Annotated in this window: 114 protein-coding genes, 1 tRNA gene, 1 pseudogene and 3 riboswitches; of the genes and pseudogenes, 14 read left to right on the top strand and 102 right to left on the bottom strand. The window is 48.5% G+C overall.

Going from position 1 to position 115,343, the window contains the following annotated elements:
• Nucleotides 1–146: 146 nt before the first annotated feature.
• From ABJ225_RS14230 to ABJ225_RS14210, 5 genes are all read right to left on the bottom strand, one after another.
• Nucleotides 147–803 carry a hypothetical protein gene (locus ABJ225_RS14230; RefSeq protein WP_347320850.1) on the bottom strand — a complete coding sequence of 219 codons (657 nt, stop codon included), beginning with the start codon at nt 801–803 and terminating at the stop codon, nt 147–149.
• 171 nt (nt 804–974) lie between these two features.
• Complete coding sequence (locus tag ABJ225_RS14225) at nt 975–1,523, bottom strand: hypothetical protein (protein WP_347320849.1); 549 nt, start codon at nt 1,521–1,523, stop codon at nt 975–977.
• Nucleotides 1,524–1,533: 10 nt separating this feature from the next.
• Nucleotides 1,534–4,191: a lipase/acyltransferase domain-containing protein gene (locus ABJ225_RS14220; protein WP_347320848.1), complete on the bottom strand. Its 2,658-nt coding sequence runs from the start codon at nt 4,189–4,191 to the stop codon at nt 1,534–1,536.
• A 264-nt stretch (nt 4,192–4,455) separates the two neighbouring features.
• Nucleotides 4,456–5,115: a DUF4145 domain-containing protein gene (locus ABJ225_RS14215; protein WP_347320847.1), complete on the bottom strand. Its 660-nt coding sequence runs from the start codon at nt 5,113–5,115 to the stop codon at nt 4,456–4,458.
• Between the two features lie 41 nt (nt 5,116–5,156).
• Complete coding sequence (locus ABJ225_RS14210; RefSeq protein WP_347320846.1) at nt 5,157–5,606, bottom strand: ArpU family phage packaging/lysis transcriptional regulator; 450 nt, start codon at nt 5,604–5,606, stop codon at nt 5,157–5,159.
• Nucleotides 5,607–5,843: 237 nt separating this feature from the next.
• Here ABJ225_RS14210 and ABJ225_RS14205 point away from each other — a divergent pair, with 237 nt between their 5' ends.
• Nucleotides 5,844–6,308 (top strand): DinB family protein, encoded by a 465-nt coding sequence (locus ABJ225_RS14205; RefSeq protein ID WP_238282407.1) that lies wholly within the window; start codon nt 5,844–5,846, stop codon nt 6,306–6,308.
• Nucleotides 6,309–6,536: 228 nt separating this feature from the next.
• Here ABJ225_RS14205 and ABJ225_RS14200 read toward each other — a convergent pair.
• A pseudogene (locus ABJ225_RS14200) lies at nt 6,537–6,704 on the bottom strand (ArpU family phage packaging/lysis transcriptional regulator); the annotation flags it as partial.
• Between the two features lie 106 nt (nt 6,705–6,810).
• On the opposite strand from ABJ225_RS14200, the gene ABJ225_RS14195 reads away from it, so the two are divergent.
• Nucleotides 6,811–7,035 (top strand): hypothetical protein, encoded by a 225-nt coding sequence (locus tag ABJ225_RS14195; RefSeq protein WP_347320845.1) that lies wholly within the window; start codon nt 6,811–6,813, stop codon nt 7,033–7,035.
• A 384-nt stretch (nt 7,036–7,419) separates the two neighbouring features.
• Here the strand turns inward: ABJ225_RS14195 and ABJ225_RS14190 are convergent, their stop codons facing one another.
• The 12 genes from ABJ225_RS14190 to ABJ225_RS14135 form a co-directional block, all read right to left on the bottom strand.
• Entirely contained in the window at nt 7,420–7,899 is a 480-nt protein-coding gene (locus tag ABJ225_RS14190; protein WP_347320844.1) for a hypothetical protein, read from the bottom strand.
• Between the two features lie 20 nt (nt 7,900–7,919).
• The gene (locus ABJ225_RS14185; RefSeq protein WP_347320843.1) at nt 7,920–8,063 is read right to left on the bottom strand and encodes a hypothetical protein; all 144 of its coding nucleotides are present in this window, start codon (nt 8,061–8,063) and stop codon (nt 7,920–7,922) included.
• A 17-nt stretch (nt 8,064–8,080) separates the two neighbouring features.
• Complete coding sequence (locus ABJ225_RS14180; RefSeq protein WP_347320842.1) at nt 8,081–8,650, bottom strand: RuvC family protein; 570 nt, start codon at nt 8,648–8,650, stop codon at nt 8,081–8,083.
• The gene (locus tag ABJ225_RS14175; RefSeq protein WP_347320841.1) at nt 8,647–8,841 is read right to left on the bottom strand and encodes a Fur-regulated basic protein FbpA; all 195 of its coding nucleotides are present in this window, start codon (nt 8,839–8,841) and stop codon (nt 8,647–8,649) included. Before ABJ225_RS14175 ends, ABJ225_RS14180 begins: the two co-directional genes overlap by 4 nt.
• Nucleotides 8,842–8,847: 6 nt before the next feature.
• Nucleotides 8,848–10,179: a replicative DNA helicase gene (gene dnaB, locus ABJ225_RS14170; RefSeq protein ID WP_347320840.1), complete on the bottom strand. Its 1,332-nt coding sequence runs from the start codon at nt 10,177–10,179 to the stop codon at nt 8,848–8,850.
• Complete coding sequence (locus ABJ225_RS14165) at nt 10,163–10,543, bottom strand: replicative helicase loader/inhibitor (protein ID WP_347320839.1); 381 nt, start codon at nt 10,541–10,543, stop codon at nt 10,163–10,165. Before ABJ225_RS14165 ends, dnaB begins: the two co-directional genes overlap by 17 nt.
• Nucleotides 10,536–11,282 carry a DnaD domain-containing protein gene (locus ABJ225_RS14160; RefSeq protein ID WP_347320838.1) on the bottom strand — a complete coding sequence of 249 codons (747 nt, stop codon included), beginning with the start codon at nt 11,280–11,282 and terminating at the stop codon, nt 10,536–10,538. Before ABJ225_RS14160 ends, ABJ225_RS14165 begins: the two co-directional genes overlap by 8 nt.
• Before the next feature lie 61 nt (nt 11,283–11,343).
• Nucleotides 11,344–12,243: a RecT family recombinase gene (locus ABJ225_RS14155; RefSeq protein ID WP_347320837.1), complete on the bottom strand. Its 900-nt coding sequence runs from the start codon at nt 12,241–12,243 to the stop codon at nt 11,344–11,346.
• A complete protein-coding gene (locus ABJ225_RS14150; RefSeq protein WP_347320836.1) occupies nt 12,240–13,766 on the bottom strand; it encodes an AAA family ATPase in 1,527 nt (508 codons plus the stop codon). Before ABJ225_RS14150 ends, ABJ225_RS14155 begins: the two co-directional genes overlap by 4 nt.
• Before the next feature lie 104 nt (nt 13,767–13,870).
• Complete coding sequence (locus ABJ225_RS14145; RefSeq protein ID WP_290032072.1) at nt 13,871–14,005, bottom strand: hypothetical protein; 135 nt, start codon at nt 14,003–14,005, stop codon at nt 13,871–13,873.
• Between the two features lie 275 nt (nt 14,006–14,280).
• Nucleotides 14,281–14,601: a DUF771 domain-containing protein gene (locus tag ABJ225_RS14140; RefSeq protein WP_142129286.1), complete on the bottom strand. Its 321-nt coding sequence runs from the start codon at nt 14,599–14,601 to the stop codon at nt 14,281–14,283.
• Nucleotides 14,602–14,616: 15 nt separating this feature from the next.
• Nucleotides 14,617–14,748 (bottom strand): transcriptional regulator, encoded by a 132-nt coding sequence (locus ABJ225_RS14135; protein WP_436718243.1) that lies wholly within the window; start codon nt 14,746–14,748, stop codon nt 14,617–14,619.
• Between the two features lie 387 nt (nt 14,749–15,135).
• Here ABJ225_RS14135 and ABJ225_RS14130 point away from each other — a divergent pair, with 387 nt between their 5' ends.
• The 3 genes from ABJ225_RS14130 to ABJ225_RS14120 are packed head-to-tail and all read left to right on the top strand — an operon-like array spanning nt 15,136 to nt 17,058.
• Entirely contained in the window at nt 15,136–15,462 is a 327-nt protein-coding gene (locus ABJ225_RS14130) for a helix-turn-helix domain-containing protein (RefSeq protein ID WP_142129287.1), read from the top strand.
• 17 nt (nt 15,463–15,479) lie between these two features.
• Nucleotides 15,480–15,935 (top strand): ImmA/IrrE family metallo-endopeptidase, encoded by a 456-nt coding sequence (locus ABJ225_RS14125; protein ID WP_347320835.1) that lies wholly within the window; start codon nt 15,480–15,482, stop codon nt 15,933–15,935.
• Between the two features lie 16 nt (nt 15,936–15,951).
• Nucleotides 15,952–17,058: a tyrosine-type recombinase/integrase gene (locus ABJ225_RS14120; RefSeq protein WP_347320834.1), complete on the top strand. Its 1,107-nt coding sequence runs from the start codon at nt 15,952–15,954 to the stop codon at nt 17,056–17,058.
• 147 nt (nt 17,059–17,205) lie between these two features.
• On the opposite strand, the gene ABJ225_RS14115 is transcribed toward ABJ225_RS14120, so the two are convergent.
• Nucleotides 17,206–17,277, bottom strand: a tRNA-Arg gene (locus ABJ225_RS14115).
• 133 nt (nt 17,278–17,410) lie between these two features.
• Nucleotides 17,411–18,169: an MBL fold metallo-hydrolase gene (locus ABJ225_RS14110; RefSeq protein ID WP_347320833.1), complete on the bottom strand. Its 759-nt coding sequence runs from the start codon at nt 18,167–18,169 to the stop codon at nt 17,411–17,413.
• 273 nt (nt 18,170–18,442) lie between these two features.
• On the opposite strand from ABJ225_RS14110, the gene clpP reads away from it, so the two are divergent.
• The gene (clpP, locus tag ABJ225_RS14105; RefSeq protein ID WP_053429150.1) at nt 18,443–19,039 is read left to right on the top strand and encodes an ATP-dependent Clp endopeptidase proteolytic subunit ClpP; all 597 of its coding nucleotides are present in this window, start codon (nt 18,443–18,445) and stop codon (nt 19,037–19,039) included.
• Nucleotides 19,040–19,117: 78 nt separating this feature from the next.
• Here the strand turns inward: clpP and ABJ225_RS14100 are convergent, their stop codons facing one another.
• From ABJ225_RS14100 to abc-f, 3 genes are read right to left on the bottom strand one after another with little or no spacing between them, the layout of a single operon-like run.
• On the bottom strand, nt 19,118–19,474 hold the full coding sequence (locus ABJ225_RS14100; protein WP_290032069.1) for a hypothetical protein: 357 nt from the start codon (nt 19,472–19,474) through the stop codon (nt 19,118–19,120).
• Nucleotides 19,471–20,052, bottom strand: coding sequence for a histidine phosphatase family protein (locus ABJ225_RS14095; RefSeq protein WP_347320832.1), 582 nt, complete (start codon nt 20,050–20,052; stop codon nt 19,471–19,473). Before ABJ225_RS14095 ends, ABJ225_RS14100 begins: the two co-directional genes overlap by 4 nt.
• A 45-nt stretch (nt 20,053–20,097) precedes the next feature.
• On the bottom strand, nt 20,098–21,729 hold the full coding sequence (abc-f, locus tag ABJ225_RS14090; RefSeq protein ID WP_347320831.1) for a ribosomal protection-like ABC-F family protein: 1,632 nt from the start codon (nt 21,727–21,729) through the stop codon (nt 20,098–20,100).
• A gap of 756 nt (nt 21,730–22,485) precedes the next feature.
• On the opposite strand from abc-f, the gene ABJ225_RS14085 reads away from it, so the two are divergent.
• Nucleotides 22,486–23,037: a GNAT family N-acetyltransferase gene (locus ABJ225_RS14085; RefSeq protein ID WP_290032066.1), complete on the top strand. Its 552-nt coding sequence runs from the start codon at nt 22,486–22,488 to the stop codon at nt 23,035–23,037.
• Nucleotides 23,038–23,154: 117 nt separating this feature from the next.
• Here the strand turns inward: ABJ225_RS14085 and ABJ225_RS14080 are convergent, their stop codons facing one another.
• The 12 genes from ABJ225_RS14080 to ABJ225_RS14025 all read right to left on the bottom strand — a co-directional run bounded on the left by ABJ225_RS14080 (nt 23,155) and on the right by ABJ225_RS14025 (nt 38,648).
• On the bottom strand, nt 23,155–26,016 hold the full coding sequence (locus ABJ225_RS14080; protein ID WP_347320830.1) for an ATP-binding protein: 2,862 nt from the start codon (nt 26,014–26,016) through the stop codon (nt 23,155–23,157).
• Nucleotides 26,009–26,374, bottom strand: coding sequence for a response regulator transcription factor (locus tag ABJ225_RS14075; RefSeq protein ID WP_048016206.1), 366 nt, complete (start codon nt 26,372–26,374; stop codon nt 26,009–26,011). The genes ABJ225_RS14080 and ABJ225_RS14075 overlap by 8 nt, the downstream gene beginning before the upstream one ends.
• A gap of 2 nt (nt 26,375–26,376) precedes the next feature.
• Complete coding sequence (locus ABJ225_RS14070) at nt 26,377–29,592, bottom strand: hypothetical protein (RefSeq protein WP_048016205.1); 3,216 nt, start codon at nt 29,590–29,592, stop codon at nt 26,377–26,379.
• Nucleotides 29,589–31,001 carry a glycosyltransferase family 2 protein gene (locus tag ABJ225_RS14065; protein ID WP_048013410.1) on the bottom strand — a complete coding sequence of 471 codons (1,413 nt, stop codon included), beginning with the start codon at nt 30,999–31,001 and terminating at the stop codon, nt 29,589–29,591. The genes ABJ225_RS14070 and ABJ225_RS14065 overlap by 4 nt, the downstream gene beginning before the upstream one ends.
• Complete coding sequence (locus ABJ225_RS14060; protein ID WP_048013411.1) at nt 30,998–32,038, bottom strand: HEAT repeat domain-containing protein; 1,041 nt, start codon at nt 32,036–32,038, stop codon at nt 30,998–31,000. Before ABJ225_RS14060 ends, ABJ225_RS14065 begins: the two co-directional genes overlap by 4 nt.
• Before the next feature lie 5 nt (nt 32,039–32,043).
• Nucleotides 32,044–33,627, bottom strand: coding sequence for a diguanylate cyclase (locus ABJ225_RS14055; RefSeq protein WP_347320829.1), 1,584 nt, complete (start codon nt 33,625–33,627; stop codon nt 32,044–32,046).
• A 303-nt stretch (nt 33,628–33,930) separates the two neighbouring features.
• Nucleotides 33,931–34,188 carry an HPr family phosphocarrier protein gene (locus ABJ225_RS14050; protein WP_048006712.1) on the bottom strand — a complete coding sequence of 86 codons (258 nt, stop codon included), beginning with the start codon at nt 34,186–34,188 and terminating at the stop codon, nt 33,931–33,933.
• Nucleotides 34,189–34,215: 27 nt separating this feature from the next.
• Nucleotides 34,216–35,163 (bottom strand): DNA-binding protein WhiA, encoded by a 948-nt coding sequence (whiA, locus tag ABJ225_RS14045; protein WP_048006711.1) that lies wholly within the window; start codon nt 35,161–35,163, stop codon nt 34,216–34,218.
• A gap of 25 nt (nt 35,164–35,188) precedes the next feature.
• Complete coding sequence (locus ABJ225_RS14040; protein WP_048016202.1) at nt 35,189–36,154, bottom strand: gluconeogenesis factor YvcK family protein; 966 nt, start codon at nt 36,152–36,154, stop codon at nt 35,189–35,191.
• Nucleotides 36,151–37,044 (bottom strand): RNase adapter RapZ, encoded by an 894-nt coding sequence (gene rapZ / locus ABJ225_RS14035; protein WP_056540441.1) that lies wholly within the window; start codon nt 37,042–37,044, stop codon nt 36,151–36,153. Before rapZ ends, ABJ225_RS14040 begins: the two co-directional genes overlap by 4 nt.
• A gap of 51 nt (nt 37,045–37,095) precedes the next feature.
• Complete coding sequence (locus ABJ225_RS14030) at nt 37,096–37,554, bottom strand: 8-oxo-dGTP diphosphatase (RefSeq protein WP_048006708.1); 459 nt, start codon at nt 37,552–37,554, stop codon at nt 37,096–37,098.
• Nucleotides 37,555–37,931: 377 nt separating this feature from the next.
• Nucleotides 37,932–38,648, bottom strand: a complete 717-nt coding sequence (locus ABJ225_RS14025; protein ID WP_347320828.1) for a GDSL-type esterase/lipase family protein — start codon at nt 38,646–38,648, stop codon at nt 37,932–37,934.
• 535 nt (nt 38,649–39,183) lie between these two features.
• Here ABJ225_RS14025 and ABJ225_RS14020 point away from each other — a divergent pair.
• Nucleotides 39,184–39,555 carry a VOC family protein gene (locus ABJ225_RS14020; RefSeq protein WP_347320827.1) on the top strand — a complete coding sequence of 124 codons (372 nt, stop codon included), beginning with the start codon at nt 39,184–39,186 and terminating at the stop codon, nt 39,553–39,555.
• A gap of 559 nt (nt 39,556–40,114) precedes the next feature.
• Here the strand turns inward: ABJ225_RS14020 and ABJ225_RS14015 are convergent.
• A complete protein-coding gene (locus ABJ225_RS14015) occupies nt 40,115–40,429 on the bottom strand; it encodes a MerR family transcriptional regulator (RefSeq protein ID WP_048006705.1) in 315 nt (104 codons plus the stop codon).
• 183 nt (nt 40,430–40,612) lie between these two features.
• On the opposite strand from ABJ225_RS14015, the gene ABJ225_RS14010 reads away from it, so the two are divergent.
• A complete protein-coding gene (locus tag ABJ225_RS14010) occupies nt 40,613–40,765 on the top strand; it encodes a hypothetical protein (protein WP_159644293.1) in 153 nt (50 codons plus the stop codon).
• Between the two features lie 43 nt (nt 40,766–40,808).
• On the opposite strand, the gene trxB is transcribed toward ABJ225_RS14010, so the two are convergent.
• From trxB to ABJ225_RS13880, 26 genes are all read right to left on the bottom strand, one after another.
• Nucleotides 40,809–41,756 carry a thioredoxin-disulfide reductase gene (trxB, locus tag ABJ225_RS14005; protein ID WP_056540432.1) on the bottom strand — a complete coding sequence of 316 codons (948 nt, stop codon included), beginning with the start codon at nt 41,754–41,756 and terminating at the stop codon, nt 40,809–40,811.
• A gap of 128 nt (nt 41,757–41,884) precedes the next feature.
• Nucleotides 41,885–43,396: a tetratricopeptide repeat protein gene (locus ABJ225_RS14000; RefSeq protein WP_347320826.1), complete on the bottom strand. Its 1,512-nt coding sequence runs from the start codon at nt 43,394–43,396 to the stop codon at nt 41,885–41,887.
• Nucleotides 43,397–43,518: 122 nt separating this feature from the next.
• On the bottom strand, nt 43,519–44,142 hold the full coding sequence (gene hisIE / locus ABJ225_RS13995; protein ID WP_347320825.1) for a bifunctional phosphoribosyl-AMP cyclohydrolase/phosphoribosyl-ATP diphosphatase HisIE: 624 nt from the start codon (nt 44,140–44,142) through the stop codon (nt 43,519–43,521).
• The gene (gene hisF, locus ABJ225_RS13990) at nt 44,139–44,897 is read right to left on the bottom strand and encodes an imidazole glycerol phosphate synthase subunit HisF (protein ID WP_347320824.1); all 759 of its coding nucleotides are present in this window, start codon (nt 44,895–44,897) and stop codon (nt 44,139–44,141) included. Before hisF ends, hisIE begins: the two co-directional genes overlap by 4 nt.
• Nucleotides 44,891–45,619, bottom strand: a complete 729-nt coding sequence (hisA, locus tag ABJ225_RS13985; RefSeq protein ID WP_347320823.1) for a 1-(5-phosphoribosyl)-5-[(5-phosphoribosylamino)methylideneamino]imidazole-4-carboxamide isomerase — start codon at nt 45,617–45,619, stop codon at nt 44,891–44,893. The genes hisF and hisA overlap by 7 nt, the downstream gene beginning before the upstream one ends.
• On the bottom strand, nt 45,616–46,248 hold the full coding sequence (gene hisH / locus ABJ225_RS13980) for an imidazole glycerol phosphate synthase subunit HisH (protein ID WP_048016195.1): 633 nt from the start codon (nt 46,246–46,248) through the stop codon (nt 45,616–45,618). The genes hisA and hisH overlap by 4 nt, the downstream gene beginning before the upstream one ends.
• Before the next feature lie 2 nt (nt 46,249–46,250).
• A complete protein-coding gene (hisB, locus tag ABJ225_RS13975; RefSeq protein ID WP_048016194.1) occupies nt 46,251–46,838 on the bottom strand; it encodes an imidazoleglycerol-phosphate dehydratase HisB in 588 nt (195 codons plus the stop codon).
• A 14-nt stretch (nt 46,839–46,852) separates the two neighbouring features.
• Entirely contained in the window at nt 46,853–48,127 is a 1,275-nt protein-coding gene (gene hisD / locus ABJ225_RS13970) for a histidinol dehydrogenase (RefSeq protein ID WP_347320822.1), read from the bottom strand.
• A 21-nt stretch (nt 48,128–48,148) separates the two neighbouring features.
• Entirely contained in the window at nt 48,149–48,772 is a 624-nt protein-coding gene (gene hisG / locus ABJ225_RS13965) for an ATP phosphoribosyltransferase (RefSeq protein WP_048016192.1), read from the bottom strand.
• Nucleotides 48,769–49,956 carry an ATP phosphoribosyltransferase regulatory subunit gene (locus tag ABJ225_RS13960; protein ID WP_318341689.1) on the bottom strand — a complete coding sequence of 396 codons (1,188 nt, stop codon included), beginning with the start codon at nt 49,954–49,956 and terminating at the stop codon, nt 48,769–48,771. The genes hisG and ABJ225_RS13960 overlap by 4 nt, the downstream gene beginning before the upstream one ends.
• A gap of 331 nt (nt 49,957–50,287) precedes the next feature.
• The gene (locus tag ABJ225_RS13955) at nt 50,288–50,833 is read right to left on the bottom strand and encodes an acyltransferase (protein ID WP_318341690.1); all 546 of its coding nucleotides are present in this window, start codon (nt 50,831–50,833) and stop codon (nt 50,288–50,290) included.
• Nucleotides 50,830–51,477 carry a pyrophosphatase PpaX gene (gene ppaX / locus ABJ225_RS13950; RefSeq protein ID WP_347320821.1) on the bottom strand — a complete coding sequence of 216 codons (648 nt, stop codon included), beginning with the start codon at nt 51,475–51,477 and terminating at the stop codon, nt 50,830–50,832. Before ppaX ends, ABJ225_RS13955 begins: the two co-directional genes overlap by 4 nt.
• The gene (locus tag ABJ225_RS13945; RefSeq protein WP_318341692.1) at nt 51,449–52,411 is read right to left on the bottom strand and encodes a nucleoside recognition domain-containing protein; all 963 of its coding nucleotides are present in this window, start codon (nt 52,409–52,411) and stop codon (nt 51,449–51,451) included. Before ABJ225_RS13945 ends, ppaX begins: the two co-directional genes overlap by 29 nt.
• Before the next feature lie 13 nt (nt 52,412–52,424).
• Nucleotides 52,425–53,258, bottom strand: a complete 834-nt coding sequence (gene lgt, locus ABJ225_RS13940; RefSeq protein WP_318341693.1) for a prolipoprotein diacylglyceryl transferase — start codon at nt 53,256–53,258, stop codon at nt 52,425–52,427.
• 39 nt (nt 53,259–53,297) lie between these two features.
• Nucleotides 53,298–54,236 carry an HPr(Ser) kinase/phosphatase gene (gene hprK, locus ABJ225_RS13935; RefSeq protein ID WP_159644278.1) on the bottom strand — a complete coding sequence of 313 codons (939 nt, stop codon included), beginning with the start codon at nt 54,234–54,236 and terminating at the stop codon, nt 53,298–53,300.
• 123 nt (nt 54,237–54,359) lie between these two features.
• Nucleotides 54,360–54,716, bottom strand: coding sequence for a phage holin family protein (locus tag ABJ225_RS13930; RefSeq protein WP_347320820.1), 357 nt, complete (start codon nt 54,714–54,716; stop codon nt 54,360–54,362).
• Nucleotides 54,716–54,919 (bottom strand): PspC domain-containing protein, encoded by a 204-nt coding sequence (locus tag ABJ225_RS13925; RefSeq protein ID WP_347320819.1) that lies wholly within the window; start codon nt 54,917–54,919, stop codon nt 54,716–54,718. Before ABJ225_RS13925 ends, ABJ225_RS13930 begins: the two co-directional genes overlap by 1 nt.
• 15 nt (nt 54,920–54,934) lie before the next feature.
• On the bottom strand, nt 54,935–56,074 hold the full coding sequence (locus tag ABJ225_RS13920) for a DUF4097 family beta strand repeat-containing protein (protein ID WP_347320818.1): 1,140 nt from the start codon (nt 56,072–56,074) through the stop codon (nt 54,935–54,937).
• A 209-nt stretch (nt 56,075–56,283) separates the two neighbouring features.
• Entirely contained in the window at nt 56,284–59,157 is a 2,874-nt protein-coding gene (gene uvrA / locus ABJ225_RS13915; protein WP_347320817.1) for an excinuclease ABC subunit UvrA, read from the bottom strand.
• A 7-nt stretch (nt 59,158–59,164) separates the two neighbouring features.
• Nucleotides 59,165–61,147, bottom strand: coding sequence for an excinuclease ABC subunit UvrB (gene uvrB / locus ABJ225_RS13910; protein WP_053429112.1), 1,983 nt, complete (start codon nt 61,145–61,147; stop codon nt 59,165–59,167).
• A 391-nt stretch (nt 61,148–61,538) separates the two neighbouring features.
• Entirely contained in the window at nt 61,539–61,769 is a 231-nt protein-coding gene (locus ABJ225_RS13905) for a CsbA family protein (RefSeq protein ID WP_053429111.1), read from the bottom strand.
• A 67-nt stretch (nt 61,770–61,836) separates the two neighbouring features.
• Nucleotides 61,837–62,475 carry an HD domain-containing protein gene (locus tag ABJ225_RS13900; protein WP_053429110.1) on the bottom strand — a complete coding sequence of 213 codons (639 nt, stop codon included), beginning with the start codon at nt 62,473–62,475 and terminating at the stop codon, nt 61,837–61,839.
• 143 nt (nt 62,476–62,618) lie between these two features.
• On the bottom strand, nt 62,619–63,794 hold the full coding sequence (locus ABJ225_RS13895) for a phosphoglycerate dehydrogenase (RefSeq protein WP_218246447.1): 1,176 nt from the start codon (nt 63,792–63,794) through the stop codon (nt 62,619–62,621).
• A complete protein-coding gene (gene serC / locus ABJ225_RS13890; protein ID WP_218246446.1) occupies nt 63,781–64,869 on the bottom strand; it encodes a 3-phosphoserine/phosphohydroxythreonine transaminase in 1,089 nt (362 codons plus the stop codon). The genes ABJ225_RS13895 and serC overlap by 14 nt, the downstream gene beginning before the upstream one ends.
• Before the next feature lie 194 nt (nt 64,870–65,063).
• A complete protein-coding gene (locus ABJ225_RS13885) occupies nt 65,064–66,386 on the bottom strand; it encodes a TrkH family potassium uptake protein (protein ID WP_218246445.1) in 1,323 nt (440 codons plus the stop codon).
• Nucleotides 66,387–66,388: 2 nt separating this feature from the next.
• A complete protein-coding gene (locus ABJ225_RS13880) occupies nt 66,389–67,045 on the bottom strand; it encodes a potassium channel family protein (RefSeq protein ID WP_347320816.1) in 657 nt (218 codons plus the stop codon).
• A 164-nt stretch (nt 67,046–67,209) separates the two neighbouring features.
• Nucleotides 67,210–67,340: riboswitch (cyclic di-AMP (ydaO/yuaA leader) on the bottom strand.
• Nucleotides 67,341–67,532: 192 nt separating this feature from the next.
• Between ABJ225_RS13880 and ABJ225_RS13875 the strand changes: the two genes are divergently transcribed.
• Entirely contained in the window at nt 67,533–68,369 is an 837-nt protein-coding gene (locus ABJ225_RS13875; protein ID WP_318341696.1) for a DUF1206 domain-containing protein, read from the top strand.
• A 41-nt stretch (nt 68,370–68,410) separates the two neighbouring features.
• Complete coding sequence (locus ABJ225_RS13870) at nt 68,411–69,628, top strand: dicarboxylate/amino acid:cation symporter (RefSeq protein ID WP_318341697.1); 1,218 nt, start codon at nt 68,411–68,413, stop codon at nt 69,626–69,628.
• Between the two features lie 783 nt (nt 69,629–70,411).
• On the opposite strand, the gene ABJ225_RS13865 is transcribed toward ABJ225_RS13870, so the two are convergent.
• The 11 genes from ABJ225_RS13865 to ABJ225_RS13815 all read right to left on the bottom strand — a co-directional run bounded on the left by ABJ225_RS13865 (nt 70,412) and on the right by ABJ225_RS13815 (nt 80,334).
• A complete protein-coding gene (locus tag ABJ225_RS13865; protein WP_218246441.1) occupies nt 70,412–70,708 on the bottom strand; it encodes a hypothetical protein in 297 nt (98 codons plus the stop codon).
• Nucleotides 70,709–70,797: 89 nt separating this feature from the next.
• Nucleotides 70,798–71,331 carry a chromate transporter gene (locus ABJ225_RS13860; RefSeq protein WP_048006676.1) on the bottom strand — a complete coding sequence of 178 codons (534 nt, stop codon included), beginning with the start codon at nt 71,329–71,331 and terminating at the stop codon, nt 70,798–70,800.
• Nucleotides 71,328–71,888, bottom strand: a complete 561-nt coding sequence (locus ABJ225_RS13855) for a chromate transporter (RefSeq protein WP_053429105.1) — start codon at nt 71,886–71,888, stop codon at nt 71,328–71,330. Before ABJ225_RS13855 ends, ABJ225_RS13860 begins: the two co-directional genes overlap by 4 nt.
• Nucleotides 71,889–71,923: 35 nt before the next feature.
• Nucleotides 71,924–73,534 (bottom strand): gamma-glutamyltransferase family protein, encoded by a 1,611-nt coding sequence (locus tag ABJ225_RS13850; protein WP_347320815.1) that lies wholly within the window; start codon nt 73,532–73,534, stop codon nt 71,924–71,926.
• Nucleotides 73,531–74,532 carry an ABC transporter ATP-binding protein gene (locus ABJ225_RS13845; RefSeq protein WP_218246438.1) on the bottom strand — a complete coding sequence of 334 codons (1,002 nt, stop codon included), beginning with the start codon at nt 74,530–74,532 and terminating at the stop codon, nt 73,531–73,533. Before ABJ225_RS13845 ends, ABJ225_RS13850 begins: the two co-directional genes overlap by 4 nt.
• Nucleotides 74,498–75,505, bottom strand: coding sequence for an ABC transporter ATP-binding protein (locus ABJ225_RS13840; RefSeq protein WP_218246437.1), 1,008 nt, complete (start codon nt 75,503–75,505; stop codon nt 74,498–74,500). The genes ABJ225_RS13845 and ABJ225_RS13840 overlap by 35 nt, the downstream gene beginning before the upstream one ends.
• A gap of 8 nt (nt 75,506–75,513) precedes the next feature.
• On the bottom strand, nt 75,514–77,037 hold the full coding sequence (locus ABJ225_RS13835) for a glutathione ABC transporter substrate-binding protein (protein ID WP_218246436.1): 1,524 nt from the start codon (nt 77,035–77,037) through the stop codon (nt 75,514–75,516).
• Nucleotides 77,038–77,056: 19 nt separating this feature from the next.
• A complete protein-coding gene (locus ABJ225_RS13830; protein WP_056541252.1) occupies nt 77,057–77,941 on the bottom strand; it encodes an ABC transporter permease in 885 nt (294 codons plus the stop codon).
• Nucleotides 77,942–77,973: 32 nt separating this feature from the next.
• Complete coding sequence (gene nikB / locus ABJ225_RS13825; RefSeq protein WP_218246435.1) at nt 77,974–78,915, bottom strand: nickel ABC transporter permease; 942 nt, start codon at nt 78,913–78,915, stop codon at nt 77,974–77,976.
• Between the two features lie 324 nt (nt 78,916–79,239).
• Complete coding sequence (locus ABJ225_RS13820; RefSeq protein WP_048006668.1) at nt 79,240–79,689, bottom strand: Lrp/AsnC family transcriptional regulator; 450 nt, start codon at nt 79,687–79,689, stop codon at nt 79,240–79,242.
• A 405-nt stretch (nt 79,690–80,094) separates the two neighbouring features.
• A complete protein-coding gene (locus ABJ225_RS13815; RefSeq protein WP_347320814.1) occupies nt 80,095–80,334 on the bottom strand; it encodes an alpha/beta hydrolase in 240 nt (79 codons plus the stop codon).
• 166 nt (nt 80,335–80,500) lie between these two features.
• Here ABJ225_RS13815 and ABJ225_RS13810 point away from each other — a divergent pair, with 166 nt between their 5' ends.
• Entirely contained in the window at nt 80,501–81,397 is an 897-nt protein-coding gene (locus ABJ225_RS13810) for a LysR family transcriptional regulator (protein WP_347320813.1), read from the top strand.
• 5 nt (nt 81,398–81,402) lie between these two features.
• The gene (locus ABJ225_RS13805; RefSeq protein ID WP_347320812.1) at nt 81,403–82,599 is read left to right on the top strand and encodes an MFS transporter; all 1,197 of its coding nucleotides are present in this window, start codon (nt 81,403–81,405) and stop codon (nt 82,597–82,599) included.
• A gap of 43 nt (nt 82,600–82,642) precedes the next feature.
• On the opposite strand, the gene qoxD is transcribed toward ABJ225_RS13805, so the two are convergent.
• From qoxD to qoxA, 4 genes are read right to left on the bottom strand one after another with little or no spacing between them, the layout of a single operon-like run.
• Entirely contained in the window at nt 82,643–82,942 is a 300-nt protein-coding gene (gene qoxD / locus ABJ225_RS13800; RefSeq protein WP_048006664.1) for a cytochrome aa3 quinol oxidase subunit IV, read from the bottom strand.
• On the bottom strand, nt 82,943–83,560 hold the full coding sequence (gene qoxC, locus ABJ225_RS13795) for a cytochrome aa3 quinol oxidase subunit III (RefSeq protein ID WP_218246432.1): 618 nt from the start codon (nt 83,558–83,560) through the stop codon (nt 82,943–82,945).
• 3 nt (nt 83,561–83,563) lie between these two features.
• The gene (gene qoxB / locus ABJ225_RS13790; protein WP_218246431.1) at nt 83,564–85,534 is read right to left on the bottom strand and encodes a cytochrome aa3 quinol oxidase subunit I; all 1,971 of its coding nucleotides are present in this window, start codon (nt 85,532–85,534) and stop codon (nt 83,564–83,566) included.
• Between the two features lie 16 nt (nt 85,535–85,550).
• Nucleotides 85,551–86,561: a cytochrome aa3 quinol oxidase subunit II gene (gene qoxA / locus ABJ225_RS13785; RefSeq protein WP_347320811.1), complete on the bottom strand. Its 1,011-nt coding sequence runs from the start codon at nt 86,559–86,561 to the stop codon at nt 85,551–85,553.
• A 509-nt stretch (nt 86,562–87,070) separates the two neighbouring features.
• On the opposite strand from qoxA, the gene ABJ225_RS13780 reads away from it, so the two are divergent.
• Nucleotides 87,071–87,940, top strand: a complete 870-nt coding sequence (locus tag ABJ225_RS13780; protein ID WP_347320810.1) for a cation diffusion facilitator family transporter — start codon at nt 87,071–87,073, stop codon at nt 87,938–87,940.
• Nucleotides 87,941–88,235: 295 nt separating this feature from the next.
• On the opposite strand, the gene ABJ225_RS13775 is transcribed toward ABJ225_RS13780, so the two are convergent.
• The 25 genes from ABJ225_RS13775 to hpf all read right to left on the bottom strand — a co-directional run bounded on the left by ABJ225_RS13775 (nt 88,236) and on the right by hpf (nt 115,013).
• Entirely contained in the window at nt 88,236–89,444 is a 1,209-nt protein-coding gene (locus tag ABJ225_RS13775; RefSeq protein WP_347320809.1) for a PDZ domain-containing protein, read from the bottom strand.
• 1,581 nt (nt 89,445–91,025) lie between these two features.
• Nucleotides 91,026–92,042, bottom strand: a complete 1,017-nt coding sequence (locus ABJ225_RS13770; RefSeq protein ID WP_347320808.1) for an alpha/beta fold hydrolase — start codon at nt 92,040–92,042, stop codon at nt 91,026–91,028.
• Nucleotides 92,042–92,248, bottom strand: coding sequence for a hypothetical protein (locus ABJ225_RS13765; RefSeq protein WP_079515491.1), 207 nt, complete (start codon nt 92,246–92,248; stop codon nt 92,042–92,044). The genes ABJ225_RS13770 and ABJ225_RS13765 overlap by 1 nt, the downstream gene beginning before the upstream one ends.
• Before the next feature lie 16 nt (nt 92,249–92,264).
• The gene (locus ABJ225_RS13760) at nt 92,265–93,026 is read right to left on the bottom strand and encodes a glucose 1-dehydrogenase (protein WP_347320807.1); all 762 of its coding nucleotides are present in this window, start codon (nt 93,024–93,026) and stop codon (nt 92,265–92,267) included.
• 174 nt (nt 93,027–93,200) lie between these two features.
• Nucleotides 93,201–94,631, bottom strand: a complete 1,431-nt coding sequence (locus tag ABJ225_RS13755; RefSeq protein ID WP_347320806.1) for a S41 family peptidase — start codon at nt 94,629–94,631, stop codon at nt 93,201–93,203.
• 109 nt (nt 94,632–94,740) lie between these two features.
• Nucleotides 94,741–95,805 (bottom strand): homoserine O-acetyltransferase MetX, encoded by a 1,065-nt coding sequence (gene metX, locus ABJ225_RS13750; RefSeq protein WP_347320805.1) that lies wholly within the window; start codon nt 95,803–95,805, stop codon nt 94,741–94,743.
• A 13-nt stretch (nt 95,806–95,818) separates the two neighbouring features.
• The gene (locus tag ABJ225_RS13745) at nt 95,819–97,114 is read right to left on the bottom strand and encodes an O-acetylhomoserine aminocarboxypropyltransferase/cysteine synthase family protein (protein ID WP_347320804.1); all 1,296 of its coding nucleotides are present in this window, start codon (nt 97,112–97,114) and stop codon (nt 95,819–95,821) included.
• Nucleotides 97,115–97,242: 128 nt separating this feature from the next.
• Nucleotides 97,243–97,356: riboswitch (SAM riboswitch) on the bottom strand.
• 131 nt (nt 97,357–97,487) lie between these two features.
• The gene (locus tag ABJ225_RS13740; RefSeq protein ID WP_347320803.1) at nt 97,488–98,627 is read right to left on the bottom strand and encodes a trans-sulfuration enzyme family protein; all 1,140 of its coding nucleotides are present in this window, start codon (nt 98,625–98,627) and stop codon (nt 97,488–97,490) included.
• 80 nt (nt 98,628–98,707) lie between these two features.
• Nucleotides 98,708–99,280, bottom strand: a complete 573-nt coding sequence (locus ABJ225_RS13735) for a redoxin domain-containing protein (RefSeq protein WP_347320802.1) — start codon at nt 99,278–99,280, stop codon at nt 98,708–98,710.
• Between the two features lie 13 nt (nt 99,281–99,293).
• Complete coding sequence (locus ABJ225_RS13730; RefSeq protein WP_347320801.1) at nt 99,294–99,818, bottom strand: class I SAM-dependent methyltransferase; 525 nt, start codon at nt 99,816–99,818, stop codon at nt 99,294–99,296.
• Between the two features lie 194 nt (nt 99,819–100,012).
• Nucleotides 100,013–100,366, bottom strand: coding sequence for a hypothetical protein (locus tag ABJ225_RS13725; protein ID WP_056540308.1), 354 nt, complete (start codon nt 100,364–100,366; stop codon nt 100,013–100,015).
• 21 nt (nt 100,367–100,387) lie between these two features.
• Entirely contained in the window at nt 100,388–100,633 is a 246-nt protein-coding gene (locus ABJ225_RS13720; protein ID WP_048016172.1) for a type B 50S ribosomal protein L31, read from the bottom strand.
• Between the two features lie 11 nt (nt 100,634–100,644).
• Nucleotides 100,645–100,914: a 30S ribosomal protein S14 gene (gene rpsN, locus ABJ225_RS13715; protein WP_079515483.1), complete on the bottom strand. Its 270-nt coding sequence runs from the start codon at nt 100,912–100,914 to the stop codon at nt 100,645–100,647.
• A 170-nt stretch (nt 100,915–101,084) separates the two neighbouring features.
• Nucleotides 101,085–101,357 carry a hypothetical protein gene (locus ABJ225_RS13710; RefSeq protein WP_048006648.1) on the bottom strand — a complete coding sequence of 91 codons (273 nt, stop codon included), beginning with the start codon at nt 101,355–101,357 and terminating at the stop codon, nt 101,085–101,087.
• A gap of 97 nt (nt 101,358–101,454) precedes the next feature.
• Nucleotides 101,455–101,541: riboswitch (cyclic di-GMP riboswitch) on the bottom strand.
• Nucleotides 101,542–101,682: 141 nt separating this feature from the next.
• Nucleotides 101,683–103,008, bottom strand: a complete 1,326-nt coding sequence (locus ABJ225_RS13705; protein WP_056540301.1) for a peptide MFS transporter — start codon at nt 103,006–103,008, stop codon at nt 101,683–101,685.
• Nucleotides 103,009–103,384: 376 nt separating this feature from the next.
• Nucleotides 103,385–104,755: a murein hydrolase activator EnvC family protein gene (locus tag ABJ225_RS13700; RefSeq protein WP_056540298.1), complete on the bottom strand. Its 1,371-nt coding sequence runs from the start codon at nt 104,753–104,755 to the stop codon at nt 103,385–103,387.
• 39 nt (nt 104,756–104,794) lie between these two features.
• Nucleotides 104,795–105,679, bottom strand: coding sequence for a permease-like cell division protein FtsX (gene ftsX, locus ABJ225_RS13695; RefSeq protein WP_048006645.1), 885 nt, complete (start codon nt 105,677–105,679; stop codon nt 104,795–104,797).
• A complete protein-coding gene (gene ftsE, locus ABJ225_RS13690) occupies nt 105,669–106,355 on the bottom strand; it encodes a cell division ATP-binding protein FtsE (protein WP_053429081.1) in 687 nt (228 codons plus the stop codon). Before ftsE ends, ftsX begins: the two co-directional genes overlap by 11 nt.
• 472 nt (nt 106,356–106,827) lie before the next feature.
• Nucleotides 106,828–107,136 (bottom strand): cytochrome c551, encoded by a 309-nt coding sequence (cccB, locus tag ABJ225_RS13685; protein WP_056540295.1) that lies wholly within the window; start codon nt 107,134–107,136, stop codon nt 106,828–106,830.
• Between the two features lie 65 nt (nt 107,137–107,201).
• Nucleotides 107,202–108,068, bottom strand: coding sequence for a YitT family protein (locus ABJ225_RS13680; RefSeq protein WP_053429080.1), 867 nt, complete (start codon nt 108,066–108,068; stop codon nt 107,202–107,204).
• Nucleotides 108,069–108,272: 204 nt separating this feature from the next.
• Nucleotides 108,273–109,374 (bottom strand): peptide chain release factor 2 gene (gene prfB, locus ABJ225_RS13675; RefSeq protein WP_159644242.1). Its coding sequence is split into 2 segments (ribosomal slippage): nt 108,273–109,301 and nt 109,303–109,374, totalling 1,101 coding nucleotides; the frame shifts between segments, so codons are not numbered across the junction.
• Nucleotides 109,375–109,450: 76 nt separating this feature from the next.
• Nucleotides 109,451–111,961, bottom strand: a complete 2,511-nt coding sequence (gene secA / locus ABJ225_RS13670; protein ID WP_347320800.1) for a preprotein translocase subunit SecA — start codon at nt 111,959–111,961, stop codon at nt 109,451–109,453.
• Between the two features lie 237 nt (nt 111,962–112,198).
• On the bottom strand, nt 112,199–113,311 hold the full coding sequence (locus ABJ225_RS13665; RefSeq protein WP_218246416.1) for a YecA family protein: 1,113 nt from the start codon (nt 113,309–113,311) through the stop codon (nt 112,199–112,201).
• Nucleotides 113,312–113,440: 129 nt separating this feature from the next.
• Entirely contained in the window at nt 113,441–114,277 is an 837-nt protein-coding gene (locus ABJ225_RS13660) for a DUF1028 domain-containing protein (RefSeq protein WP_347320799.1), read from the bottom strand.
• Between the two features lie 154 nt (nt 114,278–114,431).
• Nucleotides 114,432–115,013, bottom strand: a complete 582-nt coding sequence (gene hpf / locus ABJ225_RS13655) for a ribosome hibernation-promoting factor, HPF/YfiA family (RefSeq protein WP_048006637.1) — start codon at nt 115,011–115,013, stop codon at nt 114,432–114,434.
• Nucleotides 115,014–115,343: the final 330 nt, after the last annotated feature.

Raw genomic sequence — 115,343 nt, 5'->3', positions numbered from 1 at the left:
AATAAATAACGAGGAACTTCATGATCTTGCTCCGTCTTGCTTTATCGTTTGAACACTGTGGACATTTGACTGATTTATATCCTTCCAATTTCTCACTCCCTAAGTAGACTCTTTTTGCATTAACGAACAACTGCTATGTAAAACCCTTAAACCCAACCCTTTACTTCATATTCAGCTATTTTTTTTCTCAAAGCTCTTCCGCATTCTTCTAAATCCACATCGTTTTTAGCAACCTTATTGTAATGTTCTTTAGTTAAAGTAGAAATAATTACACGGGCTTCATAACTATTTTCAGCCGCATGTTCAATGTATCCCATTATTTGCTCAGCTACCCAAATTGTACTCTTAATTATAGAGAGTATTTCAGGATTCACAGTTGATGCTTGGCTAACCAATTGTTTTGATACACCTGAAAGTACTTCTGCACTTTTGTATACGTCTTGGATAACATTGTTAAAGTCCATCTCATTTAGTGATTTTATACTTGTCTGGAGTCTTATATTTTTATGTAATAACTCCGAGAAAATCAAATTGTATATATTGTACTTTTCCTCTAACCTTTCTGCTTGTTGTTGACGCAAAGTCAAATTAACACCGCTTAGTGTTAGCAATCCAGATATTAGTCCTCCAATAATTGCTCCTATGAAAGCTATTATTGCTGTGAGCATTAATTCATTCAATTCAAAAATATAGTATACAAAACTAATCGCTAATGTAGAATAAACAATTATTAAAACTGTTAGTCCAATGTAACTTCTAATTTCACGTTTAATTTTCACAGTTATCACCATTTTAATTTTCATAATTAATAATATGTTTGCCCTATTATATATACTTTGTGTACCGCCTGTGATTGTACTGGATAAATTAAATAAATCATTTAAAGGAAGAAAGGCCCCTTCAGTTAATAGGAGCCTTTCTTTCTTGTTTCACTTTTCCTAAATTACTGTGCAAACTTTCTTTGAAACGAAAAGTTAAAAACTAAAGTTTTTTTTTAGAAAGTAGAGCGAAGTGTGCTCTGGCAGTTCTTTTTCTTTCTTTTTTACAATTTCCATTTCCTTAGAACCTAACTCATAAAGGTACATCTTGGCAATAGGTTTATTATTCGATATATATAATTGTATAGAAAGATTATCTTCTTTTATAAATGGAAATTGCTTAGTCCATTTCATCATATCTTCTTTCGTTTTATTAACAGCGGATTCGTTACTGGCTTCACTTCTAAAAAATAAATACCTGCTCACAAAAATATTAAGCGAGTATGCAATTAAGACCAGGAGTGGGAGTATTATAGCTAATAATACATTCCAAAGATTACTATCTAATAAAACACTTGTTATCGTTCCTAAAATTACAGAACAAGCCAGCCAACTAATAGGGAATAGATATAAAAAGACTGCTTTAAATGCCGTTGATTTATTAAATGGAAAGCCTATTCTCCATAGCTTGAAATAATACATTAAAGCCCAAAAAATAAACCAAAATACCATCAAACTCCCATGAATTAATATCCACGTTGGCATCTACTCACCTCTAATCTTTATCTTCCTCCCCTAAGATAAGTACAGTATCTCTAAGAGGTGGAGAGACGTTTTTCTGATCAGTTACAATTAACCTATGCTTATACTTAATAAAGTTTCCATCAACCGTAAAGCTACCAAAGAAAGTTCCATCCTTTTCTGTCAAATCAAGAATCTTATCCTTAATATTCTTTGCTTTGACTGCTTTTAGCCTAGCCGTTGGATTAGTTGTTATAATTTTTTCATTACCCCGTTCTGTTCTAAGTTCAAACGAAAATTTATACTTCTGTCCTTGTTTGAGAAGTTCTGTGGGTGGTCCACTGAAATAAAGTGAATATTTTTCAGAGAAGAATACTTCTACATTAAAAAATTCTGAGCTAAATCGAACACTTTTTACGTTGTCACCAACCACTTGATTTTGATCTATCTTGGTATACTTATTTTGAACGTTTTGTTCAATATTATACTCATTTATTTCTAGCTGGTTCAACTGAAATAGTGAATCCCAAATTAGCTTTGGAGTAACTGCAGAAGTAGTTTCTTCCCACATTAGCATCGGGATCTCACCTAAACTAAATTCTAAGGTTTGAATTTCTTCTTTCAGTTCAAAATCTGTAATTTCAGAGTAGAATTCTATTGTAACTTTTGAATTCTTGTTTCCTCGAAGCGTTTTAGTGGGTACTTTAATCTTATTTGTTTGCTCTGTAACTTCCTCCCATTTCACATTTTCCTCACTAAGACTATTTAAATCTTTTTCCTCTAATATTCTAAAGTGTGTCTTTGGTTTAACCCGTACACTCTGCCCAGTAAATTGAAGAAGAATTCCCTCTGGATCAACAAATAGCTCAGCTTTTGTTTTAGGTGGATTTTTCTCTATGCTAATAACTTTTGAAGAAGATTTAATTACGCGATCAAATATATCTCTCCCAAAAGCTTCAATGGTGTACTGACCTGATTCTAAATCAATCAACTCATTATTTTTGTATTTTCTTACATCTTTCCCGTCTATAGAAAAAAATAATTCATCTATAAATTCACCCTCATCTGATTCTATATATATAGTAACTGGCCCGGAATAGGCTTTGAGGTATGGAGTCTTTTTAGTATTTCCATGCGGTAAAATGTTCACATCTATCTTAGGAATTGGATGTTTCTTAACTGATTCTTTATCTTTTGGCGACATAATTTTTGGTTCAATATATTCACCCTGATACTCAAGAACTGAAGCATCAACCTTTTCTTTCCCAGGTATTCGTAATTTAGCGGATTTGTCCTTACTCACTGGGATAGTATCAAATCTCAATGATTTAGTACCTACTTCACTCTTGTCAAATACTTCTATAGATACTTGAGCAATACCTTCTTTATAAGCATTAATTTCAAATGCCAACTCTTCAGGTATATCTTGGGGGAAATATGCATATTTTGATTCACCAATATTAAAAAACTTCACTTTTTCACTAGAGGATAACTCACTAATTTCTGAGATACTAGTATCAAATACACCAGCGACATATTTACCTTCCTCATCAACTATCGTAGATTCTACCGGACACATTATCCTAGTCATAAAACCCGCCACTAAATTGTTGTTTTTAGGGGCAACATCACTATCATTAGTTATAATTCCCTTAGGTAAATCCTCTACTTGCCCATAACCTGTAGACCACTTGATAAACTCAGCAACATTAGGATAAGAGCATAAAGAAGAGTGCTCTCCTTTCACATAGTATAAATTTGCAGTATGAATTGGAACTGCGCTATGTAACGGAACTACACCATCTCCATTTTTAAATTCGGAGGGATTTTTATATTTTTTTAGTAATTCTCCAGCTTTACTAATTTTCTCAGGAACTCTATATAAAGTTGCTTGGTCATATCCAATTAGGCAATCATGCTGAATCTCCTCTGGCAGTTCAGCACTTAAAACCTTTTGTAGTGGATCTATATAGGTTTTCCAAACGTCTACAAATTCACTTTCTTCCTTGTCAGAATCATGCAAATTTTGAATCATTGTTTTAAAGCTACTAAATGCCATATCCATGCCATCTTTAGTAGCAATAAAATTCCCATCTGGATTGCGAAAGTAGGTTTCATTCGGCAATAACTGATATACAGAAGGATACATCCTAGCAATTTTACGGGTGGCTTTTGTGTTAGCGAACTGAAAGATATTAGTAAAATCTTCAAAGATACCTGGTTCACCGTATAATAAAGCTTTAAATGAATCAGGTGCACCATTCCAGGGAGTCCCTATAGTAACAAGTTTATTAACCTTGTCTGATAACCCTTCATCATTGATTTTAAGGAGAGCTGCTTTAGCTAACAATCCCCCCATACTATGAGCAACAACGGTAACTGATTCCCCTGTCGCTTCATACTCTCGCATAATAGTAGACACTAGCGAGTCTACATGGTCTAAAATTGATTTTCTCCAATCATATGGGAAAAGAGAAAATGAGCTCTCTCCAAATTCATCTAGGATTCCTTTGTATATATATTTGGTGAATTTTGTTGCCCCATATGGAGTTACATGCCTAATAATGGAATTTGCTTGCAATTCATTCTTAATATCTAATAAATCCATATCTTTTTCAGTAGAAGGAAACCATCTTTTATTGTCCCCTTCAAACAACTCACTTCCCTTAATTCCTGGAACAAATACAATCATAACTAATTTCCCCCTATAAGCATTTACACCCATATTACTACATTATTTTACAAAAAAGGTGTTTCAACCCGAAATTGTTATGAAAAAAATCCTTAGAATTTTGACATTAGTGTACTTAATAACCTAAAAAAAAGAACGAGACGTACAAAAAGCTCCCTCAATAAAAAGGAGCCCTCTTTGATATATTTCGTTAATACCATAATAGCACGGTCAGGATGAAATGCTTTGCCAACTAATTGCCATTTATTTGCCATTAGTCTGCCATTACTTTTTAACCTGCTCTAACTTCTTTTCTATGTTTTCTCTTTTTTCTGCAGGTAATTTGTCAATTAATGCTTGTAGCCTCTTTGGCTTTGTATATTGGTGTTCAGCAATCAGATTTAATACCATGAACAACTCTTCAGCAGCTTCTTTATCCTCATTTAAATCTATAAAACCAACATGCGCAGACGAATTCCCATAAAGCCTAATTATTTCAGCAGCCATAACTAATTCCTCAGATGTTCCTTCAGAATCTACTAAAGAATCTATTTTATCAACTAGCCTTCCACTATTATAACCTTGTTGATTGAGTATAGATTCCAAAGCCAGTCTTAATAGGGCTGCAGAGGAACGTGAAGAAAATTGAAAAATATTCCTTGCTTCATTGTATATTTCTTTTATATCTTCTGGAAGATCCTCATTGGGCTCAGTAATTTGCAGGTTAGTTACTGGATAAACTAACTCTCCCTCTTTCCACAAACAAAAGTCATCACAGTAATGGCACACTGATAAGGCATAATCCTCTTCATCAATGTTTTTGATGATATTATGATGTGCAGTATAACTCATATACATTTCACCACTTCCAGCTCCCACAAAATACCAACTGTGACTTGTGCCAGTTCCACATTGTGGACAAACAAACCTTTCTTTTCCGTACATAAAAAACATCTCCCCTATAACCTCATAATAAAAAGCATCCATTAAGAATGCTTCTCGCCTTTATAAACTTCAATTCTCAGTATAAAAGCTAACTTATAAAATATTCTCGCTTTTATCCTATAATACCTTCTTTCACTCATCCCTAATTCATTATAAAGCTCATAATCAAATATCTCTTCATCCTCCAGGTATCGCTTATAGATGATTTCACGCTCCATCTTATTCAACCGATTTACTCCCCTAAGAACCCATTCGATGTGTTTCTTCTTAGCCAGCTCCTGATCTACACGATTAACAACAGCCTGCTCGGTGGAAGAGTGGAACTGATTCGAGAATGCCGGTGGAATTAATGAATACGTTGCCGTCACTTTTGGAAGGTGATCTTCGGGTATTGTTAGTAAATAAAACCTATACATGTCTAAAGCGGACTCAACAGCTGCCTTGGTCTTTTCTCTGTCGATTTCAGGTAGCATGAACAATTGTTTTCCCAACATTGAACCTCCCCTTTATGGTAAAATATTCTTTGACGAGAAATTCATCAAGGTCGGCAGGGTCAATGCCGGTCTTTTTTACATTCGGTCTGATTTTTTTTGTAAGCTTGAATGCTGTTCTCCCCACTATTACGAAGAGTTACATCGGTGATTCGTAAAAAAAAGGTTTTAGGTTTTTAATTACGATATTGCTGTATAATTTTTGGTGTACATAAAAACCAATAAAGGGTGATATTTTTGAGCTGTAAGAGCATTTTGGATCAGATTGAATTAGCAATAAGTACAACTATTGATATGGTAGGGACTCTAAGTGAAGCCGACTTACAAAAGAGACCTACTCTTGATAAACATTCAATAGGGGAACTACTAGAGCACATTGCAATAATTTGTGAAGCTGATTGGCGGATTTCTAAGGAAGCTTCAGAAAAAGAAATGCAGAGTTTTTATGCTGGAGTTTCTTACAAAACATTAGATGACATAAAAGAGGGCTTAATCAAAAATTTCAATGCATTAAAAACCAACTATATGCAACTAACAGTTGAACAATTGAATAAACAAACTACTTCTTACTGGGGTGCTACCTATACCCGTTATGAATGGTTAATTGAAATTCTTGCCCATGTCTATCACCATCGAGGTCAATTACATGCAATGCTAGTTCACTGCTCCAAGAAAGATCCAAAAATCATACTTTTCAACTAAGGTATTTCAGACGGTCTTCAAATCCCAATGGTTCGCTTTTTTATCCGATCTAGTGCCCCAGTATCTTGTTCTTTGACGTATGCATTAAAGCTTTTCATAGTTTCCTTATTATCCACCTTGATTACCCTCTAGTTTTATTTTCACCAAGGAGTGGCGGCAGCTCCGCCTCTCCCTGGTCAATGTTCATCAGTGCAGCTCTTTCTCTTCAAACGGATCCGCAACATCCTGCTCGGTAGAAGAATGAAACTGATTCGAGAATGCCGGAGGAATTAAAGAGTACGTTGCAGTCACCCTAGGGAGCTGATCTTAATGCACTGTTAGTAAGTAAAATCGATACATGTCTAAAGCGGACTCAACAGCTGCCTTGGTCTTTTCTCTGTCGATTTCAGGTAGCATGAACAATTGTTTTCCCACTATTACCCCTCCCGTTATGGTAAAATATTCTTAGTCTTAATTACTCATAAATCAGGAATGTTTCTGATTCACATTAGGTGGTGAGGATATGTTTGAAGCACTGGATACTTCAGTGTTTAATGGACTTGCTTTGGCTTTAGCTACTCTATGCATTATGGTATTAGCTACTTCCGTTATTCCTGTATTAATTCTTGAGAATGTCGGAATTCCTAAAAAGATTACTCGGAACTTAGTTGGACTATTCTGCTTGGTAGGGTTTGCTATTTGGGTATACGGGATGTTTTACCTTGACTTAATAAGCAAATTCTTTTAGCAATATGCTAGAAAAGCTCTAGATCTTCTGTTTATATATCTTAACGGTATGAAAACTTTTTGTTAGTTCAAATGCCTGTTCATCAAGTAAATGTATAAATTAATGTTCTAAGGTGAAAATACCTCTATCCAATTAAAGAGGGTGTATAGATATGAACGGTAAAAGTGATTCTTTGTTTAGTATTGCGATTTTGGGAGTCCTCCTAACAACAATTTATACAGCTATACTTGCATCACAGCTTATGGCCACTAAACACAAGGTTGATTACCTTTACTTCAAAAACAAATTTAGTGAAAATCAGAAATAAGTTTTAGACGGTGTTATCAGAAATATTTTTATCAAGGAGCAGCTATCCCTACAAACTGCTCCTTGATATTTACTTAATCAGTGCAACTCTTTTTCTTCAAACAGATCCGCAACATCCTGCTCTTCCTGATCCTCTACATCATCAATGCTCAGTTGATCCTTTGGAACCTCGACATTTCCGTTTTCGTCTACCTGGTACTCAATGCCTGGATTGTCTTCGTAGAACTCTTCAATGCTCATTTGAGATTGTTGAATGGAGAGGTTCACATTGCGGCCGGCGTACTTATAAAGCTCCTGTGCCTTTTTCTCCGAATCCCCTTTAATCGCAAATTTCATGGCCGTTTTCTTGGAGTCTCGCTGAATGTTCATGAATTCGGCCGAAGTCTCACCAGCTGCACACCCTTCAATTTCAAATAGGATGATGCTCCCTGCCAAGCCATAAAGGGCGGTGGTTGACTCGTCTCCCTCTTCCTGCCCTTTAATTTCAAACTTCAGAACCTCTTTCTTATCGTCCTTCTGCTGCATCTTGAAAAACACGTTAAGTTGAGTTTTGCTCATGTCTCTGTCTCCCTTACCATCTATTTTTTCTGCCAGATCATTTGGCATCCTAACCCGTATCCATGTTTCTTGATTGGTGTTGATTGTCTCCACCCACGATCCTCATGGTCGGCAATGACCTTCCCAATGGTCTTCTCTGTCATACCGAACACGACTTTCTTCAATGGTCTATGCCTTATGCTCATGCCTTCTTTTTCACATCAGGGGTTTCCTGGAGGATCGCCTGAACGACTTGAGACTGATTTACTGTCAGATTTATCTCTCCACTCTCTTGGATCGCAAAAGTGGCAAAGGCGATCTTAGCCAGAATATAGGCATCTACTACGTTGTCGCTCCGGTGTTCATATCCAAACGCGTTGAAGACAGCCTTCATCACTTCTCGCTTCTTTTGTGGACCTGTTAGCCTCTTCTTGCTGCCCTTTTCTCCCGTCCAGCCGGTCACTCCCACAAACTTTTTGACGGCATTGGGGGCAACCTCGTGATAAGGAAGGCGCCTTTTAAACATTTCATTCCGAATTCCGTGATGCAAGCCCCCGGCGAACATGGCCTTCTGTGTGCTATAGGGGAATCCCTCAATACAGATGTGGTCGCCTGGCTGCAGGTGTGTAGTGATTTCGTGAATCAGGGTCACCATCCGTTTGGGATCCTTGTCCCCGATTCCGGATAGTTCCTTTTCTCTGACCACTTCACCACGATCGTCTAAGGCCACAAACCCAGTTTTCGATGCCGGATCGATTCCGATAAATCTCATGCTCGCTTCCTCCTTCTAGCTTTCTCGTTTTCATAGACCTGCTCGAGTTCTGATAAGGTGAGTTCGTACAGTTGCTTTCCACATGGCGTTTTAAAGTAGTCCATTTGCAAAAGTTCACTTTTATAAAAATCTTTTTGGATTTGGATTCCTTTTCTTAATTGCCCATAGGGTACAGTGGCTCTCACGGTCATCCCTCCTTACATAAAATTCATTTCCTCTTGCTTGACCAGGTTGATAAACTTCCCGTACTCCTTTACAAACCCGAGTTTGACGGTCCCAGTTGGCCCATTACGGTGCTTGGAGACGATTAGCTCTGTGATTCCCTTTAGATCAGAATCTTTGTAATAGTAGTCATCCCTGTAAAGGAACCCAATGATATCTGCATCCTGCTCAATCTGCCCAGATTCCCTCAGATCGGACATCATCGGCCGTTTGTCCTGTCGTTGCTCTACACCCCTTGAAAGCTGTGAGAGGGCCACTACGTTGACATCAAGCTCCCTTGCCATCGCTTTGAGGCTCCTGCTGATATCACTGATCTCCTGGAGCCGGTTCCCGCGGTAGCTTGCATTCCCCATGATCAGCTGAAGGTAGTCAATCATCACCAGCAGCTTCTTGCCGGGATTCTCTCGCTTAACCTTTCTCACCTTGGTCCAGATGTAGTTCACCGTTACACTCGGGCGATCGAAAATATGTAAATCCAGGTTATTGAGGATGCCGAGCGCGTGGGAGAACTTTTGCCAATCATGATCCGTGAAGTCTTCACTTGCATTTCTCATCTTCTGCGCATCGATATTGCCCGAGATCGATATGAGCCTCTTGAGTAACTGTTTCTTAGGCATTTCCAGTGAGAATATGCACGGGATTTCGCCCTCTTCAGCTGCGTTAAAGGCTACATTTAGAGCAAAGGCTGTTTTGCCCATGGATGGCCTAGCCCCGATAATGATCAGGTCACTCTCCTGGAGGCCGCCAGTGAGCTTGTTTAATTCATCGAAACCGGTGGGGATGCCCGTCATTTGATCCGTTTGAGTGCTTAACTGCTCATAGACGTTTAGCAGCTCTTCTTTTATGCTGCCATCGTCATCCGCGGTCTCCTCTTCTTGCACCTTCATCAATTCACCGATGACCGTTTGGATCGCCTCTGCCGGATCCTCCTGGACCAATTGCTTCTTAAAATCGTTGGCCAACTGCAGTGATCTTCGTTTCCGCCAGTTTTCCAGGACCAGAGATTCATAAAATTTGAAGTTCTTTGTCGTCGGAACAGACTCGGCCACCTTGAGCAAATGCTTGATTCCTCCGATCTTATCAACATCCTCTTCAAGAAGATCAGCGATGGTCGTGATGTCAATCGGGATCCCTTTCTTGTCTAAACGGCCCATGGCCCAAAAGATTCGCTTGTTCTCCATGATGTGAAAGTGATCGTGCTGCAAGACACAATCCTTAATCAAGTCACCTTCCAGGAGAATAGATCCGATAACAGAGTGCTCGGCCTCTGCATTCATGAGTTGAGGTTCTTCAACCAACTGATTCATTCTTTTCCACCTCATCTGGGATGTTTAGGATTCTTCTGATCTCGGCCAGCGCCTTTTCCCTTACCTCCGGACTTGCGGCATTCCTTCTGCTCCTGGCTCTTTCCTGGAGCATTTGTTGTGTCTCCTCAGCAGTGGGTACAGCCGGACCGGATGGTGGTTCCTCCTCTGAGTAATGAACCAGTTCTGATAAGGAGGGCACGAATTTCGAGCACAGTGAAAGCTTTTCGGCATTCTGCAGGATGACCGCGGAATCCTTATCCTTTAACAACCGGTACCACGTATTTAGCTTTGTTTGGTCAAAATGAAAGTTGTTGTAGACTTCTTTAAATAAGCTCATCACTTCAAAAACCTGTTCTTTAGTCATTGAGATCAAAATCCTCCTTACTAGGTCTCTTGGCACTACCCTTTCTCCCTCGCTGTTTGAAAGACTGTTCAAACTTCCGTGCGTCATCAATTGATCTAACCCCTGCCTCGACCCATTTCTTTAGGATGCCTTCGGTGTAGTCGAAACCTCTTTTTTCTTTCTTGGCAGAGAGTTTCATTGCTGCCAATACAATTTCTGAATCGAAGTCATTCATCCAGTGTTGAATTTGTTGATAAACATATGGGGAAGATGAGACCCCGACTTGAAGGTTTTCATGATAGAATTCAATTACCTCATCTTGACCACCACTACTACTACTAGAGTTCTTTAAATTCTTTAAGTTCTTGTTTGTGTTATTTTGTTGTTTTTTTGTTGTCATTTTGTTGTCATTTTGTTGTTCACCATCTGACTCCTGAGACTGATAATCCTCCCATTTATCAACGGTTATGATGGAAAATTTGTTGTTACTGTTTATAGATATTGATCCGAGTTTTTCTAACAGCTTAATGTACATCCAAACTGTCGATTCTTTCATGTTCATTTCGGATGCTGCTTTACTTCTACCGAACACAAATTGTCCCGGTTTTAATTCAACCACTTTCATCCCGACTAACTGTTTATATTCAGAATGAGATGCCTTTAGTAGGCAGTACATGAACACTTTCAGTAGCTTTTCGTTCTGAAAGATATCACTCTGAAGTAATTTCCGATGCACCTTAACCCATCCACCTACTGTCACAGCACCTCACCCCTTTCTCTCTATCCGATCTAGACAAATTCCAGAACCTTATCTTTATAGGTTAGTCCAGCTGTTCCTCATCAAAGTTAAACTCCATTTCAATGGCATCTGCTTTTTTCGCTTCTTGGATTTTCAAATCCACTAATCTCGACAGGCCAGTCACCTGGCTAAGGTTCAGATCAGCCGGCTTTTTGTTGAAGTTTGATTTAACCAGGTCAGTTACGTCTTTCTTGGTAAGTGACGAAGCCTTCACCTTATCGTCAATGTCGTCCCAAGCTTTCTTGATGGTTTCTGCGTCGTCCTCCTGGCCACCCTCATGGTCAAGATTTTCCGGAGTGATGTCCTTCCGTTCCCTGGGTTGATACGCATCGATGTTATCTTCTTGGGCACCTGTGGCATCATCCACATCAATCCCGAACTGAAGCTTCAATGCCCGCTTGAGTGCATGCTTTTTGAACATATCATTGTAGTACGTCTTCCACTGAGATCCCGACTTGGTTCGGAGATGCTCCACCTCATCCGCCTCAATGACGACCACCTTATCCGGATACCCTTCACGCTTGGCAATAGCATAAGCTGCGGCCACTTTCCCACGAGGGATTTTAATGGAGTGCTTCTCGATCTTGAGTTCTTGGGTTTCCGGATCTACACCGATTTCGAAGTCATCGTTTTCATGGATCAGTTGGACTGTAACTCCTTTGTAGTCCTCACGCTGTTGGGCCAGATACTGAATGCCCTCCACTGATACCTGGATGCTCATTTGATTCCCGTACTTTATGAAGTAAATATGATTTTTAAATGGATTCAAGTTGTTTTGCTTACAGATCTGGATGAACAGGGCTAGTTCTTCTTTCGTGGCTCCCTTGGCAATGGAATTCACCACTACCTCAAGCTCTTTTTCCGAGAAGTAATTCTCAAATTCCTTTGTATTAATCGGTGCAAGATGATTATTTCGAGTCATTGTTTTTCATCCCCCTTGATTTCTATTGCTTTAATGCTTAAGTCTTCATCCACGACCCTGACTACGATGAGCTGACCTGCAGGAGCGGAGAAATTCAAAATGGATTCAGCATTATCCACGAATGTTGGCGTAACCAACTCAGACTGCATACTGAGAACTTCGATGAGTTCTAATCCGGCCTTGATCTTCTCTGCCGTGGAAAGCTTACTGTACGGCTTACCGTCCATCTCAATTTCGAAGGTGGCTCTCTCCTCTCCGTTTTTGAGAGTTTCGTAGAGCTTGACCGATATGGAGGTGAATAGATCATCCACTTTGCTGACCATCAGCTCAGAGCGTTTCGTTTTGAACTCTTTGATGGCATCCACAATCCCCTTTGAAGTCACAAGTTCTCTCCGGATTGCCTCTTTCTTTTCTTTCGCTGCCTCAATGTCTTCAGCTAGGCTACTTGCCTGCTCTGCCTGCTTTGAAGCCATTTGAAGTTCCATGAGCTGTGATTCAATCTCATTGAGCTCATCAGTATCGGCCGCCTCCGCCACTGGCATATCTGAAAGTGACTTTTTCAGCTCATTCACTTTCTGTACCAGTGCCTTCCCGGTGGCTACTTCCTTATTGAATCTTGCCTGACGGTTTTCCTTCACTTTAAGAATTGCCTCTTCAGTCAGTGGTTGGTGACAGGTGCTACATAGCTCCTGCACTTCCTCATCCTTGATAGACTGAACAACATGTGTCTGTTGCGTAATTTGGTCAGTGAGGTTATCAATCTGCCCTTCCACTCGACTCCTGGCTGTCTTGGCTCTCTGTCGAATGTCGTTTTCTTCCTGTATGGCTGTCTTTTGCTTATGCAAGGATTTGATTTCCTTATGAGCAACCTCAATGTCGAATGTTTGCCCGTCATTTTTACTCGCTTGTTCTTCCAACGCTTGAACGCGTTCAGCTGCTCGTTCATATGCCTTATCATTTGTGCGTACCTTTTCCCGATGGAGCTTATCAAGATCATCTAGGCAGTGTTTTTTCAATGGCCCTTCTAAGCGATCCCGATCTACCTGAGACATTTCGGCCAGGATTTCTTTATTTAGAGGCTCGCTCACGTATTGAAGCAACTGGCTTCGCTGATCCTGCCAATGCTGCGTGAAAAAGTGGCTTGGGTTAAACAGTGATAGGAAGAGGTTCTTATCAAACTGATTTTCTATGAACTCATTAAACTCGGTGGCTTTCTTTGGAATCTCATTTATGAAGTATTTGGCTGTTTTCTTCTGAACCCGACCGAACATGACATCTTTGCCAGCAATGGACATCAGCACCTCCACTGTCGCTTCTGTCCCCTCTTCCGAATCAATGGGGCGTGGATCGAGCTTACTTCCTGCACTATCTGTTCCAAAGAGAACCCATGTGATCGCATCCCCGATCGAGGACTTGCCCGTTCCATTGCGACCCTTGATATTGGTCACGTCACCGAAATTGACAGTTATTGATTTGTGGTTCTTGAAGTTTTTAAGTGCCAGTGTTTTAAAAGCGATTTGCATTTCTTCACCTTCCATTTGATTTTGGTTGGTGATTCCAGTACAATGTACTCAACTGTTTTAGGAATCACTTTTTTTGAAAGATCCGTGTGCCAGCACGGGTCTTTTTACGTTTCATGAGGAGCATCCGGTGCCTGAATAATGACGACACCCTCTGGGAACCCCGCCCATAGGAAGTATTGATATTGGTCCCAAGTAATCTCCACTACCTCTCCCCGATCATCAAGAAAGCCTTTTTTCATTTACTTGACCCCCTTCTGATTTTCTGAAGCCCTTTTCAAAATGAGCATATATCGTTCAACTGGTGGCATTGAGAGCCACTCACCAATCTGTACCTTCACTTGATCCACCTCCTCCCAAAGCCTTCTTTTCAATCCATCGGGTTGTCCAACATGTACTCGACTGTGACGATCTCTCTAATGTCCGTTGAGTATTCCACACCTTCAATCTTGGTGTGAAAATCTCCATCGGCTAAATACTCGGTTAATAATGTGCTAATCATTTATCACAACTCCCTTCACCTTGAATAAATGCTTGCGAAGTTCTTTTCAAGAAACTCTGACATTCTAGTTGCTTGAAAGGACCAACACTGTCCTCTACCTTGCGGGTAATACACAAATCCTCCTTGATTAACATCCAGTACTTCTTTAAAACGCTTAACATAAAGAACGTTTTCCTTTAGCCACTCAATTTTTTTATTAGTTCTTTCCTCCAGATCCTTCATTGACCACCACTGACCTTTTAGGTCTTGATTAAGGAACTTCTCGTACTCTACTCTCTCAATTACTACTAGATTCTCTGGTAGAGATATTGATAGCTGAAGATCAAAGCTTTGCAATGTAGAAGCCCTCCCTTAAATACTTAAGATTTTTTGAATGTGCCTGATATGCTCTTGAGCTTTAGGGCCGTTCTTACGACCGTAGATAATATCTGACAAATATGCGTTAGAGATACCCAACATAATCGCTAACTGTTTTTGACTCATCTTGCGCTTAAATAGTTCTGAACGAACTTTCATACCTATCTCCTCTGACATTTCCTTCACCTCTGTTCAATGAGTTTCTTCTCCACTGTTTACTTTTGTACACAATGATAATTTTTAAGCTAATTTATTAGCTAATTACATTGACCCTAAATGACTTTAATGCTATTATCAAAACATAGCTAAATAAGCCTTAAAAGCCTTTATTAATACATTTATCTCGTTCCCCAACGTCAAAAATGCTATTAAATTAGGTCTTGTTTTTTAATGACTTTTTAGCTAACAAATTAGCTTATGTGAACAGTATAATAACTTAAAAGTCATAAGTCAACAAATAATGACTTAAAAGTTAATAATTCTATTCAGTAAGCTCCAGAAAGGCTGGTACACATGAGTTTAGTGAAAAGAATAAAAGAACTATGTGATGAAAAGAAGATTACTTTTGCGGAAGTAGAAAGAAAAATAGGAATATCCAATGGCCAAATAAGGAGATGGGACAAAGTATCTCCAAAAAGTGAAAACGTCCAGAAAGTAGCTGATTACTTTGATGTCTCAACAGATTATTTATTAGGTAGAACTAATGTAAAAAGGTTTAATGACTCAAATGAAACAATTGCAGCACATCATGACGGAGAGGAGTGGACTAAAGAAGAGTTAGAAGAAATTGAGCGGTTTAAACAATTTGTGAAACTAAAGCGAAAAGAAAAAGGTGAATGATGGTGCTTTATGAGAAGTTGTTAAACGAAGTGGTCAATGCAGGGGTATCAGTATTCGAAGTTAAGATGCAAGGAAGAATTAAGGGTCTATATAGTGATGATGTGATCTGGATCAATGAAGCAATAGATACTGATTCTGAAAAGTATTCAATCTTAGCAGAAGAGTTTGGACACTATAATACGTCCGTTGGAAACATTATCGACCAATCTAAACTTGTTAATAGGAAGCAAGAACAAAGAGCACGAACCTGGGCATACGAATATACAATTCCCATTAGCAAGATCGTCTCTGCGCATAAAGCCCATGTGAAAAACAAATTTGAATTAGCCGAATATTTAGGGGTAACCGAAGACTTTGTGGAGAGGACTATTGAACGTTATATCGAGAAGTACGGAGATTATGTCTCTTATAAAAATTTCACCGTATGTTTGAACCCGCTAGGTGTATTAGAATGGTTTGATTTTAGCCACTAACTAAGGAGGATTTGATATGGCGAGCTTCTCAAAAAGGGGTAAAACATGGCAGTACACTGTAAGCAGAATGGTTAACGGAAAAGCACAACCAATTCGTAAAAGTGGCTTCAGGACCAAGAAGGAGGCCCAAGTAGCAGCGTCAGAAATAGAAGAAGACCTGCGTAAAGGGATTGTCCCTACTTTAAAAAAGGAGCCCTTTGATCAGTACTTTAAAGACTGGATAGGTGTTTATAAAACGAATATCAGTGAGATCACATTAAAAAGGTATCAAGACACGCTGCAAACTATCCAAGAATGCTTTGGTGGAAAAGCAATTCAGGATATCAGCAAGCGTGAATATCAAGCTTTCCTTAATGAATACGGAAAAACTCATGCTAAAGAAACCTCTAGAAAGTTGAATGTCCACATTCGCGCTTGTGTGAGGGAAGCAATTGATGAAGGTATCATTAGAGTTGATTTTACCCGAGATGTTGTTGTAACAGGGAGTGTAGAAGCAAAGCGTCCTGAAGAAAAACACTTAAATTATTTTGAAAGCAAAAGAGTGATGAATGAGATTTACAACCGTTTAGACAGAAGCCTAGTCTATTACTTGCTTTTGCTTGGCCTTACATCCGGAATGCGCTTTGCAGAAATGATTGGCCTTACACGAAAAGACTTCAATTTCACCTCTGGAGAAATCACCATTAATAAGACCTGGGATTATAAGACCGGTAAAGGTTTCACAAAAACAAAGAATGACCCGTCCAATCGAATAATAAAAATGGATGGCAAAACAATGGGTAAGTTCCAAGCCCTATTCGAAGCAACACCACCGAATATTGAAGGTCTAGTCTTTTTCAGCCCACATAATGCTCGCAAAGTTTTGACCAATGAAAATGCCAATAAGATTTTGAGAGGTCTACTTAAAGAACTTAATATTGATCCAATTACAATTCATGGTCTACGCCATACTCATGCCAGTGTTCTTTTGTATCGAAAAGTATCGATCTATTATGTATCTGAACGGTTAGGTCATTCCACCATCGATACTACTTTAAGACATTACGCACATGTCATAAAAGAGTTACGTGAAGAAGACACAAAGGCTGCTGTAGATACGTTCGAGCAAATGGCCAATGTGTAAAAAATGTGTAAAACCGATTCAATTCCAACCTTTTTCTATCGCCTCCCTCTCCTCAAGAGAAAAATAAAAAACACCTACAAACGTTGATATATCAACATTTATAAGTGTCCTCTACTTTTTATACCTTTTTCCAAATGTACTGCGGTACGCCCTCGGAGGGAATCGAACCCCCATTTTAAGAACCGGAATCTTACGTGCTATCCGTTGCACCACGAGGGCATGTTTTAGTTACTGTCACGAGAACTAATTATAATAGAGAAAAGTCTCCAATGCAAGATGTTTTTGGGTTCTCCTCTTAATACCTTATGTAAAAGCCAAGAATCCTTAGGAAGGATCTTGGCTTTTTATAAGGTTAGAACGTATAGGATTCTCCGTCATCCGGCACCAGGATACGGGATTGGAGCCCTTTCTCTGCTGCGGTGTTCTTGAGTTCTTCCCTTGAAAGCGTGCCGTGGTTGACGGCTTCCATATGGGCCGAGATGATGGTGGCTTCGGGTGCTGCGTTCGCGGTCTGAAGGACGTCTTCTTTTCCCATGACGATGGAGCCGCCTTCGAGGAACTGGTTGTCTCCTGCGTTGACGACGATGATATCCGGATGGTGGGTGTGGATTCCTTCTTCTACCTCTTCATTCCATACGGTGTCACCGGCTACATAGAGGGTTTTCTCGTTCTCATGTTTGAAGACGATGCCGCTGACGGTCCCGGTGCGTTTGAGAATCTCTCCCCTTCCGTGCTTGCCTTTGGTTTTAGTGAGTTCGATGCCGTTGAACTGCTCGTGATTCAACACGTGTACATTCGTGAAGCCTGCTTTTTTGACTTCTCCGGCATCGGCTTCATTCTGAACATATAGATTGATGGATTTAGGGAGGACTTCTTTTGCCGTGTCATCGAAGTGATCCAGGTGGAGATGGGTGAGGATCACGGCATCGATTCCCTCCAGTATGGCGTCAACGGATTCTGGCAGATCGACGATGGGATTCTTGATGTCATCCCGTTTTGACGGCGTGAATGGGGGATAAGTCCCTTTCGGTGCGAGCATGGGGTCAATGAGGAATCGCGTGCCTGCGTAGTCAAGGATGAGGGTTGCGTTTCTGATGAGTTGTAGGTTCATAGTATCGGCTCCTTTTGTTCCGTTTCAGATCTGATTCTCACAGAAGGGTACACTTCTCATTTTACCCGTTGGCAAGGGGGAGCAATCACGAAACTTTCAGCTTTTGTACCGTTTAAAAAAGGGATGAGTGGGTATGATGTAGAAAGGATTTACATACAGGTTAATAAAGGAAACATTAGGTTTGACCTTTATTGACCAACAGTGTATGATAACAGTACAAAGTGAATATGAAATGATTCAAAAATACACAGATGCATTTAAGGAGGAACGAGGATGAACTTAATTCCTACAGTTATTGAACAAACAAACCGCGGTGAACGTGCGTATGACATCTATTCCCGTCTATTGAAGGACCGTGTAATCATGCTTGGGAGCGCCATCGATGATAACGTGGCAAACTCAATCGTATCCCAGCTTCTATTCCTAGAGTCTGAAAATCCGGAGAAAGACATCTCCATCTACATCAACTCACCAGGCGGAAGCATCACAGCCGGTATGGCGATCTACGATACGATCCAGTACATCAAACCTGATGTTCAAACGATCTGCATCGGTATGGCCGCTTCCATGGGTGCATTCCTTCTAGCTGCCGGAGCGAAAGGCAAACGTCTTGCCCTTCCAAACGCAGAAGTAATGATTCACCAACCACTTGGAGGAGCTCAAGGTCAAGCGACGGAAATCGAAATTGCGGCTAAACGCATTCTCTTCCTTCGCGAGAAATTGAACCAAATCCTTGCTGACCGTACTGGTCAACCACTTGACGTGATCTCTAAAGATACGGACCGCGATAACTTCATGACTGCGGAACGCGCTTTGGAATATGGTCTGATCGACCGTATCATCACTCGTAACGACGCAGAAACTAAATAAGACTTGAATGAACCCCCTTGCATGAGTGCAAGGGGGTTTTTGTGTGGGTTTGGATTCACACTAAAGCAAAGAACCGCCTCATCCAAGGCGGTTCTTCAACGATTCGATGGCCAGATTCAGCGCGGTCAGCCTCCGTACGTTCAATGTCAGCTGGGGGCTTCCATCTTTGGCCTTCGCTAGCTGTTTATGAATGGAAGGGAGGATGTCCTCCAGCGTTACTTGGGAAGTCGCGATGACGTCTCTTTCATGTGAAAAATCGTTACCGTACCAGTCGCTTCTAAGGCTTTCGATTCCTGCCTTAACGGCATCACGCCTCTTTTTCACCAGTGTGGTGTTCGCCCCTTTCCCCTCCATGCTTACATAGGCGTTCGAGAGCTTGCGGTAGGTCGATTCCAGGGAGTTCAGGGACGCCTCCTGATCGGCACTGCTTATCATTGGCTCTCTTCCTCTTCTGAAAAGGGCTCCCACAACCGTGACACTCCCACCAGATCGACACCGTCAAAGGTCAGCCGGTACACATCGGGCATATCGAGGTTCTCCCAAAACGCCAATCCATACCGGGGGTCAAAGTGATTCATGATGAGCACCATGATATTCCCATGGGTTCCGACGACCACGCGCTTCCCTTCGAATTCGTTCAGGAGATCGAGCATGGCTGCGACGCCGCGCTTCTGGGCATCCACATTCGATTCTCCGCCTTCCCAGTGGAATGAGGGTTCTTCCCATACTTTTCGGATGGCTCCTTGAAAATCGTCTAAGGGAGCAGAAGATAGAAGCCGTTCTTTGAACCCGTCTAGCAGGATCACGTCTTGATTCAAGGAGGCCGCTGTCCCTTCCACCGTCTGCACCGCACGCAAGAACGGGCTGGACACCACATGGTCAAGGTTTTCTAATTCTAGTATTCTGGTCACACGTCTGGCATCCCTCATTCCCTTCTCCGACAGGGGCCTGGTGAGCTCCTCCGGTGTGTAGGTGGAATGGGCATGTCTGACGAAATAGATTTCAGTTTTCATTGGCTTCTCCCCTGATTGCTTTTCTTCTATCCTAGCATATTCCTCTTACATGTCCCTGATTCGTTTCGTCAGTTCATTGAACCTCGCATCAAGTTCGGCGTATTCCTTTTGGGCAGGCGTCATGAAGCTCAGCTTCCCGAGGACCTCCTGGCGCTCGGTCTCAAGCTGCATCTTGAGCTCTTCCCGTTCGTCCTTTGAAGGCTCTGCGGGCTCCCACTTCCGCACCATCTTCCCATTTCCGATTGCAATTTCTGACGATGTCGTCTTCTCCAAAAAGTAGCGATCATGGGAGACAACGATGAGCGTGCCATCGTATGCTGCCAGGGTGTGTTCCAGCTGCTCGCGGCTCAAGAGATCGAGGTGATTCGTCGGTTCATCGAGGATCAGTACGTCGCGGTCCTCGAGGATATACTTGATGAGCTTGCACTTCACCCGCTCCCCCATGCTCATGTGGCGGATCGACTCCTCCCACTGGCTTTTGCCGAATCCGAGGTAGGTCATGAGATTCCTCACCTGCCCCCGGTCGTGAAATGTCTCCCTGTAAAAGAGATTCTCCGGTGTCTCATCGAGGGGTAAATCAAAGACCTCCTGCGTGAGGTAGCCGATCTTCGCGGCTGGTGAAAGCCATAGCTCTCCTTCATCAGCTGCTTCGTTCCCCATGATTATATTGAGGAAAGTCGTCTTCCCACTCCCATTGGCACCGGTTACCGCCACCCGCTCCCCGTTTTGAATCGTGAAGGAGGCACTGCGGAAAAGCACCTTGTTTCCATGGGCTTTACCAAGATCCTTTACTTCAAGGAGACGTTTGCCGGCCCTCCTGCCTGCACGGACCGATAGATGTTTCTTCTCCTCCACCTCGACAGGATCGGCATTGATCCGCTCGATTTCCTTCTCCAGCCGCTTCCGCTTCGACTTCACCTGGGCGTCCATCCGTTTAGCTTTTGAACGGTAGAACTCCTTGGGGAATTCCTGCTTTGTTGACTGGGCATGGGCTTTTCCCGACCAGGAAGTAAGGTCTTGGATCTGTCCTTCGATTCGTTCAATGAGCTTCTGCTGCTTCTCATACGCCCGCTGCTGAGTGAGCCTCCGCTGCTCGGAAGTCTTCACGTATGCCGAGTAGTTCCCCTCATACGTCACAACCGTCTTGTTCTCGATGGACCATATCACATCGGCCACCTCATCGAGGAATGCCCGGTCGTGGGAGACCAGGATGACAGTCCCGCGATACCCCTTCAGCTCTTTGATCAGAAACCCGATCCCCTCTTCATCGAGATGGTTGGTCGGTTCATCCAGAAGCAGCAGGTGTGCATTCTGTGCGATTCCGCGTGCGAGTCTCACCTTCAGCTTCTCTCCCCCACTCAGCTGATCATACTCTCCATCCGGCACATCCCATCTCTGAAGGAGGGCTGCTTCCCCAGGAGTCAGTGCGTTCCTTGAGTGATCCATCGCTTCCTGTTCCACCATCACGGTCTTCAACCCTTGTATCAGCGGTGTGATACTTCCGGATGACGGTGCCATGTCCCCGTTCAACAGCTTCAAAAGAGTCGATTTACCGGCCCCGTTATTTCCGATGAGACCGATCACCTCTCCCTTTCTCACCCCTGCCTTCACCTGTTCCAACAATAGTGTTCCTTCTATTTCAACGTTCACTGAATCGATTTTCACTAATTCCTGCATACAATCCTCTCCTCATTCCGGGAGAACACAAAAAATCCTCCCACGATTTCTGGAAGGATTAGCCGCAAACTACCATACACAAATAAGCCCGATGGAAATGGGACCTATGGGAAAAATGGACAGACTAATCCTACTAAATATCATTCGAAATTTATTCCATTTCAAATTCTACCTACCAAGATTAGTTATCCATCGTTCACCCATCATCCCTTTCCCTTAACATTAACCTAATCGTACCACCCACATCCCCATAAATCAATCCTATCCCATGGAAAAATAAGTATTGGAAAATACAAGAATGCGAGCTATAATACCTATACCCATCCAAAAGGAAGGGATGCGTGTGGATTTTAACCTACTATACTCGTAAACACCACAAAGTGCAGTGCAGCGGAGGACGGCCGACTCCTATGGGAAAAGCGGGCAGGGTGAGACCCTGCAGGCTTGCCGAAGCGGCTCACCGCACGCCCCATGGAAAGCGGCCGTCCGCAGCGAAACGGAACGAACCATTCCCTTCTTCATTCCCCATAAAAAAGGGTTGAGGGGTCGATCTTCCACCGCTACACTCGTACACACCACAGAGTGCAGTGCAGCGGAGGACGGCCGACTCCCGCGGGAATCAGAGGCAAGGTTGAGACCCTGCAGGCGCAAGCCGAAGCGGCTCAACTGCCTCCCCGCAGGAAAGCGGCCGTCCGCAGCGGAACGAAACGAACCAGTAACCAACTACACAAACCACTATCAAAGGAGACCACCACCATGTTCACATTCCAAGTCCAACCAAACCTAACCCTAGCCCTGCTCCAACCCCACCACGCCCAAGAAATCTACACCCTCGTCGACACCAACCGCCACCACCTCAAACACTGGCTCGGCTGGGTAGACGGCGTCCAATCACCCGACATCTACCGCGACTCTATCATCCCTGCCTGGCTCCAACAATTCGCCGCCAACGACGGATTCACCACCGGCATCCGCCACCACGGGAAACTCGTCGGAATGATCAACCTCCACTTCATCAACTGGAAAACCCGTAGCACCAGCATCGGTTATTATCTATCAGAAGAAGCCCAAGGCAACGGAATCATGCAGGCTTGCGTCAACGCCCTCCTCCAGCACGCATTTGACGACCTCAGCCTGAACAAAGTCGACATCCAGTGCGCAGAAGGCAACAAGAGAAGCCGCCGCATCCCCGAACGCCTGGGATTCAAGCAGGAAGGAGTCTCCCGCGACGCCGAATTCATCAACGACCATTACAACGACATCGTCACTTACAGCCTACTTTCAAAAGAATGGAGAACTAGCAAGTAGGAGAAGCGGTTCTAATGCTTCTGGAGTGATACGCAGGAACCGTACCCATGCGGCCAAAAAACATAAAGGGACGGTTCCGATGCTACCTGATGGAAGCACGGGAACCGTCCCATTGTCTCATTCGATTGTTCGGTCTTCTGTTGGGACAAGGATATTTCCTTTTATCCCTTTTTTCAATAGAAGATGAAGAATGGTTTTGGAAAGTTTGCTTGGATGATACGGTTTCATGAGGTAGTCGCTTGCTCCTAGCGTCATCCCCTTTTCTTTCTCATCAAGGGCGGAGGAGATGATGATCGGGATACCGATCAACCCTTCATCCTCCTTGATTTTCTCCAGTACATCCCATCCATTTAATTTTCCACCTAGCATGATATCCAGAACGATGGCATCGGGCTTTGCATGCTGTAAACGTTCAATGGCGCTCGAACCGTTTGTGGTGTGCTCCACTCGGAACCCACTTTCCGAAAGCTCCGTTGCCAGGAGGGACGCGAGGCTCATATCATCCTCGATAACCAGGATATTTAGGCCATTCCCTTGATCTTCTTCCTTGAACGTATCCAAGGTGACAATCGGGAGGTTCACCGTGAAGGTGCTCCCTTTTCCAAGTTCAGACGACACAGTCACAGATCCACCGTGGGCTTCTAGGATTTCCTTGACGATAGTCAGGCCGAGTCCTGTCCCCCCGATTTTCCGACGGTCGGAATTGTCTATGCGGTAAAATTTCGTGAACAGTTTTCCAATCGACTCTTCCGGGATTCCGAGTCCCATATCACGGATTTCAATGGAGATGCGATCACCCTTTTCCTTCATCAGGATCGTGACGTCCCCTCCATCTGGAGAATATTTCACCGCATTGCTAATAAGGTTCGTGAACGCCTGGGTGAGTTTATCCCCGTCCCCGAGGACGATGGTGCAATCCGTTTCCCTTCCGATGGTGAATGTGTGGTCAGGAGAGCTCACCTTAGTACGATCAACAATGTCCCTGATTATGTCCAGTACGTCTTCATATTTTTTTTCAAATGTCTGTTTTCCAGATTCCATCCGCTGAACGTCTAGGAAGTTATTAATCAGGGAAGTGAGTCGCTGTGCTTCCTTGTAGATAGTATTCAAGTATTTCTTCGTCCGCTCGGGCTTGAGATCGCGCGTGAGCATCAGTTCCGTGAAGCCAAGTACGCTCGCAAGCGGCGTCCGTAACTCATGACTCACGGTACTTACAAATTCCGATTTCATCTGGTCGACTTCATATTCTTTTGTAATGTCACGGTGGACGAAGATGGTGCCTATATGTTGCTCTTCATGATATAGAGATGTTGAGTACACTTGGAAGACTTCTTTTCCTTCTGTGAGCCTGTAAATCATGCTGTTGCCGGTTTCCTGATGGCGAATGACACTCTGGTAATAATCCTTCAGCTCATCTCCATTTTCCACTTGAGTAACGATGCCACATCCCCACTTTGAATACGGGACATCTTTCAAGGCATCCATATCACTTCCGATGATCCTGGCAAATTTGGTGTTCACCAGGAGGCTGTCTCCCATCGGATCGACAAGTTGAATTCCTTCCTGAAGATTGTTCAGGATGTCCTGGTTCATATGTCTAATGCGTTCAGAATCTTCATAGAGAAGTATATTCCGAAGAGAAATCGAGATTTGCTTTGCAAACCCTTGATATTCTCTCTGCTCCTTTTCGGTATACCCGTCTCCAAATCGGCTGAAAACCATAAACGCTTGCAGTTCTTCTCCACTGGATAAAACTGGAATAAAAAGGTCATAGGAATACATCAGTTCTTCATGATAGCCTTTTTCAGAGGTATCGAGTTTGCGTTTCACACAAAACGGTTCTTTTGTTTCGAATAATCGTTGATGAAGCCCATTATCAATATTTGTGAGGAACTGTTTGATAGCCTCATCGGATATTCCAAATGATGCATACGTATCATGATCATCCTTCAAGACAATCATGCCCCGAGGCGCATCTATAATCGTACACATGCTCTTCACGATGCTCTCCAGAACTTCTCCCTTATTCAGAGAGTTTGAGATGCCGTTGATGAATTCGTTCCTTTGTTCGAGCTGCCCCCCCCTATCCTGGGCAAGGTGAAGTAAACGCTCAAGCTCCTCTTGTTGGGCTTCCAATTCATCCTGTTGAGCCTGGAGTTCTTCATTTTGAGCAACCAAGTGCTCTTCTTTGTCTTGAACGGTGAAGACCATCTTTTCAAAAGCACGGGACAACTGACCGATTTCATCCTGGCGTTCCTTTTCAAAAGACCAATTCTGATAGGTGCCCGTCTCGGAGATATGCTGGGCAGACGTAGCGACTTCTTCCAGGGGCTTTCCGATTTGCCTCGCGATAGATCGCATGATGCGCATCAGAAGGAGAAGCATAATCAAGACAAAGGAAAGGAAGACAGTTTGACTTGTCGCTTCTTTAGATCTTAGTTCCCCATAGGCTTCATCTGTAGACTGTTGAATACTGTCATTGTAATTGTCAAGCTGCCGTAGAAAGGTGCTGACCCTTTCCGTATTTCCATTTTCCGAGTTTTTTTTGACTTCATCTATTTTCCCTTGATCTATCAGTTCGAAAGTCTCATCAACAATTCTTACATAATAGTCGTAAAAACTTTCAACTTCAGAAGCGAAAATACGATCATCCGGTGTAGTCGAAACTCTCCGGAGCTCATTGATGCTTACCTTTATTTTATTCTCTAATTCAAGTATATCTTCCTTAAATTCATCACGCTCAAATGCCACATACCCGCGCCCCTCAAAGAAGATCCGATTGAACTGCCGGTCAAGCTTCTGGGCGACTTCCTTCCGGTCATCGAGCTTGGCTTTCGTCTCATCGTATTCCACAGAAAGCTTGTGATCGTACCAGTATAAACAGCCTGCTCCTATAAGGAACACGAGGATGAACCCCGTCATGAGGACGATGATCCTCCGTCTCAGACTGGAATGATAGAAATCGAGGAGTTTACCCATTCAGGATGTCCCCGATCTTCTCCATGAGTTCGACCGGACTGTAAGGTTTCGACATGAAGTAGTCAGCACCGGCGGCAAGGACAAGGTCCTTATCCGCCTGCTGATTCTTCGCCGATACCATCATGATCTTCACATCGCTCTTCCCGTGATGGTTCCGCACCTGATCGATGACCTCGAGACCCGTATAGGCCGGCATCATGTAATCGAGGACGATCAGGTCGTAGTCGGTGCCGAGGATCCGGTCGATCGCTTCCTGACCGTCAGCCGCTTCGTCGATGTCATATCCTTCATCTTCAAGGGTGTCGACCATGAGCATGCGCAGCACTTCTTCGTCTTCTGCAATCAAGATCTTCGCCATGTTTATTTCCCTCCTTTTCCATACGCTTCTTGCAGAATATAATAGGAATCTTTCAGTCTCTCATGGAAAGTCGGCTCTTCCCACTCTTTCCATGAATAGCGGTAAAATGCAGCCGGATCCATGAAGCCGTCTTTCAGAGCAGGATAGGCGTATGATTCCTTCCCGTCCGTTTCATAAAGTCCGATATTGATGGAGTCTATTTTCTTCTTGCCTTCAATTCCTGTCTTCCACATATCCCCCATGGCATCCTTCAGGCTCGGATCCTTGATGTTGAGGAGCTGCCACGGGATGCGGATTTCGGTCATATCGCCTTCTGGGGAAACGCTGATATCCGTGAGGGAGTCATAGTCTTCATCCCCGGGGTTCGCTGTACCGAATTGCATCTTGCCTGTTTCATAGGATTCAAACGGCAGGGTCTTGCCCTGAATTGTCAGCTCCTTATTCAGGGTCAGTCGGATCGGATGATAGACGCCGTTATCCTTCTTGCCCGCATACGGCTCCTTATCGATCATCTCTAAGAGGTTCCCGTAGTGATAGTAGTAGCTGTCATAATAGCTGTCTACGAGGAGCTGGGCGGTCTGATCCCCCTTCATATGAAGGACGAAATCCACTCCTTTGGTCTTCACATCATCGACCCCCGGGATGGTCGATTGACCCTGATCCGGAATTGTATCAAAGAGAAGATAAGAGTCTTTATCTTTCACAGAATCTGTATCGACCCTCACGTATACATATCGTTCATCACTAGAAACGTAGAGGGCATGCTTACCGTCCTCGAATGCAGGTTCAATGCCCTTGAACGCCCAGTCTTCCCTGCGTCCGTCCACATGAAGGACGTCGGTTCGGTTCTTGCCAGGATCAAAGCTCAGGACGCCGAACTGCTGTTCATTCGTCTGGGCATTGGACCAGAACGGACGTCTGTCCGGGTCATCATAGTCCATCGTGTTCCATGTCCGTTTGAACCATTCATCCTGCCAGGTGAAAACCATTCCGCCAGCCAGATTCTCTTCGATGATGTCCTCGAAGAGCCTGCGGTCAATCTCACCCTGTTCTTTTTCCGAATGGTGTCCCTGATCGAGTCCGTCGACATTCCGGTGGGTCAGACCGCGGGAGCCCGGCACGCCGAATTCAGCGACGACGAGCGGCATGGTATGATGATTCTTCATATCATTCAGATAGCCTGCATAGTTGTTCTTCTCACCACGGTGATCAAGATAGTTGATGTACTCCGGCTCATAGTTGAGGAAGTCCGGGTAGTACGGATAGATATGATACGATGCGAATAGTCCGGTATGGAGCTGGTCCGTTGCTTTGATGAGGTTCGGGTCCACCGATACCATGTCTTCCTTCTCGGACGGCTCATACGGGTGATCGAGAAGGTCCGTGGTCACCCAGTTGGTGAAGCTGACGGGGCGCTGCCATTGATAGGTGGAGGTCTCATACGATACGGCTTCATCCATCATGGTGGAAATCCATACTTCGAATGGCCTAGCCTTTTCTGTATAGAGATATTCACCCTTCAGATCCTTCATGCCCTTGTGCTTTTCGTTCGTCGAGAGGACCACTTCTGGATCCCACTCGACCCCGAACACCCAGCCGAGGACGTAAGGTGAGATATCATGGGTATAGCTTCCCGAAGCATGGCCGGGGCGATCGGGAATCTCTGCATTCCCATGGATCAGATCGACCGTGCGTTTGATTTCATCCTGGAATTCTTCAGTGTTTTCCTTGGCAAAGGCATCCTTCGTCTTCAGGAAGATCTCTTCATTCACCCACACCCCATGGAAGAGGTAGAGCGGTTTTTCAGCCATCTGATTGTATTCGTAGAAAGCTTCATAGAACTCCGGCGGATGGATCGTATAGACTCGTAGGGAGTTGGCATTCATGGCGCCGATCTGCTTGAACCATCTCAGATACTCTTCCTTGGTGATGGCCGTCTCGCCGGGGAAATGTCCGGGCTTCGCAATCCCCATATTGACGCCTTTGATGGTGAGATCCTTCCACTTGCCGCCCTGGTTGATCTGGACGTAATCGGATCCCACCTTGCCTGCAAGCTTGATGCCATCCTCGACTTCCGCTTTCTGCGCTTTCGCCTTTGGGGCATCTTTCTGGCGATGGATCCTCTCAAGGATTGTGTCCATCATCGGGGCATACGCCTTCCAGTAGAATGCCGTTTCTTCATCCGGTCCTGAGCCCTCCGTCCACTTCCGCCATGTCGGCAGTCCCGATGTTTGGTACAGATTCGGCACGTCCGGCTGGTCGGCAAAATCACCGCTGAAGTAATAGGTTTCGAATTGGCGGTTCTCCTGGTGGATCACGGCAGGGAAGGTTGTAGGCAAATTGATTCCCTTCAGCTTATCTTTCCCCTTGTCGGTAAGGGACAGGGAATACTCGGCCAGCACCTCGTCCGGATTGATGGCTTCGACGATATCGAACCAGTAGGAATACGCAACCGACAGGTCTTCACCGAATTCTTCTTCCCCCTTCTTCGTGGTGGAGAAGATGGCTCCTTTATCGGTGATGTCGTCCCCGTTCAGGATCATCAGGCGATCCGACCGGTCGACAAGGACGAAGCCGCCGCCTTTGAACGCATAGTCCTTCCCGTATTGCTCTTTATAGTTGTTGCGGACCCACTCCGGCACCTCTTCGCTTGTCATATCGGGGAAATAGCGCCCGATCCACCCTGACCATTCAAGATTGAAAAGGGAGTAGAACTTACGCCTGACCTTTTCATCCGTGGGATCGGCCATGGAGTTGAACTCTGCGATGATGGTCTTCCCTTCATTCAGGGCCATGGACTTCAAGGAATCGATCTCTTCCTCCTCGAGCCCTCCATACACCTTGGAGGACCGGGAACCGGAGACGTTTTCCCTATCCAGATCTTCTTCGTACACCCCGTATGTATCGGTGATGTAGACGGCATCATAGCCTTCGGCGGATTCCGGAACAGACGTCGGTTTCCCTTCCTTCGGGTCATAACCGATGTAGTCTGTGTCCTCCCGGTAGCTACTACCGTCGCTCTGCCTATATTTCTGCTGATTCAATAGCCACATCAAGCCTTTATGCTCCCGGTAGCTTTCATCGGGAACGGTCTTATCCACGATCATCAGGTCAAGATCTTTCTTCCCCTTCACCTGCCATACCCAGAACGGGGAGGTCAGAAGCAGGACGATTCCCAAGATGAAGATCAGGAAGCCATATCGTTTCACGTTGTTCATTTGGATACTCCTTTTCTCGCCATTTCACCCCAGCCCCGCTTCTTGCGGAGGAAGTCGATGATGCCCTCACAGCGCCACAGTACGGTCAACGGGCGATACCAGAGGGTCTCTGTAAGGGAATAGAAGAATAGTTTCGTAATGTCAGATGCCTTCGGATATTTCCGGATCGTCCACTCCTCCAGCAGGACGGCCGACATGGAAAGAATCGAACCGTAGAAGATCGACAATAAGAATAAGAGGATGGCAAACTCCAGATAAACGCCGCCGAACAGCAGCGAGACGATCATGATGAGATAGCCCGTCAGCTCCACGACCGGTCCGAGGAACTCGATGATGAGGAAATAGGGCATGCTCACCATGCCGATGGAGCCGTATTTCGGATTGAACAGAAGTTTTTTATGGATCCACAGGCTCTCGAACAGTCCACGGTGCCATCTGCTCCGCTGTCTCCGCAAGTATTTCATGGACTCCGGTGCTTCCGTCCAGCTGACGGGATCCGGAACGTAGACGATTTGTTTGTCTGCTTTCTCTTCTTTCACGAATCGATGGAGCCTCACGACAAGTTCCATGTCTTCACCCACCGTATGGGCATAGCCCCCGGCCCGGATGACCCAGCTCTTCGAGAAGACGCCGAAGGCCCCAGATACGATGAGGAGGAGATTGTGCCGGCTTAGACCAATTCGTCCCATCAGGAACGCCCTCAAATATTCGATCACCTGCATGACGACAAGGGGAGAACGGGATAACCCGATCTTCACGATTTCTCCGCTCTCGATGTCACATCCATTGGCGATCCGTATGCTTCCACCTGAGGCGATGACGTCTCCATCAGATTCGATGATGGGCTTCATGACCTTCAGGAAGGCGGACCGCTCAAGGACCGAATCCCCGTCGATTGAGCAGAAATACGGGAAGTTGGACACATTGATCCCTGCATTCAGGGCATCGGCCTTCCCTCCGTTTGCTTTATCGACGACAAGGAGGTTCTTATACAGCTTCGATTGATAGACCGCTTTTACAGGCTGGGTTTCGAGCTGCTGCCGGATGACCCACTTGATCTTCACCAGCTGGAACGTCTCGATGAGCTTCTCAAGGGAATCATCCGTCGACCCATCGTTCACGATGATCACTTCGTATTCCGGATACTCGATGCTCAGGAGGGACCGGACCGTGGCCATGATCCCGACGGATTCATTATAGGCGGGCACCAGGATCGATACCGGCTTCGTCTGGGAAAGATGAAGGAGCTCTTCATACGGCTCCCAGTCGTCAAGCTGGTACGATTTCCGCAGCTGGAACATGGAGATCACGAGAAGAATCGAATAAAAAGAGATAACAAGAATCATATATATGAGGACGAACCACCCGATGCCGAGCAGGACGTTTCCCCATGCGTCTGAAATGTTCATGTGATACGCCCCCTTTCCAACCATTGTTCCGCCATATCCCTGGCATACAGGTCTTCTTCTGATATGGCAATCTCCCTCAGAACCTGCTGCCCGCGCTCAAGACGCATGATGGCCTGAGCGGCCTGTGACCGCACATAGAAGGACGCATCCCTCATCAAGCTGATGAGAAGGCCGGTCAATTCAGGACTACGCACGTATTCACACACCTTGATGGCCATGAGCCGTTCCTGCCAGGACTCTGCCTTCAGGTGTTCGGCGAGTAGGTCTGCTGGAAGATAATGCTCCATAGCCACGATCGCTTTCAGGGCACGAATCCGGATTTCAGATGATGCCAAGCCTAGTTTATCCTCCAAAAACCCTGCATAACGGGGATTCCGCCTCAGGCCGATGCTGTCAATGAGGGAATGATGCATCACCTCAGGCAATTCGCCTGCCACATCCATGAGTCCCTCAAAGTCTTTGGGACCGAGTGCCTGAAAGAGGAGGCTGTACTCAAATTCCGTGAATACATGCTTTGGATGCATGAGGGCTTTCATGACGTCAGGGGATCCGTTTTTGATGTCGATCTTGAGGATTTGGATTTCTTCTTGTTTGGTTAGTCTGCGTGATTGATAGACCCTGTCGAGTTCGGTTTTCATGGTGCGCATCCCGAAGTCCTCGATCCAGTACAGGCCGTTCATCCGCATGCTCCACCGCCGGTGACGGAGATGCTTTTTGATCTCCCCGTCAAAATGGTCCTCGGCGAAGAGCCTGATCCTCATAAGGATATCCTCGCTTGCGAATGTTTGGGAGAAACCCGCCATCAGCTCGATCAAAGCCCTGACCTGAAAGGGATCCCTCCCCACTTCAACTTCCTCCACCCCTTCCCTGAGGAAATGGAAGAGGGGAAGCTGGTATTCCTCTTTATATGCCTCTATGACGTCACGTTTCTTCGTTTCTCTTGTTTTTTTCATAACGAGATAAAGAAAGATCGAGAATAAGATGATCAGGAAGATCCCGAGCATCACGACAAAAAACAACAGCTCATCTTTGAACAATGGCCTTACCTCATTCTCTTCAGTATTTGATTCAAGCGCGCTTCGAGCTCAAGAAGCTTGAAGGGCTTGGTGATGTAATCATCGGCTCCAAGTTGCAGAGATCTCGAGATGTCCCGTTCGCTCCTTCTCGAGGTCAGCATGATCACTTTGTAGCGATCGGAATCCTGACGTCGTCGAAGATGTTCCAATACCTCCAGGCCATCCATCTTCGGCATCACCCCGTCAAGGACGACAAGGGTCTGTTCACTGCCATGCCATTCATCGTAGAGGAAGGATTCCCCGTTATCGAACGTGTTTACGTCGTAACGCACGCCCGGCTGTTGTGGAAGCTTCGCCACGATGTCACTCATCACGGTCCGGATGATGGGATCATCATCTACGATGGCCACCTTAAGGATTTTCTCATGAGAAGGGTCGAGCTTCAGGACTTCGGATTTCACCCGATTCCGGCCCCCTTCCTTCGCTTCGTACAGAGCCGTATCCGCTAGACCAAGCCAGTGCTCGAACCGTCGGCCCGGATCGGCGATCTCCGCCACTCCCGCTGAAAATGTACAGCTGAATGCTTCTCCGGCAAAGAAGGTGTGAAGGCTGAAGTCCTCGCGAAGGACATTCAATCTGGCCACTGCTTCATGGAGGGAAGCTCCGTGAAACAGGATGACGAACTCTTCTCCACCGTAGCGGAAGATGATGTCCTGTGCCCCCACCTTCTGCTTAAGGTATCCGGCAAATTCCCTCAGCACTTCATCCCCAATCAGATGTCCATATGTATCATTCACCTTCTTGAAGTGATCGATATCCAGAATCGCCACACATAGCTGACGGTCTCCCTGATCCTTCAGTCTGGAATACGCTTGTTGAAGATATTTCCGGTTATACACATGGGTAAGCTCATCGATGAGGACGAGAGATTCGAGGTGCTTCTTCCGTTGAAGCTGGCGGTCGACCCTGACAAGGAATTCATCCATGTCCACCGGCTTTGCCATGAAATCATCGGCCCCGACCTTATAAGCCTTGACCCTGACCTCCTTGCTCCTATCGGAACTCATCATCACGGCTGGAACATAGTGGCTCTTCAGGTTCTGCTTGAAGGAATCAAGCTCTTCATCATCTGCCATATCCACATTGAGGATCGCGCAATCAGGACGGACATCATAGTACAGACCAATCGCCTTTTCCGTACTGACGACAGGCACCACATGCCACCCTTCTGCCTCCCCCTTCTCCTTTGCTTCCATCAGAAAATGGGTATCCGTATCCATGATGAGGACAACCGGTCCCTCTCCCCTGCGCTCGTATTTCCTGGAGAAATCGGGGATCTCTCCTTCCACATGAAGATAGCAGGCTTCGATGATGTCGAAGAGTTCATCCCGTATTTCATTCATACTCCACATGCGTGAATCTTTCTCCGGGAGCCCATCCATGATGGTACGTGCCTTCTTACCGATTGCATCCAAGCCCAAAACCGAGGCAGACCCTGCGAGGGAGTGGATGAAACGGTACACCTCCTCATGGGGGATCTTCTCTGCCGCTTCCCATTCCGACAGTTTCTTGCGAATATTTTCAAAGAAATGCTTTGTATACTTATCCATATATCCGTCTTCCTTTTCTCATTGATCGGCTGATCTTTCAGCCGTAGACCGTCAACACAGCTAACCTATTATACTCCTGGCAAATCATCATATCTAGATACTTTATTAAGCATTTTTTCTTCATATGTAAGAAAAAACCTCTTACTAACTAATGTACCAAATCCCCTAATACACTACCATGAAAGAAGGGGTGAAATAGCGTAAAATGAGACATTTTAAGGGGTCAATTCTCTTTTTTAGAAAAATAAGGATTATATACCCATTAAAAAAATCGGCGTCCTATGGTATGGACGCCGATTTTCTTTACCCCTCGGTGGAAACAAATTCTTCAAGTGCTTTCACTGCCTCATCCTCATCGCTTCCATCCGCAATCAGGTTGACGGAAACGCCGGTGCCGACAGCCAGGCTCATGAGTCCCATGATGCTTTTGGCATTCACTTTTTTCCCATCCTTCTCAAGGAATATATCAGATGAGAAGCGGTTTGCCTCCTGAACGAATAGTGCAGCGGGCCTTGCTTGAAGACCGGTTTTCAATTTCACTTCTATGCGTTTTTCTACCATTGGACACTCTCTCCCCTTTGTCGTCGATTACGAATGGATTTTCTCGCCCGCCCTGATTTTCTCAGCAAGCTGATCGATCTTACGCAAGCGATGGTTGATTCCTGATTTACTGATTGTCCCTCCGGATACCATTTCACCCAGTTCCTTCAGGGTTACATCCTGATATGTTACGCGCAGCTCGGCGATTTCCCGGAGCTTATCAGGGAGAACTTGGAGCCCCACGTGCTTCTCGATGAACTTGATGTTCTCGACCTGTCTCAGTGCGGCACCGATCGTCTTATTCAGATTGGCGGTCTCACAGTTTACAAGCCGGTTGACCGAATTCCTCATATCCCTGACGATCCGGACGTCCTCGAATCTCATGAGGGCGTTATGGGCCCCGATGACATTCAGGAACTCTGTGATCTTCTCTGCTTCCTTCAGATACGTGATGAAGCCCTTCTTGCGCTCAAGGGTCTTGCTGTTGAGCCCGAATGAGTTCATCACCTCTGACAACGCTTCGTTGTGTTCTGCGTAAAGAGAGAAGATTTCAAGATGGTAGGACGAGGTTTCCGGATTGTTCACGGATCCCCCTGCAAGGAAGGCCCCGCGCAGATAAGAACGCTTACAGCACTTCTTCTTGATCAGGTCTTCGGATATATTATGGATGAAGGTGAAGCCCTCTCCGAGTATCTTCAAGTCCTCCAGGATCATCTTCGAGTCTTCCTTGATTCGGACGATGTAGACGTTATTCTTCTTCAGCCTCATTTTCTTCCGGACAAGGAGTTCCACGGGGGTGTCGTATCCCTTTTTGATCAATGTGTAAATCCTTCTGGCGATGGCAGCATTCTCGGTCTGGATGTTCACCACAAGCTGCTGATTGGAAAAGGACAGTGATCCGTTCATCCGGATCAGTGCTGAAAGCTCGGCATTCGCACAGCAATCCTTCACCTCGATATTGGTAAGTTCCTTTTTCGTTTCTGACGCAAATGACATCCCCATCACCTCCTAGCAAACAACATTATTTCTCCAGTGACTCCTTCAGATATGAAAAGATCATATCGGCCACCTTCTCTGTATTATGACGCACAAGCTGGTTTTCATAGGATAGAATATCCTCGGCCACCACTTCGAGTCCCATGGACGCCAGCTTCTCCACGTCATAATGGACAGGCTTTGCCTGCTCTTCACGATAGAGTGCCTTCACTTCTTCCGGCACCTGCTTTTTATTCACAAGCACGCAGTCGATGCACGGCACCTCCATATGATCGAAGATCGCCTTCACATGGTCACTCGCAGAGTAGTCAAGGGTTTCCCCCGCCTGGGTCATGATATTGCATATATAAAGCTTCTTCGCTTCTGACCGGCAGATTGCTTCACCGATCCCCGGTACAAGAAGATTCGGCAATATACTAGTATATAGACTTCCCGGTCCCATCACAATCAAATCGGCTTCGTCGATGGCGCGGACCGTTTCACGCAGCGGTTTCACCGAATCCGCGTCGATGAAGACACGCTTGATCCGCTTCCCCGCTTCAGGGATACTTGATTCTCCCGTCACGATGGATCCGTCCTCCATCTCGGCTTTCAGGACCACGCTCTGATTCGCAGAAGGAAGGACCTTCCCGTTCACGTTCAGGACGCGGCTCATCTCCTGGATCGCGTGGACAAAGTCCCCCGTGATCGACGTCATGGCGGCAATGATCAGATTGCCCAGTGCATGACCGGATAATTCATTTTCCGTTTCGAATCGATGTTGAAACATCTGTTCAATCAATGGCTCTACTTCAGACAGGGCCGCGAGTACGTTCCGGACGTCTCCAGGAGGAGGGATGTCCAGGCTGTCACGCAGCCGACCGGAGCTCCCGCCGTCATCTGCGACGGTCACAATGGCCGAAATATCGATCGGGTGCCGCTTCAATCCCCGGAGAAGGACAGGGAGCCCTGTCCCTCCACCGATCACGACAACCTTAGGCTGATCAGTCATGTTGTTATGCCCTTTCTCTTCTGGATGTCCCGGTGGGAAATGATGGTCTCATAATCCTCTTCAAAATGATGACCGATATACTCCGCCAAGGCGACGGAACGATGCTGGCCGCCCGTACAGCCGATGGCGATCACAAGCTGACTCTTCCCTTCCCGCTTATACTGAGGAAGCATGAAGGAAAGAAGATCCGTCACCTTCTCGATGAACTTCGACGTCTCGTTCCACTTCAGAACATATGTCGCTACATCCTCATCGAGGCCCGTCCGTGGACGCATGGACTCGATGTAATGGGGATTCGGCAGGAAGCGCACGTCGAACACCAAATCGGCATCGATGGGAATACCGTGCTTGAACCCGAAGGAAACGACATTTACGGTGAAGATACTCTGCTTATTCACCGAGAACTCCGTCAAGATCTTCTCCCGGAGCTCACGCGGCTTCATTTCCGACGTCTTGTAAATCATCTGAGCGCGACCTTTCAATTCCTCCAACAGCTCCCGCTCCTGCTTGATTCCCTCAAGGGGAAGACCTGCAGGTGCCAGCGGATGGGTGCGGCGCGTTTCTTTGTAGCGGCGTACCAAGGCCGCATCATCGGCATCCAGATACAGGATCTGAGGCGTCACCCAGGACGTTTCCGCCAATTCATCCAGTGATTTAAAGAGGTGGTCGAAGAACTCCCTTCCCCTGAGGTCCATGACGACCGCGACTTTATTCATCTTATTACCCGACTCTTTCATCAGTTCCAGGAACTTCGGAAGCAGGGTCGGCGGCAGGTTGTCTACGCAGAAGAATCCCAGATCTTCAAAGCTTTGCATGGCAACCGTCTTGCCGGCACCCGACATCCCGGTGATGATGACTAATTGTACTTCATTTACTGAACCCGTACTCATGCTCTTCCCCCCTGTAAGGTTTCTATCTATCTGCTTTCGTGTAAACCCAGTTCAGCTCGGATCCAATCGGTAGGACAAAAGCTTGAAATCTGGCGTATAGGTGAAGGTTCCGTAAATGGTCTTCTTACCGTGCAGGAGATAATCGAGGATATGGAAATCCCCTTCCGCCATGGGAAGCTCCCGGATCTCTTCGATATTATGCCACTTGATCGTACCTTCCTCCGACTCCTGGAAGTTCACGCCATCTGCTTCTGTTGCAAAGAACGAGAACATCATCCACTCCTGGACAATCTGATCTCCGTCTTTAATGATGAAGGTGAAGACCCCCTTCAAATCAGGGTTCTTCAAGTAGATCCCCGTCTCTTCGCGATACTCACGGATGACGGCGTCACGGATCGATTCACCGGACTCCATCTTGCCGCCTGGCGCGACCCACCAGTTCCTTCTTGGTTTCTGAAGAAGGAGAACCTTGTCTCCATCCAGATATAAGCAATTTGTAACTCTCTGCACTCCATTCACCTCAATCCGACTATGGGGATGTACAGATCCCCATTCTTTATCATTCTTTTTATTATACTATGAACGCATACAAGCCACAATGTCTGCGGTGGCGGGACAATGTCGATAAACATCGAATAATTTGTCCAAATCCCGGTACACGCAGACCGATACAGGCCCTCGGACTCCACTGTTACAGTTTTGTGGCAAAAAAAAGAGACACAGGCGAGTCCTGTGTCTTAAAAGGGATTTATTACTTAAAAGGGGGTCAATTTCTTATTATCTATATTACCCGATAAATATTGCACCTGTGTTACAGCAGATTTAAAACGGTATTACGGAATTGTTAACCTTTGTCGAATCCATGCTGACCCTTGTCGAAATGCGCATCAAAAGTTATAAGAATCCATGATTTGATCGGCAATCAGGTCATATCCCTTCCCGTTCGGATGGAGGGAATCAGAGAAATATTCCCCTTTCGATTTTCCTTTGAACAATGGATTGGACGAAACGTATTTCACGTTTTCTTGCTTCTTCACTTCCTTGATGATCGTCTCATTCCAATCATCCACATACGCTTCGATTTTGTCGCTGTCCCGATCCGGATACGGATTATACAATCCGATCACGAGAATCGGAGCATCTTCATTCAACGTGTGGAGTGTATCAATGATCTCATCGAGATTATCCAGGTACTCTTTCTTCGCGTCCATGATCTTGTCATGGTGAAGAGGCTTGAAGTCTCCTCCATTGCTTTTGATCAGATCATTCGTCCCGATATTGATGATGAACAGATCGGCATCGGGCAGATCCTTCGTCACGTCAGGCTTCATGAGCTGCTTCTGCAGCTGGCCGGACTTTTGACCAGGGATGCCGAGGTTTTGGAATGAGTAGGTTTCATCGGTCTTTTCTTTGTTCACCTTGTCCTCCAGGCGACCGATGTAACCGGAGTTCTCCTTGTCTCCTTTACCGTATACAAGGGAGTCCCCGAGGGCGACCACATATTTTTTGTCTGCGGTTTCTTTCTTATCTGTGAAGAATAAATAATAAGCTCCGGCTAGGAGGACTACAACCACTAGTACTCCGACCATTTTCCAAACTTTCATCTTACCCCGACCTTCCGTTTAAACTTGGATGTATGTGTGGTTATTTTCCCTGAAAATGAGGTTGTAATCCTGTTTATTTTTGGATGGGGGGATTTTGTGAGGGGAGTCCTATTTTTGATGGAGGATCCGTTGTGATGGGGCGTTTCGTTTCGCTGCGGCCGGCCGCTTTCCATGGGGCGTGCGGTGAGCCGCTTCGGCAAGCCTGCAGGGTCTCACCCTGCCCGCTTTTCCCATAGGAGTCGGCCGGCCTCCGCTACACTTCACTTTGTGCGTGGTAGGAAATCGTGCTGATATTACACGGTGGGTTCATCATTTTCCTTTTTTATTGGGATGGGGTGTGGTGTGTGGGACTGGTTCGCTTCGCTTCGGTCTTGGGGGCCAATCCAACTTCATTCTTTGTCTCATCCCAGCTCTGATGAGTGACGGAAGCATTCAGTGGTAAGGAATATTTTCATATACGCGAAGAAGGGAATTGATGGGATATCAAAGAATGTAAACATAGAACAAATGAATCCATTTAAAGGAGTGAGAACGTATGAGTACTTCGTTTATTGAACAAGTGCATTATAATCGGATCCCCGTAAAAGACCTGAAACTGTCCGCGCATTGGTACAGGGATATCCTAGGGCTCCCATTGCTGTCCCTTAACAAGGAGCTTGCGATATTGAAAATCAATGATGGCCCCTCCCTCCTCATCCTCGTTCCAACACCGGATGATACCTACGCCCATTTCACCGTCAACGGGACACAAGCGTTCAGCATCGCCTTCACCTCCCGGGACATACCCGGATTTCATCAACACCTAACAGACCACAAAGTAAAAGTCGACGGCATCCAACACGATGATGACCACGCCTACTTCCACTTTCACGATCCCAACGGAAACAAATTTCAAGTGCATTGGTGAGCTCCTTTCCACCACATGGGCGCAAATAAACTAGGGTACTTGAAAGATTATTTAGGCGTGCCATGAAGAAGGGATACTTTATTTTTGAGGATCCGAAAAACCATCAATCATCGAAAAGTGCAGTGGAGCGGAGGACGGCCGACTCCTTCGGGAATAGAGGCAAAGTTGAGACCCTGGAGGCGCAGCCGAAGCGGCTCAACTGACTCCCCGCAGGAAAGCGGCCGTCCGCAGCGAAACGGAACGCTCTTACTCCTATCACTCTCCACTTCAATAGCAGTAAGAAGTAACGGAGTTTAACACTAAACCTCCACATCCTTCATCGAAGAGTGCAGTGCAGCGGAGGACGGCCGACTCCCGCGGGAATAGAGGCAAGATTGAGACCCTGCAGGCGCAGCCGAAGCGGCTCAACTGACTCCCCGCAGGAAAGCGGCCGTCCGCAGCGAAACGGAACGGTCCCGTACAATCACACACCAACCCAAACACTCTTCCCCACACCACTCTCATGAACAAAACAAAAACCGGACTCTCCGCGGAAAGAGTCCGATTTTCATTTGATCCCCTATTTCTTCTGTACTCCGAACCGTGCATTCAATTGACCCCTAATCATCTTCTGCTTCGCTTCGTTTTTCTCTTTTTTAGACAGCTCGTGTTTGATCTCCTTGGTCGTGACGCCTTCCTCCCGCTGGTCGGCAATATCCATCAATCGCTCCACATCACGGAACGAATACTTTCGGTACCCTCGATTGGACCGCTCAGGGAAAATCAGATTCTTCTCTTCATAATACCGGATTTTTCTCTCTGTCAAACCGGTGAGCTCACTGACGACCCCAATGGAAATCACTTTTTTATCCTTATAGGAAGGCTCCTTCTCCACACTCACTCATCCTCCTGAAAAGGGAATACCTTGATTATACATGAATCATCCTGAATTTGGATTGTTATGTGAGGAAACCTGACAAGAAAAATAGAATTTAGGTAGAAAAGCTTACACAAAGGATGATTTCACCCGCTGAATCTCTTACACTTTTCTTATTCAGGTAGAAAGGGAGTGGAGTCAGTGCCTTTTTTGCGAGAAGCCGTTGAAAAACAGAAGGAGCAGTTCATCTGTCGACTGATGAAAGAGGGGGTATATGAACGGAAGGAAGATGCTGAAAAATTGACCTTGACCGAGCTTGCCCTCCTGTTGGAGAACCACGTGAGGAAGAAATGAACAAAAGCCCTGTGGACACGGAGTCCACAGGGCTTTTAATGTATTATACCGGTTTAACCTTTTCTTTCAGCTCTTCTACATAGTGCTGGACGGCTTGAGCCGCGATGCTTCCATCACCGGTTGCCGTAACGATCTGACGCAGTTGTTTCTCACGTACGTCACCAGCTGCGAAGATGCCGGGTACTTTTGTTTCCATTTGTTCGTTCGTTTCGATATAGCCTTCTGCATTGGTGATGCCTAGGCTTGCAAATGGTTTTGTCAGCGGAAGCATACCGATGTAAATGAATACACCGTCTGCTTTGAATTCAGTTTCTTCTCCGCTTTCAGTGGACACAAGTGTCACGCTTCCTACTTTTCCGTTGCCTTCGTTGATTTCTTTGATGGTATGGTTCCAGATGAAATCCACTTTTTCGTTATCGAATGCACGCTGCTGAAGGATCTTCTGGGCGCGCAGCTCGTCACGACGGTGGACGATGGTCACTTTGTTAGCGAAACGGGTGAGGTATACCCCTTCTTCCACGGCAGAGTCTCCTCCTCCGATGACAACGAGGTCTTTGTTTTTGAAGAAGGCACCATCACATACGGCACAGTAAGATACTCCGCGTCCGCCGAGTTCCTTTTCACCAGGGACACCGATTTTTTTGTATTCGGCACCTGTTGTGATGATCACGGCACGAGCCTTGAATTCTTTTGAACCGGTTTTGATGATCTTGTACTCTTCACCATCGATGATTTCCTTGATGTCGCCATATGCGTATTCCGCTCCGAATTTCTTTGCGTGGTCAAACATCTTGTTGGAAAGGTCAGGTCCTAGGATCGTATCGAATCCAGGATAGTTTTCAACCTCTTCCGTGTTGGCCATCTGACCGCCCGGAACTCCCCTTTCAAGCATGAGGGTGGAAAGGTTCGCACGGGATGTATATACTGCAGCCGTCATGCCTGCAGGTCCTGCTCCGGCAATGATGACATCATAAATTTGCTCTTCTGACATAGCTGATTCTCCTTCCGAACAGAGTTCTTATTTAAATACTATGGAGGGTGGACCGTTTGGTTTCCTCCTTAGTATGAACTTCCTACGTCTATCCTATAAAATTAGGAAAGAACCGTCCAAATATATGCTCAGGAGAGGTAATCCTCAACAGTGGCGATATATTTTGTCAGCGTGGACACGGCAATCCCATATCGTCCACTGACTTCCTTTTTTGTCTTTGCTTCGCTTCTGAGGCGGTACCATGTGTACTCCAACGCAGCCGCGAACGCTTTGGTATTCTTAAAGTCTTCTCCTTCTTTCAAACCCCTATACGCTATGTTGAACCATGTAAGGTATAGACCGGAAGTGACGCTTGAAATCGGATGGTGGTGCTTATACAAGTGAAGGGCGATCGCATGGATGGACTCAAGCGTCTCATTCACCTGTACCGACTTTCCTCCCCGCCCGTTCAGGATCTGGGCAAGATAAAGCTTTTCCACAATGGACAAATCGTCGATCTCACAAAAATCGGCATGGGAAAGAATCGCTTCCTGATAATCGGATACAGACAGCAGGAATAGCCCGAATAATCGCTCTTCATCATCTTCGCTTTTGAGCTTTTTCAGGATCGATGAGATATGGTTCTCGAATCCTTCGCCTTTCGGTTTCCCGCTCCACGGTTCCTGCCCTTCTTTTTCCGGGGCCAGGTCGAGCACCTTCTTCCAGGCTTTCCGGGCCGTATCGTGCCGGCCGGTTTCAAACGCTGAATGTGAAAGCCAGTAAAAGAAGCTTGCGTCTCCTTCAAAGCCCGTCTTTTGCAGTGACTTCAGCCATTCATAGCCTTTCTCCGCGTGACCGATGAGGGCAAAGGTCGCGCCGAGCTTGTAGCGGTGCTCAAAGTTGATCGGACGTACTTTTTCAAGGCCGAGAATGAGCTCATCCAACTCATCGAATCTCCGCTGATAAAAGTAGAAGACAGCGGTATTGCACAAGGCGTGCAGATTCCCCGGGTTCTTCTCCAATACTTCTTCTAGGGTGGAAGCGGCCTGTTCCACTTCACCAAGGTAAAAGTACGCGAGTGCGAGATTGTTATAAGCCGACCAGAATTCGGGATACTCCTTGATCACACCTTGAAGGGTATCGGCCGCCTTCTGGAAGTTGCCTGCCTCCAGCTGTGTTTTCGCTTTTGCCTGCTTGGCGATCAGGTCATCGTGTTCGTACAACTCATCGGTGATCAAGTCGGAATCGAGTTCGAGGAGCTCGAGCAGATCTTCGGCGTCTTCGGCAAATTCACCGTAGCGATCCTTTTCAAGGTAGGCAGACACCTGTTCATACGCTTCCTTGAACAAACCGAGATGCGCATAGTTGTTTGCCAGGAAGTAATGGCACTCGTTCATGCGTGGATCCAGATCCTTCAGGATTTCATGCAGCAGTTCATTGGCTTTTTTGAAATCACCGAGTTCTGTCAGGACAATGGAAAGCTGACATGCGATCATCGGCTCCAATGGTTCCAGTTGTAATGCTCTATTTAAATATTTTAATGATTTTTTCAGTTCACGATGGTGGTATGCTTTCATCCCTTTCGTGAAGTAATACTCACCGGTTGGGACGAAGGACAGCACCTTTGCTTGCTCACTGACTGTTTTTGACCCTTTTTTCATCAAAATCCTCCGAAACGTTCGTAATGTAACTACCGTAGTATAACATACAACGCACCGCTACTGAACTACCATATTTTAAGGGGCGGCCACCGCAGGATATGCAGGGACCGCCCCTTGAGGGATTACTTATTATGACGTTCCAGCAGCACGTTGAATACGTCATCCAATGGAAGTTTTTGCTCCCTCAGGAGGACCAGGACGTGGTAGAAGAGATCGGCGGTTTCCCACTTCAGCTCTTCCGCATCACGGTTCTTCGCCGCGATGATGACTTCTGACGCTTCCTCCCCTACCTTCTTGAGGATCTTATCGACCCCTTTTTCAAAGAGGTAGGTCGTGTAGGCCCCTTCCGGACGCTCTGCGTCACGGTCGGCAATCAAGAATTCCAGCGTCTTCAGGATTTCTGCACCGGTCGAAGTCTTCTCCCCGTGTACGGTTTCACTGAAACAGCTTTCCGCACCGGTATGGCACGCCGGACCTGCCTTCTCTACCATTACAAGAAGGGCATCCTTATCGCAGTCCCAGGTGATGTTCCGTACCTTCTGGGTGTTCCCACTCGTTTCCCCTTTGTGCCAAAGTTCCTGACGAGACCGTGAATAGAACCAGGTTTCTCCGGTTTCCACCGTCTTCTTCAATGATGTTTCATTCATATAAGCCAGGGTTAGTACTTCCTTCGTCCCTGCATCCTGGATGATGGCAGGGACGAGCCCCGCCTCATCATAGACGACATCTGCAAGCCATTCTGTCATCGTACATGCACCTCCTGAGTCCGTAAGTATCGTTTCACTTCTTCTATGCTTGTTTCTTTATAGTGGAAAATGGAAGCAGCAAGGGCGGCATCGGCCCGCCCTTCAGCGAAGGCATCCTTGAAGTGCTCGGCATTCCCCGCCCCGCCTGATGCGATGACCGGAATCGAGACGGCTTCACTCACCGCCTTCGTCAGTTCAAGATGGAAGCCGTTTTTCTCCCCGTCGCTGTCCATGCTCGTGAGGAGGATTTCACCCGCTCCAAGGGATTCTGCCGTTTTTGCCCACTCGATGGCATCGAGGTCTGTCAGCTTCCTGCCTCCGTGGGTATAGACGCCGAATGTCCCGGTTTCTACATTCTTCTTCGCATCGATGGCGACGACGATGCACTGGGAACCGAAATAGTCTGCACCTTCCTTAATCAACTCTGGTCTCAGCACCGCAGCCGTGTTGAGGGATACTTTGTCGGCACCGGCACGGAGGATCCGCTTCATGTCATCGACGGAGTTGATTCCACCCCCGACGGTGAAGGGGATTGCAAGTTCTGCTGCTACCTGCCGCACCACTTCGACCATCGTTTCGCGCCCTTCGTGGGATGCGGAGATATCAAGGAATACAAGCTCGTCCGCTCCCTGCTCATCATAGGCCTTCGCAAGCTCCACCGGGTCGCCTGCGTCACGCAACTCGATGAACTGGATGCCTTTGACGACACGTCCTTCCTTTACATCGAGGCAGGGGATGATTCGTTTCGTCAGCATAATGTCACCTCTCTGATGGCTTCCGCCACGGTGAATTTCCCCGTGTAGAGGGATTTGCCGCAGATGGCTCCGCTCACGCCACTTTCCTTTAGCGTCTTCAGATCCTGAAGGGAGCTTACCCCGCCTGAAGCAATGACAGAGGCGCCGGTCGCCCGAGCCAGTTCCCGGTTCGCTTCGACGTTGGGCCCGGAAAGCATCCCGTCTGTTGCGATATCCGTGAAGATGAAGGTCTTCGCCCCTGCATCGGCAAGGTCCTTCCCGAGGTCAATGGCTGTGAGCTCCGACGTCTCAAGCCAGCCGTGTGTGGCCACATAGCCATCCTTCGCATCGAGCCCGATGACGATGCGGTCTCCCCCGTAGCGCTTGATCCAGGATTTCACGCGTTCCGTTTGGGATACAGCGATGCTCCCAAGGATGACACGATCGACTCCTGCATCAAGATAATAGTCGATATCATTTTCCGTACGGATTCCTCCGCCGATCTGCACCTTGGCCCCAAGGTTTTTAGCGACATTCAGCACATGCTCCCCGTTGACCCGGGAGCCCGCTTTCGCTCCGTCCAGGTCCACCATATGGATCCATGATGCCCCTTGGTCCGCGAAGCCTGCAGCCATATCGAACGGGTAATCCCCGTAGATGGTCTCTTGATTATAATCTCCCTGAATCAGTCTGACACATTTGCCTCCGCGCATATCAATAGCGGGATAGATGGTAAAACTCATGCTTTAACCTCCACGCGTGTTGTGAAATTCTTGAGAAGTTCCATGCCCAGTTCTCCGCTTTTCTCAGGGTGGAACTGCATGCCATATACATTGTCACGGCTCACGACAGCCGGGATCGGCACGCCGGCGTAGTCCGCGGACGCAACGGTCACATCAGCCGCCCCCTCGTGAACGTAATAGGAGTGGACGAAATATACATACCCTTCCTCCAACCCTTCGGTCAGGATGGACGGCTTGGCGTAGTTGAGGTGATTCCAGCCCATATGAGGTACTTTGTACGTGTTCCCCTCTAGATCTTCCTTCGGGATGCGGACGACCGTCCCCGGCAGGAGCCCAAGCCCCTTTGTACGACCGTTTTCTTCGCTATCCTCAAATAGGAGCTGCATGCCGAGGCAGATGCCAAGGAGCGGCTTCCCTGTGTTCACGAATGCCATGATGGTTTCTTTCAGATGAGTGGACTCCAACAGGGCCATGGCGTCCTTGAACGCCCCGACACCTGGGAGGATGATCCCGTCCGCTTTCAAAAGTTCTTCTTGATCATCACTGATCACATACGGGACACCGAGTCGTTCCAGTGCTTTACTGACACTGAATAAATTCCCCATTCCATAATCGACGATTCCAATCATGATTACAGCATCCCCTTCGTTGACGGGATCCCTTTCACGCGGGGATCGATGGTCGTTGCTTCATCGAGGGCACGCCCGAGCGCCTTGAAGATCGCCTCGATGATGTGGTGGGTATTCGTTCCGTAATGAACGATGACGTGAAGGTTCATCCGCGCTTCCAAGGCAAGCTTCCAGAGGAATTCGTGGACAAGCTCCGTATCGAATGTCCCCACTTTCTGACTCGGTAGCTCGGCGCGGAATTCCAGATGCGGACGATTGCTCAAGTCCACTACGACTTGTGCCAAGGCCTCATCCATCGGGACAAGGGCCGAACCGTATCGCTTGATCCCCCGTTTGTCACCTAGGGCTTCTACCAGTGCCTGTCCAAGACAGATACCGATATCCTCCGTTGTATGGTGATCATCCACTTCGATATCCCCATTCGCTTCGATGACCGTATCGAACTGGCCATGCTTGGTGAACAGGTCGAGCATGTGGGTCATGAACGGCACCCCGGTCTCGATCTTCGAGTTCCCTTCCCCGTCAACTCCAAAAGACAGGCTGATATTGGTTTCATTCGTCTTACGTGTGATGGTCGCATTTCTCGTCATGGTCTGCACTCCTTTTACTTTTCACCCTTGAATCTGATCTCCACCGCTCTGGCATGGGCTTCGAGCCCTTCGAGTCTGGCAAGCTTGGCGATCTTGTCGCCATGTTCCTTCAGGGCTGCTTCACTATATGAAATGATGCTCGTCTTCTTCATGAATTCATCTACATTCAACGGACTTGAGAATCGTGCCGTTCCATTGGTGGGCAGTACGTGATTGGGACCGGCAAAATAGTCGCCGACAGGTTCTGAACTGAATCGCCCGAGGAAGATCGCACCCGCATGGCGGATCGAGGCCATCGTTTCGAACGGCTGTGCCGTCAGGATTTCAAGATGCTCCGGCGCAAGATCATTCACGACCTCTATGCCTTCCTCCATGGAATCTACGACATAGATAGTGCCGTACTCTTCGATGGACTTTCTGGCAATCCCTTCTCGCGGAAGGCTTGAGAGCTGCTCCTCCACTTCTCGGGAAACCTTTTCGGCAAGTTCCCTTGAATCGGTCACGAGGACCGCTGATGCAAGGACATCATGCTCTGCCTGCGAAAGCAAGTCTGCCGCGATTTCATCGGCTTGCTGATGCTCATCGGCGAGGATGACGATTTCACTCGGGCCTGCAATCATATCGATATCCACATCGCCGAATACTTCCCGCTTGGCAAGGGCCACGTAAATATTCCCCGGTCCGGTGATCTTATCAACAGATGCAATTGATTCGGTTCCATATGCAAGGGCCGCAACCCCCTGGGCGCCTCCGACCTTATAGATTTCCTTCACGCCGGCAATCTCCGCTGCCACTAAGACACCCGCCGGGATTTTCCCGTCCTTGCCTGGTGGTGACACCATGACGATCCGCTCCACTCCCGCAACTTTTGCAGGAAGGACATTCATCACGACCGAAGACGGGTAGGCTGCGGTTCCGCCCGGCACATACACCCCGACAGAATCGAGTGGGGTCATCTTCTGACCGAGCATGGTGCCGTCCGCTTTCGTTTCAAACCAAGAAGGGCGCTTCTGCTTTTCATGAAAGTCCCGGATGTTACACGCCGCCTCCTTGATGATCGTGACCAACTCGGGATCAAGACTTGAGAAGGCGTCCTCGATTTCATCATTTGTGACAGCCAGGCTTTTGAGGTTCACTCCGTCAAATTTCTCCGTGAGGCGGTGGAGGGCATCATCTCCAGCATCCTGCACCTCTGCAATGATTGCCTGAACGGCTCTTCTCTGCTCCTCGGTTCCACTGTCCACGGATCGCTTGATGGACGCTCCTTTGATGTTATCGACGATTTTCACTGAGGTTCCCCCTTCCCGGTTTCATTCCCCGATCACCTTTGATAATCGGTCCACAAGGTCTTCTATTTTTTCGTCCTTCATCCGATAACTCACCGGATTGACGATCAGTCTCGAAGTGATATCCACAATCGTTTCGAATTCCACAAGTCCATTCTCCTTCAAGGTCCTGCCAGTGGAGACGATATCCACGATGCGGTCTGCAAGTCCGATAAGGGGTGCGAGCTCGATGGAACCATTCAGCTTAATGATTTCCACCTGCTCCCCTTGTTCACGGAAATAGGATGAGGCCACATTCGGATACTTTGTTGCGATCTTCGGTGCCACTTCGCTCATCTTCGTATCAGGCAGTCCCGCGACGGCCAGATAGCAGTCGCTGATGCGGAGGTCGAGGAGTTCATATACATCCCGTTCTTCCTCCAGCATCACATCCTTGCCTGCAATCCCAAGGTCTGCTACACCGTGTTCCACATAGGTCGGTACATCCATGGGCTTGGCGAGGATGAACCGGAGATCTTCTGCCGGCACCTCGATGATCAACTTCCGTGAATCATCGAATTCCGGAGGCAGATCGTATCCGGCCCTTCTCAGCAGCTCGACAGCCTCTTCAAAAATCCTTCCCTTCGGCATGGCAATGGTCAGACTCATCGGATGCCACCACCTTTCCCACCGGCTCCGATACAGTAATGAACCGAGTTGAATAGTTTCGTATACTCATCCACGTCACTTACGCCACGCAGACTCTGTAGGACGACGGATCGTCCTTCACCCCTCAGCTCGCGAGCAAGTCCGAACGCTTCCTTCCTGCGCTCATCACTGTATAGGATGCATTCCTGCTCAGGACGCTCCAATTTCACTTGAAGTGCCTCCAGGACGTAATCGAGACGGAGTCCGAAGCCCGTCGCTCCTGAATCCTTCCCGAATTTCTCCAGAAGCTTATTGTAGCGGCCGCCGTTCCCGATCGCGAAGCCGACATTCTCACCGTACACCTCGAACAGGATGCCGGAATAATAGCTCATATGACTCACGAGGCTGAGGTCGAACTTGATATGATCCTCCACACCGTGATCTTTCAAGATCCCCCACAGCTCGCGGAGTTCATTCAATGCCCCCATCCCCTTGCTTCCTTCAAGGAGGGCTTCCGCTTCTTCAAGGACACCATCTGCTCCCCGCAGATTCAAGAAACCTTTCAAGCGATCTTTATCAATGGAAGATAGGGAGAGCTCCTCAACATGGCGACGATACCCCACATAATTCTTCTCATAAAGGAACCGGCGCAGGATATCGGCCCGTTCGTCGGTCCCGACAATGCCTTTGAACAATTGCTGGACGAATCCGATGTGACCGACCGAAACTTTGAAATGCTTCAATCCCGCTTCCCTTAAGGTTTCGACCATCAGGGCGATTACTTCCCCGTCGGCACTGACGGAAGGATCACCGATGCACTCGATTCCCACCTGCTCAAATTCCGCCGGTCTGCCGCCTTCACGCTGCTGGGCCCGGAACACACTGTCTGAATAAGCAAGTCTCAGGGGTGCCTCGTCCTTCAACAGTTTGGATGCCGCGATCCTAGCAATGGGAGCCGTCATATCCGGACGCAGGACGAGGGTGTGTCCCTGCTGATCCAGGAGCTTGAACAATTGTTGATCCAGGATGGCCGAAGCATCTCCGACCGTTTCGTGGTATTCCAGCGTCGGTGTCTCGATGAGGCGGTAGCCCCAGCGTGACATTTCCGCCACCATCCTACTTTTCGTCTGATCTTTGACCTCATATAAATCAGGGAATGTATCTCTCATCCCCAATGGTTTCTCGAACATGAATAGCTTTGTCATACGAACCACCTTTTGAACGTAGTATCCTATCTTTTCCCTTGATTGAACTTTCTCAATCCTTTAGTTCGCTAATATACTAATAAAATAAAGTTACATGTAGTGTAGCGCTTCTTACGGATTCCGTCAACCGATTTGAAGCTGATTCCTGCAAGGAATGACATGACCGCCTATACTTGAAAGGAACGGGAATTCAATACTCCCATTCTCCCCAAAACAGATGACCGTATTTCATTTCTTCAGAAATACACACTACTCTTTCTAACGGATCCGGACATCCAATCCTATACATAACCCCACTATCCACACCAACGCAAAAAAAACGGAAAGGACATCAGTCCCTTCCGGTTTTGGCGGTTCCATAAATCTCGTCGTCATTCCAGCGATCGGCGAGTTCTTCTTTTGTATAGATGATGCGCATGGGGTTTCCTCCTACGAAGGCACCCGGTGGCACATCTTTATGCACGAGGGTTCCGGCAGACACGATGGCCCCATCACCAACGCTGACACCGGGAAGGATCGTCGTGTTCGCTCCGATCATGACCTCCGAACCGATCTCGACGTTTCCCAACCGGTACTCCTTGATCAAGTACTCGTGGGCAAGGATGGTCGTGTTATAGCCGATGACCGTATTCCGGCCGACGGAGATCTTCTCCGGGAACATAACGTCCAGCATGACCATCAGGGCAAAAGACGTCTGCTCCCCGATCTCCATTTTGAGGAACGTGCGGTAAAGCCGGTTCTTCAATCCGAGAAACGGGGTGTACCTCGCTGCCTGTATGACAAGGAAGTTCTTCACGACCTTGGCGAAGGGAACGGTTTTGTACACATGCCAAAGGGAGTTCGCTCCCTTGACCGGGTACCTTGTCGTCCGTCTCATCCCTCAGCCCCTACAATCGTCAGGATGTCCTGCATCGTATCCAGCATGAAGTCAGGTTCGTACTGCTCCAGATGGGCTTTTCCCTTCGCACTCCAGGCCACGCCTGCAGATAAGACTCCCGCGTTCCGTCCGCCAAGGATATCATGATGGTTATCACCGACCATGAGCACTTCCTCAGGTGCGGATCCGAGTGCTTCCAATGCTTTTTGGACAGGCTCAGGATGCGGCTTCGGATGCTCCACTTCATCAAGACTGATGATCACATCGAAGTACGGTTTCAGCCCCATGAGCTCTAGGCCGCGAATGACCATCACACGTGACTTTGTGGAGACGATGGCAAGCTTGTATCCCTGTTCATGAAGGGTTTCGATCGTTTCCGTGACCCCTTCGAACTCCGTGACGAGATCATCGTGGTTCGCCCGGTTGTGCTCCCGGTAGTGGGCACACATGTCATCACATTTTTCCGGATTCAATTTTCCGAATGATTCTTGAAGGGGCGGCCCCATGAACGGAAGGACACTCTCGCGGTCATAGTCGCCCGGGTAAAAGTGGTTCAAGGTGTGGAGGAACGAAGAGATGATCAGTTCGTTTGTATCAATCAGCGTTCCGTCCAGGTCAAACAGTATGGTTGTAATCTTCCTCATATTGACGCTCCTTTTCTTTCTTCACATCGACTTTCCGCCAGAAGTAGGCGATCGTCACCGTCAGCAGGATGGCCGTGGTGAGTCGTATGGCGAGCAGCGGCCACACCGGGATTCCAAGCGGGATGAAGATCAGGGTATCCTCTACCACGGCATGGCAGGCAACAAGGAAGATGAAGGCAAGGGTCACATCCCGCTTGCTTACTCCTTCTTCTTTCACTGCCTGGATCATGACCCCCGCCCCGTAGGCAAGACCCACGACCAGACCCGTCACCATGGTGGACGACGTATTGGCATTCATACCGAGGGCGCGGGTGACGGGCGCCATCCATCTGGAGAAGACGTCCATCCACTTCAGGTCCTTCATGATCTGGATGATCATCATGAGGGGAATGACGATGATGGCAAGCTGAATCACGCCATATCCCGCTTTTTGAAGTCCAAGAAGGATGATTTGTCCCCATCCATGTGGGTCAGCCTGCTCCGCAGGCATCATCCCGTACTGAGCAAACTCTGCACCACCATCCCATACAAGATTGATGACAATGGCAGACAGGAGGGCAAGGCCGATCCTGACGAGGAGGATCAGCCAGATTTTCACACCGACCTTCGAAGCCACGGTGGACTCGATGAATAGATTATGGGAGAAAGACAGCATGACGGCGATGATGAACACTTCCTTCACCGTCAGGTCCAAGGAGAGGATTCCCCCGATACCAGCGTAGAGGTTGAGGAAATTCCCCAGTACCAGCGGAATGGCTGCATCCCCGGAAAGTCCGAGGATCTTCATGAATGGAGCAATCCTGTCCATGACCCACGGAAGGACAGGAGTGTATTGCAGAATGAAGACGAGAAGCGTGATCGGGAAAATCACCTTCCCAAGGGACCAGGTCGTTTTCAAGCCGACGTGGCCCCCCGTTCTGATCGATCCGAGCATGCTGTCTCCCCCTCTAGCTTTTGGCGTTCATTTTTTCCTCGTAGTAGTGGTTCGCGAGGCCCGTTTTCCTTCTATAGATCATCGTCACGATTGCTGCAACGATCAGGGCGATGGAAATGACCTGTGCAAATCTGAAGTCTCCGAGCATCAGGCTATCGGTCCGCATGCCTTCCACGAAGAAGCGTCCGATGGAGTATCCGATTACATATGTCAGGAACAATTCTCCCCTTCTCAGTGACTTCACCTTCCGGCGGATGATCAAAAGGAGGACGAGGACGACCACATTCCAGAGTGATTCATATAAGAATGTAGGGTGATAGTATGATCCGTCGATATACATTTGATCAATGATGAATCGGGGCAGGTGCAGATTCTCAAGGAACTGACGTGAAACTTCACGGCCGTGGGCTTCCTGATTGATGAAGTTCCCCCAGCGTCCGATCGCCTGGCCTACGATCAAACTCGGAGCCGCGATATCGGTGAGCTTCCAGAACGAAAGTCCCCTCACTTTGGCAAAAACGATGGTTGTAAGCACCGAGCCGATCAGGGCTCCGTGGATGGCGATCCCGCCGTTCCAGATTTTGATGATATCCTCTGGATGGTCGGCATAATAGTTGTTCCATTCGAATGCTACATAGTAAATGCGGGCAGAGATGATGGCAATGGGAATTGCCCATACGAGCAGGTCGATGAATGTATCCGGATGCAGTCCCTGACGCTTACTCTCACGGATGACCATATACATCCCGAGGGCGATGCCAAGGCCGATGATGACCCCATACCAATGGACCGAGATGGGACCGAGTTCAAAGGCAATGGGATCGATGGGCATGATTGTCTCGTTCATAGTTCTTCTCCTTCGTCAACGGGCCCGTGACCCGGTTTGTCAATCCATGTCGTCATTGTCACCGTCTTCGATCACATCTGATAGACGATTGGTGAATTGCTCGGCTGCGTTCACGCCCATCCTCTTCAACCGGAAGTTCATGGCGGCCACTTCGATGATGACGGCCAGATTTCGTCCTGGTCGCACAGGGACCGTCAGCTTCGTGATTTCCGTATCAATGATTTTCATTTTCTCTTCGTCAAGACCGAGGCGGTCATATTGCTTCGCTTTATCCCAAAGTTCGAGATTGATGCAAAGGGTGATGCGCTTATGACTTCTCACGGCTCCCGCACCGAACAGGGTCATGACATTAATGATGCCAAGACCTCGGATCTCAAGAAGATGTTCAATGAGATCAGGGGAATTCCCAATGAGGGTATCCATGTCTTCCTGCCTGATTTCCACACAGTCATCGGCTACAAGACGGTGACCACGTTTCACAAGCTCAAGGGCCGTTTCACTTTTACCGACGCCGCTTTTACCCGTTATGAGTACGCCTACTCCATAGATATCAACAAGAACACCGTGGATCGCCGTCGTTGGCGCAAGCTTACTTTCCAAGTAATTTGTTAGATGTGAAGAAAATCTCGTCGTCTTCATCGGTGACCTCATGACAGGCACATCATACCGATTGGCTGCTTCAATCAAATCGTGTGGTACCTCAAGCTCCCGTGAAATAATGATGCCGGGTGTGATATCGGTACAGAGGGATTCAAGCCTTCTTTTCCGCTCTGCGTCATCAAGCAAGTCAAGGAACGTGATCTCCGTCTTCCCAAGGAGCTGAATCCGCTCTGCAGGATAATAGTCGAAATAACCGGCGATTTCGAGGCCCGGTCTGGAAATATCACTCATCGTAATCGGTCTATGTAATCCTTCTTCTCCACCGACAAGCTCAAGATGGAACTTATCCATGATGTCTTTCGTGCGCACTTTTGCCACTCTTTACTCCTCCTTCAACTTGCTGTACCTCTAACCTATTTTAGCAATTATGTGGAAAAGCGCAAGGTAATGGTAAGCACGCAAAAAAGCGGCCCGCGCCTGATAACGGCACGGACCACTCTCTTATGCTTTTCGTTTCGGTTCGAATATTGCTTTTTGAATGATCAGGTTGCACGCGGATAGGATGATGCTGGCCAAGAAGGCCATTCCGAATCCTGAGATCTCGAAGCTGCTCCCCATGATTTTATCTGTCAGCATCAAGGTCATGGCATTGATGACAAATAGGAATAAACCGAGGGAAAGAATCGTAACCGGCAGCGTCAGGATGATTAGGATCGGCCTGACAAGCACATTCAGGAATGACAAGATGATGCTCGCTAAAATGGCGGCTCCGATCCCCGTCACCTGGAATCCTTCAAAAAAGCCCGCTAACGCTATAAAGATGACCGCATTGATAAGTATACCTATAATCCACCTCATTATCTGATGGAATCCTCCTCATTCGGCAGCACAAAGGCAAGTAGGGCATATACCACGACTAGGGCGAAGAAGCCCGTCGGGATCAATAGCAGGATGAAGGCGACCCTCAGGATGATGGGGTCAATCCCCACCGTCCTCGATAAGCCCCCAAGCACTCCTGCCAGCTTTCTATCAGACCTTGTTCGCGCCAATGTTTTCTTCATGATGATACCCTCTTTCTAGTTCGTCTCTTTGTTGCTATTAACATTCTTCGATTCGTACTTTTTTATGAGCACGGAACCGGTTTTTGTTTCAGCAAAGAGATGAAGCTTATCCGGAGAGGTTGTTTTTCGTGAGAAGCGGATCGATTTCTGCACCACTTCATTTTTTTCTTCCAATACATCGATACCCTCAAGTTCCATTTTGAAACCACCGAGATTGGATTTCGCCTCACCTGAGATGTTGATGTTCTCAGGTACGTAGAAGTCCACGCTTCCCGTCATGGTCTTCGCATGGACGGTATCGGCTTTGTCCCCGGTCAGGGAGCAGACGATGTTACCATTTAAGGACTGGGCATCCGTATGAAGGATATCGCCTTCGACGAGGACCTTTCCGTTGATGGATTCTGCTTCAACGTGCTCAGCTGAGACACGTGTAAGGGTGATGGCTCCATTGGAGGTCTCCACATCAGCCCTCTTCGCTTTCAACCCTTCGACGATGATCTTACCGTTTGCCGCCTTTGCCTTCAGGTCTTCCACTTCGAGGTTGTTTGCATTGAGACCGCCGTTAAACAGACGGACGGAGATTTTTTTGTACTGATGTTCAGGCACATAGAATTTCGCATTTACTTTCATCCATTTGGACTGGGTGCCAAAGTACAGGGTATCACCGTCTATGGAGAAGGAAGACGTATCATGGAACTGCTTGAGGCCTTCTTCCCGGTCTTCGGTCCGGTATACTTTCGCATCGCATTCCACCCGGACCTCCCCTCCGCTCCATGGATGGATCTCGACCTTGCCGTTTGCCACATCGATATCGATCTTATCAAAGGATACCTCGGGCTGCTGGAATACATGGGACACTTCGACTGATTGACTCAACTGGAAATCAAAATCAAAGTTCTTTATCTTATTAAGGGCTGTATTCATGAAATCAACGACTTTATCCTTGGAATTAGACGAACCGGATGATGTCGATTTTTGCTTAGGCTGATCGTTCGGATCTTGGAAAATCGAAACGAATTCGTCTACAAAGCTTTTCTCCTTCGGTTTCGGTTCTTCCGGTTTCTTATCCAGTGCTTCCAAAAGGGCCACGGCTTCCTGAGCAGAAATTGTTCCGTTCTCCAACATATCCAAAATCCGTTTACGCTCTTCATTCATACCCGTTCAACTCCCATTTTCAGATTATCTCAGTACTATCATGAATATAACCGATAAGGCAAAGTTATACCTGATCCGTCATTCATTGCTTCTATAGTATGTACGTTTAAAGCGCCCAAAGGTTTCATTCCTGTAAAAAATGTTACTCACTGTCCCATACCCTCCTGACAACATAATAAAACGGAGGCGCCGGGGCACCTCCGTTCCAATCAGTTCGTCACGCCTTCTTTTTCCCTGACTTTCTTTTGCATCCGTTCTCGCTCACGCTCGAGGACAGGTTTCAGGTATTTCCCTGTATACGAGCCCTTCGCTTCAGCCACCTTCTCAGGAGTTCCGGTGGCTACGATCGCGCCTCCTTTATCTCCCCCTTCAGGACCAAGGTCGACGAGGTAATCGGCTGCTTTGATGACATCAAGATTATGCTCGATGACAAGGACCGTGTCTCCGTTCTCGACAAGACGCTGAAGGACGACGAGGAGACGTGAAATATCATCCACATGCAAGCCTGTCGTCGGCTCATCGAGGATATATAGGGACCGGCCCGTTGAACGGCGATGAAGCTCGGATGCAAGCTTCACGCGCTGCGCCTCCCCTCCGGAAAGGGTCGTGGCAGGCTGCCCGAGGGTGATGTAGCCGAGGCCGACATCATAGATGGTTTGAAGCTTCCTTCTTATCTTCGGAATATTTTCGAAGAACTGCAGGGAGTCTTCCACCGTCATCTCAAGGACATCAGCGATGTTTTTATCCTTGTATTTCACTTCAAGGGTTTCACGGTTATAACGTTTCCCGTGGCAAACCTCACAAGGGACGTATACATCAGGAAGGAAATGCATCTCGATCTTGATGATCCCGTCACCGCGGCATGCCTCACAGCGGCCGCCCTTCACGTTGAAGCTGAAACGGCCTTTTTTATATCCGCGTACCTTCGCTTCATTCGTGGTGGCGAATACGTCACGGATATCATCGAAGACCCCTGTATAGGTCGCCGGATTCGATCGAGGCGTACGGCCGATCGGGGATTGGTCGATGTCGATGACCTTATCGAGGTGCTCGATCCCCTTGATTTCCTTATGAAGCCCAGGCTTCGACTTGGCGTTATGAAGCTTCTGGGCAAGGGACTTATGAAGAATCTCGTTGATAAGGGTACTCTTACCTGAACCCGAGACTCCCGTCACCGCCATGAACAGGCCGAGGGGGAGCTTCACTTTTACGTTATTCAAGTTGTTCTGCTTCGCTCCGAGGATCTCAAGATAACGGCCGTCCGGCTTTCGTCTTTCCTGCGGGAGCGGGATGAACTTCTTCCCGGATAGATATTGTCCGGTCAAGGATTTTTCATCATCCATGACTTCTTGAGGGGTTCCTGCCGAGATGACCTCTCCTCCGTGTTTCCCTGCGCCAGGACCGATATCGACAAGATAGTCCGCTGCCATCATCGTATCTTCATCATGCTCGACGACGATGAGGGTGTTTCCGATATCCCTCATATTCTTGAGGGTATCGATGAGGCGGTCATTATCGCGCTGATGAAGTCCGATTGACGGCTCATCAAGGATGTAGAGTACACCCGTCAGTCGCGAACCGATCTGGGTCGCAAGCCGGATCCTTTGTGCTTCACCGCCCGACAGTGTACCTGCGGCACGACTGAGGGTCAGATAATCAAGTCCTACGTTCACAAGGAAACCGAGGCGTTCACGGATTTCCCGCAGGATCAGCCTGGCGATCTGCATATCTTTGTCCGAAAGTTCCAGGGCATCAAAGAATTGATCTGCTTCCTGGATGGAGAAGGCTGTTACCTGTCCGATATGGAGGGAATCGACCTTCACGGCGAGGGACTCTTCCTTCAGCCTGTGTCCATCGCAGCTCGGACAGTTTTGGGTAGCCATGTATTTCTCCATCTGCTCCCTAACGTAATCGGAGCTAGTCTCACGGTAGCGTCTCTCCACGTTCGCCATGACGCCTTCAAATCGGAGGTAATTCTCTCTGACTTGACCGAAATCATTCTCATAGCGGAAATAGATTTCGTCTTTACCGCTTCCGTGAAGGATTTTGTCCATATCATGCTTCGGCAGGTTCTTCACCGGCACATCCATAGGGATCCCGTAATGATCACAAACCGCCTTCAACAAGGATGGATAATACTGTGAGCTTGTCGGTTCCCACGGGGCGATGGCATGCTCATCAAGGGTCTTATCCCAGTTCGGGATCACAAGCTCTTTATCGACTTCGAGTTTCGTTCCAAGACCGTCACATGTCGGACATGCACCGAACGGACTATTGAAAGAGAACATCCTCGGTTCGAGCTCAGAGATGGAGAAACCACAGTACGGGCATGCATGATGCTCACTGAACAGAAGCTCCTCTTCCCCGATCACATCGATGATCACCTGACCGCCGGCTAGGCGCAGTGCTGATTCAAGGGAGTCCGATAGTCGTGCAGCCACGCCTTCTTTTACCACGACGCGGTCAATGATGACTTCAATGGTGTGCTTTTTATTTTTCTCAAGGGTGATTTCTTCGCCGAGGTCTTCCACCTCTCCATCGATCCTCACCCTCACATATCCCTGCTTCTTGATATCCTCAAGGGTCTTCGCATGAGTTCCCTTCCGGCCCGATACAACGGGCGCAAGCACCTGAAGCTTCGTGCGGTCCGGATACTCAAGGATGCGGTCCACCATCTGTTCGATCGTCTGAGACGTGATTTCGATTCCATGATTCGGACAGATCGGCTTCCCTACCCGTGCAAATAGCAGACGGAGATAATCATAGATCTCGGTTACGGTCCCTACCGTGGAACGTGGATTCCGGCTGGTCGTCTTCTGATCGATGGAAATTGCCGGTGACAACCCTTCGATGGCGTCCACATCTGGCTTATCCATTTGTCCGAGGAATTGCCTTGCATAGGCAGACAGGGACTCCACGTAACGCCTTTGACCTTCTGCGTAGATCGTGTCGAAGGCAAGGGATGATTTCCCTGAACCCGAAAGGCCGGTCAGTACGACCAGCTTATCCCTCGGGATGGTGATATCTATATTTTTAAGGTTATGAGCGCGAGCTCCTTGTACGATAATATTTTCCTGCGCCATAAGTCGTTCATCCTTCCGCTTTCAGCTCGAGAATGGTATCGCGAAGCTGTGCTGCCCGTTCGAAATCGAGGGCTTTGGCCGCTTCTTTCATTTCCCCTTCTAGGCTGGCAATAAGTTTTTGTCTCTCCGGTTTGGACAGTTTCGATACATTCGTGCGACCTCCATCCATCTCCTCTGTTTCCTCCACTTCGCGAGTGGCCTTGATGGCATCCCGGATCTCCTTCTGGATCGTCGTCGGGGTAACGCCGTGCTTCTCGTTGTATTCTTCCTGGATTTCCCGGCGACGCTTCGTCTCGCTGATCGCCTTCTCCATGGAATCGGTCATCTTATCTGCGTACATGATGACCTTCCCTTCGCTGTTACGGGCCGCACGTCCGATGGTTTGGATCAAAGATCGTTCAGAACGGAGGAAGCCTTCTTTATCAGCGTCGAGTATGGTCACCAAGGACACTTCCGGTATGTCCAGCCCCTCCCTGAGGAGGTTGATGCCGATGAGGACATCATATTTTCCGAGGCGGAGGTCACGGATGATCTCGATCCGCTCCAGGGTCTTGATTTCGGAATGCAGATATTGGACCTTGATGCCGATCTCCTTCAGATAAGCACTGAGGTCCTCGGACATCTTCTTGGTGAGGGTGGTGACAAGGACACGTTCGTCCTTCTCCACGCGCTCATTGATCTCCCCGATAAGGTCATCGATCTGCCCTTCGATGGGCCGGACTTCAATAATCGGGTCGAGAAGACCGGTCGGGCGGATGATCTGTTCGACCATTTCCGGACTGTGCTCAAGCTCATATGGACCCGGCGTCGCCGACACATATAAAAGCTGATTCGTCTTCCCTTCGAACTCATCGAACTTCAACGGACGGTTGTCCATGGCGGACGGCAGGCGGAATCCATGATCCACGAGCACTTTCTTCCGCGCCTGGTCCCCGTTGAACATCCCGCGCACCTGTGGAAGCGTCACATGGGACTCATCGATGACGATGAGGAAGTCTTCAGGGAAATAATCCATAAGGGTGTAAGGGGTAGAGCCCGGTGGTCTCAGCGTAAGATGACGGGAGTAGTTCTCGATTCCCGAACAGAAGCCCATCTCCCTCATCATTTCTAGATCATAGCGGGTCCGCTGCTCCAGACGCTGGGCCTCGAGGAGCTTATCGTCCTCCCTCATGATTTTGAGCTGTTCTTCAAGCTCCTTCTCGATGTTTTCAATGGCCACCTTCATCTTCTCTTCACGGGTAACGAAGTGGGAAGCCGGGAAGATCGCGACATGATCGCGGTCGCCCATGATTTCACCCGTAAGGGCATCGACTTCACGGATCCGGTCGATTTCATCACCGAAAAACTCGACCCTCATGCAGTGTTCATCCCGTGATGCCGGGAAGATTTCCACCACGTCACCGCGGACCCTGAATGTTCCGCGCTGAAAGTCGATATCATTTCGTTCATATTGTATATCCACAAGCTTTCTCAAAAGCTGATTACGTTCAATTTCCATCCCGACTCTCAGGGACAGGACAAGCTCCCTGTATTCTTCCGGATTACCCAACCCGTAGATACAGGATACACTTGCGATGATAATGACATCCTTCCGTTCAAACAGTGCGGAGGTGGCAGAGTGGCGAAGCTTATCGATCTCATCATTGATGCTCGCATCCTTCTCGATGAACGTATCGGTCTGAGGGACATATGCCTCCGGCTGGTAGTAATCGTAGTAACTTACGAAGTACTCTACGGCATTGTCGGGAAAGAATTCCTTGAACTCGCTGTAGAGCTGTCCGGCCAGCGTTTTGTTGTGGGCAATGATAAGAGTGGGCTTCTCCACTTCCTTGATGACATTGGAAACGGTGAACGTCTTTCCCGTCCCCGTCGCCCCGAGGAGCGTCTGGTGGCGTTTGCCTTCCTTGATGCCCTCTACCAGCTTCTTGATTGCCAGGGGCTGGTCCCCTTCAGGTTTGTATTTAGACTTTAGCTCGAATTGATCTTTCACCGTGAAACCTCCTATAGGTAAGGAACAGTATGTTCTATGCTTGTCTATACCCATCCCTTGCACTGTCCATTCGTCTCTTCCCATTTTACCACAATCAATCGGAATTTAACCATCAATAAGCGAACAAAAGTTCGTTTTTATCCCTCAGTAGGATACGACCTGTGGACAATCGCAGGTTCGACAAACTCCACGGTGTCAATCGACAGCATTCGACTACTTTTACACACACCCTGTGGGTATGTCTGTTGATAACCACTATACCATTGTGGAAAAGACGCCCCCTTACCCACAATTCGTCAAAATTCTTGTGCACTCTTCTAGAGAAACCGCATACAACCTGTGTATAACTTCATGGAAGAAAAAAAGAGCACTCCCTATTGGGAATGCCCGGTTATTCACTTTTTTGCCCTTTACCCTTCATCCGTCCGCTATACCAAAAACCCACTGTCAAACTCGCTGCGTCGATGACGATCAGCAGGATGGAGTCCGTATATCCTTTGGAAACGGAAGCGGCGATCAACGCCACGGTCAAGGCAAGTCCGATATATCGATTGTAGGTGACCCTCGAAAAGAATACGACGAGGAGGCCGGGCAGGAAGGCTGCCAGAATGATCTTGGACACAGTCAACTCTCCTTAAAGAAGGAATATCAACTAGTTTAACGGATATTCCCTGTTCTGGAAAGAGGCATCAGGCCCCCGATGATAGAATCCGCTCCGTCCTCTCCTTCAATTCACTGTGAGGGATGAACTTCTCTGCAAGCATGTCCGGCAAGACGTACTCAAGGAAGTATTTCACACTCGCAAGCTCCTTGAATTTAATGATCGTCGAAAGGGCTTCCTGATAGATTTCCATGAACAGCGGCTCCGGATTTCCTTTTTGGATCTCACCAAATGATTCATACAGAAGATCGACTTTGTCGGCTACGGATAAGATCCTGCCTTCAAGCGTCTCGTCTTTTCCTTCCTTGAAACGGTTCCTGTATACATCGTGGAATTGAGGGGGAAATTCTGTCGTGATGAATTTTTTGACCATCTGATCCTCAACCTGGCTGAACAATTCCCTCAGTTCCTTCGAGGCATATTTCACAGGCGTCTTGATATCTCCGGTAAAAAGCTCTGCATAGTCATGATTCAGTGCCTTTTCATATAGGGACTTCCAATCGACCTCATGCCCCTCCTGTTCTTCCACGGTTCCTAGAAATTGCGCAATCTTCGTCACCTTGAAGGAGTGGCTGGCCACATTATGCTGATGATATTTGAATCGACCCGGACAGCGGATGAGCGTCTCGAGGTCTGATAGACTTTTAAAATAATGATGGATCCCCATTTCGATTCTCCTTTCTAAGGCATTCTATGATGATTCGGATGTATTGCCAATGGCAGAAGCCCTTAGCCATAGACTTCCCCGCTCACCTGAATATAAAACAAATCCCCCTTACACGGTGCAAGGAAGGATTTGTTGATTCCATATTAAATCAGTCTGACCGATACGACCCCTTCTATGCCTTCAATCTTCTGCTTCAGTCCCGCCTGCTCTTCTTCCGTCAGGACGTGGTCAAGATCGATCATCGTGTAGGCCCATGTAGCCTTGCTTCGATTGATCATATCGGCAATGTTGACAGCAAACCCGGAAAGGGCCGTCGTGATCTGGCCAACCATGTTCGGGATATTTTTGTGCATGACGGTGAGTCTCATCTTCCCGCTATATGGGAGTTCGACATCAGGAAGATTCACGGCATGCTTGATATTCCCGGTTTCAAGGTAGGTCTTTAGCTGCTTTGTCGCCATGACGGCACAGTTCTCTTCCGATTCCACCGTTGAAGCCCCAAGATGGGGAACCGGGACGACATTCTTCATCGAGAGGACCCGGGGATTAGGGAAGTCGGTCACATATTTACCCACCGTGCCAGACTCGAGCGCCTGCCCGAGGGTACTTTCATCCACAAGCTCACCACGTGAGAAGTTCAGGATGGTCATCCCTTCTTTCATCTTGTTGAAGCTCGATCCGTTCACCAAACGATTCGTCTTATCGGTCAGGGGGATGTGGAGGGTAACGAAATCGCACTCCGCCCATACTTCATCGATGTGCATGGCACGGTTGACATCGCGCGAAAGCCTCCAGGCCGCATCCACTGAAATGAACGGATCATACGCAACTACGTCCATTCCCAGTGCCAGTGCATCATTAGCAACGAGGACACCGATGGCACCAAGCCCGACAACGCCCAGCTTCTTACCTTTGATCTCACTTCCGACAAACTCCTTCTTCTTTGCTTCCACCACAGCTGCCACATCATCCCCATGTTCCTGGAGGGTTTGTGCCCATCCTACTGCGGAAAAAAGATTCCTAGATGAAGCAATGAGATTGGCAAGGACAAGTTCTTTCACCGCATTGGCATTGGCACCAGGTGTATTGAACACGACAATCCCTTTTTCCGTACACTCGTCGATGGGGATATTATTCACACCGGCACCTGCTCTGGCGATGGCTTTCACAGATTCGGGAAACTCGAAGCCATGGAGATTCTTGGATCTCACAAGAATGCCATCGGGATCGCCGCTTCCGTTCAGATAATAATTCAAATCTTCTTCAATAAGGGACAAACCTCTTTGACTGATGGCATTGAATGTATTAATGGTCAACATGTGATGTTCCTCCTTGGTCTGCTTCGAATTCTTTCATGAAATCTACCAGTGCCCTGACTCCTTCAAGGGGCATGGCGTTATAGAGGCTAGCCCGCATTCCGCCAACGGAACGATGACCTTTCAGGAACTCGAATCCGCGCCGTTTCGCCTGTTCCAGGAAGAGCTTGTTCACTTCATCACTGGCCGTGGTGAACGGGATGTTCATCAAGGAACGGCTCGCTTCCGGAACAGGGTTGGAGAACAGACTGGATTCATCGATACAGCTATAGAGCAATCCCGCTTTTTCCCGGTTTAGTGCCTCCATGCCTGCAACACCACCGTTTTCCTTCACCCACTCAAGCACGAGCTTAAGCACATAGATAGCGAATGTAGGAGGTGTATTGAACATGGATCCGTTCTCCACATACGTTTCGTACTTCAACATGGTCGGGCATGTCTCCGGTGCTTTTCCGATGAGATCCTTGCGGACGATGGCAACGGTCACCCCGGATGGACCAAGGTTTTTCTGGGCCCCCGCATAAATCAAACCGAACGAAGACACGTCTATCGGTTCCGAGAGGATATGGGATGACATATCCGCCACGAGGGGAATCCCGCCTGTTTCGGGATAAGAGGCGTACCTCGTACCTTCTATTGTATTGTTGGACGTGATGTGGACGTACGATGCCTCTGGAGAGAAATCTTCTTTCGTATAAGCAGGAATGTCTCCCGGTGACTCTATCTGATGTATGGTTCCGATTTTTCCCGCTTCCTTGACGGCTTTCTTAGACCAGCTTCCCGTCACAATGTAGTCAGCGACACCATGTTCCCCAAGAAGATTCATCGGGATCATGGAAAACTGCAGAGAGGCGCCTCCTTGAAGAAAAAGAACTTCATACTCTTCAGGAATGTCCATAAGCTCCCTCAGCAAGGCTTCAGCACCCTGGATGATTTCTTCGAACGGACCGGAACGATGACTCAACTCCATGACAGACATGCCAGTCCCGCTGTAGTTCAATAATTCTTTTTGTACTTTTTCCAATACTGGACGGGGAAGAACCGCTGGACCTGCAGAAAAATTGAACACTTGCTTCAACAAAAACATCACCTGCACATTCGTTCAGAATTTTCCCAAAGTATAAGAAGAAACACGGTATCCGTCAACAACCCTGACGAACGAAGAAAACGCTTACGAAGTAAGATTTTAAGAAATAGCGCAAATATCGTTGGGTTCTTATTGTTTTTGGAATAATCACTTAACCATAAAAAAATAAGACAGCAAAAGCTGCCTTATCCTGTCAATATATCTTCTTTTGGATAGCGAATCTTCTCTTTACCCGGCCGTGAGAGGGAGTAGGCGAGTGTCAACGGACCCATCTTCCCTGCGAACATGACGAAGATGATGACCCACTTCCCGACGGTACTCAACTCCGGACTGAAGTTCATGGACAAGCCCACGGTTCCGAAAGCCGATACCACTTCAAATAGTAGCGTGAGGAAATCCGCTCCTTTTTCCGAGATGGTAAGAATGAACAGGGACCCTACCACCAAAAGGACGCTAAGCGTGGAGATCGCAAGGGATTTCAGGATGACCGATTGATCAATGGAGCGCCGGAAGATCTTTACTTCTTTTTTATCCCTCAAGAAGGCACCGACCGCGAGAAGGATCATCAGGAATGTCGTAAGCTTGATCCCCCCGCCTGTAGAGGCGCTCCCTGCTCCGATAAACATAAGAAAGACTGTAAAGAAGATTGTCGGACTTTCCATCTCTCCATAATCAAGCGTATTGAACCCTGCCGTCCTAGGTGTCACAGCCTGAAAGTAGGAAGCCAACCCTTTATCACCAAGAGAAAGGGGGCCGAGTGTACCCGGGTTGTTATACTCCAAGACGAAGATGATGATCGTTGCCGCGACATTGATCAAAAGCGTACCTAGGATCATGATCTTCGAGTGAAGGGACAGCTTTTTGAAGGTACGGGATTTCCACCCGTCCACCAAAACGGTGAACCCAATCCCACCGATAATGAAAAGGGAGGATAGTGCGAATGTGATGACGGGATTTCCTACAAATCGCATCATGTTATCCGGCCACAGACCGAAACCGGCATTATTAAAAGCGGAAACAGAGTGAAAAAGGCTGTAAAACAAGCCTTCTGACCACCCGTATCGGGGCACCCACTGAGTGGCAAGGAACATCATTCCAATCCCCTCCACCAGCAAGGAAAAGATGAAAAGGTATCTCACGAGCATGATCACCCCGCCAACAGAGGTCTGATTCAACGACTGTTGCAGCAACAGCCTTTCCTTGAATCCGATCTTCTTCCCGAGCATCATGACGATAAGGACGGCGAACGACATGATGCCCAGTCCCCCAAGCTGTATGAGGCACATGACGACAATTTGGCCGAAAACGGTGTAGACGGAGCCGGTATCGACAACGGCAAGCCCCGTCACCGTCATGGCTGAAGTTGTGGTAAAAAGGGCTTCGAGCCACGTGATTGGCTCAGTCGTCGATATGGGAAGCTTCAACAGAGCCATTCCCACCATGATGAAAAAGGCGAAGACCGCCACCAGCAGCTGCGGTGGACTTAAATGAATGACCCTGTATCTCATGGTTATACCCCTTCTTTTTCGAATCGATTGATATCACGATTATGTCCGATGACAATCAATAGATCTTCCAGTTCAACCGTATCGTCGGCGCTAGGTGAGACAATGACTTCATCCCCCCGATGGATGGCAATGATATTGCATCCATACCGTGCCCGGACATCCAGGTCCATGAGCGTGAGGTTTGCGACTTTAGACGAAGCCCTGACCTCTACGATGCTGTGCTCCTTAGAAAGCTCGATGTAATCGATGATTTTCTCCGATGTCATATGGTGAGCGATTTTCTTCGCCATATCCCGTTCAGGATGGATGACCTTATCGGCACCGATCCTTTCAAGCACCTTTTGATGATACGCATTTGAGGCCTTCACCCAGACCTCCTTGACACCCAGCTCTTTCAGAAGCAGTGTAGTCAGGATGCTCGCCTCCACGCTTTCCCCGAATGAAACAATCACGTGATCGAAGTTACGTAGTCCCAGGGACCTCAAAACGGACTCATCCATGGCGTTGGCCTGGACGGCGTGTGTCGCCACATCCGCGTAGCGCTGAACGACCTCTTCGTGCAGATCGATTGCCAGTACCTCTGTATCAAGCTTGCTCAATTCCTCCACCAGGTTCCCCCCGAATTTCCCAAGGCCGATAACGGCGAATTGCTTCTTCATGATGTACTCCTCCAACTGAACGTTACTGATATTTTCGTATCTTTTGTTGTTTTCTACTTGTTCATTCATCTTCCATGATAAATCGTGCTGATTCAAAAAATGACGGCACAAAAAAGACCGCAGGAACTAAGCCTGTGGTCATCGTCAATGCGATTCCAAGGTTCATTCACTCCCATTTACGCTTACGAGGTTAGCTGACGGATTCGGGCCATGGAAGCAGCCCTACCTTAAAAGGATTCACCCCTGTATGAACTCGGGTCCCCCGCTTCTGTAAAGAATTAAGCGATGATATGATCAAAAGCAACCAGCTTTGATGATAGATATATTACTCCTAGACCCATTCGTTGTCTATAACTATTTTAGTCTTTTTTTCGCGGAAAATGAGATATGGATGAACCACCATCATTTACTTGCTCCATCAATGGTTTCGAACCCTGTGTTTGGGGAATATTGCTTATAAAATGCAAACTGAAGGGAAGAAGTAGCCATGGCTGACATTACATCGGTCCTGCCTTCCGGTAAGGACAATTCAAAGGATATCAAACCCTGGATCAGGGGGTTCGCCCGCATAGGATTCATATCAAGGGGGCTCGTCTACATGCTGATCGGCGCCCTCGCCGTCATGGCGGCATTCGGAGTGGGCGGCAGCACATCCGACTCGAACGGGGCCTTCGCAGCCATTGCATCAAAGCCTTTCGGTGAGGTATTATTGTGGATCGTCGGCATCGGACTTCTCGGTGTGGTCATCTGGAGCCTCATCCAAGCTATTACCGATCCCGAATACCACGGGGACCAGGGAAAATCCATCGTGCGGAGGATGACCCACATCTTCACGGGTGCCGCTTACGGGATCCTCGGCTTCAATGCCATCGCCATCGCCCTTCACGCCAAAGGCGGCTCCAGTTCCGAGCAGACCATGTCTGCAAAGCTCCTATCCCAGCCTTTCGGTCAGTGGATCGTGGGCATCGTTGGGCTGGCCATCATCGGATTCGCCCTTCACGAACTGTACTCTGCATATACAGAAAAATTCGCGAAGCAGTTCAAGAAAGGCAGCATGTCAAAGCACGAGTGGAAATTCAGCAAAAGGACAGGAAAAATCGGCCTCACTGCCCGAGGCATCGTATTCCTTCTCGTAGGCTACTTCTTCATCCGTACCGCCATCACGGCTGATCCTGATAAAACCAAGGGACTGGACGGGGCACTATCCGAAATTGCCCAGCAGCCTTTTGGACAATGGCTGCTCGCCATCGTAGCAGCTGGACTGTTCCTCTACGGGGTCTTTGAGATCCTCAGAGGGAAGAATCGACATTTAAGCATATTCTAAGCCCATCCCCGGGCTTTTTTATTTGAGAAGAGGTATTAACTATGAAGACATTATGGACGAAATACAAGAGCATATCCCTGATCACGAAAATCACCGTAGCCCTGATCCTCGGGGTCATAGCAGGCGTGACCTTCGGAGAGCGTGCCGCCTCCATTTCCATCCTGGGGGACATCCTTATCAATCTCCTGTCGTTCCTGATCATCCCCCTTATCCTCTTCACACTCATGACAGGTGTGAACCAAACAAGCATCAAGGAACTCGGGAAAACGGGGAGCAAAGTGTTCCTTTACTATCTTCTTACATCCGCCTTCGCCATCATCGTGGGGTTGGCTGTCGCGAGCATCTTCCAACCAGGGACCGGAATGGAGCTCGACCAATCCCAGTCATTCGATGTTCCCGATGATCCGGGCTTGAAAAGCGTCTTCCTGTCGATCATTCCAGACAATATCATAAAAGCTTTCACAGAGCTTAACCTGTTGGGGATCATCTTCACTGCCATCGTGTTCGGGACCGCCATCTCCTATTTGCGTTCCACGAAAGAATATGGTGAACTGGGGGAGCACGTATTCAAAGTCATCCAGGGACTCAATGAAGCGAGTCTCGCCATCATGAAGGCGATCCTGCACTATCTCCCTATCGGCATTTTCGCCATCATGGCCAAAACGGTTGGAGAACAGGGTGCGGGGACACTCCTATCCCTCGGCAACATGATCATGGTCCTGTATATCGCACTCATCGTCCAGCTGTTTCTCTACACCGTTGCCATGATCATGGTCAAAATCAACCCCCTTTCGTTTTATTCAAAGGCACGCACTCCCATGATCACGGCCTTTGTGACACAAAGCAGCACCGGCACCCTGCCTTTATCTCTTCAGGCAGCCAGGGAGATGGGGATTCCTAAAAGCCTCTATGGATTAAGCCTTCCCCTCGGGGCGACAATCAACATGGATGGTGCCGCGATCCGCATTGCAGTATCCGCGGTCTTCGCCGCAAACGTCGTCGGTGACCCGTTGAGCCTGACAGATATGGCTCTCGTCGTGGTCGTCGGAACCCTTGCCTCCATTGGAACGGCAGGCGTACCGGGAGCTGGCATCCTCATGATTGCCACGGTGTTCACCCAAATCGGCCTTCCCATGGAAGCCGTTGCCCTCCTGACCGCCATCGATGCCCTTGTCGGCATGGGCTGCACGGCCATCAACATCACCGGTGACCTTGCAGGAACTTCGATCATTCATCGGTTGAGTGGTAGAAAGAATTAGCGAAAGAGGCTGTCGTTGTGTGCGACAGCCTTTTTCGTGGGGATAAAAGTGAGGAGATTGGGGTGGATATTGTTTTCTACTACACAGGTATCAGAGTTGATTGGAAAGTGGGGAACACCTTTCATCCCCCTAGTTTTAACCGTGATTCTTATTTGTTGCCTGCTTGTGTATGGGACCGTTCCTTTTCGCTGCAGACGCCTGCTTTCCCGCGGGAAGGGCGTCAAGCCTCCTCGTGCCTGCTGGGTCTTGCCACTCCTTCTTTTCCGCTGGAGTCAGGCGTCTTCCGTTGCAATTTACTCTTTGGTTCGAGATGATGTGAGTTTTGATTTCTTCTGATTGGTCATTCGAGGGGACACTATCCGTTACCCAAACCGGTTTCCTTCATGATAGTGTGCTGAGGTTTGGGACCGTTCCTTTTCGCTGCAGACGCCTGCTTTCCTGCGGGAAGGGCGTCAAGCCTCCTCGTGCCTGCGGGGTCTTGCCACTCCTTCTTTTCCGCTGGAGTCAGGCGCCTTTCGCTTCAATCCACTCTTTGGTTCGGGATTAGGGATAAAGGAATCTTAGACTTTGGGTTTATTTCATAGTGCAGCGATACTTAACAATCCTCTCTTTTTACTCCACCCTCTACCTGCTGGATGGGAATGAAGATAGCACTATCATGTCACCAACTCCCTTAAGCAGAGAACTCCCTCTGACTACCATCACGTAGTGCAGTGTAGCGGAGGGAGACCGACTCCAACGGGAAAAAGCGGGCAGGGTGAGACCCCGCAAGCATGAGGAGGCTCACCGCACGCCCCGTGGAAAGCGGGCTCCCGCAGCGAAACGGAACGCGCCCCTCTTTTCACTCCCCCATAAATGCTGGATGGGGTAAAGGTATCCCTCTCCAAAACCCTTATAGGTGGAGAACTGAATCAAGCTACCACCAAACAGTGCAGTGCAGCAAAGGACGGCCGACTCCCGCGGGAATAGAGGCAAGTTTGAGACCCTGCAGGCGAAGCCGAAGCGGCTCAACTGCCTCCCCGCAGGAAAGCGGCCGGCCGCAGCGAAACGGAACGGGCCCCTCTCTGCACTCCACCCCATAACAAAGGGATGGAACCGAGCCAATATCTCCTTTCCACCCAAACAAAAAATCCCCCACCGGCATCAAACCAACCAGTGAGGGATTTCCCTTATCCTCCAAGGAACACAGCACCGTACACGAGCGCCCCGCCAATCACCAACGCAGGGCTAACCTTCCACCTCTCCAACAAGAGATAGCTGGCAACCCCGATGATCAACGTCTGCACAATCCCGATCCCACCATACGAATCCACAAGGAATTCCATCGTCATGATGCCAAGAAGGATTGCAATCGTCGGCCTGACGATCGTTGTCATGTTCTTCACCTTAGGAGAATCTTTAAACTTCATCAACAACCCGAGCAAGAACAGCATCAGCAGAAGCGAAGGAGCAATCGTCGAGAATAACCCGATTGCTGCCCCCAGTACACCGCCCTGCTGATAGCCGATATAGCCGGCCATTTTCGTATTGATCGGACCCGGAAGCGCATTGGCAAGGGCGAGCATTTCACTGAACTGACTATCCGTCAGCCAGCCGTACCGGTCCACGACCTCCGCCTGAATGAGGGGGATCGAGGACGGCCCGCCGCCATATCCTAAAATATTCGGAACAAAGAAAGCCATGAAAATATGCACATACGTCATGAAGCTTTCACCTGCTTTTCATTCACAGGTTTCTTGGACATTAGGGCAAGCCCGAGTAACACTGCAATTACAATTCCCGGGTGAACCCCAAGTCCTGAGAGGAGCAAAAGGCTCACTGCCAAAAGTCCGATTGTGATCTTCCAGCCAAGGCTCTTTTTCGACTTTTTCACAAAGTCCCACGTCAGGACACCGAGCATGACCGCGACCACTGGGACGACCGCCTGAGACATCCCGTGGACCCACGGGCGGTCTTTATAGGAATTCAATGCCGTCAGCATCAGGATCAAGAGTAGGACGGTCGGGACACTTGTGGCGATGATGCTCACGAGCATGCCGAGCACTCCCCCGACCCGATGCCCGATATAACCGGCCATCTTTGTTGCAATCGGTCCAGGCAGGGCATTTGCCAAAGCGAGGGTATCCGAAAACTCATCGTCACTCATCCATTTGTATTTCTCGACTACTTCTTTATGAAATAGTGGTATGGAGGAAGGACCTCCCCCGAATCCAAGCATCCCTACGCGGAAAAATGCCAGAAATAACTGCCACTGTTTCATTCATCACACCTCATTTCAATCGTTAGCGGGGTCTCCTACCAAGCGGAGATGGCCCCGTCCGTACGGGATTCCGTCCCTCCCATTAAAACACCATTGGTAGGGTTTCTCCAAATGATTTGCCCCCGGCCAAATGAACCGTGATCGGTCGCGACCTGAATCTCGTGACCGCGCCGGGCAAGTGCTTGTGCGATGTGATTCGGGAATGTCGGTTCGACAGCTACCTGTTTCCCCTTCATCCACTGCCATCTTGGTGCATCGAGGGCAGCCTGTGGATTAAGATGAAAATCAATGGTGTTCATGACGACTTGAAAATGACCTTGAGGCTGCATGTAGCCTCCCATGACGCCGAATGGCCCTACAGCTTCACCTGCTTTTGTCAGGAAGCCGGGAATGATCGTATGGTATGTCTTCTTTCCAGGTTGAAGGGCATTCGGATGCGCCGGATCCAAGGAGAAATCATGACCGCGGTTTTGCAGTCCGATCCCGGTGCCAGGCACCACGATTCCGGATCCGAAGCCCATGTAGTTGCTTTGAATGAATGAAACCATATTCCCTTCCCCATCAGCAGTGGCTAGGTATACGGTTCCCCCTTTGGGAGGCTCATATTCCGTCGGGATGATGGCATCTTCCCCGATGACAGAGCGCCTTGCTTCGGCATAGTCTTCGCTCAGGAGATGCTCAACGGAAACGGGCATATCCTCCTCTTCTGTGATGAACGCTTTTCCGTCGGTAAAGGCGAGCTTCATGGCTTCGATTTGTTTATGGTATGTATCGATGCTCTCCTTCTCCGTGACGTCATAGCCCTTCATGATGTTCAGCCCCATGAGGGTGACAAGGCCCTGGCCATTCGGTGGGATTTCCCACACATCGTACCCTTTATAATCAGTAGAAATCGGATTCACCCATTGTGGTCGGTAGGAGGCAAGGTCCTCTTTTGACAAGAAGCCTCCGCCTCGTTGGACAGCTTCAGCTATTTGTCCAGCCAATTCACCCCGGTAGAAGCTTTCTGCCTTCGTTTCGGCAATGGAGCGGAGGGTTTCCGCATGACCTTTCGAAGACCATACTTCCCCGATTTCCGGAGCCCTGCCTTCGGGGGCAAAGGTGTTGAACCACGCTTGATATTCCTCCCCTTTGAAAGATTCGCTGAACTTCTTATGGGCGAGGCTCCAATACTTACCGAGTACCGGGCTGATCGGATACCCTTCTTCCGCATAAGCGATCGCCGGTGCCAACACCTCGGTCAATGGCAGTTTGCCGAAGCGTTCCGAAAGTTCTGCCCATGCCGACGGAGCTCCCGGGACCGTGATGGGAATCGCGCCGTGTACCGGCATGGTCTCGTGTCCTTTTTCCTTCACAGCCTCAATGGAAATGGATGCAGGGGATGGACCACTTGCATTGAGTCCGTGAAGTTCTCCCTTCACCCATACAAGGGCGAATGCGTCCCCACCGATTCCGTTCGAAGTCGGTTCGACGACGGTCAGAGCTGCAGCCGTGGCGATGGCTGCATCGATGGCGTTCCCTCCTTTTTGGAGGATCTCCAAACCTGCCTGGGAGGCGAGGGGCTGAGAAGTCGCCACCATTCCTTTTTTGGCAAACACTGTATTACGTATGGAGGAATACGGTTGATACAGGTGATCCATATTCATAAAACCTCACGTCCTTTTTCTACATGATGACAGGCGACAAAATGCTGATCGCCCATGTCCCGCCATTCGGGTTTCTTCTGTTTGCATAGGTCTGTAGCGATGGGACATCGCGTATGGAACGCACAGCCTGTCGGAGGATTTGCCGGATTCGGAATCTCCCCCTCCAAGCGGATGCGCTTACGGTCTTTTTGAATGGAGGGCCTTGGAATCGATGATAATAGTGCTTTCGTATAAGGATGTAGCGGATTGGTATACAGCTGTTCCGCTGAAGCAAGTTCAGCCGTATTGCCAAGGTACATCACCATGACCCGGCTGCAGAAGTAGCGGACGACACCGAGATCATGGGAGATGAAGAGATACGTCAACCCATATTTGGACTGGAGGGTTTTCAGGAGCTTCAGAACCTGCGCCTGCACAGATACATCGAGTGCCGACACAGCTTCATCACATACAACAACGGATGGATTTAACGCAATGGCGCGGGCGATGCCGATCCGCTGACGCTGACCTCCACTGAATTCATGGGGTAGACGATCATAGTGATCTTCCTTCAATCCGACCTCTTTCAATAAGTCTATCACTTTCTTCTTCCGCTCAGAGGCTGAAAGATCCGTATGGATGACAAATACTTCTTCAAGTGCCGCTCCGATCTTTTGCCTCGGGTTCAGGGAAGCGTATGGATCCTGGAAGATCATCTGCATCTGCTTCTTGAATGGAAGACGCTGTCGATTCGAGAGGCTCTGAACCTCTTTCCCCTGGAAGATGACCTTCCCGTCCGTGACATCCTCAAGCCCGAGGATCGTACGGCCAAGGGTCGACTTCCCGCACCCTGATTCCCCTACGACTCCAAGGCTCTCACCTTCGAATAACTCAAGGGAGACCTCTTCTACGGCCTTCACATGACCTTGGATGCGTTTCAGCATCCCGCCTTTGATCGGGTAATATTTTTTGACTCCTTCGAGTTTAAGAATGGACGGTTTCTCTCGTAGTGCAGACATCCTCATCAGCCTCCTGTAGCCAGCATTTCACCTTGTGTTCACCCGCCACGATGTATTCAGGCGGTGTCTCGGATTTGCAACGGTCCATTGCATATGGACAGCGGGGGTGGAACCTGCAGCCGCTGATCTGCTCATCGATGTTCGGCAGGGATCCCGGTATCGCTTCAAGTTCAAAGTCCGGGTCATCCAGGTTCGGGACCGAGTTAAGCAGCCCCTTTGTGTAGGGATGCTGTGGATTTTCGAAGATGGACTCCACGTTTCCCTCTTCGATCTTTTCTCCTGCATACATGACCATGACGCGATCAGCGACTTCCGCGACGACACCCATGTCATGGGTGATCATCATGACGCCCATCCCGTACTGCTCTTTCGCGTCCTGGATCAGATCGAGGATCTGGGCCTGGATCGTCACATCCAGTGCCGTCGTCGGTTCATCGGCAATCAGGAGCTTCGGGGAGCAGGCGAGGGCGATGGCAATCATCACCCGCTGCCTCATCCCGCCGCTCAATTCATGGGGATACTGCTTCATCCGTTTTTCAGGATAGGGAATCCCGACTTGTTTCAGAAGATCGATCCCTTGTCTGTTTGCCTCGCTCTTACCGATCTGTTTATGCAGCATCAGCGGTTCCCTGAGCTGATAACCGATTGTGAGGACCGGGTTCAAGGCAGTCATCGGTTCCTGGAAGATCATCGACATGTCCTTTCCCCTGATCCTCCTGAGCTGCTCTGGTGAATAGGCAACAAGATCATTCCCGTCGAACTCAATACTTCCCTCTTTAATCGAGCCATTGCTCGGAAGCAGCCCCATGACGGAGAGGGAGGTGATGCTCTTCCCGCATCCCGACTCCCCTACGACACAAAGCGTCTCTCCTTTTTTCACCGTGAAGGAGATGCCCCGCACGGCAGATACTTCTCCGTTAGCTGTGCGGAAGGTTGTGACCATATTCTTTACAGATAATAGATCTGTCTTCATCGTTATCCCTACTCTCTGTAAACGTTATAGAGTTTCCAAGAACCTGTCGGATCGAGCTTCAAGCCTTTGACGCTCTTATCGGTTGCGGATGTATTCACACCGTGGTTCATAACGACGATCGGGGCATCTTTCACGATTAGCTTATTGGCTTCATCAAGCTTCTTCGCACGGACATCTTCGTCGATATTCTCACGTGATTCGTCCACAAGCTTGTCGAAGTCCGGGTTGTTATACTGAACGCGGTTGGATGATCCGATATTGTCTGAATGGAAGTTCGGGTAAAGAAGCTCACTACCATCAGAGGTCGAGTTCGCCCATCCTAGGAATGTGATATCGTACTTGCCATCGCGTACCGTATCGAGGAATGTTCCCCATTCCATGGATTCAATCTTCACGTTGAAACCTGCATCCTGAAGCTGTGACTGGGCGATTTCAGCCATGAGCATATAGTTATCACGATTCGGCGTCAGGATGGTGAGTGCTTTGCTTCCAAAGTCGTTTTTCTTCACCATTTCTTTTGCCTTCTCAGGATCATAGGCATATCCTGCATCATCTGCAGAGGCGTCGTATCCGAATACTTTCGGACCGATGAGACTGTTGCCTTCAACACCAAGGCCGTTCATTTTCTTCACGTATGATGCACGGTCAAGGGCATATGCCACTGCTTGACGGAATTCAGGATTATTCATCGGCTCTTTACTCATATTGAAGCCAAGATACGACACTGGAGTCCCTTCTTCCTTGGAAACATTGACGTTCTTCAGCGCTTCGATCCGTTTGACCTGTTCAGTCGGAAGGGCATCAAGGAATTGAACCTTTCCTGTTTGAAGCATGGAGATCGCCGTGGATACTTCCGGAACGACCTTGTAGGTTACTTTATCGAGTTTGGCAGGGTCTCTCCAGTAGTCTTTGTTTTTCTCAAGAACGATCTGATCACCAGGCGTCCAGCTCACGAATTTGAATGGACCGGTTCCGACAGGCTCTTTCATGAGATCCTGGGATTGATCCGCTTTAGGGCTGACAATGGCTGCGTTCGAGTGGCTCAACGCCGCAAGAAGGGGTCCATACGGATACTTGGTCTTGATCTCCACAGTGTAGTCATCGACCACATTCACTGACTCGATCGGCTCTAAAAGTGAAGCCCGTGGCGCAGCTGTCTTCGGATCTCTGAATTTATCAAATGTATATTTGACGGCTTCAGCATTAAAGTCCGTACCGTCCTGGAACTTGATGTCTTTCTTCAATTTGATGACCCACGTCTGATCATCAGGCGTTTCATATGATTCTGCGAGAAGTGGTTCAATTTCATTTGTCTTGATGTTACGTTCGAACAATGTCTCATACACTTGATCGATGACATTTGCCGATACGGAATCATTCGTCATGATCGGGGAGAGTCCTACGGCATCGGATGTTGTTGCATAGGTCAACTCCTGAGCTGCGCTTCCCCCGCTCTTCTTCTGTCCGCCCCCGCTACAGGCAGCGGTTACCATCATTACGATTGCGACTACTAGTACCAACCATTTCTTCATCTCTTCATTCCTCCTCTTATTATTGGTTCAAGTTCATATTCGGATCGAGGGCATCCCGAAGGCCGTCCCCGACAACATTGAAAGCAAATACGATCAGCATGATGGCGATACCTGGCACGATTGTCATATGAGGTGATGTCCACATGAAGTCCTGCCCTTGTGAGATCATTGCTCCCCACTCCGGTGTCGGAGGCTGAGCCCCGAGGCCGAGATAGCTGAGGGAAGCGGTGGAAAGGATAGCCGTCGCCATCCTCATCGTGGCAAATACGATGATCGGTGCCGAGCAATTGGGCAGGATGTGCTTTACAAGGATCCGGAAATCACTCGCACCGAGGGATTTCATCGCTTGCACATACTCCTGCTTTTTCACGGTTAAGACCGATCCCCTGACGATCCGCGCACACGTCGGGATCGACCAGATCGAGATGGCGATGGCCACATTCACAAGGCTTGTGCCAAGAACGGCGATGATCAGCATGGCCAACAGGATCCCCGGGAATGCGAATAGAAGGTCGACAATCCGCATGATGATACCATCAAGCCTCTTATAGTAACCTGCGAGTAACCCAAGGGTCACCCCTCCAGCCAATCCAAGGCCGACTGCTGTAATCCCTACCAATAGGGAAATCCTTGCCCCGTAAACGATCCTGCTCCACAGGTCGCGTCCGAAGTTATCGGTCCCGAGGAAATGACCTTCCGAGAAGAGGGGCAGCTCGCTTTGTGCCAGATTCTGCTTGAACGGACTATGTATCGTGATGACTGGTGCGGCAATGGCCATGATCACTTGAAGCAGGATGATGATGAGGCCGATGATGGCCAGCTTATTCTTCAGCAATCGTTTCATGGTGGTGACAAACGTACGGTCTTTTTTCTTTTTCGTCTGGATGGCTGTTGTAGCAGCCACAGCTTCTGCACTCAATTGCTTCTCCCCCTCTATTAGTCGTAACTGATCCTAGGATCAACAAAGACGTAGATGATATCGACGATCAGATTAACGAGAACAAACAGCGTTGCGACCAGGAGTACCGATCCCTGTACCATTGGGAAATCTCTTGCGGCGATGGCATCGATCATCAAGCGGCCGACGCCGTTGATGGCGAATACCTGCTCCGTGATGATGGTTCCGCCAAGAAGGAAACCAAAGTTCAATCCGATGACCGTGATAACCGGGATCATGGAGTTTTTCAATGCATGGATCCAGACGATCGTCTTTTCTTTCATCCCCTTCGCTCTTGCGGTCCTGATATAATCGGCCCGGATGACCTCAAGCATGGAGGATCGACTCATTCGGGCAATCATGGCAGCTGATCCTGTCCCAAGCGTGATGGCCGGGAGGATCAATTGTTTAAACCCTTCGGCCGTCCAGAAAGGGGCGTCCAGTCCTCCCACCGGCAGGATTTGCAGGTTCACCCCGAAGACGAGGATGAGGAGTGCACCGAGCCAGAAGTTCGGGATCGAGATCCCTGCGAGTGCAACCACTGTACTCGAAACATCCAACCAGGAATTTTGTTTCAGTGCCGATATGATTCCCGCACCCAATCCGATGATCACAGCCACGATCATACTGGCCACTGCCAAGTTCAGCGTATTGGGGAACCGGACAGCGAGAGCTTCTGAAACGGATTGCTTCGTCTGATAGGAATACCCGAAGTCCCCTTGGAAAATATTCTTCATATAGTCCCAATACTGCACCAGGAATGGGTCATTCAATCCCAGGCTATCCCGGATGGCAGCGATATCCGACTTCGTTGCCGTCGGTCCTCCGATGATCGATGCCGGATCACCAGGTGCCAGGTGCATGCTACCAAATACCAAAAATGAAATACCCACCAGTAACAGCAGGAGTTCTAAAAATCTTCGTCCAATCATTGCAGCCACGTGGACCCTTCCCCCTTTATGAAATAGAGAATATAAGCATTTCGTTTGTTAGGTAAAATATTTATTTAACCTAACAAACGTAACCGTAATTACGATAAATTCGATTATATCGAATGCCGAAAGAAAAATCTATACATTTTTCTAAAAAATAAATTTATTATGAATATTCACTAATTGTTAGCGTTTTCACTGGTATATAAAGAATAGAGAGTGTGCTTTTCCACAACTCCTCCATGACTATCGGCGCATAAAAATGTCACCATATGCATATTTAGTCGCACCCATAAAAAAAGAACCCAACCATCGTTGGATTCTTCCTGTTCCTTATAGTTTCAAACCGCTGCGGCTTTTAAATCTCCGGAGAAGGATGTGACTCTCCACCCGTGTGATGCCCTCCAAAGAATACAGTTCATTGTTGATGAATTGTTCAAGGGCCGCGAAGTCCTCCACCAATACGTGCATATGTAGGGTACTGGGGCCGGTCATCTGATAGCAGCTCGCCACCGTGGGGTTGTCAGCCAGATTCTGAGCCACTTCCACGAGGAACGCAGGCTCGCAGTCCACCTCGAAGAAGGCCGAAACCCGCTTCCCCACTTTCTCCGAATTGATGACAACGCTGAAGCGCTCGATCACGCCGTTATCCTTCAGTTGATGAACCCTTTCCCTCACCGTCACCCTGGAAAGTCCGAGTGACTTTCCTATATCGGCATAGGACAACCTCCCGTCTTCTGTCAGGAGCTGCAGTATTTTTCGATCTGTCTCATCTATTTTCATTCCAACACCTCTCAGTTTCTGACCCTCAATCGTATCACTATTATATCGATAAACTAGTCTTGTGCAAGTATTTTATCAGAATCTTCCAATAAAACATCGTAAAAAAAGGTTGAGTCAAATCAAAAACGAGATCAAGTAATGACGACCAATATCAATATAAGTCCTTATGATTTCCGTGCAAGACTTCGCTTTCCGCGGATAGCCCGTGAGCCTCCTCGGAACGCCTGCGGGGTCTCACATCAGCTACTCTTCCCGCTGGAGTCTTCGTCTTGCACTCCAATCAACCGCTGGAAAAATGACATCAAGATGCTCATAAATAAAAAACCCGAACTATCTTGCCTGATCCTAGGCAAATGAATTCGGGTTTTCCCATGACTAAAACACATTTGTCCCAGCCTTGTTCCACTACCAGTCCAATTTCAGTAAAAAGGCCTTCACATCTTCATACACTTGCTGTCGCTCTTGATCCAGGGTAATGATATGACCTGATTCTCTGTACCATTTCAATTCCTTCTCTTCACTGAGGATCTCATCATGGATCCGGAAGGCACTTTCTTTATAGAGAGCAGCATCCTTGGCTCCTTGCAAGATGAGGGCCCGATCCCCTTCTTTATATGTAAATGGTTTTGGCGCCACCACTTTCATTTCGCCATTCCCCGCTTTCTCTTTTAGATGATTTCATTATAGGTGAAAAGCATCCGTCTGAATAATGCCTGACAGACATCGATTTCATGCATAACAACCATTAGAAGTCATTGTCAATCAGGTGTATGATGGAATTAAAAACATTTTATTAAAGAGAGGTCTCGGCGTGGATTGGCATCAGATCAATTATTTTAGAACGGTTGCAACGATACAGCACATCACAAAGGCCGCTAAGGAGCTCGCAATTTCACAACCTGCCCTTAGCCGCTCGATCGCGAAACTCGAAGACGAACTGGGCGTCCCCTTGTTCGACCGTAAAGGACGGCGGATTTATCTGAACCGATACGGGAAGATGTTCTTAAGGCGCGTGGAAGAATCCATCATGCAGATTGAAGAAGGGAAGAGGGAAATATGGCGGGAAACCCATCCAGATCACGGGACGATTTCCCTTTCATTCCTGCCTTCCCTAGGCGCAAGCGTGATCCCCGAAATGGTGAGTGCCTATCAGAAAGAACACCCCCATGTGAAATTCCAGCTTGCCCAATCGTCCAATCGGCAGATCATCCATCAGCTCAAGGAGCGTCAGGCAGATCTCGCCCTGATTTCCTACTATCAAGAAGATGAAGACATGCTATGCTTCCCTCTCGTAACCGAAGAACTTTTTCTCGTCGTAGCCAATGATCATCCTCTCGCCTCTATGGAAAAGGTGGAGTTGGACATGGTCAAAGATGAGCCTTTTATTTCTTTCAAAGAAGCCAATGAGCTCGGTACCATCATCCATGAGCTGTGCGTATCTGCCGGATTCACCCCGAATGTCGTTTTCGAAGGGGAAGACATCGGGACGGTGGCCGGACTCGCCGGTGCACGCCTTGGCGTGTCCCTCGTCCCGGATCTGAAGCTTCTGGACCGGGAAAAAGTCACATTGGTACCCGTCTCCTCTCCGGTATGCGCACGGGAACTTGGACTGGCCAGTTTAAAAAATACCTATCAATCCCCAGTTGTGAGGAAATTCATCACTTTCGTCCAAACCTTCATAACTGAAAAACAGAATCAAAAGGAATGACAGCCATGAGCTATTTACAACGGAATACCCTGGCTTTCAAGCGGGCCAATCTCGCCCTCTTCGCCGGAGGCTTCAGTACGTTCGCTATCCTGTGGGGAACCCAGCCCCTCCTGCCTGAGATCGCGGCAGAATTTCACGTCTCACCTGCCATGGCAAGCTTGACCCAATCATCGGCAACGATCGCCTTGGCGGTGGGACTCTTGATTGCAGGATCACTCTCTGAGGTATTCGGCCGCAAATCGATCATGGCCTTTTCTCTCTTCATATCCTCTGTCATCGCCCTTTTCACAGGACTTTCATCAAGCTTTGAACTGCTCGTTTTGTCTCGTGCTCTTCAAGGGCTGACTCTTGCGGGGCTACCCGCTGTCGCCATGGCCTATCTCGGGGAGGAGATCGAGTTCAAGAGCCTCGGGATGGCCATGGGGCTCTACATCAGCGGGAACTCCATCGGTGGGATGACGGGAAGGATCCTCAGCGGGATCTTGACGGACTACTTCAGCTGGCATGTCGCTTTGGCAGGTGTCGGTGCCTTAAGCCTCCTGGCGAGTTTCGCCTTTCTCTTCCTTTTACCGCCTTCCAGGCATTTTGAAGCGAAATCGTTCAGTCTGCTTCCCCTTATTCGCTCCATGGGAAGTCATCTGAAGGTAAGGGGGCTTGTGTATCTGTTCCTGATCGGATTCCTGCTGATGAGCGGGTTTGTGTCCCTTTATAACTATATCGGGTTTGAATTGATCGCCCCTCCGTACTCCCTTAGCCAGACGCTAGTGGGCTTCATCTTCATCGTCTATATTGTCGGCACATTCAGCTCCACCTGGATGGGGATGCTTGCAGACCAGGTAGGGAAAAAGAAGATCCTACTTCTCTGTTTGTTCATTTTTCTCGCCGGCACAGTTTGCACCCTCCATCCTGCCCTCTGGATCAAGATCATCGGGATTGCCATTTTCACATTCGGCTTCTTTGCCGCCCATTCCATTACAAGCAGCTGGGTGGGGCTCCTCGCCACACACGATAAAGCTCAGGCGTCCTCTTTGTATCTGTTCGGGTATTATGCAGGATCGAGCATCGGAGGCACCATCAGCGGTTCCTTCTACCACGATTCCGGTTGGGCAGGGATCGTGGGGATGATCGTGATCCTCGGAGCCATTTCGGTCGTACTGGCCCTATCCCTGAACGAACGAGGAAATCTACAGGAAACAAACTAAAAAACATCCCGCGGAGCCCCGCGGGATGTTTTTGTTTTTGCAATCAGTGCATGCTGACCATGACCCAGATCGTTCCAAGAACGATGATGAGTACGATCACCGTGGCGGAAATCATCTTTCCGACCTGCCATTTACCTTCTCCTTCGGTCACGTGCATGAACATGAACAGCTGGATCGCTGCTTGAATGAATGCAAGGACGAATACGAGGGGAACCATGACATTGTATGCTAGACCTGCGTATAAACCGAACCAGATGGCTAAAAAGGTCAACGCGATGGATAGGATGAACCCTACCACCTGTGTCCAAGGAAATTTACTGTGATTCGCTGTGTTATGTTCCATTTAGCCCACCATCCCTAACAGATACACACTTGTGAATACGAAGATCCAGACGAAGTCAAGGAAATGCCAGTATAGACTTGAGATGAAGATCTTCTTGGCATTGTCCGGGTTCAACCCGTTCTTCATCACTTGGATAACCACAAGTATGATCCATAGAATACCTAAAGATACATGGAGACCATGCGTTCCGGTCAACAAGTAGAAGGAAGACCAGTATGCGTTCGTTCCGAGTGCAGCACCTTCATGAACAAGGTGGATGAACTCAGTGACCTCCATATAAAGGAAACCAAGACCGAATAGCAATGTGACGGCGATCCAGAAGATCATGGCCTTCACGTTTCTTCTTCTAAGCTCATTGATGGATAAACCGGATGTAAAACTACTGAAAAGTAGCAGTAAAGTCATAATGAGTGTGTTTTTCAGTTCGAATAGATCACTTGGGAGGGGTCCTCCCGCCATGACGCCGTGATCCTTAAGGGCAAAGAATGTGGCGAAGATCGTTGCGAACAACGCCATCTCCGCACCAAGGAAAACCCAGAATCCGAAGATATTCAGTTTACCTGTTTCGGATTGATATTCTAACGGCGTGTTTGGATCTACATTTGTATTATGTGCCATACATCACGCCTCCCTATTCGTCGGATTTTCAAGTTCTTTGATTTCTTCCACCGTTACATAGTACCCTTCATCCTGCTTGCTTGAAGTCAGTGAACGGTAAGCCATGCATCCAACGGTACCGATACCGCCGAGAATAGCCATCCACCAGATTTCAAAGACAAGACCGAATCCTGCGATGAAGAAGAAGATGCTCATGATGAAAGGTGTACCCGAGTTGCTAGGCATGTGTATCGGCTTGTATTCAACTTCAGGCTTCTCATCGATCTTGAGTGCGTGACCGTCTTGTTTAGAGTACCAGAACGTATCAACACCAGTAACTTCAGGAAGTTTAGAGAAGTTGTAGTGAGGTGGGATTGCTGTTGTTGTAGCCCACTCAAGAGTACGGCCACCCCAAGCATCACCAGTCGTCTCACGTTTTTCAAAGCGATAGCTGTAGTATACGTTGTATACGAAGATCAAGAATGCTACACCCATTGCGAATCCACCGATTGTGGATACAACGTTCAGGGCTGTCCAACCGTCTTCAGCTCCGTATGTGTACACACGACGTGGCATACCGGCGAATCCAAGGATGAATTGCGGTAGGAAACATACGTTGAAACCGATGGTGAAGAACCAGAACGCCCATTTTCCGATGCGCTCGTTCATCTTGAGACCAAACATTTTTGGATACCAGTAGATGAGACCCGCGAAGCAGGCGAACACAACACCGGCAATCAATGTGTAGTGGAAGTGAGCCACTAGGAAATAGTTATTGTGATATTGGAAATCGGCTGCGGCCATACCAAGCATAACCCCGGTAACCCCACCGATCAGGAACGTCGGAATGAACGCGAGAGACCAGAGCATCGGGGTCGTAACCTCGATCCGGCCCTTATAGAGCGTACCAAGCCAGTTGAATATCTTGATTCCCGTCGGGATCGCGATGGCCATTGTCGTAATGGAGAAGACGCTGTTTACTGCGGCAGTTCCACCCATTGTGAAGAAGTGATGGACCCAAACGACGAATGACAAACCTGAGATCGCCACTAGGGAGATGATCATGGATTTGTAACCAAATAGCGTTTTTCTTGAGAATGTTGCAATGATTTCCGAGAAGATACCGAACGCCGGTAAGACGACGATGTATACTTCCGGATGTCCCCATAGCCAGAACAAGTTGGCCCAAAGCATGGAGTTCCCTCCAGCAGCCAAGGTGAAGAAATGGGAACCGAATAGACGGTCAAATGTCATAAGGGCAAGCGTCACAGTCAAGATCGGGAATGCAAACACGATGATGAAAGCTGTGATGAGCGTTGTCCAAGTGAACATCGGCATGCGAAGAAGCGTCATGCCAGGTGCACGCATCTTGATGATGGTCACAACGAAGTTGATCCCCGTCATCAGCGTACCGATACCTGATATCTGTAGTCCCATCAGGTAGTAGTTGATTCCTGGCCCGGAGCTACCTTCGACGGCCAGCGGTGCATAGTTTGTCCAACCTGCATCCGGTGAACCACCGAATACGAAGGAGATATTGAAGATCATGGCACCAATCATGAATGCCCAGAAACTCAAGTTGTTCAAATAAGGGAATGCAACGTCACGCGCCCCGATTTGAAGCGGTACGGCAACGTTCATCAAACCAATCAAAAACGGCATCGCCATGAAGAGGATCATGATCGTACCGTGCGTAGTGAAGATTTCATTGTAATGCTGAGAAGATAGGAAATCGTTGTCTGGGACTGTCAATTGAGCCCTCATCAACAACGCATCGACCCCTCCGCGGAATAACATTAGAAGTGCTGCGATAATATACATGATACCGATTTTTTTATGATCGACACTTGTGATCCACTCGGTCCAAAGCCATTTCCATTTTTTGAAATAGGTAAGGACGGCTACAACGGCGACGACTGTAAATGCTATGGATACGTTCGCCCCAAGGATGAGGGGATCGTTTAAAATCAAATTATCCTTAATAAAGTCAAACACCTAGATTCCTCCCTTCTTAATGTGCATGCTCGTGAGAGTCTGAGCTGTCCATGTCCATGTCGCTGTGATCCATGTCACTGTGGTCCATGTCATGATCCATGTCGTGATCCATTTCTTCATCGGATTCACCATGTTTGCTCGGTTCTTTCACACCATACTTTTCTCGTACTTCCATGGCATAGTTTGCACTACCCATTTTTCCGTGATCAACATACTCAAGGTGAGTAGAAGAGAACGTCATTTTATCTGATGAACCAGGAAGAAGGAGTTTATCGTACATTTCTTTCGTCAGCTTCGGTTCATTTTCTTGCGAGTCTTTAACCCATTCTTTATACTCGTCTTCACTCATGGCAACGAAGTCGAACTTCTGCTGTGCCATCCCTTTACCTGTGAAGTTGGAGTTACGGCCGTCATAGACACCGTCGTGGTCAGCTTGGAGATACATTTCATTCATCATCCCCGGCATGCCGTAGATCTGACCGCCAAGTTCAGGAACCCAGAAAGACGCCATTGAATCAGCAGCACTGATTTTGAAAAGGACCGGATGACCTGTAGGAACGTTGACATAGTTGACAGTCTCGACGTTTTCTTCAGGATAAGAGAAGACCCATTTCCAATCGACGGCTGTTGCATGAATGACGATAGGTTCTTTATGTGCGGTGGCTTTAGGAGCCTCTTTCAATTCATAGAGCGCCTGTGTATTCGGGATGCTCAATGCGATGACGATAGCAACAGGAATAAGCGTCCAGATGATTTCGAGCTTATTGCTACCGTGCATGTTCGGCTGATAATCACCGTTTTTACCCTTACGATACTTAATGACGATAAAGGTAAAGAAAGATAATACAACAATCATGATTGCAAGCATATAGTAGATTGATAGCATGATTAAATCCTTTTGAATTTCCCCGACAGGTCCTTTAGGATTCAGGATGATCATATCCGTCCCGGCTCCAAGGATAACGATGACGAATAGGGAAATCAAACTAATCAATATGATCAGAAAAGGTTTGAATTTATTAAACATGTATAATCACCTTCCTTTATATAAGATTTATATCGACTAGACATATACTATCAAATTCTCGGAAAAACGAAATACGTTAACGATCATTTCATGTCGATTTGAGTAGATTTTCGAAATTTAGACAAATTTTTTTCACATATCAGTAACATTCGTGGAAAAAATTTCTCTAAGCACAAAAATATAGCCCACCATGGATGATCTTCCAAGAAGATAGATAGACTAGCGGTGAGGTCATACCTGTTACATAACCTCAATTCTTTCATTCTAAACTATTCACAAGTCTATTTAAACAAATAAACCTTTCCAAATGCGTACTTGAAATTTTCGGAACATAGTCATTATTCAGTTCTGCATGGAAATCCTTACTGACCAGCTTCGTTCCCGGCCATTGATATTGATGGATTTCATGTATATTTTGCAGGTGCTTTGCACATTCTTTTACATAGGGGATCACCTTACATATTATACTTAAATAACATCCCGACCTTCCGTGAAGGAGACCTGTCATAATGAATAGCACACCTAAAATTGCCTTTTTATCCGTAATCAGCAACTCGTTCGTCGTCATCCTGAAAATCGTGATCGGACTCATTACAGGGTCTGTAGCCGTCCTGTCTGAAGCTATCCACTCGTCTCTTGATCTCATGGCTTCCCTGATCGCCTTCATTTCCGTCAGGGTATCCGGTAAGCCTGCTGACCCCGAGCATCCATACGGACACGGGAAAGTGGAGAATATATCCGGGACGATCGAGACCCTTCTCATCTTCGTGGCCGGTTTCTGGATCATCTACGAGTGTATCCACAAGCTGATCCATCCGGAACCGATCAAACTCCCGATCCTTGGTATCTCCGTCATGATCATCGGTGCAATCATTAACTTCATTGTATCCCGCATCGTCAGCAAAGAAGCCGACCGCGTCCATTCCGTGGCCATGAAATCGAACGCCTTCCATCTCCTTACCGATGTGTACACATCCCTCGGGGTTGCAGGAAGCCTTCTTCTCGTGACCCTGACCGGCTGGCACTTCCTTGATCCGATCATTGGGATTGCACTGGCCATCTACATCATGATCGAAGCCGTCAAACTGATGAAAGAAGCCTTCCCTCCCCTCATTGATGCCAGTCTGACAAAGGAAGAGGAGGCAGAGATCATGTCGATGATCCAAAGCTTCCATGATGAATACATCGAGGTCCATGACCTGCGCACAAGGCGTTCTGGTGCCCATGAATACATCGACTTTCATCTGGTGGTGGAGTCGACCGACAGCATCGAGAAGACGCACCGTCTCTGCGACCGCATGGAAGAGATGATCATGAAGCATTTCCCCCATGCCCACGTCCTGATCCACCCAGAACCGGAGAGCAAGCGGAAATCGTGATCAACCAAAAGTGGTGGAGTTAAAACTAAAAAGGGATCATTTCATAACGAACACGCTTCATGTACGTTTTTTATACCGCTCATGATTTCCATGCTTTCCGCGGGTAGCCCGTGAGCCTCCTCGGCAAGCCTGCGAGGTCTCACATCAGCTACTCTTCCCGCTGGAGTCTTCGTCTTGCACTCCAATCAACTGCTAGAGACAATGAAATCGTCATGAAACAAATTAAAAACCCGAATTCATTTGCCTTATTGTAGACAAATAAATTCGGGTTTTCCTATGACTAAGTTCTTTCTTTTTAGGACACTTGGTGAGTTTCCCACCGTTCATCCTGATACGTAAATAACAGACCGAGTTCATGATGATCCCCTTCATACAGGGCACCCTGGGTGAAACGATTTTCACCATTTGTCCCGACGACCTCAAGCTTGCAGTAGGCACCGTTCTTCTGCAGAGCTTCATAAAATTCCCTTTCATTGGAAATCTCATTCCCATTTACCTTCAGGATGATCTCTCCTACTCTCAACGAAAGGGTTTCAGCTGGTGAACCGGGGATGATACCGAGAATCATGAGTCCGGCAGGCTGACGTTTGAAGTAGTACGGCTTTTCTGCTTCTTTTTTCGACGTGCTGACCGCCATCCAGATGCGACCGAGCACTGCCAGGGCGCCGGCAGCGATTGACGCCTCTGTCACCCAATAGCCTGCGGCCGCAACCGTTGTGATGAAGGCACCGAACCAGAATACATTGCCTCCCACCGGTCTTACGACGATTGCCGGCAGCGCGCTCCGCACGAGAAGGCTGAAACCAAGCAGGAACGGAACGCACACAAGGGCCAGATCCGTCGTCCCGAGTGATATGACCGGCCACCAGTCAAAGATCGGCGGCAGACTTCCTTCCGGAACGAAAAGGATCATCGGTACCAGCCAAAGCTTCTTGCTCTGAAGAGCGCCAACCTTCATTCCCCGCGGACTTTTAATCCACTTCGGCGAGGTACCCTTCCAGCCCGACAACCTAATGAGGATTCCCTCAATCATGAGGAGAAGCCCCGCCAGTAAAGGAAGGAACCCTAAAAGATTACCGTTTTCCAGTTCAGGTATGTACGGAATATTCAAGCCGGAAAAGTCCCATGCCCATAGGAGCAGGTAGGAGAAACCGACCGTGATGCCTGCTGAGAGCAGTTGAAAACGACCTGTAAGGGCAAACAGGATCGTGACGGCTCCGATGAGGACGAGTGAGATGACCGGCACGGTCAATCCGACGGCCAGGGTCACGATGGAAAAGGCAAGGCCGAGTACAAGTCCGTAGGATAAGAGAACCCTCAGATCGTTGTAGCCGTCGAGCAGTCTTGTATGGAAATCGCTTCTTTCACGCTTCACCCTGAAGTATCCAACCAGGATGGCGAATAGGAGCGAGAGGGGAAATAATGGGTTCAAGACGAATTTCCCGAGGCTTTTTGCGATTTCTAGTAACCAGGTTTCCAGCAACGAAACGTCACCACCTTTCATGTGTGTATCTATGTTTCATTCTATCAAATTCCCCTAGTAAAGCCTATTGCAACTTTGTGGGATTGTGCCTTTGTTTTCGACACCATTCCCCGGGAAATGATGGGGAGGTATGTAGAAAGAACGGGGTTGCCGTTCTTTTGGAGGCGTGTTGAGAGTTTTCCATTGATTATTTTTTTCTAATGCAGAGCGTTTCGTTTCGCTGCGGGTGCCCGCTTTCCACGGGGCTCCCGGTGAGCCTCCTCATTCTTGCGGGGTCTCACCCTGCTCGCTATTTCCCGTTGGAGTCGGGCTCCCTTCGCTTCACTTCACTCTGTGATGTGGGAAAGGGCTATGGAATGAATATGTCACTGGTTGTTGGATTCAGATGGTTCTCTTCCAAAGGTAAGCTGGTGTGCATTAACAACTGTTTCATAGCAAGTTTAATTTAGTTTTGAGAAATCAATGCTTTTGGAGGCGGTTCTACATCCCATTTATGACTGGTGGCTAGTCCTTCATTAATCATTATTTCCTATGAAGAGCGTTCCGTTTCGCTGCGGGAGCCCGCTTTCCACGGGGCTCCCGGTGAGCCTCCTCATTCTTGCGGGGTCTCACCCTGCTCGCTATTCCCGTTGGAGTCGGACTCCCTTCGCTTCACTTCACTCTGTGATGTGGAATAGGGCTATGAGAATGGATGTGACAGTGGGTGGTTGATTCATGGTAAGGTCAATCTTCATTTGTTCTGGACCCCACCTAATTTAGTCTTCTAATGGTAGCTTAGTTCATGTAGTGATGCCCCCACTTACTAGTATATGAACCATCACTCCCCTATTTATAAACCACAGAGTGGATTGAAGCGGAAGGCGCTTGACTCCTGTGGAATAGGAGGGTGGTGAGACCCCGCAGGCACGAGGAGGCTCAACTCCCTCCCCACTGGAAAGCAAGCGCCTGCAGCGTAAAGGAACGGTCTATTTTCCATCTCTCACCACTATCCACAGGAATCCATTACTCATTCTGAGGGATAAACCTTTGCTGCCCCATCCAAAACCACAGAGTGCATTGAAGCGGAAGGCGCTTGACTCCTGTGGAATAGGAGGGGGGCGAGACCCCGCAGGCACGAGGAGGCTCAACTCCCTCCCCACTGGAAAGCAAGCGCCTGCAGCGTAAAGGATCTCTTTCCCATCTCTCACTACTATCCACAGGAATCCATTACTCATTCTGAGGGATAAACCTTTGCTGCCCCATCCAAAACCACAGAGTGCATTGAAGCGGAAAGCGCTTGACTCCTGTGGAAAAGGAGGGTGGTGAGACCCCGCAGGCACGAGGAGGCTCATCTCCCTCCCCACTGGAAAGCAAGCACCTGCAGCGTAAAGGAACGGTCTCTTTTCCATCTCTCCACTATAAAGAGGGATCCATCACCACAGAGTACATAAGCGAAAAAGAGCTTGCCTCCCCCTAGCGGAAAGCAAGCTCCTACATTGGAAAGGTAGGATACCATTCCAATCATTCAAAATCACCATCAATACCAAATACTCTTCACAGTCTCCCTGAACACAAAATAACCAAACCCTAAATACTCATACGGATACATATTGCACCTCCTTTCTACGAATGCTCTCTCAACCAGTCCATAAGTCGGGAAGAAACCCCATCTTTGATAAGGCTCGCATGCCCTCCTGGAACCTCGATGAACTGTTTCTCCTGACTTGCAACTAGCTCCATCAGCGGATAACTGATCGCAGCCGGTACCATCTGATCAAATTTTGAACAAACCATATATAGATTCGATTGAATCTTCGCAGGATTGATTTCCCTTCCCCCGAGGGTCATGCCCCCGTTCATCACCGCATTCTCCTTAATGAAATAGTGAAGCAGATCCCGTAGGAATGCGCCCGTCATCGGGATGTGGTCATTGGTCCACTGATTGAATCGGTACCAATGCTCCGTGTAGGCAGGGTTGTGTGCGCGGTGGAGGAGGGAAAGATACGGGGAATAATAGACGGGTGCCGTAATGAGGCGCATTCCGTAGCGGATCTGTTCGGCGGGGATGATACCCGTGGCCGGTGCAATGACAGCTGGGTCAATAGCTCCCGATTGGATGGCTTTGATCCACTCCCGGAAATCAGGCAGTTGGTTGAAATCGATGGGGGTCACAAATAAGAGAAGGTTATGGATGCGGTCTGGGTAAAGGGCTGCATAGAGCGCGGCCAGGGTTCCGCCGAGGCAGAAGCCCGCGAGCGTCAGCCGGCCGGTCTGTTGATGCTGCAATACTGTCTTTACGGCTCCATCGATGTAATCGAATAGATACGATTCAAGACCTGTATCCTTGTCCCGCTCATCCGGTATCCCGAAGTCGAGGAGGAACACGTCATAGCCATTTCTCAGGAACTCTCCGATCATGCTGTGCTGTTCCGTAAGGTCGAGTATGCTTGGCTTATTGATGTGAGAGTAGACCATCAGGATCGGGAGTGCTCCGTTGCTTTCTACCGCGGGATAATGCCACAGGGTGGCCCTGCCGATTTCCTGTATGGCATTCCTCGGGTGATGCGGTTTCCATTCTTCTCTTCTTGTCAGGGTTTCAAAAAAACCCATCCATCTGTCTTTCTCGGTTTTCCTTTCCATTACAGTTCCCCCTCTGATCGGACGAATTGCGGGAAGAGCCAGTCGATGATCTTGCGGATGAAGGTGATGATCAAGTCGGCCAGGACCATCCAGTTTTTCGCCATTTCCACTACGGCAGGCTGATCGAGTTCTGATTTGATCAGCTGATTCGTGGCATATTCCCACTCCCTTCCCGTCAGCTTCAGTTGCTCATAGAGTGCTTCCATTTTCCTTTCCTCCTTCTTATGCCATGGCCTGGATGCCGCCGTCGACGACGAGGATATGGCCGTTCATATAGTTTGACGCCTTTGACGAAAGAAACACGGCTGCGCCTCTCAGGTCATCGCCTTCGCCGAATCGTCTTGCCGGGATGAATTTCCGGATCTGATCGCCTTGCTTGGCGAAGAGCTCTTTGGTGATCTTAGTCGGGAAGAATCCCGGTGCGATGGCGTTCACTTGAATATTGTGATACGCAAGCTTCACGGCAAGATCCTTGGTGAGGGTCATGACAGCGCCTTTGCTCGTATTGTAAGGAAGGGTGTCCATCACAAGGGGGCTCGTCCCCCCGAATCCCGAGACGGAAGCGATATTGATGATTTTCCCTGCCTTACGGGCCATCATGGAAGGCGCCACTGCCTGTGAAAATAAAAAAGCCCCTTTCACATTCACTTCCATGACCTTGTCCCACTTATCCTCAGGAATATCCACCATCGGTCCCGCCCACGATGTGCCGCTGTTGTTGATGAGGATATCGATTTTCCCGAAGACCTCCAAGGTCTTTTCCACCACGGCGGTGACCGACGCTTTATCGGTCACATCGCATGCCACGGCGAGTGACCGTACCCCAAAGGCTTCTATTTCCTTCGCTGTGGCCTCGCAGGCCGGCAGGTTCCTCGAGCATACCACTACATGGGCGCCTGCTTCTGCTAGAGCGAGAGCCATCTCGCGGCCGAGACCCCTGCCGCCTCCAGTGACAATCGCCACTTGATCTGTCAATGTAAACATCATTCTGCTCCTTTCTAGTATCCATGGCTACGCGTATTGAGACCATGAATCTATCTAGTAAACTAGTTCTCTCTCTATAATAGTGAGTATCGATAGAATCGGTTCCTCTTTGGCGAAAGAAAAGGCGCTTAACACCAAAAAAGGACTGTAGGCCATGGCCCACAGTCCTTCTGACTATCGATTTGAACGTTGGATATACTCAAGTGCAGCCTGTAGCTGGGTATCATTCTCTTCATCCTTCACGGCTTCATAGATATCTGCCTGTAGTTTTTCAGCCGTATCAGGCGTGATGGTACCGGTTGTTTTCATCTCGTTTTTCTTCTGGAACTGCTTCACGGCTGCTTCTGTCTTCTTGCTGTAGTACCCGTCGGTCCGGTCGATTTCATATCCGAGGCCTTGGAGCATTTCCTGGGCATTCTTCACCTGTTCATTATTCATCTCGGCCTTCAAAGGCTCTTCCACTTGAAGGGGATGGGCGTAGAAATAGGCAGGCTGCCTCACCGGGATATCCGGTTTGATCCCTTTCTTGTGGATCCAATTTCCGTCCGGCGTCAGCCACTTGAACATGGTCAGCTTGATGTTGCTTCCATCTCCCATCGGAACGGCCTGCTGGACGGTTCCCTTCCCGAAGCTCTTCGTGCCGATCAGTGGGTAGCCTTCCGTTTCCTTCAGGGCACCGGCAAGGATCTCGGAAGCGGACGCACTTCCTTCATCGATGAGCACCACCACCGGGTAGGCTTTTTTCTTCTCTTTGTCGGAGAAGCTCTTCATCACTTCACCGCTCCGCTCCTGGATCTGGACGAACGGCTTATCCTTTGTCACGAACTCCTTGAGGATTTCATTGACGGATGACAACAGGCCTCCAGGATTCCCGCGGACGTCGATAACGAGACCGCCAAGATCCTTCCCTTCAAGTTCCTTGAGCTGCTTCTTGAAGTCATTTGCCGTATTCTCGGAGAACGTTGTAATCTGGATATAGCCCATCTCCTTGCCGTCCACTTTCTTTACGTCGGAATGAACGGTTTCAACCGGAATGTCGTCCCGCTTGACCTCGATGGAGAGAGGTGCAGATAAACCTTCCCTCTTGATGCCGAGCTTGACTTCGGTCCCTTTTTTCCCGCGAATCTTCAAGGTGGACTCAAACAGATTGAGTCCCTTGATACTCTCTCCGTTCACGGAGATGATTTCATCATTCGGCTTGAGACCCGCTTTTTCTGCCGGTGAATTTTTAAATGGTGCGACGATCACGAGCTTTCCGTCGAGGATCGTGATTTCGGCTCCGATCCCTTCGAAGGAAGAATCCAATGCGTCGTTGAACTGCGCTGCCGTTGCCGCATTCATATAGACCGAATACGGATCATCGAGCGTTTCGAGCATCCCCTGGATCGCTCCTTCCACCAGCTCCGATTTGTCGACGTCCTGGAAGAATTTATCGCTGATGAGGTCATAAGCGACCTCCACCTTATGGAGCTTATCATTCGCGCTCTGATCCAGTTCCGCAGTTTCATCGGGACTGCCCGTCCATTCCAGCCCCCCGTACATGGCTCCCGCCCCCACAAGCATGCTGAGTGTGATGGTCATGAGCTTCTGGCCCTTCCTGTTCATACGTCTCCCCCCGCCTCTTCATAGAAAAAGACACCGCACAAGAACGCGCTGGTCAGCGGTGCGATGTCTTTGCTTATTCCACTATATGATGACGGGGGACAAGTTATGATCATTTCACCCTTGAAACAAGGGGCTTGTTTTCTTCAAGATGGGAAGACAGGAGACCTCCCCATTTCTCGAATTCAACGAGGAATCCATCATGACCGAACTTCGTCGTGATGAAATAATGCCTTCCCTTCGGCACGGAGCGCGCGAATGCTTCCATGGAGGCGGATGGATACACGAGATCTCCTTCGTAGCTGATGGCAATCAGCTCCGGATAAAAGGAGTCAGCGGGATCGTGATCGCGCCCCCTTTGGAGGTCATGAGAGTTCATCGCCTTCAAGAGGGTCAGATAGCTGTTGGGGTCAAAACGCCGCCCAAGCTTCACACCCTGATAGTCCAGGTAGCTCTCCACGTTATAGACGCCTTCCTTCTCCTGCCGTTGGAATCGATCATCGAACAATTCCGACGTGCGGTAGGTGACCATCCCCACCATGCGCGCCACTTCAAGCCCCTTTAGTCTTGTGCCGGGTGGATAGTCTCCTCCGTTGAATTCAGGATCCTGCTCGATGGCCGTGATCCCGATATGATTAAAGGCGAGGCCGTAATCGTTCAGTGCAGGCGTGACGGCGAGGGCGAAGATCTTTTTCATGAAGCGGGGATGCAGGATCCCCCATTCCAGGGCCTGCATTCCCCCGAGAGATCCTCCGACAACGGCTTCCACCTTGTTGATGGCAAGCTCCCGGAGAGCCAGGTACTGGGCATTCACCATATCGCGGATCGTGATGACCGGGAAATGGGATCCGTATCGTTTGCCGGTCTCGGGATCCTCTGATGCAGGACCCGTGGCCCCCTCGCAGCCTCCGAGGACGTTGAAGGCGATGACGTTGTAGCGGTTGGTATCGATGTAGGAGCCTGCACCGATCAAGCCGTCCCACCATCCCTTATCTTCACTCGTCCCTTTCACGATATGGGTGCCGGTGAGGGCATGGCAGACAAGGATGACGGGACCTGATTGATTCCCGGTACGTTCATAGGGCAACCTGACATTCCGGAGGGTTTCTCCGTTTTCAAGGACAAGGGACGGAAGGGTGACGGTGTTCAATTCATATGGTGTCGTATCGCTACTCATTCCTCCGCCTCCTTCACACGTTTGACGTTTCGCGTGCCTTCTCGATGGCTTCATCCAGGGAAGAGATCAGATCCTTCGCTGATTCCAGGCCGACCGACAGCCTGACAAGGTCTTCCGTCACGCCCGTTGCCCTGATCTCCTCGTCGTTCAGCTGCTGATGTGTCGTGGAAGCCGGGTGGATGATCAGGGATTTCGCATCCCCCACGTTGGCCACATGGGACCAGAGCGAGATATTGTCCACCACTTTGCGTCCTGAATCCCGGCCACCTTTGATCCCGAAGACGACGATAGAGCCCGCGCCGTTCTCCAAGTATTTCTTGGCCAGTTGGTTCGACGGGTGCGAAGCGAGTCCAGGATAGGAAACCCATGCTACCCCTTCATGGGATTCAAGATGCTCGGCGATTTTCCGTGCATTCTCTGTATGGCGTTCGATGCGGAGGTGCAGCGTCTCCAATCCCTGCAGGAGAAGGAAGGCGTTCTGCGGGCTCAGGCAGGCGCCAAGGTCACGAAGCAGTTGGACCCTTAGCTTGGTGATGAACGCCGCAGCACCGACATCCTGTGCATAGCGGAGGCCGTTGTAGCTTCGGTCCTCTTCGATGAATCCCGGGAACTTCTTGTTGTTCCAATCGAATTTCCCTCCGTCGATGACGACGCCTCCGATCGCTGTACCATGACCACCGATCCATTTGGTGGCCGAATGGATGACGATGTCTGCCCCCCACTCGATCGGCCTGGTCACATACGGTGTGGCGAAGGTGTTATCGATGATAAGCGGGATTTCATGTTCGTGGGCCACTTTGGCGACCGCTTCGATATCAAGGACATGAAGGCTAGGGTTGCCAATCGTTTCGGCGAATACGGCCTTTGTCTTCTCGTTGATGGCGCTTCGGAAGTTTTCCGGATCCGTTGGGTCGACGAAGCGCACGGTGATGCCGTATTTCGGCAGGGTGGTGGAGAAGAGATTGTAGGTGCCTCCGTACAGATTCGTCGCTGCTACGATTTCGTCCCCGGCTCCTGCGATATTCAGGATCGAGAGGGAGATCGCCGCCATGCCCGATGATACTCCGAGGGCCCCGATGCCGCCTTCAAGGAGAGCCAGACGTTTCTCCAGAACGTCCACCGTCGGGTTCATGATCCGCGTATAGATGTTCCCCGGCTCTTCCAGTCCGAAAAGCTTCGCAGCGTGCTCACTGCTGTCAAACACATATGAAGTAGTTTGGTAGATCGGCACGGCGCGTGATCCCGTGGTAGGATCTGCTTCCTGTCCTCCGTGAAGCAAAAGTGTGTCAAAATCGAATGAATTCGTCATCGTACATTCCTCCTGAGTGTTTGTTTTAATGATTGGGTTTGTTCTGTGATGGATGATGGTCGGGGCTGAAAAGGGGCAAAAATAAAAACCCCCTTCCTAAGAAGAGGGTCTAATTGAATAGGGTCCTCCTCTTATCTTTCAGGCAATGCGCCTGCAGGAATTAGCACCTTTTCATGGCAAATATGCACATGAAGGTTGCCGGGTTTCATCGGGCCTAGTCCCTCCACCTCTCTGGATAAGAGCATTAAGTTGTAAGTGTTCGTTAGCAAGAATTATAAAGGCTATCCCCTCTGGGAGTCAAGGTTATTTTTAGAATTTTTCGTCTAATCTCCCATTGACGACTGCCACTACTGACTTGAGAGCGTTGTTCTTTTTAAATCTCATGACACTTGCTGATTGCTGAAAGCATTTGGGATTTAATGTCTTCCGGGTCCTCGATTCCAAGTGAAATCCGGACCACATGCGTATTGATTCCGAGCTTCTTCTGCGCTTCCTCCGGCAGGGACCTGTGAGATGTCCCCAACGGATAGGAAACCGTCGTTTCAACCCCGGCCAGGGACGGGATGATCTTGATCCAGCCAAGTGACTTGAAGAAGGTACTCATATCAGCGGATGGTTCAAGCTCGATGGTGACGATGGCTCCATGACCTTTCTCAGATAGATTATTCGGGTAGTAGACGTGTTTGACCCATTCGTGCCTCCTGAGTTCGACGGCAAGGAGCTCGGCATTCAGTGCCTGCCTTTCCATGCGTAGGGCAAGGGTCTTCGCTCCCCGGCAAGTGAGCCACGCCTCGAATGGGCTCAGATTGGCCCCAAGGTTGACGATCTTCGCTCTTGCCTTATCCACCAGATCCTGCCTTCCGGTCACAACACCTGCTGTGACGTCACTATGACCGCCTATGTACTTCGTTGCGCTATGGGCGACGATATCAATGCCTTCAGTGAAAGGCTTACGGAGGAACGGGGTCGCAAACGTATTGTCGATCATCGTCGTGAGACCATGTTCTTTCGCCATCTCCACCATGGCCGGTATATCCTCTACCCTCATGAAGGGATTCGTCACCGTTTCACTATAGAGAAGTTTTGTCGAGTCGGTGATCGCTGCTTCCACTGCATTCCGGTCGGTGAAGTCCACGAATGAAGTGGAAATACCGAAGCCCGCAAGCTCTTCCTTCAGCATATGGAAGGTCCCCCCGTACAGATCTTCAGCAGCAATGATATGATCCCCTGCCTGGACGACAGACAGGATCCCTACGAGGATCGCGGATAACCCCGATGAAGCGGCGACTCCTGCCGGTGCCCCTTCAAGGGCTGCTACAAGACCTCCCAGCTCATCAGGATTGGGATTCCCCGTCCGTGTGTATAGATAGGGTGATTTCCCTTCATAGAACCCTTCCAGTTCCTCCAGGGATGAAAAGGAAAAAGCAGATGTTTGATAGATCGGTGTGGTTTTACTTTTGATTTCCTCTGTTCCTTTCAACTGACTATGTACGACCTTGGTGGTGAAATTCATTTCGTGGCCATCCTCTCTCTACGAAAATATGTATGTAGAAGAGTGTACCATATTCAGAAGATTCCGAGAAGAAAAGTGGTTCAATTCATGCCTTCTACCATCTTTTTCATCATTTCCTGGTTCATCGGACCGAGGATTTTATGCTGGATGATTCCCTCCGAGTCGATCATGAACGTGGTTGGGATCGTAATGATGCTGTAGGCATTCCCCACGGCTCCGTCTTTATCAAGGAGTACCGGAAACGTGATCTCGTATCCGTCCACGAACTTTTGCGCCGCACCTTCCATACGCTCCTGGGACGTGAGGTTCACGGCAAGGATTTCTGCACCGGGCTCTTTCTGATAATATTCCTCCATATGGGGCATCTCAGCCTTGCAGGGTGGACACCACGTTGCCCAGAAGTTCAAGATGATCTTCTGTCCCCTATAATCCGAGAGGCGCACTTCTTTTCCTTCCAGTGTGGTCAGGGTGAAGTCCGGTGGCTGATCACCTTTGGAAAGCCCCGTCTCCGCATCGGATAAGTCCATGGATTCACTCGCAAGCTGGGCTGCTGCGTCTTTTTCTTTCTGATCCTGCTGATGCCGGACGAAATTCACCAGGAAGATGGCGACGAGGACACCGATGAGTCCCAATGATAGTATTCGTTTGTTCATGTAATCCCTTCCTTTATAGGCCGGATCTCCGCACAGCCTTTCTGGCAATCAAATAGTAAATGGTCGATCTCAAATACCCTCTCTCCACTTCATAGCCCGCCGACTGAAGCTTCCTCACCAGATCATTGGAAGAAAGGCTGTTCCCCTGTGGGAGCGCTTCCGTTTCAATGATCAGCCAAAGACCGTCATCCCTGAGCATATCCCTGAGATCCTGGATCACTTTGACAAGATTCGGCAACTCATGGAGCACAAATCTCGTAATGACCTTATGAAGCGTGTTCTGTGAAAAACGGAAATATTCAAATGACATATGTTCATAAAGGATGTTTTCTACCTGCAGTTCCTCCGCGCGCCGCTTCAGCTCTTCCAGGGCACCCCGGTCGAGGTCGATGGCATGCACATCGGTACTCACGATACGCGCAATCGGAATCGTCAGAAAGCCTGTACCGCAGCCGAGGTCGGCCACATGATCCCTTTCATTCAACTCAAGTAGATCCAGCAGCTCTTCAGATGTGATTGTATTTGTTTCGGCAGCCATGGGGACTCCTCCTTTAGAGTGAAGATATCCCTAGCTTGCCCCTCATATGAATTATTACAGATGGAGGAGAAAAATCAACCCGGATCAACGCAAAAAGATCCCATGAGCGGGATCTTTTTGTGAACATTTGTCAGGTCGGGTGAGATGAATGGGGCTTTATACGTAATCATTCCGATTTATAGAGCATGGGAAGGCTACTGCTCCTCCGGTTCCATGGAGAAATAAAAGTACTGGGTATCACCCTGTCTGAATCGGTCGGTGCAGTCGATCCAAGTCATGCGGCTGAGGCGCAGGTCCATCTCGGCATTGATCGTTTCTTCGATCTTTCTCATTGTTTGGATGAATTCACCGAATGACAAGCTGAAATGGGCTGCTGCCTGCCTGTGAGGGGCATGTTTGACCAGGAGCTGCATGAACTCTTCTGATGTGGCAGACATACTCGCATATTCATCTTCAAGAGCCGTGACGAACTCATACATGCTTCTTTCCGGTGCCGGCAGTGACGCCACGATTTCCCTGCCGATGATTTCCATTAAGTGCTCATTCATCCCAACCACTCCCGATCGTCCTTACTTCATATTGTATTTTTTCATGAATCGTTCTGCGCGTCCATCCCTGTCGGTGAATTTTTCACGGCCCGTATAGAATGGGTGACTGTCCGAGCTGATCTCGACCTTCAAGAGTGGATAGGTCTTCCCGTCTTCCCACTCCATCGTTTCATTCGACTGTTTTGTTGAGCCTGTCAGGAAGGTGAATCCGCTGTTTGTATCCATGAACAGGACCTCTCGATATTCTGGATGTATGTTTGTTTTCATGTCTTTTCCTCCTACCAGCTTGATTTTTTGACGCCTGGGATCTGACCTTTATGGGCATATTCCCTGAAGGCGATCCGTGACATTTTGAATTTCCTCATATACGCCCGCGGTCTGCCCGTCACTTCACAGCGGCTTTTGAGCCTCGTTGGGGAAGAATCCCTCGGAAGCTTGGCAAGGGCCTCGTAATCTCCCTTTTCTTTCAGCTCCCTGCGGAGTTCCGCGTATTTCGCCACGATTTCACGGCGCTTCTTTTCTTTGACCACTTTTGATTTTTTGGCCATGTTTTCACCTCTATTTCTAATATCAAATTAACAAATCGTAATCATTACGTTTTAAAACGTATGAGTATATTAAACCATATCACCTCATGAAATGCAACCACCCTGTTTCGCACGTAAAAAAGACCCCTTCCACTAAGAGAACGGGTCCGTCTGCACAGGTCCATCAGTTATCAATGAACCAGCGAATCTTCATTTTCCAAGTATTCCTTCAGGGCATCCAGAATCAGGATCAAGTAAGAGGTCGAGTTTCCTCCCCGCTGGTCGATGAGGCGGATATCCTGCACAATCCGTTTGACTTCTTTCAATTCGAGCGTTTGGACAAGGATGTCGCTGACCTGTTCTGCTGAGTAGTTACCAAGATAGGTTTGCTTGAGGGTGGTGCGGCTTCTTCTGCAGAAGCTCTTCAGTAGCCTTCTAGCTTCATGTGCCTTGAGCGTTTCCATGTTTTCACCTCGCAAATGAAAATCGTATGTACCATAAAAAAAGCCTGCCAAAAAAGAATGGCAGGATTAAATGCTTGGCATTTAATGGTCATTCCTTTTCGGTAACCCGGCGATCTTAGTTTTTCCAAACCTTAGACCCGTGGCTTTGCGTCCCGGCCTTTCAACCGGTTTGCCTTTATCGAAGAAATTCGCTGGCTGGCTTTCCTATTACTAGGTATTACAACAATTATACTAGAAAACGTAATGCTTGAAAACAGAGAGTTCATATATGTTCTAAAATAGACATTTTTTCACTCTGTCACCACTCTTATGCAGGTACAAGCAACTACTCCATCAATTTCGCAATCGGTTTTGATACGAACAGGACGATGATCCCAAGGACAATCGTGACGATCCCGATCAAACCGAAAATATCGAAGTATCCAAGAGATTGAGTGTACGTTGCAAGGACACTTGCAAGCTTATTGGCTACGGCTGAACTGGCAAGCCAAACGCCCATGAGCACGGATGTCAATTTAAGCGGGGACAGCCTGCTGACCATGGATAGGCCGACAGGTGAAATCATCAGTTCCGCCAACGTATGAAGGAAGTAGGTGAAGACCATGAACAGCATGTTCACCCTTACCTGTGAATCATCACCGACCATGACTGAGGCCGGGATCAAGATAAAGAATCCAAGACCCACGGTGATCAGACCCATACCCATCTTGGTAGGCGTCTTGAAATCACCATTTTTCGTCTGGGAAAGTTTGAACCAGAGCATGGACATGATCGGTGCCAGCAGCATGATGAACAGGGAGTTCAACGACTGGAACCATTCCGTCGGGATGATGAAATCGCCGAGATGACGATCGATGTTTTCTTCTGTGAACAGTGTAAGCGAGCTTCCAGCCTGTTCAAATGCTGTCCAGAACGCGATGGTGATCACGGCAAGAATGACAATGGCAATCGTCCTGCGCACTTCCTGTTTCGTCAGGGGTGCCTTGCTGGCAGTCTCGGTGTGCTCCTGCACCTTCTTGGCTGACTCTTTACCGATATCACCAAGGTATTTGTTCCCAAGGGTATTGAATAGCACCTGGCCGACAACCATACCGATCGCGGCTGTCAGGAAGCCGTATCTATAGTCCATGAGACCGACGACAAGGGGAGCGACGAACGCACCCAGGTTCACACCCATATAGAAGATGGTGAACGCACCGTCCCGTTTCGGGTCATTGATATGATAGAGTTCGCCGACGATCGTCGAGATATTCGGTTTGAAGAATCCGTTCCCGATGATCAACAGGGCGAGACCCAAGTATAGGGCACCCATGCTTTGATGAAGGAAGATCGAGAAGTTCCCGAGTGCCATGAGGACCCCACCGATCGTGATGGCCGTCCGTCTAGGCAGGAATCGGTCTGTCAGATAGCCTCCGATGATCGGGGTGAGATAAACCGCCGAGGTGAACGTACCGTATAAACTTATTGCCGTCGTCTTATCGGCTCCCAGTCCACCGTTGATGGCCGTGGCGGTCAAATAAAGGACAAGGATGGCCCTCATCCCATAATAACTGAATCGCTCCCAAGCTTCTGTTGCAAATAGAAGATAAAGCCCAGGAGGATGCTTCTTTCTGAACTCAGATGACTGCTCTTGATGTATGTTTGCTTCCACGATGATGAATCCTCCTTTGAAACTGTAAAACACATACTCTGCCGACATGGGCAGAAGCGGATAAAACTGTTGAAATAGAAAGAAATAACCTAGCTGTGAGGGGGTATTTATTCATTCTAATGAATGTTTATAATAATTGTCAAACATATATTATGAATTCATAATATTAAATTTATAATAATTAAGTAGGTGTTCTATTATTTGGAATCTCTTACGAAATCATCCTTACGTAAAGGTGAAATGATTGAATGTGAATTAAGGAAAGAATGAAACTTTCGTGGGGCTTGTGCGTACATATGAGTAAGGATTTCTGAAAGACATCGGAAAAAACGGCACAAAAAAAACATCCCCTCCGATTGGAAGGGATGCCTGGGAATTAGAAGTTGATGTATTGACGCGGATTGACCGCATTGGATTTCGCTGCGTTCCAAGGTCCTGCGTGAAGCTCGAAGTGCAGATGCTGACCGAATGAGTAACCTGTGTCACCCATGTATCCGATCTGCTGGCCTTTTTTGACTGATTGACCATTACCCACAAGTGCGGAAGACATATGAGCATATACAGTCGTGAAGGTTTTACCATTGATCGAGTGAGTCATGTATACAACATTACCGTAGCTTGAGCTATACTCGCTGCGGATGACGATACCATCAGCTGCTGCAACGATCGGAACACTTCCGCGTGCTGCAATATCAGTACCCCAGTGCATACGAGGCTTGCCGTTCAGGATATCTGTACCAAAGTTCGTTGTGATGGCTCCAGATGCCGGACGAGTCCAAGCGCCTGAGCTAACTGCTGGTGCCGGTGCGGCTGGTGCTGATTTAGCCTGTGGCGCAGAAGAAGCTGATGCAGATGATGATGAGCTGCTGCTTGCACTTGCCTGAGCTGCTGCCTGCTCTGCTGCACGCTTCTTGGCTGCTTCTGCTTCCTGACGCTTACGCTCTTCTTCTTGCTTACGAGCAAGTTCTGCAAGACGTTCTTGTTCAGCCTGGATTTCACCTTCGATGCTCTTTTCACGTTTGGAAAGCTCATCTGATTCTTGTTGAAGGTCAGCTTTTTCAACTTCCAATGATTTCTGTTGTTTTTCAAGCTGCTTGAACAATTCGGCTTTTTCCGCTTTTTGACTGTCCAATTCTTTTTTCAAGGTTTGAAGGCTCGCTTTATCCTTTTCAAGGGACGCAAGCTTCTCTTCTACCTGTTTCTGTTTCTTTTCAAGTTCTTCTTGATCACGCTTTTGCTCGTCCATGATCTTTTTGTCCGCACTAACGATCGTGTTGACTGCTGTTACACGGTTGACGAAGTCTCCGAAGCTGTCAGCTCCAAGTAGGACGTCTACATAGTTGGCTGAGCCGCCTTTTTCCTGGATGGCACGCGCACGCTCTTTCAGAAGTTCATTACGCTCTTCGATCTTCTGTTTCAATACCTCGATCTCTTCTTTAAGCTTATTGATTTCAGCGGTCGTATCATCGATTTCTTTTTCTTTGTCTTTGATCTTTGATTCTGTATCGTTCAGTTGTTTACCAAGTACATCGATCTGTCCTTGGATATCTTTTTGTTTGCTGACGGTTTCATTGATCTCAGACTTCTTAGAATCGATTTTACCGTTGACTTCCTCTTTCTTTGAAGAAACGTCATCCTGCTGCTTCTTCAGATCGTCCACTGAAGAGTGGGCGCTTGCAGAGGTGCCAAGACCTCCGATTGTCAATACTGCTGCGATGGATAATGAGACGAAATACTTCCTGTTCAAGCGGCATGCTCCTTTCAGCTTCTATCAACCTATCAAATTTTACACTCTCAAGAATTTACGGACGGACATGAAGCTTCCCCATGCCCCGATGAGACAACCCATCAATAGGATCAATCCGTTTACCTGGTAGATGAACGGGGTAAAATCTAATACCTGAATAAAGTGACCTTGTAGTTTTGGTTTAATAAACTCATATGCGTAGTAATAGCCTGTTGTAACAAGAGCAATCGGGATAATAGAACCTAGGATTCCGAGCCAAAGCCCTTCCAGTATGAATGGCCAGCGTACGAACCAGTTGGTTGCACCGACCAGTTTCATTATTTCGATTTCTCTTCTTCTGGCAACAATCGTGATTTTAATCGTATTCGAGATAAGGAACATCGCCGTGAATAATAGACCGATGATGAGGACAAGCCCCACGTTCCTGCTCATTTCCAATACATTAAATAACTTCTCAACTTTCGCTTCCCCGTATAAGGCTTCATCGACGTGATCATACGTGCTGATCTCTTTTGCGATTTTACCGGTTTCGACTGGGTTGGTCGCTTTTACTACATAGACATCGGATAGTGGATTATCCTGTTCAAAGAGTCGGAAGTCATCTCCCATATCTTTCACAAGATTCTTAAGTTCATCTTCTTTCGAAGAATACTCAATCGATTCCACTCCGTTGAGTTTTTCAATCTTATCGTTGATTTCCTGCGATTGTTCTTTTGTCGTTCCGATATCGAGGAGTACCCGTACTTCTACGTCCTTCTCGATGTCTGTCGCGACTTTGTTCATATTGAGCATCAGTACGACGAATACTCCTACCAATAAGAGCGTCACCGTCACTGCACTGACTGATGCAAAGGTCATCCAGCCGTTACGTCCGATACTCTTGAAACTTTCCCTGAAATGCCGGCCATACGTTCTAGCTTTCATAACCGTAGTCACCTCGCTGTTCGTCTCGCACGATCCTGCCGTTTTCGATGGCAATGACACGGTGCTTGATTGTATTTACGATTTCCCGGTTATGAGTAGCCATGATGACCGTAGTCCCACGGTTGCTGATTTCTTCAAATATATTCATGATGTCCCAAGAGGTCTCCGGATCAAGGTTCCCGGTCGGCTCATCGGCAATGACCAGCTTCGGGGTGTTGACGATCGATCGTGCAATCGATACCCTCTGCTGTTCTCCTCCGGACAATTCATCCGGCAGCATCCTTGCCTTGTGCTTGAGTCCTACGAGATCCAACACTTCCATGACACGCTTCTTGATATTCTTCGGGTGCTCTTCAATGACTTCAAGTGCGAAGGCAATGTTTTCATATACGTTCATTTTAGGAAGCAGTTTGAAATCCTGGAAGACGACCCCTACATTTCTTCTGAGGTAAGGAACTCTACCATTCTTCAATTTCGCTAGATTAATACCGTTCACGATGATATCGCCTTTGGTCGGCTTCTCTTCACGGTACATCATCTTAATGAAGGTCGACTTACCGGCCCCACTCGGCCCAACGACATAAACAAACTCTCCTTGTTTGATGCTGACGTTGAAACCATTCGCAGCCATGACCCCATTGGAGTACTGCTTATATACGTCTTTCATTTCGATCATTCAATCACCTAATTTTTTATGTAGTTCCCCTCTTGGCTGTCGGTCATATGTACTCGTCGGGATGATTCTGTACCGTTCTCCCATTTTGGTGAAAAAACTCGAATCGTGCTCCCGAAAATTATTATAACATCACTTCTTTCGATGTTAAGGAAAAAAATTATTACAGTTTCGTTTCAAGAAAAGGGTAAATGTGTAATATATCCCTTTTTTCATAGGGTTTTTAAAGGGTTTTCAGGCGTTTGATAGGAGGATTTGACTAGCACCTGGTCATAAGGACTGGTCATGACACCTAGATGGGTTATAGGGATAAACGTTGATAGATAAGAGGTTTGCTATAGGAGAGTTGGTTATAAAAAAGGGAATATTCTGACGAATAATAGGGGTGGTCAAGGTGTTTCGGGGTTTGTAATATAATCTTAAAGAAAGGATTGGGGTAAGAAGAATCCACCAAGGGATCCTTCTTGATAGTGCGTTATTTTTTGTTGGAAAGCCATTCGGCAACGGCATCCGCCTCTTCACCTTTGATCAGGTTCTTCGGCATTTGCCCTCTTCCGTTTTCAATGACATGAAGGATTTCATCCTTGTTGAGCCTCTCCCCTACATTATTAAGGGCAGGACCCATGCCGCCTTCGAGGTTGCCACCATGACAGCTTGTACACTTGTTGTTGACGATCTTCTCGGGATCTACCTGGCCGGTACTTGTTTCCGTACTTTCGTCGTTGCCACAAGCAGCGAGGACAAGTGAAGCGCCAAGGAGGGCACCAATGAGTTTCTTCTTCATTCATTCTCCCCCTAGGAAAAATTTAGTGAGGTTCACTTCCTCATTATACGATCATTATACCAGCGTTAGACCCGTTTGAAACCTTCCCCGAGGACTTCCGAAGCATCCATTGTGACGACAAATGCTGATGGATCAATGGTTTTGACCAGTTGTTTCAGTTTTGTGAATTCCGTTTGATCGACGACCACCATCAGGATCGGGCGTTCATCATCGGTATAACCACCGTATGCTGATAGTTTTGTCACACCGCGATCGATCTTATGCAGGATCCCTTCACGGATCTCTTCCTGTTTGTTCGTGATGACCAGCGCCATCTTCGACCGGCTGATGCCGACCTGGACGAGGTCGATCGTCTTGCTTGTCACGTATAGGCCAATGAGAGCGTAGAGACCACGCTCGATATCGAAGACGATGGCCGCCGAAAGGACGATCATCCCATCGATGAGGGCTACACATGTACCAAGGGAAAGACCGGTAAATTTATTGACGATCTGAGCTGCCAGATCGGTCCCTCCAGTAGATGCTTTCCCCCTGAAGACGATTCCTAAACCTAAACCGACTCCGATTCCGCCAAATAGTGCTCCGAGAAGGGGATCCGTCGTCCAAGGCTCCCAGCTCTCTGTGAGGAATACAACTAATGGAAGAAATATAGTTCCGATCGCTGTTTTTACTCCGAACTGAAGACCGAGGAAAATCAATCCGGCAATGAATAAGGGGATATTGAATGCCCATTGCACGTACGCAGGCTTCCAATCGAGAACCCCTTTCAAGATCGTGGATATTCCGCTTACCCCGCCGGAGGCAACCTCATTCGGCAGCAGGAACACGTTGAAGGCAATGGCCACGATGGCCGAGCCGATGATTACAAATACATATTCAAGCCATTTCTCCCGGGCTGGATCTATATTCCGCCCTCTCCCCTTCAATACCATGTATCTTCCGACTCCTTTTTTATCCGTTACGTTAGTATGAGTAGTTCAAATGCTTTGCATGCAGGGGCGTGAATCCCCTCCATATCAACCTTTGAGAGTATAGCATGGGGTCGGGGTGGTGTAAATGACAGCCCAATGCCGTATTAAAGTGGTAGTGTGGCGGGATGAAAAAAAGCCGATCCCGTTTTGGGACCGGCCTCAGTCTTATTGGATTTTCGAACGCAGGTACGCGTTGATGAACGGATCAAGATCTCCGTCCATGACACCTTGCACGTTTCCTGATTCCGTATTCGTACGGTGGTCTTTCACCATGGAGTACGGATGGAATACGTAGGAACGGATCTGGCTTCCCCATCCGATCTCTTTCTGCTCACCACGGATCTCAGCAAGCTCTTGCTCCTGCTCTTCGATCCTACGCTGATAAAGCTTCGCTTTCAGCATCTTCATGGCTGACTCACGGTTCTTGATCTGTGAACGCTCGGACTGACAGGTCACGACGACGTTCGTAGGAAGATGCGTGATCCGCACGGCGGAGTCGGTCGTATTGATATGCTGACCACCGGCACCACTTGCACGGTACGTATCGATCTTCAGATCCTCTGTACGGATTTCGATGTTGATCTCTTCGTTGAATTCCGGCATGACCTCACATGACACGAAGGACGTGTGACGACGGCCTGACGAATCGAACGGCGAGATACGGACAAGACGGTGAACGCCTTTTTCCGCTTTCAGATAGCCGTAGGCGTTATGCCCCTTGATACCGAGCGTGACGCTCTTGATTCCGGCTTCATCACCTGGAAGATAATCCAGGGTCTCCACTTTGAATCCGCGTTTCTCTGCCCAGCGCGTGTACATACGGAGAAGCATGGAGCCCCAGTCCTGTGACTCGGTACCACCAGCACCCGGATGAAGCTCAAGGATGGCATTATTTTTATCATGTTCTTCACTGAGTAGAAGCTGAAGTTCGTAGTCGTTCAAACGGGTGATGAGCTCTTCAAGTTCGCCTTCAAGCTCCTCTTGAAGCTCTGCATCGGGCTCTTCCTTCAATAGTTCAAGGGTCAGCTCGAGATTTTCATGAGATTCAAGAAGTGCATTGTATTCATTCACCAGATCTTTCAGGCCGTTCCCTTCATTGATCAAGCCTTGTGCTTTCTGCTGGTCATCCCAGAAATCGGGTTGAACCATGATTTCATCGAGCTCCTGGATTCGTGCCTCTTTGTTTTCTAAGTCAAAGAGACCCCCTGAAGTCCGCTAATGTCTTAGCTGATTTTTCTAACTCTGATCGAATTTCTGCATGTTCCATTTTATTCACCTCTTGTAGTATTTGGGGCCATCTTTTCAGAAAAGTACCCGGAGCAAGGCTCCAGGTAGTTTTCCTCTTATCCGGTTATCCCGTGGCAGTGCTTATATTTCTTCCCGCTTCCGCATGGGCATGGATCATTTCGTCCGATGCTTTCCTTGCGGCGGAGGGGCTTCCTCTTCGCCTTCTCACCGTCTTCCTTCGGGTTGACGGCCTGGCCTTTGGCCACTTCCTGGCGCTCAAGGTTATTTTTGATTTCAGCCTTCATGATGTATTTCGCGACATCTTCCTCGATGGAGATAATCATGTTCTCGAACATGGCGAAACCTTCATGCTGGTATTCACGAAGCGGATCGGTCTGACCGTACGCACGGAGGTGGATACCCTGTCTGAGCTGATCCATGGCATCGATATGATCAATCCATTTTTGATCGACAGCGCGGAGAAGGATGACTTTCTCAAACTCACGCATCTGCTCTTCAGACATATCGTCTTCTTTTTCATTAAGCTGGTGATGGACATCCTGGAAGATGATGTCGACGATCTCTTCCGGCTCTTTGCCGCGAAGCTCGTTTTCATTCACTTCGCCTTCAGGGAGCAGGTTCGCATTGACGTAATCAATGATGCCTTGAAGGTTCCAGTTTTCCATCTCTTCTTCCTGCGTATGGGCAGCCACCTGACGCTCGATGACCGATTTGATCATACCGTCCACGATGTCGCGGAGATTTTCGGAATCGATGACTTCATAACGCTGCTTGTAGATGATCTCACGCTGTTGGCGAAGGACATCATCATATTGAAGGAGCTGCTTACGGGCATCGAAGTTATTCCCCTCGACCCGTTTCTGGGCGGACTCGACGGCACGGCTGACCATCTTGCTTTGGATCGGCTGCGTGTCATCCATCCCGAGGCGCTCCATCATGCTCTTCATGTTGTCGGAGCCGAAGCGGCGCATGAGCTCATCTTCCATGGAGAGATAGAATTGGGTGACACCCGGGTCCCCTTGACGTCCGGAACGTCCACGGAGCTGGTTATCGATCCGGCGGGATTCATGACGTTCTGTACCGATGACGGCCAGTCCGCCAAGCTCGATGACGCCTTCACCCAGTTTGATATCCGTACCACGACCGGCCATGTTCGTGGCGATCGTAACGGATCCAGGTTGTCCCGCTTCCAGGATGATTTCCGCCTCGCGACCGTGGTTCTTCGCGTTAAGGACGTTATGGCGTACGCCTTTTTTCGTCAGGAGCTTCGAGATGAGCTCGGATGTTTCGACGGCGACTGTACCGACAAGGACCGGCTGCCCCTTCTCATGACGCTCTTTGATATCCTCGACCACTGCAAGGAACTTCCCTTCCATGGACGCATAGATCAGATCGGCACGGTCATCACGGACGATTTCCTTATTCGTCGGGATGACGATGACGTTCATGTTATAGATGTTGCGGAATTCCTCTTCTTCCGTCTTCGCCGTACCGGTCATACCGGAAAGCTTTTCGTACATACGGAAGTAGTTCTGGAATGTGATGGTGGCCATGGTCATGCTTTCGTTCTGGATCTCCAGGCCTTCCTTCGCTTCTATGGACTGGTGAAGACCGTCGCTGTAACGGCGTCCTTTCATCAGACGTCCCGTGAAGGAATCGACGATGATGATCTCGCCTTCCTGTACCACATAGTCCACGTCGCGGTGCATGCTCACATGAGCCTTCAGCGCTTGCGTGATATGGTGGTTCAGGGTGACATGGGTGATATCGAAGAGGTTGTCGATATGGAATGCCTTCTCGACCTTGCTGATTCCGTCTTCGGTCAGCTGGACGCTCTTCGTCTTCTCATCATACGTATAATCGTCCTCTTTGTTCAGGGTGCGCACGACGGCGTTCGCCTGGATGTAGAGCTGAGGCGTGCGCTGTGCGTTTCCGGAGATGATAAGCGGCGTACGGGCTTCATCGATCAAGATGGAGTCGACCTCATCGATCACTGCGAAGTGAAGGGGACGCTGTACCATCTGCTCTTTGTAAAGGACCATGTTATCACGCAGGTAGTCGAACCCGAATTCATTGTTCGTACCGTAGGTGATGTCGGCACTGTATGCTTCGCGCTTCTCTTCTTTCCCCATGGAGTTGAGGTTCAACCCAACGGAAAGACCGAGGAACTCATACAGTCTGCCCATCTCTTCGGCATCACGGCTGGCCAGGTATTCATTGACCGTGACCACGTGGACGCCTTTGCCTGTGATGGCATTCAGGTAGACCGGCATCGTCGCTGTCAATGTTTTACCTTCACCGGTTTTCATCTCGGAGATGTTTCCTCCATGAAGGGCGGCACCCCCCATGAGCTGGACGCGATACGGATAAAGACCGAGTACACGGCGTGCCGCTTCACGAACAACGGCAAACGCCTCGACGAGCATATCATCGAGTTCTTCCCCTTTTTGATAACGCTCCTGGAAGCGGACCGTACGCTCACGGATTTGATCATCCGTCAGGCGCTCCATTTCAGGACCAAGGGCTTCTATTTGATCAGCAAGCTTTTCGAGCTTCTTGATTTCTCTTTTATTTCCATCAAACACTTTATTTAATAATCCAAGCATTCATAAACGCTCCTTTATCTGTGTTTACGGTGAGGGCTTCATCCATTATAAACGTCTTACATGAGATTCCCATGAGAAATGTGCTCTATCCTTATTCGAGACAGAGTCCTTGAATTCCTTCATGCGTATACCTACTAATCTTACCACTATCATAGGGGGGTTACAACATATTGGGAAAATGGGACCCTTGTAAAAAGACCGCCACTTCTGAATGAAAGGGCGGTCTCCTTTTATGTCTTAAGCCTTTTGTTCCTTCAGCATGCTGTACACGGTGTCCTGATAGCTCTCCCAGATCTGCTTGCTCCGTCTCGAGATGCTGTTGGCCGACACGTCGAAATGCTCGGCAAGCTCCTTCTGCACGTGACGGATGCTGATCTCGTCGATATTCTTCGCCATATCGACCATGGCACCTGAGTAGATTTTCGGATTGCGGATCGTCGGACGCTCAGTGTAGAAGTACTTCTCAAGTACCGCAACAAGAAGGGCACTCTCCTTCTTGTTCTCCCCTTTTTCCTCCAGGTAATCCTGAAGGGCCTTGATGGCCTCTATATACTCAGGGGTCTTCCAGATCTCGACGCCTTCGATGGCTCCCGTCGTCTCCTCTTTCTCTTCTGCCGGGGCAGGCGTTTTCGCAGCCTTGCGTTTCTCGGCACCGTACAGGACGAAGCCGACGTCGGCAAGCTCAAGATACTGCCCGGCAAGGTACTCTTGCAAGTCTTCAAACTCGCCTTGCTCAAAGCGGATCTTCACCATCTCCGAAGCCCCTTTCTCGATGATCGGATAGATGAAGTACTGAGCGAACGGGATGTAGCTGTCGCCATTCGGCAGCAGAAGCCCAAGGAAGAAGCTGCCCTCTTCCATGTGTCCGAACGCTTCCTTCACCAACAGCTCATCACCCGTGATGGCTTCCGTCACGCGAAGCGTCTCGTCATCGACCTTCTCCACGCTCCCCGCTGTGATCCGTACCTTCTTCCAAGACTCAAGACGTTCTGCCGTCTGTGGACGGGTCACCGTCTGCTTGTCCACGAACCGGTCAATGAGACGGAGCCCTTCCTCATCCTTCTGGGTCACCCCATACCAGCTCACAAACGCCATCTCATAAATATCGGGATCGGCCTTCATCAGCTCCATCTTGGAAAGATACTGATGATACAGCTCCTCCATATGCGGTGATTGCGTCGTCGCAATGAAATCATACGCCTGTGCCTGAAGCACATCCAGCTCCTGCTTCACCAGCGCATCAATATCGATGGCATTTTCTTTTCCATGACATTTCTTATATTTTTTCCCGCTACCGCATGGGCAAGGTTCATTTCGTCCAACTGTATTCATTCCTGTTACCTCATTCATTGTTGTTACCTCCAAAATAGTTCACGACCTTCACACAAACATTCATTATATAACAAGTAAGCCTTACTATAAACCGTTTTAACGCAAGAAAAAAGAACCAGCCCCTGTTCCAGGCCGGTTCCCGTCTCATTAACGTCCCTGATTTTTCATGAAATCGAGGACATCAAGGTCGATATAGCTTTCATCCTGCTCCCGCATCTCGAAGTTCTCTGTATGAAGATAATCCGTCAGGCTCTGCTGCAGCGACTTCTTAGGGTCCTTGTATCCCAAGCGCGTGAGTTCCCTGTCCAATTCATCACGGAGCGTGCCTTCAATCAGGACGACCCGGCCGGAATCGGACGGTTTGAAGTAAAGCTGGTGCATGCGGAAAATCCGTTTCAGTTCCTCGATCGGCGATGGATGGTCGTCCACGCGCAGATCGATGTAGCGATCATTGAATCCTCCGTAGCCACCCTCTTCTTTTACGACGAGAAGGGCGGCAGACTGCATCCCCCTCGAATCGCCACCGGCATCCTGTCCGGCACTCAGCGCGGTGAGAAGCCTGTCTGCAAGGGAACCATTGGTTGCTTCGAAGGTATCGAGCATGGCCTGCACCGTTTGTTCATCCACAAGGATATTCCCCTGAACGGCCACATGCTTCCCGGTCATCCCCCCAGCCCAGTTATAGCATCCTTCTCCTGTATACGTGGTCGGATTGCCATGGGCGTCGATGATTCCTACCTGGCGCAGATGGCGTTCAGGATCGTCTTTTGTGATGAGCTCTAATGTTTCCTCTGCCGTCTTCCCTTCTTCGAGGAGACGGAGCGCTTCGGGACCATAAGCGGTATTAGCGTAGGACTGGGTGGCGATGGCGCCGACTCCTGCTTTGGCAAAAGGGACAACAGAGCCGACAGCCAGGAATTTGGACTGGACGGCGATGCCCCATTCCTGGGTTTCGGGGTCATGGGCGATGATGGAGTAGGTCATGTTTGGGTTCCTCCTTTATGGTGGGTAGTGCAGTTCATGTCATGCAGGACTATGTGTACGTCATGCTGGACCGCTTAGTTTGCGGACCGGTCGCCTTCCCGTAAACGGGAAGGGTCCTGCGGTCTGATGAGACCGCAGGACCCTTGGCTATTCATTAATGCGTTTCGATCAGGCCGTACTTGCCGTCTCTACGCTTGTATACGATATTCGTTGCGTTCGTCTCCGCATCCGTGAAGATGAAGAACGTGTGCCCGAGCATATTCATCTGAAGGATCGCTTCCTCGCTGTCCATCGGCTTCAGATTGAAATTCTTCGTACGCACCACTTCCGTATCATCCTCGAGCTCATCCACCTCAGGCTCTGCCACCCCATTCGGTGCCACATTCCCAAGATCCTCCTGAGCCGCGAAGAACTCCTTCGGACTGCCCTTCTCACGCATCTTGCGGTTCACCCGCGTCTTATGCTTACGGATCTGACGCTCAAGCTTATCGACTATTAAATCGATCGCCGCATACATATCCGTGTTCCGCTCTTCTGCGCGAAGCACCAGATTCGGCATCGGGATCGTCACTTCCGTCTTGGTATTTTTATCAGGATAGACTTTCAAGTTAACGTGCACATTTGCATCAGGAGTTTCATTGAAATAACGCTCCAACTTACTGATCTTCTTCTCCACGTGTTCTCGAATAGCTGGAGTTACCTCAATGTTCTCGCCACGAATGTTGTAATTCAACATGTAAACTCCTCCTTTAAAAATATAGCTATGTTGTATATATTCTGCATTCCCTTTCGTATTCCTGCTTAAACTTTCTTAATTATTTGTCAATTTTGTGGAGAGGGTGTAGAAAATGGTAGATTGGTGGCGGGGATATGGGGATTGGGGCGGGTTGTTGTGAGGGTTGAGGGCGGGGTTTGTCGAGGGATGGGGGATTTTAGCCTTTTTGTGCCTGGCACCTTTTAGCCTTTTTGTGCCTGGCACCTTTTAGCCTTTTTGTGCCTGGCACCTTTTAGCCTTTTTGTGCCTGGCACCTTTTAGCCTTTTTGTGCCTGGCACCTTTTAGCCTTT

Origin of the sequence: Rossellomorea sp. RS05, from assembly GCF_039822645.1 — a bacterium.
Lineage (GTDB): Bacteria > Bacillota > Bacilli > Bacillales > Bacillaceae_B > Rossellomorea > Rossellomorea marisflavi_B.
The sequence above is the reverse complement of the archived record's forward strand: the minus strand, read 5'-3'. Positions and strand labels throughout refer to the sequence as shown.

Coding starts and splice junctions, on each gene's coding strand:
- ABJ225_RS14230 (WP_347320850.1), bottom strand. CDS start 803: ATGAAAATTAAAATGGTGATAACTGTGAAAATTAAACGTGAAATTAGA.
- ABJ225_RS14225 (WP_347320849.1), bottom strand. CDS start 1,523: ATGCCAACGTGGATATTAATTCATGGGAGTTTGATGGTATTTTGGTTT.
- ABJ225_RS14220 (WP_347320848.1), bottom strand. CDS start 4,191: ATGATTGTATTTGTTCCAGGAATTAAGGGAAGTGAGTTGTTTGAAGGG.
- ABJ225_RS14215 (WP_347320847.1), bottom strand. CDS start 5,115: ATGTACGGAAAAGAAAGGTTTGTTTGTCCACAATGTGGAACTGGCACA.
- ABJ225_RS14195 (WP_347320845.1), top strand. CDS start 6,811: ATGTTTGAAGCACTGGATACTTCAGTGTTTAATGGACTTGCTTTGGCT.
- ABJ225_RS14190 (WP_347320844.1), bottom strand. CDS start 7,899: ATGAGCAAAACTCAACTTAACGTGTTTTTCAAGATGCAGCAGAAGGAC.
- ABJ225_RS14180 (WP_347320842.1), bottom strand. CDS start 8,650: ATGAGATTTATCGGAATCGATCCGGCATCGAAAACTGGGTTTGTGGCC.
- ABJ225_RS14175 (WP_347320841.1), bottom strand. CDS start 8,841: ATGACCGTGAGAGCCACTGTACCCTATGGGCAATTAAGAAAAGGAATC.
- dnaB (WP_347320840.1), bottom strand. CDS start 10,179: ATGAATCAGTTGGTTGAAGAACCTCAACTCATGAATGCAGAGGCCGAG.
- ABJ225_RS14165 (WP_347320839.1), bottom strand. CDS start 10,543: ATGACTAAAGAACAGGTTTTTGAAGTGATGAGCTTATTTAAAGAAGTC.
- ABJ225_RS14155 (WP_347320837.1), bottom strand. CDS start 12,243: ATGACTCGAAATAATCATCTTGCACCGATTAATACAAAGGAATTTGAG.
- ABJ225_RS14150 (WP_347320836.1), bottom strand. CDS start 13,766: ATGCAAATCGCTTTTAAAACACTGGCACTTAAAAACTTCAAGAACCAC.
- ABJ225_RS14145 (WP_290032072.1), bottom strand. CDS start 14,005: ATGAAAAAAGGCTTTCTTGATGATCGGGGAGAGGTAGTGGAGATTACT.
- ABJ225_RS14135 (WP_436718243.1), bottom strand. CDS start 14,748: ATGAGTCAAAAACAGTTAGCGATTATGTTGGGTATCTCTAACGCATAT.
- ABJ225_RS14130 (WP_142129287.1), top strand. CDS start 15,136: ATGAGTTTAGTGAAAAGAATAAAAGAACTATGTGATGAAAAGAAGATT.
- ABJ225_RS14120 (WP_347320834.1), top strand. CDS start 15,952: ATGGCGAGCTTCTCAAAAAGGGGTAAAACATGGCAGTACACTGTAAGC.
- ABJ225_RS14110 (WP_347320833.1), bottom strand. CDS start 18,169: ATGAACCTACAACTCATCAGAAACGCAACCCTCATCCTTGACTACGCA.
- clpP (WP_053429150.1), top strand. CDS start 18,443: ATGAACTTAATTCCTACAGTTATTGAACAAACAAACCGCGGTGAACGT.
- ABJ225_RS14100 (WP_290032069.1), bottom strand. CDS start 19,474: ATGATAAGCAGTGCCGATCAGGAGGCGTCCCTGAACTCCCTGGAATCG.
- ABJ225_RS14095 (WP_347320832.1), bottom strand. CDS start 20,052: ATGAAAACTGAAATCTATTTCGTCAGACATGCCCATTCCACCTACACA.
- abc-f (WP_347320831.1), bottom strand. CDS start 21,729: ATGCAGGAATTAGTGAAAATCGATTCAGTGAACGTTGAAATAGAAGGA.
- ABJ225_RS14085 (WP_290032066.1), top strand. CDS start 22,486: ATGTTCACATTCCAAGTCCAACCAAACCTAACCCTAGCCCTGCTCCAA.
- ABJ225_RS14080 (WP_347320830.1), bottom strand. CDS start 26,016: ATGGGTAAACTCCTCGATTTCTATCATTCCAGTCTGAGACGGAGGATC.
- ABJ225_RS14075 (WP_048016206.1), bottom strand. CDS start 26,374: ATGGCGAAGATCTTGATTGCAGAAGACGAAGAAGTGCTGCGCATGCTC.
- ABJ225_RS14070 (WP_048016205.1), bottom strand. CDS start 29,592: ATGAACAACGTGAAACGATATGGCTTCCTGATCTTCATCTTGGGAATC.
- ABJ225_RS14065 (WP_048013410.1), bottom strand. CDS start 31,001: ATGAACATTTCAGACGCATGGGGAAACGTCCTGCTCGGCATCGGGTGG.
- ABJ225_RS14055 (WP_347320829.1), bottom strand. CDS start 33,627: ATGGATAAGTATACAAAGCATTTCTTTGAAAATATTCGCAAGAAACTG.
- ABJ225_RS14050 (WP_048006712.1), bottom strand. CDS start 34,188: ATGGTAGAAAAACGCATAGAAGTGAAATTGAAAACCGGTCTTCAAGCA.
- whiA (WP_048006711.1), bottom strand. CDS start 35,163: ATGTCATTTGCGTCAGAAACGAAAAAGGAACTTACCAATATCGAGGTG.
- ABJ225_RS14040 (WP_048016202.1), bottom strand. CDS start 36,154: ATGACTGATCAGCCTAAGGTTGTCGTGATCGGTGGAGGGACAGGGCTC.
- rapZ (WP_056540441.1), bottom strand. CDS start 37,044: ATGAGTACGGGTTCAGTAAATGAAGTACAATTAGTCATCATCACCGGG.
- ABJ225_RS14025 (WP_347320828.1), bottom strand. CDS start 38,648: ATGAAAGTTTGGAAAATGGTCGGAGTACTAGTGGTTGTAGTCCTCCTA.
- ABJ225_RS14020 (WP_347320827.1), top strand. CDS start 39,184: ATGAGTACTTCGTTTATTGAACAAGTGCATTATAATCGGATCCCCGTA.
- trxB (WP_056540432.1), bottom strand. CDS start 41,756: ATGTCAGAAGAGCAAATTTATGATGTCATCATTGCCGGAGCAGGACCT.
- ABJ225_RS14000 (WP_347320826.1), bottom strand. CDS start 43,396: ATGAAAAAAGGGTCAAAAACAGTCAGTGAGCAAGCAAAGGTGCTGTCC.
- hisIE (WP_347320825.1), bottom strand. CDS start 44,142: ATGACAGAATGGCTTGCAGATGTCGTCTATGATGAGGCGGGGCTCGTC.
- hisF (WP_347320824.1), bottom strand. CDS start 44,897: ATGCTGACGAAACGAATCATCCCCTGCCTCGATGTAAAGGAAGGACGT.
- hisA (WP_347320823.1), bottom strand. CDS start 45,619: ATGAGTTTTACCATCTATCCCGCTATTGATATGCGCGGAGGCAAATGT.
- hisH (WP_048016195.1), bottom strand. CDS start 46,248: ATGATTGGAATCGTCGATTATGGAATGGGGAATTTATTCAGTGTCAGT.
- hisB (WP_048016194.1), bottom strand. CDS start 46,838: ATGACGAGAAATGCGACCATCACACGTAAGACGAATGAAACCAATATC.
- hisG (WP_048016192.1), bottom strand. CDS start 48,772: ATGAGTCTGACCATTGCCATGCCGAAGGGAAGGATTTTTGAAGAGGCT.
- ABJ225_RS13960 (WP_318341689.1), bottom strand. CDS start 49,956: ATGACAAAGCTATTCATGTTCGAGAAACCATTGGGGATGAGAGATACA.
- ABJ225_RS13955 (WP_318341690.1), bottom strand. CDS start 50,833: ATGAGACGGACGACAAGGTACCCGGTCAAGGGAGCGAACTCCCTTTGG.
- ppaX (WP_347320821.1), bottom strand. CDS start 51,477: ATGAGGAAGATTACAACCATACTGTTTGACCTGGACGGAACGCTGATT.
- ABJ225_RS13945 (WP_318341692.1), bottom strand. CDS start 52,411: ATGCTCGGATCGATCAGAACGGGGGGCCACGTCGGCTTGAAAACGACC.
- lgt (WP_318341693.1), bottom strand. CDS start 53,258: ATGAACGAGACAATCATGCCCATCGATCCCATTGCCTTTGAACTCGGT.
- ABJ225_RS13930 (WP_347320820.1), bottom strand. CDS start 54,716: ATGAGGTGGATTATAGGTATACTTATCAATGCGGTCATCTTTATAGCG.
- ABJ225_RS13925 (WP_347320819.1), bottom strand. CDS start 54,919: ATGAAGAAAACATTGGCGCGAACAAGGTCTGATAGAAAGCTGGCAGGA.
- ABJ225_RS13920 (WP_347320818.1), bottom strand. CDS start 56,074: ATGAATGAAGAGCGTAAACGGATTTTGGATATGTTGGAGAACGGAACA.
- uvrA (WP_347320817.1), bottom strand. CDS start 59,157: ATGGCGCAGGAAAATATTATCGTACAAGGAGCTCGCGCTCATAACCTT.
- ABJ225_RS13900 (WP_053429110.1), bottom strand. CDS start 62,475: ATGGGGATCCATCATTATTTTAAAAGTCTATCAGACCTCGAGACGCTC.
- ABJ225_RS13895 (WP_218246447.1), bottom strand. CDS start 63,794: ATGTTGACCATTAATACATTCAATGCCATCAGTCAAAGAGGTTTGTCC.
- ABJ225_RS13885 (WP_218246445.1), bottom strand. CDS start 66,386: ATGAGATACAGGGTCATTCATTTAAGTCCACCGCAGCTGCTGGTGGCG.
- ABJ225_RS13880 (WP_347320816.1), bottom strand. CDS start 67,045: ATGAAGAAGCAATTCGCCGTTATCGGCCTTGGGAAATTCGGGGGGAAC.
- ABJ225_RS13875 (WP_318341696.1), top strand. CDS start 67,533: ATGGCTGACATTACATCGGTCCTGCCTTCCGGTAAGGACAATTCAAAG.
- ABJ225_RS13870 (WP_318341697.1), top strand. CDS start 68,411: ATGAAGACATTATGGACGAAATACAAGAGCATATCCCTGATCACGAAA.
- ABJ225_RS13865 (WP_218246441.1), bottom strand. CDS start 70,708: ATGGGGTGGAGTGCAGAGAGGGGCCCGTTCCGTTTCGCTGCGGCCGGC.
- ABJ225_RS13860 (WP_048006676.1), bottom strand. CDS start 71,331: ATGACGTATGTGCATATTTTCATGGCTTTCTTTGTTCCGAATATTTTA.
- ABJ225_RS13855 (WP_053429105.1), bottom strand. CDS start 71,888: ATGAAACAGTGGCAGTTATTTCTGGCATTTTTCCGCGTAGGGATGCTT.
- ABJ225_RS13850 (WP_347320815.1), bottom strand. CDS start 73,534: ATGAATATGGATCACCTGTATCAACCGTATTCCTCCATACGTAATACA.
- ABJ225_RS13845 (WP_218246438.1), bottom strand. CDS start 74,532: ATGTCTGCACTACGAGAGAAACCGTCCATTCTTAAACTCGAAGGAGTC.
- ABJ225_RS13840 (WP_218246437.1), bottom strand. CDS start 75,505: ATGAAGACAGATCTATTATCTGTAAAGAATATGGTCACAACCTTCCGC.
- ABJ225_RS13835 (WP_218246436.1), bottom strand. CDS start 77,037: ATGAAGAAATGGTTGGTACTAGTAGTCGCAATCGTAATGATGGTAACC.
- ABJ225_RS13820 (WP_048006668.1), bottom strand. CDS start 79,689: ATGAAAATAGATGAGACAGATCGAAAAATACTGCAGCTCCTGACAGAA.
- ABJ225_RS13815 (WP_347320814.1), bottom strand. CDS start 80,334: ATGAAAGTGGTGGCGCCAAAACCATTTACATATAAAGAAGGGGATCGG.
- ABJ225_RS13805 (WP_347320812.1), top strand. CDS start 81,403: ATGAGCTATTTACAACGGAATACCCTGGCTTTCAAGCGGGCCAATCTC.
- qoxD (WP_048006664.1), bottom strand. CDS start 82,942: ATGGAACATAACACAGCGAATCACAGTAAATTTCCTTGGACACAGGTG.
- qoxC (WP_218246432.1), bottom strand. CDS start 83,560: ATGGCACATAATACAAATGTAGATCCAAACACGCCGTTAGAATATCAA.
- qoxA (WP_347320811.1), bottom strand. CDS start 86,561: ATGTTTAATAAATTCAAACCTTTTCTGATCATATTGATTAGTTTGATT.
- ABJ225_RS13780 (WP_347320810.1), top strand. CDS start 87,071: ATGAATAGCACACCTAAAATTGCCTTTTTATCCGTAATCAGCAACTCG.
- ABJ225_RS13775 (WP_347320809.1), bottom strand. CDS start 89,444: ATGAAAGGTGGTGACGTTTCGTTGCTGGAAACCTGGTTACTAGAAATC.
- ABJ225_RS13770 (WP_347320808.1), bottom strand. CDS start 92,042: ATGGAAAGGAAAACCGAGAAAGACAGATGGATGGGTTTTTTTGAAACC.
- ABJ225_RS13765 (WP_079515491.1), bottom strand. CDS start 92,248: ATGGAAGCACTCTATGAGCAACTGAAGCTGACGGGAAGGGAGTGGGAA.
- ABJ225_RS13760 (WP_347320807.1), bottom strand. CDS start 93,026: ATGTTTACATTGACAGATCAAGTGGCGATTGTCACTGGAGGCGGCAGG.
- ABJ225_RS13755 (WP_347320806.1), bottom strand. CDS start 94,631: ATGAACAGGAAGGGCCAGAAGCTCATGACCATCACACTCAGCATGCTT.
- metX (WP_347320805.1), bottom strand. CDS start 95,805: ATGAGTAGCGATACGACACCATATGAATTGAACACCGTCACCCTTCCG.
- ABJ225_RS13745 (WP_347320804.1), bottom strand. CDS start 97,114: ATGACGAATTCATTCGATTTTGACACACTTTTGCTTCACGGAGGACAG.
- ABJ225_RS13740 (WP_347320803.1), bottom strand. CDS start 98,627: ATGAATTTCACCACCAAGGTCGTACATAGTCAGTTGAAAGGAACAGAG.
- ABJ225_RS13735 (WP_347320802.1), bottom strand. CDS start 99,280: ATGAACAAACGAATACTATCATTGGGACTCATCGGTGTCCTCGTCGCC.
- ABJ225_RS13730 (WP_347320801.1), bottom strand. CDS start 99,818: ATGGCTGCCGAAACAAATACAATCACATCTGAAGAGCTGCTGGATCTA.
- ABJ225_RS13725 (WP_056540308.1), bottom strand. CDS start 100,366: ATGAATGAGCACTTAATGGAAATCATCGGCAGGGAAATCGTGGCGTCA.
- ABJ225_RS13720 (WP_048016172.1), bottom strand. CDS start 100,633: ATGAAAACAAACATACATCCAGAATATCGAGAGGTCCTGTTCATGGAT.
- rpsN (WP_079515483.1), bottom strand. CDS start 100,914: ATGGCCAAAAAATCAAAAGTGGTCAAAGAAAAGAAGCGCCGTGAAATC.
- ABJ225_RS13710 (WP_048006648.1), bottom strand. CDS start 101,357: ATGGAAACGCTCAAGGCACATGAAGCTAGAAGGCTACTGAAGAGCTTC.
- ftsX (WP_048006645.1), bottom strand. CDS start 105,679: ATGAAAGCTAGAACGTATGGCCGGCATTTCAGGGAAAGTTTCAAGAGT.
- ftsE (WP_053429081.1), bottom strand. CDS start 106,355: ATGATCGAAATGAAAGACGTATATAAGCAGTACTCCAATGGGGTCATG.
- cccB (WP_056540295.1), bottom strand. CDS start 107,136: ATGAAGAAGAAACTCATTGGTGCCCTCCTTGGCGCTTCACTTGTCCTC.
- ABJ225_RS13680 (WP_053429080.1), bottom strand. CDS start 108,068: ATGGTATTGAAGGGGAGAGGGCGGAATATAGATCCAGCCCGGGAGAAA.
- secA (WP_347320800.1), bottom strand. CDS start 111,961: ATGCTTGGATTATTAAATAAAGTGTTTGATGGAAATAAAAGAGAAATC.
- ABJ225_RS13665 (WP_218246416.1), bottom strand. CDS start 113,311: ATGAATGAGGTAACAGGAATGAATACAGTTGGACGAAATGAACCTTGC.
- ABJ225_RS13660 (WP_347320799.1), bottom strand. CDS start 114,277: ATGACCTACTCCATCATCGCCCATGACCCCGAAACCCAGGAATGGGGC.
- hpf (WP_048006637.1), bottom strand. CDS start 115,013: ATGTTGAATTACAACATTCGTGGCGAGAACATTGAGGTAACTCCAGCT.